Below are 115,343 nucleotides of genomic sequence, written 5' to 3' on the forward strand. Positions count from 1 at the left end.
GAAGATATTGAATACACTACAGGCATTACTTAACGACAGAATGGAACGCTCATCACAAATTGAAGCGGTAACTGGCGGGGGTGTGTCTTATACATTTGAAGAATATGCAAAGCGCATTGACCAGCTCGCTCATTACTTACACCAAAAGGGGATTCGAAAAGGGGACCGTGTTTGCTTTATTAGTCAAAACCATCATCACTTCCCTACGATTATGCTGGCAGTCATCAAAGCAGGTGCAGTCGCAGTTCCGCTTAGCTGGCAGCTTACTTCCTTTGAGCTAGAAGGTATTTTGAAAAAAGCAGAGCCAAAGGCTTTATTTTTTGATCGTGAATTCCGTGACATCATTGCGGCAGTGAATGTGTCTTTAGAAGATTGCCTGATGGTGGAATCAGGTGTCAATGCGAAAACAACACAGCTGTTTGAAGACATTTTGGCTTCAAATGATGGAAGTAACCTTGCTGAAGAGGTATCAGAAGAGGATCTAGCGATGATTTTATTCACCTCTGGGACAACGGGCAATCCAAAGGGCTGTATGGTCGGACATGGACGAATCTATCAATTTTTAACAAGACGTGGGAATCGAGGATTCGATCTGAAAGGAAAACGATACTTGGCGAGTCATCCTCTGTATCATATGAGTTCAATTAATCATCTGATCGCAGCTGCAATTGAAGGATATACACTTGTCTTCTTACATGATGCTACACCGAAGCGCATTTTAGAAACAATTGAGAAAGAAAGAATTACGTTCATGATGGCTTTCCCATCAGCTTACACGTACATGCTAGAAGAAATGAAACGCGGTTCGTATGATCTTTCATCTTTTGAAATTGCGATTTCTGGCGGTACGAAGGTGCCGGTGCGCTTAATTAAAGATTACAAAGAAGTAGGCATTCAGATGATGCATGGCTATGGAAGTACGGAAGCATGGGTTGTGAGTGCGTGGCATCCAGCGATGGGCGAGGATAAAATGGGCTCTGCGGGTAAAGTGGACCCGGATGTAGAAGTGAAAATCGTGCATCCTGAGACAGACGAGACATTGCCAGCTGGAGAAATTGGCGAAGTCGTCATGAGAAGCCCATTTTATTTCTTAGGCTACTATCATCAGCCTGACGCTACAGAGAAGGTACTCAAAGATGGCTGGTTCCATATGGGAGATGCAGGCTATTTAGATGAAGACGGTTTTCTTTTCATCACAGGCAGATACAAAGATGTGATTCTGTACGGCGGGGATAATATCTATCCTGACCAAGTAGAAGAAGTCATTGATCAAATTCCAGGTGTGATTGAATCAGCTGTCATTGGGGTACCGGACGAATTATATGGTGAAGTGCCAAGTGCGTATATCGTAAAAGACGATTCCGTCGATTTTTGTGAAGAAGATGTGGTGAACTATTGCCAGGAACGTTTGGCAGATTACAAAGTACCCTCCATTCATTTCACACAGGAGCTGCCAAAAAATAAGCTTGGTAAAATCATGAAGAAGGATTTACGTGAATTGGTTGTGAATGCGTAGTACCTATTCTGCTATAATGAAATTTGAATGATTTTTTGTTTTTCTAACGTTTTGGAGGGAAAGGGTTTGCGACATATTCTTCGTAAGAAACACATTCACGATTTGTTAGAGCAGAGCAGGCAGCAAAAGGTACAGAAAACGCTGGGCGGGCTCGATCTCACGCTCCTTGGTATAGGGGCAGTGATCGGCACGGGGGTCATGGTGTTAACCGGAATTACAGCGGCTAAGGATGCAGGGCCGGCTGTCATTTTTTCCTTTGCCATTGCAGCGATTGTGTGCAGTTTGGCAGCACTTTGCTATGCAGAAATGGCTTCAGCGCTGCCTGTTTTCGGCAGTGCGTACATTTATTCATATACAACGATGGGTGAGCTTGTCGGTCATCTAATGGGATGGACGTTATTGTCCGTTTATATGCTGACTGCTTCAGCTGTCGCCAGTGGCTGGTCGAGCTATTTCAACAGCTTGCTTGAGGGTTTTGGAATTTCGATTCCCCATCAATTCTTAGCGGGACCGGAACAAGGCGGATATATGAATCTGCCAGCCATTATCATTGCCTTACTAATTGCGTGGATCTTATCTAGAGGAACGAAGGAAAGTAAAAAATTCAATAATATCATGGTGTTTGTGAAACTCGGTATTATTGTTCTTTTCATTGTAGTAGGCGGGTTTTATGTACAGCCAGCCAATTGGCAGCCATTCATGCCGTTTGGTGCAGAAGGTGTCATTGCCGGTGCTGCTGCTGTGTTTTTTGCCTTCTTAGGATTTGATGCGATTTCTGCTTCTGCGGAAGAGGTGAAAAATCCGCAGCGGAACCTGCCAATTGGCATTATTGGCTCATTACTCATTTGCACGATCATTTACATTGTCGTTTGTTTGATTATGACAGGTATGGTGCACTATACAAAACTGAATGTCACAGAGGCTATGTCCTATGTGCTGCAAAGTGTACATCAAAATAGCGTAGCCGGTATTATTTCTGTCGGTGCGGTCATTGGATTGATGGCTGTGATTTTCGCCAATAATTATGCAGCAACTCGAATTGCGTATGCGATGGGACGAGACGGTCTTTTGCCTAAAATGTTTTCGAAAACAAACAAAAGCAATACGCCTGTTGCAAGCATATGGATGATTGGCGGCATGACAGCTGTTATTTCAGGGTTTATTGATTTAAAGGACTTGTCCAATTTAGCGAATATCGGTGCTTTATTGACGTTTGCGATGGTGAGTTTATCTGTGCTTATTTTGAGAAAGACACATCAGCAGCTTGAGAGGGGATTCCGGGTTCCATTTGTGCCGGTATTACCGATTATCTCAATGGGCTGCTGCTTGTTCCTTATGCTCAACTTACCAGGCCGGACGTGGCTTTACTTTGGTGTTTGGCTGTTAATCGGTGTCGTCATGTACGCAGCGTATTCAAACAAACATAGTGAATTAGCGAAATCCTCATGAGAAAAAGGTGCAAATCCGTTGACGATTTGTGCCTTTTTTCATACGATTTGGGATAAGCTATAAAAGAGAAGATGGACGGAACAAGAGGAGGATGAGGGGTATGATTAGTGTTAGTCCTTATATTGTGGTAGACGATGTGAAGGAATCTCTTCAATATTATCAAGGGATTTTTGGCGGTGATATTCATATTTTAAATGAACATCAAGACCGTGTGCTGCATGCAGAACTGCACCTTGGAGAATCACTGCTTCACTTTTCAGATACGTTTGGCCACACACCAAAGCCCGAACATCTCAAATTGATTATGCAGTTTGACAATGAAGAAGAACTAAAGGCTGTATATGAAGCGCTGGAAGCTGATGGAGATGTAATGGTCGAATTACAGGATACGTTCTTTGGCGCACTTCACGGACAAGTACAGGACCGCAAAAATGGGTTGATCTGGGTGCTGAATTATATGAAATAAACCAAGACCTTCACCTTCGTGAAGGTTCAGCGTGTAGACAAACCCTCGCATTCGGTGTCAGTCCTGCGTGCTGGTGCTCACGAATGACAAATTCGCTCCGCGCCAGTACTCGTCCTTTCTAGACTGCAAAGGTTTTCTATCACGCTGAAAAGAAGACAAAAGGCTAAAATCAAGATCATTTTAGCCTTTTGTCAACAATCTAGACCTTCACCTTCGTGAAGGTTTTTTTTGGGAGTGCTTTTATTTTCTGAAAAATGGAAAATATGCTATGTTGGAAGAATAAAAGAACAAGGAGAAAGGTGGCAAAGGGATGGAGCAAATTGAATTTCAATCAATCCAAACAAATGGTGTAACACTTCACACAGCAATGGCTGGACCTGAGGATGGCCCGCTGCTTATACTGCTGCATGGATTTCCTGAGTTCTGGTACGGCTGGAAGAACCAAATTATGCCCCTAGCCGAGGCAGGATATCGTGTCGTCGTTCCTGATCAAAGAGGCTACCATCTAAGTGATAAGCCAGAAGGAATCGAATCCTATGTATTAGATCAACTGAGAGATGATATCGTAGGGTTGATTAAGACCCTTAGTCCGAATCAAAAGGCGATTGTGGGGGGGCATGATTGGGGCGGGGCAGTTGCTTGGCATTTGGCATCCACACGTTCTCAATATGTAGAGAAACTAATCATTGTCAACATGCCGCATCCGCGGGTGATGATGAAGGTTCTTCCGTTTTATCCGCCACAGTGGAAGAAAAGCTCCTATATCGCTTTCTTTCAGCTTCCGAATGTGCCAGAGGCAGCACTCCAAGAAAATCACTTTCAAAAGCTGGATGAAGCCATAGGACTGACTGCAAGACCACATTTGTTCTCGAAAGAAGATGTATTAAGCTATAAGCTGGCTTGGACGCAGCCAGGTGCCATGACCTCGATGCTTAATTGGTATCGCGCGATCAAAAAGGGAGGCTTTGAAAAGCCGATATCTAAACGTATTTTAGTGCCTGTTCGCATGATCTGGGGGATGGAGGACAAGTTTTTAAGCAGAAAGCTAGCGAAGGAAACGATGAAGATTTGCCCTAATGGTCAACTGATTTTTGTCGATGATGCTTCTCATTGGATCAATCATGAAAAACCAGAAGTAGTGAACAAACTCATACTCGAATTTTTGAACTAAAGAAAAAAGCTCTGGTCAGGGGACCAGAGCTTTTGTGATTTACCCAATATGATTCTTTTTCAACGAAGCAGGTTCATCGTCCCAGCATTCAATGTTCTCATTGTTTGGAACGGCATTTTTATAAAAGACTGGATCTTTCCCCTCTTTTTTCTGCCGTGAATAATCCTTTAATGCTGCAAAGGCGACTTTGGACAGCATGGTAATGGCAATGAGGTTGACGATGACCATTAAGCCCATAAACAGATCGGCAAGATTCCAAACAAAAGGAACACTTGCTACAGCACCGAATAAAACCATGGCAATGACCGCAATACGGTATCCAATCAACCAGGCTTTGCTTGATTTAAGGAACTCAATGTTCGTTTCACCATAGTAATAATTCCCGATCAGCGTACTAAATGCAAATAAGAAAACCATAATGGCAAGAACACCAGAAGCCCAAGGACCGATGTGTTCACTCAAAGATGCTTGAGTAAGCTCAATACCTGTTAATTTTGTCGTTTTATATGCACTTGAGAAAAGAACGATAAAGGCAGTACTTGTACAAATAATCAGTGTATCAATTAAGACACCAAATGCTTGGATCAATCCTTGCTTTACAGGGTGGCTCGTCACGGCAGCTGCAGCAGCGTTTGGTGCGCTACCCATCCCAGCTTCGTTTGAGAATAGACCCCGTTTGATCCCTTCCATAATGACGGCACCCATGGTACCACCTGCAAACTGCTCAATACCGAATGCATGTGAAATAATCGTCTGGATCACACCAGGCAGTTCAGTAATGTTTGTAATCATGACAAAAAGAGCAATACCAATATAAGCGACAGCTAAGAAGACCACAATGTATTCAGCCATCTTGGCAATCGTCTTGACCCCGCCGAAAATGATGATACTAAATCCAATAGCCATAATGACGCCTACGATCAAACGATTTGTGCCAAATGAATTTTCAAAAGCAATGGTAATGGTGTTCGACTGTACAGCGTTAAAGACAATACCGAAAGAAATGGTGATTAATACAGCAAACAAAATCCCCATCCAGCGTTTCTTTAAGCCTTTTTCAATATAGTAGGCGGGACCACCGCGAAAGCCTGATGGATCTTTTACTTTATACACTTGGGCAAGCGTACTTTCAACGAAGCTTGACGCAGAACCAATAATGGCTAGGATCCACATCCAAAAAATAGCGCCAGGACCACCCATGGCAATTGCGATCGCAATCCCAGTAATGTTCCCAGTTCCAACCCGAGCCGCCATACTAATAGCGAAGGCCTGGAATGGTGATACGCCAGATTTTTGTTTATTTGTTCCTTCTTTCAGAACGATCACCATTTCCTTCAGCATACGCACTTGAAGGAAACGAGACCTGAATGTGAAATAAAGGCCGACAATAATTAATAGTGCAACAATAATATATGACCATAGAAAACCATTTGTTGTTGTTAATAAACCATTCATAACATCACCTCTTCTAATTCATCCTATTTCTTTAAAAAATACTGAGATCCCACTCTTTGGCGAGCTTTTTCAGCATCATGACACCGGTAATGCTATTACCACAATCATCAATGGCGGGACCATAAATACCGATTCCACAGCCTGTCTGAAACGGGAATTCTCTTCTTGCGCTTGGCGGAACGCAAGCCATAATTCCTCCAGACACACCACTTTTGGCTGGTACGCCTACGAAAGCAGCAAAATTACCAGATGCATTATACATGCCGCATGTCAGCATCAATGCCTTTGTTAGTCTTGCGATATCTTTTGGGATGACTTGGACTTGTTTAAAGGGATGATAGCCATCACTTGAAATAATGAGTCCAATCAAGGCGATGTCCTCAGTTGTGACCTCTATTGAACATTGCTTTAGGTACACTTCTAATGTCTCTTCGACATCTGATTCTAAATAATTGGTTTCTTTTAAGTAATAAGCAAGAGCACGGTTACGGTGCGCAGTTGCCCATTCTGATTGATAAACCTCTTCATTAACAGATGGACGCTTTCCTATTAAGTTTTCGATTAAATCGAAAATATATGCTAGCTTTTCTGTAGAAGTCTTTCCGGGAAGGATGGAGGATACGGTAATAGCTCCAGCATTAATCATTGGATTAAAGGGCTTCCCTGGTTTATGCATCTCAAGACGGTAGATGGAATTAAATGCATCACCAGTTGGCTCTACATCTACCCGGTCCAAGACGTAAGGAACGCCTCTTCCTAAACAGGCAGCTATAAAGCTGATGACTTTTGAGATACTTTGCAGGGTAAAGGGAACGTCCCAATCACCATATCGTACAGATGATCCATCTGGGCCTATCACGCTGATACCAAGTTGAGAGGAATTCACTTTTCCGAGTGCTGGAATGTAGCCAGCGTTTTGTCCATTTTTGTAATACGGACGAATTTCTTCTGCCCATTGATCAACAGAAGACTGGCATGCGTGTTGTGTATTATTAGAAATTGCTGTTTTCATACGATTCCTCCAATCAAAAATCAAAAAGTACCCTATTGAATTGGCGGATGACAAAAAATGCGATCAAATAGGCACGAAAACATGTTACACATCTTCAAAGAACTTGTCATGCGCTGCTTGTACCACTCCTTTACACCTAAATATATGTTCAAATGAAGGCTTTGGCGGCGAAAAAACAAAAAGGGTTTTTAGTGAAAATTCAGAAAACGCTTACATATAGTTTCACTAAAATTGTTCATTCAATTTATCTTGGAAACTACACAATCTGACGAAAATCTACAGAAAAACTTACAAATAAAAATCGGTTTGTCGATCATTGTCTAAACAATTCCCATTATTGTAGACAATCACCAAAATGCTGAATAGCTGAAAGGTCACCATGCCATCTCGGTGAATAGTCATAAAAAAGGATTTTGGGGAAATAAGGAGCTGTGAAAATTATTTTTTTGTACATTGTGAAGAAAAGAGTCTCCTTGTATACTGTGGCTATGCAAAAAGGGGAAGGGATGTTAGTCATTTGAGTTTAAACCAGCTTGTTAAAAAAGACGCATTCATATTAATTTTTATGGTGGTAATTGTGCCGCTTGCAGGAGAACTGAAGTTTTATCCTGTGAATGAGACGTTCCGGATCAGCTTTGGCGCACCTGCGTTTTTCTTTTGTTTATTACTCTTAAGGAAATCTAGACCGTTCTTGCCCGGGTTTTTAACAGGCACAGCCATTGTGCTTTTTCGAGTAGGCTTAGATCTAATTCAGCATCATGCTGGTTTCGCCGCATCATTTTATCAGCAATTCCCAAGTTTCTTTTTCTATTTTACATATGCATTCCTGTTCTTTGCCGTCCGTACGGGACGTTTTAAACAGCGCTCTATTTTTATTGGGATCATTGGTCTGATGATTGAATTAGTGGCTGATTTTGTTGAGTTGTTTGTGCAATATTTAGTATTTGATACGACGATGACGCTATCAAAGCTAAGTGATATGTTTCTCATTGCGTTTGCTCACAGTTTTGTGGTGATCAGCTTTTTTAATATGATGAAGCTGTATGAGGCACAATCTAGAGAGAAGCAGATCATGAAACAAAATGAACATATGATGCTGGTCATTTCTAATTTATATGAAGAAACGGTTCATTTAAAGAAAACGTTAAAACATACAGAGCATATTACGCAAGAATCATACAGGCTTTATCGTCTAATGCATGAACATGAAGCAGGCAAGGAAGTGAGTCAGGAACTGTTGAAGCTCGCAGGAGAAATCCATGAAGTGAAAAAGGACAATCAGCGTATTTATGCTGGGCTTTCGAAGCTGATTTCTAAGGAAAATATGCAAGACTATATGAATGCGGAAGAGCTCGTTCAAATTGTCCTCCGCATTCAAGAAAAGTATGCGCTCTCTCTAGGGAAAAACATCTCCTTTACATCTGATATAAAAGGCATTCATTTGCATGATTACCATGTGTTCATTTTCTTATCGCTCATTAATAATTTAATGGCAAATGCGGTTGAAGCCATAAAGGATGACGGAATGATCTCACTCGTATTGAAAGGAAGTCATGATAAAATAGAGATTCGGATTGAAGATGATGGCCCGGGAATTCCAGAAAAAATGAGAGACATCGTATTTGATCCAGGCTATACTTCCAAATTTGATGCATATGGAACACCATCAACTGGGATTGGCTTATCCTATGTGAAAGAGCTGGTTAAAGAGCTTGGCGGTACAATTAAAATCGAACAAATAGAAACAAAGGGAACAGCTTTTCAGCTAATCCTTCCTATACAAAATTTAATACAGAGAGGGTGAGTGTATGCGGTTTTTCATTGCAGATGATGATCGTGCAATACGCTCGATTTTAGGACAAATCATTGAGGATGAAGATTTGGGAGAGGTCGTGGATGAAGCCGATGATGGAGTTGGATTAGAAGCCCATTCATTGAACCTAAAAAAAATAGACATCCTTCTGATTGACCTTTTAATGCCTGTTAGAGATGGCATTCAAACCATACGTCATATTCACCCTGAATTCAAAGGCAAAATCATGATGATTTCTCAAGTAGAGGCGAAAGAAATGATGGCAGAGGCCTATGAATTAGGGATCGAATATTATATCCATAAACCTGTCAATCGAATTGAAATTGTCAGTGTGATTCGAAAAGTCATGGAGCGGATTAAGCTTGAGAAATCGATTTACGATATTCAAGCTTCCCTTCGCCATGTGCTGCCGTTAGAGCCAGTGATTTCTCATAATACGACGGGTGCTGGGTTGAAGAAAAGGACGATGAAAGAGGCGGGGGAATTTCTCTTATCCGAACTAGGAATTGTTGGAGAGAGCGGATCTAAGGATTTACTAGAGATCCTGATCTATTTACATGAAACACAGTCAGCCAATTCTCATGAGGTCAATTTCCCGCCGCTAAAACAGCTCTTTATCAAAACTGCGGAGAGGAAGCTGGATCATGGGGCAACCGATGTCGAAGTGATGAGGGAAGTGAAAGCGGCAGAGCAGCGGATTAGACGCGCTATTCATCATTCCTTGAATCATTTTGCTTCACTAGGATTAACAGATTTCTCGAATCCTAAGTTTGAGCACTATGCGTCGAAGTTTTTTGACTTTACCGATGTCAGCCAAAGAATGAAAGAAATGCAGAAAACCTCTTCATCCGCAGGATCAACTGGCAGAGTCAATACGAAGAAGTTTGTTCAAATCTTTTATTTTGAAGCAAAGCAGTTATTTGAGGGAATGAGCTGAAGAAAATCTATTGGAATGATTGGAGAAAATAAACAGAAAAAGACTGCTATTCCTATGATCTATCGAGATCTTCAAGTATCTTTATTATTTAACTGATCATTCTGATTTTTCTTTTTTCTTGAAAATAAAACTCTCCTGTGCAATCGTTTGTTAAAATAGTGAGGTTAGACTAGAATGTCGGAGGTTTTATTTTGGGAAAAATTAAACGAAATGCGCTCTGCCCTTGCGGAAGCGGAAAAAAATATAAACATTGCTGTGGTCAAAAGTCAGGCGGAGAACAAACGTCTGAGCTTGTGTTTAAGGAAGCTGTACAAGTTCAAAAGGATTTAATGAATTACGCATTCTCTAAACATCAGAAAGCCATCAATCAATTCATTAATGAGTTTTCTTTTCTTGCAGATATGGATAAAGAAACGCAACAGATCTCGGTCTTTCATTTGAGTGTATGGGGCATCTTTTTCCGTCCATTAACGGATCAGAAAGAAACCATCTTCCAAGAATTCCTGACAAAGAAAGCGGAAGATATTACCCGTCCGAAAACAAAACAAGTGGTTCAATCATGGACAGGTATGGAGCCATCTTTGCTTTTATTAAATGAAAAAACGGACGAGTCTCTTTACTTTGAGAATATGGTGACAGCCGAAAAGGTTGAAGTAGATGTAAAACCGGATCAAACAGTGCTGCCTGAAAAGGGAAGTCTCGTACTTGGATTCCCTGTTCAATTTGAAGAAAAAGCAGAGTTTTTCATTCAATATACGATGTTTGCGAAAGAGTTTACAGATACGCTTCTTCTTCAAGTTCGTCAGCTTGTTGAAGCATATGAGGCAAATGGAGGAACACGCAGCACATTTATGAGAGAATCATTCCCTGATGTGTTGAAGTGCATGTTTGCGAAGCAAGAAGTAGAAGAATTAGAAACATCTGCTCAAACAGAAGGCGATACAGGTCTAACAGCAGATCGCATGGACTGGGCAAGTGACGTTCAACTGGAAACAGCTAAGCTGATTGAAGACGGAATGAAGGAACACGGGGACCAAAGCCTGACTGATGGCGCTTTAACCGTGTGGAAGGCCTATTGTGATCAGAAATCACCTGTGATCCGTAAAGCAGCATCATTTGCTGCGGGAATCGAATATTACATTCATTCACTTGCAAGTGATGCCCCGCTTTCTCAAGCGCAAATAGCGAAAAAGTATGGCATTAGTGCGTCTACTGTATCGAGCCGTTTTAAAGATATTGAAAAAGCGGTGAAAGAAGAGCAAGAGGCGACGGTATAGCATAAGAAAAGACGCGGCACCTTCATTGGGCCAGCGTCTTTTTTTAGTTCAAGATTATCTTGTTTTAATAAAACCGCTCATGTACTGTGATGTATTATAATCGTTAAGGTCAATTTTCCACTGACCATCCCCATTACGTTTCATTTTCACTTCGTATTCAGCCGGGCTGGAGACTGGGGGAAGCTTCTCGAATTCAGATGCGTACAAGTTTAAGCTTTTCTTATACAATTCTTCTTTAGAGCGGATCTTGCCGTTGTAAAACTCATCTCTTTGCTTGTCTAGCTTGTCTTTTAAGTTAGAGGCATCAATACCTGTTACTTGAGCGACAACCTTCGCCTCGTCATTAGAGATGGTTTTTACACTTGTTTCTACTTTGGTTTTATCCTTCATGGTGTTTTGAATCCGTTTGTACATCGACAGTATATCACGGTCACTTACTTCATTGCCGTACATGCCGGCGGTTCTTTTGAAGTCTTTTACGAACATGTCGTGGTATTTATTCACGACATCGGATTGGTTGTCACCTGTTAAATCTGCAAATTGATCGTTCTTTTTGTCAAATACAATGATATCCGTATAAGCGGATAGCGCTTTTGCAGGGTTATCCAGCTTTTTCGCTGTATCCAATATTTTGTTTCCATCTAGGTTGATTTCAATCGAATCACTGTTTTTCTTGATGCTGTCTTGGTACACGAACTGATATTTTTTCCCTTTGTCTACTAGGAAATAAAGAGCACCTGTTTGAGATTTTCCTTTGTTCAATGAACCGAGGTCAAGACGGTCTTTACTGCCGTAAAATTTTAAATCAGATACTTTGGCATCGTCCTGATAAAGGGAGAAGTCAGAGCTATATAATGATAGAGCTTTGTCACCTTTGTTTGTAATCGTCAGGTTGACTTTTAGCACCAATTCATTGTCTCTTAGCGTAGTTGTTGAGTCTTCTGGTAACGTATATTCGTAGCTATCGACTTTTACCTCTGCTGTTTTTGTTGATTTTTGATCAGCGTTACTTGATTTTGCTGAGCTCTGGCAAGCTGCAGAGATGATCATCACGAACGAAATCATGAGGGGTGCACTTATTTTTTTAAGATTCACAGTTGATGCTCCTTTGCTTTTCTTTCGTCATTTCATTCCCGCTATCTGACTATGAAAAAAGAAACAGATAGGATGGTATATTCGGGTGTTACAGGGGAAAATCTCCTTATGACGATTTGCACTTTTCATTCTATCGAAATTCAATCATGATGAGGAATAGGTTTTAATCCCTATCTTTGAAAGAAATTTACATAAAAATCATTAATAAAAGGAAATTTGTAAGTCTAATATACTGGTCAATAAGAATTAATTTATAGATTTATTATCAGTTTTAAATGTTTTTTAGGTAAAAATCTTGAAATGAGGGTGTTGCTGCTTCAGAGAGCAGGATACTTGAATGTTGTAAAGGATTCATGGGAAAATAAGGATGATTAAGCAGATAAGGGAGATGAGCTTTTGAAAAAGGTAACGCTTGGACGAACTAATTTACAGGTGAATCCGATAGGGCTTGGTACGAATGCGGTAGGTGGACATAATTTGTTCCCGAACCTGAGTGAAGATGCCGGACGAGAGCTTGTGGAGACAGCTCTTGATCAAGGTGTCAATTTCTTAGATTCTGCTTTTATTTATGGGCTGGGCCGTTCAGAGGAATTGATCGGTGAGATTATTGCCAAAAGAGGCGGTAGAGAAAACCTTGTTCTTGCGACAAAGGGGGCTCATAAAGAAGTAAACGGACAAATTGAGCTGGATAACAGCCGGGACTTTTTAAGAGAGCAGGTCGAACATAGCCTGAAACGACTGCAAACAGATTATATTGATTTATACTATATGCATTTTCCGGACGGCCGGACGCCGCTGGAAGAAGTAGCAGGCACATTAAAGGAATTGAAGGATGAAGGGAAAATCAGGGCCATTGGTGCATCTAACCTTGATTTTGAACAGCTTCAAGCCTTTAATCGAGATGGCTACTTAGATGTGCTTCAGTCGGAGTATTCTTTGCTGAAACGTGAGGCAGAGCAGGATCTTCTCCCATACTGCGTCGAGCATCGTATTTCCTTTATTCCTTATTTCCCGTTGGCGTCAGGTTTGTTGACTGGTAAATTTACGAAGGATGCGACATTTGATGATATTCGAGCAAAAGATCCGCTTTTCCAAGGCGAGGCGTTCCTTCAAAACCTCGAAAAAGTAGACAAGCTAAAGGCAATTGCACAATCAAAGAACGCCGAAACGGCACACGTCGCACTCGCTTGGCTTTTAGCACAGGACGGCATCGACGCCATTATTCCAGGTGCAAAACGAGCTGAGCAAGTTCAGCAAAACCTAAAAACAAACGAAGTTCAATTAACAAAAGAGGAAATCAATCAAATTGACCACATTTTCTCTTAATCAAAAAAGGTGCTTAGCTGCACCTTTTTTTTATGACATCGTGAGGGGAATTTTGATGACGAGCCGCAAATGTGGAGAACGGTAAGTAAAATCAAGAGTACCGTCTGCCTTTTCAACAAGCTGATGAATGATATACGTCCCCATTCCTTGATGATCGCCGCCTTTTGTCGAGCGGCCAAAGTTTTTGAACAAATGGTCTAACACGTGTTTTTCCATTCCTTTTGTGCTGTTTTCACAATGGATTAAAAAGAGCCCGCTCCGAATAGAGGTCGCAATCGAGATGCTGCCCTCTTTCCGGGCTTGCTTCGCTTCAATCGCGGCGTCTAGGGCATTATCAAGCAAGTTTCCAGTGAAACTAACCTGATCCGCCTTAGAAAAGGGAAGCGATGAAAAAGGTGCTTGAAGGTCTAGAGAAAGGGCAATGTCCTCTTTTTCAGCCCGTTGGAAAAAGGAATGCAGGGTTGAGGCCAAATAAGCATTTTCTCCTTTAATCCAAGGGAAATGTTTCTCGTATTGCTGAATCAAATCCTTGATCTCATGCTCGTCGTTCGACGCGGAAAAGGCATTTAAATGTCTAGCTGTTTCATGATGTTTACTGCGCAGCTCAAGCAGCAATTCATTGGTTCTTGATTCTGCGTTGATCAGTTCTTGAAGCCGACCGTTTAATCGTCTCTCCGTCTGCATCATCTTCAATGCAAGGATATCTGTTGTGATGATGATCACAAAAGCCAAAAGAGGGCTCCATCCATTTCCTTGCGTCAGAAAAAGGGAAAGACCTGCACAGGTAAAGAGCACAAAAGCACCCAACATCACATAACCACTCACATGAGGCAAAAACCTTTTGTATATGAAAAATGTATAAAGACAAATCACACAAAAAGTGAGGAGCCACAGCACTCCTGATGATAGCGGCAGAAAAGCTTCAGCTGTTGCATGAAACGCAAGACCTAGCCATATGAGAGCATACATGCGGAATCCAAGATAGAAAGCGTTCACGTTCGTTCTCCTTAAAAATAGTATTTCTTAAAGTATTCTAATTGCTGCTTGGTCATCATGGCTTTTTTATCTGTACCTTCAAAAGACACGATAAATGAATTTTTGGCATACGCCGAGAAGTTCTTAATGTAATGAATATTGATGATAAACGATCGGTGAGAGCGGATAAAATCTTTTTCAGCTAGATCGCCCTTTAACTCGTTTAGTGTCTGATATGTCTGGATTTCTCCTGTTGTTGTGACAATGGTGGTTGACCTGCCTGTTCGCTCAACAAAAATGACATCCTTCTTTTGCAGCACGTGAATATCTGACTGCTGCTTAATGAGAAGCCGTCCATGAATGCTTTTCTCCTGCTTGGTGGACAAGTAGCGCTCTAAGGATTTGGCAATTCGATCGGCTTGGTAGGGCTTCATAATATAATCGTGAACATTTAAATCAAACGCATGGACCGCATATCCGCTGTTTCCTGTCACAAATACAACATCGACATTCAGTGCATGAGAGTGAATGAGATCCGCTAATTCATAACCGGACATTCCGGGCATTTCAATGTCTGCGAACAACAGATCAATATCTCCTTTTTTGACCTTCTCGTATGCATCCTCTGCTGACTGTGTGACAAAGACAATCTCCACAGCCTCCATTCTGCCTACAATGGCATGCAGCTTTTCTAAATCTACTCGGTAATCATCAACGAGACCTACTTTTATCATAAAAATCACCTATGACTCTTCTTATTATTTGTCTATTTTACCATTTGTTTTTTTAAAATAGATCATTTCAAGACAGAAAAAGGACGTTTCGCGACATTTTTATGTCAAGGAAGCGTCATTTTTTCTATCATAGACTTAGAAAGTTGAAAGGGGCGAACCACATGATTACTCTCAGCGATTGCAGCTGCTGGTTTAAAGATAAGAAAAAGGTCGTAAAAGCGATGAAGCATATGACGTTCTCCGTGAAGGAAGGGGAAGTTGTTGGCATCCTAGGAGAAAATGGTGCAGGGAAAACCACATTATTACGCGCCGTAGCCACATTATTAGAACCTACGCACGGAACAGTCACTGTCGCAGGCTTTGATACGGTGAAAGAATCAACAGAAGTGAAAAAGCGAATTGGTGTCTTGTTTGGCGGTGAGACGGGACTTTATGATCGTTTGACGGCACGAGAAAACCTTGAATACTTTGGCAAATTGTATGGCTTAGATCAGCATGAAATCAAAGCAAGAATAGAGGATTTGGCAAAGCGTTTTGGGATGAGACAATACATGGATCGCAAGGTGAAAGGATTCTCAAGAGGAATGAAACAAAAGGTGGCGATTGCCAGAACCTTGATTCATGATCCTGACATTATTTTATTTGATGAGCCGACAACAGGCTTGGATATCACATCAAGTAATATTTTCAGAGACTTTATTCATCAGCTCAAGCAGCAAAATAAAACCATCCTTTTTTCAAGCCACATCATGGAAGAAGTCAGCCAGCTTTGTGACAGTGTCATGATGATTCATCAAGGAGAGCTTGTGTATAAAGGGACACTTCCAGAATTATATACACAGGAACAAAGTGATGACTTGAACTATATCTTTATGTCGAAGCTCGCTAGGGGGATTTCATAATGTGGAAAACCGTATTTAAAAAAGAAATGACAGATGCGCTAAGAGACCGGAAAACGCTGCTCTTAACAGTGCTGATTCCTCTTTTGACGATGCTTGGATTGGTGTTCTTTTATGAAAGCATGATTGCAGATCCAGGAGATGAAACCTATACGGTCGCAGTGAATGAAAAGCTTCCAACTGAAATGAATCAAATGGTCAAAGAGGTCAAAAACCTCACACTTGAAACATTTGATGACCCGCAGCAAGCTGTCAAAGATGGAAAGGCGAATGCTTACCTGGAAATGCCGAAAGAGGCAGACGACATGCTTCAGCATCAACAATCATTTGCAATTAAAATTCATGGGTATACAACAGATGATGATTCGGTCATCACGGTTCAAATGCTGCAATCCTTACTGGAGCAGTATCAAAACCAAGTCGTAGAAAAGCGTTTAGCCGCTGATCAAATCAATACGTCTGTTGTTCACCCATTTCAGGTGCAGGCCGTTGATGTAGAAGAGGGCGAAGAAGGAGAAAATGGCATGACCTCTATGCTTTTGTCGATTCTTCTTCCAATGATTTTGGTGACTTCCGTTATCTCAGGTGCCTTGCCTGCTGCGCTTGATATTGTAGCGGGTGAAAAAGACCGAAAATCCATTGAAGCGTTGTTCCTGACACCTGCCAGCAGACTCCAAATTCTCATCGGAAAATGGCTGGCTGTCTCCATGTTCGGGATTTTAAGTGGAATTGTGGCGATCGGCATGCTGCTTTTATCCACGCTGCTCTTTACAGAAAAACTAAAACAAGCACTGAACTTTGGTGATCAAATGTGGAGCATTATCGCCGTCATGTTTGCGGCGCTTATCATCTTCTCATTCATGGTATCGATGATTGAACTGCTACTCAGTGTCGTTTCAAGCTCAGTAAAAGAAGCACAATCGTACATGTCCATGATCATTACATTAGGTGTTATCCCAATGTTCTTTACCATGAGAGCAGGTGCTACGCAGCTAGATACGTATTACTTTGCGGTCCCATTCCTTAATATTCACGCGCTGTGTAAGCAATTGATGTTTGGCATCATCGATCCAATGTCAATCACTCTGACACTCGGCTCCTCAGCACTGGCAGTCGTTATCCTGTTTGTCATCGTCAGAAGCTTGTTTATGAAAGAAAAATGGATGCTTGCGAAATAAAGAAAGTAAAAACTTGTAGATTTTATCTGCAAGTTTTTTATATCCAGAGATTTATATAAAAGAGATTCACGATCGGGTGAAAGGAATGGCATAATGGAAGGCGGAACTTACATTATTATCCTAATTTTTTTTAAAAGAGGTGATTCGTGTATGTCTTATCAAACAGAAGACGATGATGTGCTAGAGCTATGTAATATATATGCTCAACAAACACACCATTTTGAAGCGTTTATTTTGGGGAACAGGAAAGGATTATTGGAATTAAGAAAAGCGATAGATGAGGCATTAGAAACGGGTAGTTCCGTTGCACATTTATATCCATCTGATTTTGAAGGATATGAAACGTATATTGCTTTAGTAGACGATGAGCAAAAGTTTGAGAAATTAATGGATCCTTATGTAGAGGAATACGCACAAGAGGAGGATGCGGTTGATCCGGTTGAGGTGATAAAAGAGTATGAAGCAGCAAAAGAAAATCCCTCGTAATAGACCGTATCTTACTTTCTTGGCTGTAATTAGCAAACGAAAAACGATAATAAAAAACCCCCGGCATCGGGGGTTTTTTATTAGTTCTTGATGAACTTTTCAACTAATGAGCTTGTTTTGTAATCGTTCAAATCAAGTTTCCATTGGTCGATGTCATTTTTCTTCATGTTGACTTCTACTGTTTCTTCAGAAGATGAAGGTCCTAATTTTTTGAACTCTTCTGGGTAGATCGAGAGTAAATATTTTTGTGCTTCATCATAAGACGCAGTACGGTTTTTGCTGTAGAACTCAGTCGCTTTTTCTTTTAGACGATCGACAAGCGGGCTTGCATCAATTGGTGTAAGAGTTACAGTCACAACGGCTTTATCACCACTGATGGCTTTTGTTTTTGTTGATACTTTTGATTTTTCAGCTAATGTTTCTTTTACAGCTTTTAAAAGCTTATCAAGGTTTTCGTCCTTCGCTGAGCTAGAAGAAATACCTGATGACGTGATGTAGCCTTGTTTGAATGATTTATCAAATTGGTTTACAACAGTTGATTTGTTATCACCTGTTAGTTTTTCGAACTCGTCGTTATTCTTACCAAAAATCATGACATCAATATAAGAAGAAAGAGCTTTTGCAGATGCTTGAAGTGTTTCTGCTTTTTTCATTAAGTCTTTACCTTTAATATCGAATTCTAGTGTTTTGTCATCTTTTTTAGAACCACTACCTGGCTCATTGTACACAAGCTGATAGTCTTTTTCTTTGTCAACAACAAAGAAAAGACCGCCTTTTGATACTTTTCCTGCATTTAGAGAGCTTGAAGATAATACTTCGTTGTAGTCATCTGGAGAGATCGTAGACACCTGTGAGTCATCTTGGTAAAGCGTGAAGTTGCTTTTATCAACATTTAGAGGCTCTTTGCTGATATTTTTTACAGATACGTTCACTTTTAGTACATACTGATCATCCTGTACAGATGTATCGTATTGAGGTGGTAATGTGTACTCAGCACTTTCTACCTTTACCTCTGCTGCATCAAGGGATTTTGTATCTTTTTCCTTTGCAGCTGACTTTTCTTTTCCACCACTACAAGCAGCAGCGACAACAGTGACACACAAGATCAGAAGAAACAGGGATAATTTCTTTTTAAACATGAGATGTTTTCCTCCTCGGGTTTTATGGTGAATTTCATTGGAAATCTTTAGTTCATATCGTTCTTTTTGCACAAAAAGAAAAATACTGTATGTTTTTTACTGTAGAATGAAGCGAAAGTACTGTCAATACTTCAGTGCGTTTCTTAGGTTGCACAGCTTCAAATAGTAAAAATGACACTAAGTTGAAAGGAGAAACTTGTAAATTATGATTTGATATCTCCTGTAAAAACTCAACATTTTATATTTTAAGGTTTTGAGTCGGATTGTTGAATAGGTTCAAATGACTGTTTTTGATAATGGTGTAGCAATTAGAAGGATTTTTATGACTTGTAAATGAGTCTATAGTAATGAATATTTTTTCCTGTTATGCGCATGATTACTTGGTTTGTGTGTTGTTTCCAGAGAGACACATGTCCAGCAAAATATTGAGGTATTTAGACAGGCTCTCGACATTGAATGTGTCTTTTCCCGTCAAAATGGCAGTCATCTACACAGAAACCCTACATAAAATAAAAGAGAAACGAATGGAGGTGGATGTATGGCAGTGGTAAGAGCGACAAGCTCTGATATTGATCTCATGGCCAGACTGCTGAGAGCGGAGGCAGAAGGTGAAGGGAAGCAAGGGATGCTGCTCGTAGGGAATGTAGGCATTAACCGATTGCGTGCCAACTGCTCTGACTTTAAAGGGCTGCGTACGATTCCACAAATGATTTATCAGGAGCATGCATTTGAAGCAGTCACGCATGGTTATTTTTATCAACGAGCACGAGAAACGGAAAAAACACTTGCGCGTAGGAATATTAACGGGGAACGATTTTGGCCGGCAAAATTCAGCCTTTGGTATTTTAAGCCGCCTGGTAATTGTCCACCGACATGGTACAATCAGCCGTTTGTGGCAAGGTATAAGTCGCATTGCTTTTATCAGCCAACCGCTGAAACATGTGAAAATGTCTATAACACCTTTTAGCTTGATGAACAGCACAATCCTCTTAGTCAACGATTGCAGAGGGTTGTGTTTTTCTTTTTTTCAAAATGGGTAACCATTGTGTATCAACTAGATGAAGCACGTGATAGGAGGAAATAAAGATGTATCAAGATTTAAAAGGAAAAACAGCCATTGTCACAGGTTCTTCAAAAGGAATCGGACAAGCCATCGCATTACGATTTGGACAAGAGCAGATGAATGTGGTTGTGAACTATAAAGGTGATGAAGAGGGTGCTGAAGAAACGGTACAAGCCATTCAGCAGAATGGAGGTAAGGCGGTGAAAGTACACGCGGATGTCTCCAAAGAGGAAGGAATTCAAGCGATCATGGATACAGCACTGGAGCATTTCGGTACAGTCGATGTGTTCGTCAATAATTCAGGCTTTAATGGTGAAGAAGCGATGCCACATGAGATGACGCTCGAGCAATGGCAAAAAGTTATTGATGTGAATATCACAGGCGCCTTTTTAGGGGCAAAGGCTGCAATCGCCTATATGATGGAGCATGACATCAAAGGGTCTATTTTAAATATATCCAGTGTCCATCAGGAAATACCGCGCCCGTTCAATGTTCATTATTCCACTTCCAAAGGCGGAATGAACATGATGACAAAAACGCTGGCTCTTGATTATGCGGAAGCAGGTATTCGGATCAATGCGATTGCACCAGGTACAATGGCGACCGAATCGAATGATGATTTGCAGGATGAACAGAAAAAACAAAAGCAGCTTGAAAAGATTCCGATGAGAGCATTTGGCGAACCGAAGGAGATTGGGTCCGCTGCTGCATTCCTCGTATCTAAGGAAGCTTCGTATATCACAGGCACCACTTTATTTGTAGATGGAGGAATGACGCTTTACCCTTCTCAAATCAATGATTAATCCAAAAAACATCCGCCCGATCAGCCGGCGGATGTTTTTTGTTCGTAGCGGTGTGCGGCTTTGGCTGGTTTGCCGAGCAGCATCGGGTGCTTGCTCAGGAAGGAGATACATGGCACCATAAGTAGCAATGTCCCAATCGTGTAAAAGAGAGTCCAAGAGAGCTGCGCTGTATCTGCAATATTGATACCAAGTCCATAATAAACAAATGCTTTCATGATATCGATGCCGGCAAACTGCAAGACAAGAATAACAATGGAATTTCGACCGAGATACGTCAAAATAGGGGACGTTTTGAATTTGAAACTTAAATAAATCACGGCAGCTGAACCGAGCAGTGCACATGCATAGAAAAGAAAAAGGTCACCATAGTCATTCACGCGCATATCGATCCGCGAATTAAAGCTTTGCATGTAAGCCGTCAGTACAAGCAGACCTGTACAAAGAAGAAGGGTTGGGTCTGTTTTTAATTCCACAAACCATTGCTTTGCCAAAAATCCGATGGAATAAAACACAACAGCCGTTAAGGCGACATTGGCATTCCACGGCAGACTTTGGTTTAAAAGCAAGGTAGAGGCATATCCAGCACCTCCGCAAAGAACGGTCAGTAAGATCAAGACAGCAGGTTTCCCTTTTGTCAGACGGTGCATAAAGAAAAAGATTATTTCCACTAAAAAGAGCGTCGTTAAAAACCAGATGGCTGGGTTATGTGTGAGTCTAGCTTCATCTGCATTGGATATAAAAATACCTGTAAACGGAACGAAAGGGTCAATATCCGTTTGTCCCTTAAAGGCAAAAAAACGAGTAACGGTGAACCAGAAAACATACGTAATGATGGAGAAATAGAGATAGGGCAAGAGTAAGCTTTTGGCTTTCTTCTGAATAAATGACAGAGCAGGGCGTGAGGATGATCGAAACATCATACCTGACAGTAAAAAGAAAAGCGGCATATGAAAAGAGTAAATGAATTGCTTGAGCGGATCTGGAATGGGTACATGCGCCATGACCACGAGAAGAATACCAATCCCTTTAGCCGCATCGACCCAGTCGAGTCTCTTATTCATAACCTGTCATCTCCTTCCTTCTAGCGTCGTAAACGGTCCTTTTATATGTACTTCTACTATATAAAAGGTACACCCCTTATGCGTTTACAGTTCGCTAACGATTAGAAGACACATTTGCGATTAGATGACAGGCGGAAGGATTTTGACATCTCTATGTTACATTTCCCATTTTTTATGACAATGTAAAAAAAGAAGCCAAGGGAATTGGCTTCAAAATAGTTCTGCGATTCGTTTGAAGGAGCGCTGTTTTTCTATCGGATCAAATGAATTGTTGAGAATCATGATGTCATCCGTTTGATAGCGGTCCATCAAGCTAAGTAATTGCTCTTTCACCGTTGCCTTTGAGCCGACGATCATCCGCTGGCGGTTTAGTAACACTTTTTTCTTTTCCTGCGAGGTGTAGTGATAGGTACTGGCTTCTTCTATAGAAGGTACGCGGCTGTCCAGTCCTTTTTCAACACGCAGCAGCCATAAATCTGTACTGGTGGCGATCCGTTCGGCCTCTTCATCGGTTTCACCACAAATGACAAACACGGCAAACATTGCGTGCGGCTGTGTGGAAAAGACAGATGGAGAAAAGTGAGACCGATACGTCTCAAATGCTTGTTTGCCGCGTGCAGGGTGAATAAAGTGACCAAAAATATAGTTGATCCCAAGCTCCGCTGCTTGCATGGCACTATTTTCTCCTAAACCAAGCAGCCAAACCGGCGGATGAGTATCAATATGCGGAGAAGCTTTGACCCCAGCATGCGGGTGTCCAGAAGGCAGGCTGTCTGATAAGTAAAATAGAAGATCCTTCAGCTGGCGATCAAACTGAGATAGATCATTATGCACGCCGTCTGTCAAAGCCAGTCTCGTCCTTTCAATCCCGCCCGGAGATTTGCCGACACCGATTTCAATTCGTCCAGGATACAGAGCCTCAAGCTGCCGCGTGACCTCTGCTACTTTAAAGGGGCTGTACTGCGGAAGTAAAATGCCCCCAGACCCGGTACGTAAGGTCGATGTATGAGCGGCAATATGTGCCATTAATATTTCAGGTGCTGTACTAGCGAGCCCTCTTGTGCTGTGGTGTTCAGCAAACCAATAACGCTCATACCCAAGAGCTTCTGCAAGCTGAGCCAGCTTCGTTGTGTGAATCAATGTCTCTTGTGCTGTCTGACCTTTAGGAATAGCGACTTGATCTAATATGTGAAGTGATGGCATCATCAACATCCTTTCGGTAATACGTTGAATTTAAGTATAAAGAAATCCTTGAATAGAAGGAAACGAAAGGGTTTATCCTTTGATCTCATGCTTTAACTTTTCTATATCAACATATGAAACCACATCAATACGTTATTTATCAGCAAGAGCTGTGGACGGGAATTTTCGACAATGTTTCACATGAAACACTTCATTTACGCCATAAACTATTTTCAACATGGATCTTTCGTTAAAAAAATATCATCTGTTTGAAACCTATCTTGAACGTAGATCGTATATACTAGTAAATAGAAAAAAGAGTAAGAGGCTCCAAGGTCATTTCATGAATTTTGTCGAATTTTCATGTATGATGATTTTAATAGAGTCCATCGCTTAATAAATAGATTTTTATTATGCTTGAGGAGTGATTGATTTGGCGATTACATTAGAAAAAGGTCAACGTATTGATTTAACAAAAGGCAAAGCAGGGCTGACGAATATTCTTGTTGGACTTGGCTGGGACCCTGTATCACAAGGCGGCGGATTTTTAGGTAAGCTGTTTGGCGGTGGAGGCGGCGCTGATATTGATTGTGATGCTTCAGTGCTCATGCTGAAAAATGATAAATTTACGGAAAATAAAGATTTGATTTATTTTGGCAACTTGAAAAGCAAATGTGGCAGTGTCGAGCATACAGGTGACAACCTGACTGGTGAAGGAGACGGAGATGATGAACAAGTCCTCGTCAACTTAAGCAAGGTGCCAGGCAATGTGAATAAATTGGTGTTTGTTGTGAACATCTATGATGCACTTAGAAGAAATCAACATTTTGGTATGATTCAAAATGCGTACATTCGCATTGTTGATCGTTCAAACAATCAAGAATTAGTGAAATATAATTTAAAAGATGAGTATGCAGGGAAAACATCATTAATCGTTGGAGAGCTTTATCGTCATGAAAATGATTGGAAGTTTGCGGCTGTTGGAAACGGTACAAATGATGCGAAGCTTGCCGATATTACGAGAAACTATATCTAATCAGAAGGGAGAGATTCCTAGTGGGAATTTCTTTAGCGAAAGGTCAAAAAATTGATTTAACAAAAACGAATCCAGGTTTAACAAAAGTGGTAGTAGGTCTTGGCTGGGATGTAAACAAGTATGATGGCGGACATGACTTTGATCTAGACGCAAGCGTATTCCTTTTAGATGCAGCAGGGAAAGCAAACTCTCCATCTGATTTTGTCTTTTACAATCAAACAACTGGCGGTGGCGGAAGTATCGTACATACAGGCGATAACCGTACAGGTGAAGGAGATGGAGATGACGAGCAGGTCAATGTTGATCTTTCAACTGTACCAGCGAGTATTGAGAAAATCTCCTTCGTGATTACAATCCATGATGCAGAAGCACGCAGCCAAAACTTTGGACAGGTTTCTAACGCTTACGTCCGTATTTTAAATGCGGCATCAAATGAAGAACTCATTCGCTATGATTTGGCGGAAGACTTTTCAATTGAAACAGCGATTATTGTAGGTGAATTATACCGTCATGGCGGAGAATGGAAATTCTCGGCTGTTGGATCGGGCTATCAAGGCGGACTTGCCCGCATTGCAACAGACTTCGGTTTAGATATCGGGTAACGACCCGTTTTCATATTTTCAGGAGACAGGAGAGATACGAATATGGCGATTCAGCTTTCAAAAGGACAACGTGTTGATTTAACGAAAACCAATCCAGGGCTGACAAAGGTGATGATCGGACTTGGCTGGGATACGAATAAATATTCTGGTGGAGCCGAATTTGATTTGGACGCTTCGGCTTTCTTAGTGGATGCAAACAATCGTTGTCAGCAAGATACAGACTTTGTGTTCTATAATAACCTTCAGCATCCAAGCGGCAGTGTCACTCATACAGGTGATAACCGTACGGGTGAAGGAGATGGAGATGACGAGCAAATTCTCGTTGATTTCTCGAAAATTCCTGCTAACATTGATCGTATCGGAATTACAGTGACGATTCATGATGCAGAGACACGCAGCCAGAATTTTGGACAAGTCTCAAATGCGTTTGTTCGTGTTGTAAATGAAGAGGGCGGGGAAGAATTGATTCGCTTTGATTTAGGGGAAGACTTCTCAATTGAAACAGCTGTTGTGGTATGTGAACTATACCGCCACGGAAGCGATTGGAAGTTTAACGCCATCGGAAGCGGATTCTCTGGCGGACTTGCAGCTCTTTGTCAAAATTATGGGTTAGAAGTATAAACGAGAGAAATCAATCGATTCAAGAGGCGCTGCCAATGACTCATATGAGGACCTTTTCCAAAGTGAGAAAGAAACAGCGATCAAGAATAACAGCAGGCGAAAGCCTGCTGATGCTTCTACACTTATAGGAGGAAAACCAGTTGGACATTTTGAAACATATGTTGGACACCTATGCCTCGTTTTTTGATTGGCATATGTGGGCAGAGGTATTAACAAACCCTGTCTCTTGGGGACTCATTGGGACCCTTGTTGTGCTTGAAGGATTGTTATCAGCAGATAACGCACTTGTATTAGCTGTCATGGTGAAACACTTACCAGAAAAGCAGCGTAAAAAGGCATTAACCTACGGATTAATTGGCGCTTATTTCTTCCGTTTTCTATTCATTGGCGTAGGGATGCTGCTTATTAAGTTCTGGTGGATTAAGGTTCTCGGAGCTGCATATTTAGCATGGCTTGTCATTAAGCACTTCTGGTTAGGTGACGGCGATGACGAAGCGAAGGAATTGAAAAAAGAAGGCTGGATGATTCGTGTATTTGGCGTGTTCTGGGCAACCGTTATTTCTGTGGAAATTATGGACCTTGCCTTCTCGGTAGACAGTATTCTTGCGGCATTCGCAGTATCTGAGGAAGTATGGATTCTGCTTTTAGGCGGAATGCTTGGCATTCTCATGATGCGTACAGTGGCACAGTTATTCCTTGTCCTTATTGACCGTATTCCAGAGCTTGAGAATACCGCGTTTATTCTCATCGGGATTATTGCCATCAAAATGGGCTTAAGTGCTGCACATATTGAAATTCCGCATCTTGCATTCTTTGCGATTATTATTCTAGCGTTTATCGGGACGTTTATTGTTCATAAAATCAATAAGAAGAAACATCAAGATGTGACAAACGAAGCTGCGGCTTCAAAAGAAGAATAGGATGATCAAAAAGGAATGGAGTTGACTAGAGGCTCCATCCTTTTTTGAATCATCAGGTTAATGATTTTCTCTAAACAACAGGAGGTGGCACAGCATGCGGTATTTTCGATTTTTATCAGAGGCGAGGCAGCAAGATCTTTTTTTCAAGCGGCCGGGGGCGATGCATTCACAGACACCGAGGCATGTACTTGCGCATGCATTAGGTGCTACTTTGTATATGCCTGCGACACGACAAGATATAGCAGATATGCTGCTGTCACAGAAATATGAAGCACTTTGCTCTGTTGTATTTTGCTTGGAGGATGCCATCGGTGATCAAGAAGTGGACATGGCTGAACAGAATCTAGTGGCACAACTGGCCAGTCTCAAAGAGAAAGTCACGCAAGCTCCTGAAACAGCTGCACATTTGCCTCTTATATTTATTCGCGTTCGTTCACCGAAACAGCTGCTTAAAATGGCAGACTTGCTCGGTTCCTCTCTTCAATTACTTACCGGTTTTGTGTTCCCGAAGTGCTCGGTCCATAATGCGAAGGATTATTTGGACAGTTTGAAACAGGCATCGTCCCAAACGCAGACAGCACTTTATGGGCTGCCCATTTTGGAAACACCCGATTTACTAGAAAAAGAAACGAGATATACGGTGTTGTCAGAATTAAAGCAGATCTTGCTGAATGACGAGGAATATATTTTGAATATTCGCATTGGGGCAACGGATCTTTGCGGTTTGTACGGGATTCGCCGTGATCGTGACACGACCATTTATGAGATCAATTTGATTGCTGATTTGATCACAGATATCATCAATTATTTTGGCCGTTCCTTTGTGGTATCAGGTGCTGTGTGGGAGCATTTTGGCCCTACACGAAAGGAACAAAAGCCATTCATACGGGCACTTTCTCATAAGAGTGGTGAATCGTCTTCATCTGAATTTGATGACGTACAAGGTTTACTCAAGGAGACAAAACTCGATGTGGCTAACGGCATTCATGGAAAGACGGTCATTCATCCAACACATCTCAAACCGGTTCAAAGCATGTATGTTGTAACGAAGGAAGAGTATATGGATGCATTAAGCATTCTTGAACATGCAGACGGCACAGTTGGCGTAATGAAGAGTACCTTCTCTAATAAAATGAATGAAACGAAGCCCCATTACAGGTGGGCAGAGCACATTTTAATGAAGTCAGATATTTACGGGGTGTTTCATGAAAATAGAAGCTATATCGACATACTCACAGAAGCAGAAGCCGCATACGCTGAGCATCTTGGAACATATGGAAGTTGAGCTTGATCTCAAAGAAGGTGCGCTTCAGCTAGAAAAAGAGCATCTTTTTGACATGGCTGCAAGGGTGAACAAAAAAAGAGCCTTTTTATTCGTTAGTAAGGTGCTCGGTAAGCACATTCCTGTTCATCCAGTAAAACCGCTCCTTGTCTCGGGCCTTTTAGCCATGGCGTATGCCAAAGAGCAAACAGGTAAGACGTCACCACATCAAGACCTTTTGGCAGAAGCACTCAAGACAGATGACCACATGGTATTAACTAAAGCCTATGAAGCGCTCAAAAAAGAGAAGCTCTCAGTAGGAAAACAGCCGATCGTGATCGGCTTTGCAGAAACAGCCACAGCTCTTGGGCACGGTGTGTATGACGTATTAGAAGATGCATCTTACATTCATACGACACGTGAACAGCTGCTGGATCTTGATCCTTCATTGGTATTTGAAGAAGAGCATTCGCATGCAACGGATCAGCTTTGTTATGCAGACGAAGCATTACTTCGCACAGACCGTCCCATCGTGCTAGTTGATGATGAAGTCACGACAGGCCGTACGAATATCAATATCATTCGGGATCTTCATGCAAAGCACCCGCGGCATTCTTACACGATTCTGTCTATTTTAGACTGGCGGACAGAGGAGCACGAGAAAGCCATGTGTGAGCTTGAAAAGGAACTTGGTATTCACATCACTTCATTGTCTTTATTAAAAGGGCAAATGGTCTTTCGGGGCAAAACACTGGATGAACCAGCTTATTCGTATGAGATTGCTGAGCAAAAGGATCTGCCAAATCTCTCTTTTCACTCTCTTCAATCTTTCTTTCAGCAAGTGCCGTATGCACGTTCTCATGCAACCAATTCGGCTGGTCATTCGCCATATATACATGAAACGGGTCGTTTTGGTTTAAACGCAGCAGATACAGCAGCCATAGACCAAGCAGCTGCAGAGGCTGGACTGAAAATGAAGAAGGAACGCAAAGGAAAGCAGACACTTTGTTTAGGAACAGGTGAGCTGATGTATGTACCGATGAGACTGGCTGCATATATGGGAGAGGGCGTTCTCTTTCATTCAACGACGAGAAGCCCAATTCATCCCGTTGAAAAGGATGGTTACGCTGTTCAAAATGGGTTCACCTTTGTAAGTCCAGAGGATGCCCGAATTCAGCACTACGTGTACAACATACCAAAAGGTCAATATGATGATGTATTTCTCTTCTTTGAGAAAAAGGTCTCTCAGGAGGCATTGCTTCCGCTTGTTCATTTATTTGCTGAGCGGCATGTGAAGCATGTGCATATTGTGACTTTATCAGACGAGGTGAAGGTGAATGGCTAATGTGTATACAAAGATGGGAAGCTATCCAGAGCAGGATGTAACCTTTTTACTCAAAGATTTATCATCCATTGAGATGGAGAAAAGTACAGAGGAGCGGGAGCGTTCCATTCAGAGTGGTGCGCATTATTCAGAAATGCTGCCGATTGAATATAAACCAACGAAATCTTATATGGATTTATTCTATGAATCTCTCAAAGAAAGTAAGGAAAAGGTAGCAGAAGCAGTAGCTGTAGTAGCCGAACAGATTGTGAAAAAGCGAGGCTTCCAAACGGTGCTTTGCAGTTTGGCTAGAGCGGGAACGCCGATTGGGGTGCTCATCAAACGATATATTCGAAAGACATATGGTCTTGAACTGCCTCATTACAGCATTTCTATCATTCGTGATCGAGGAATAGATGAGAATGCGCTGCATTATATGCTCAAGGAACATCCGGGCTATGAGATTGCCTTTATTGATGGATGGACCGGAAAAGGTGCGATTTCGAGAGAGCTCCAAAAAGCGGTGATTGATTTTGAAAGAAAGTACGGGATTCGTCTTTCTAGTGAACTGGCTGTACTCGCTGATCCTGGCTATTGTACACATGTCTACGGAACGAGAGAGGACTTTCTCATTCCTAGTGCTTGCCTGAATTCGACTGTATCTGGACTTGTTAGTCGGACGGTACTAAACAACCGCTGGATCAATGCCGATGATTTCCATGGGGCAAAATATTATGAAGAGCTGCTTGATGAGGATGTGTCCAATCTGTATGTGGATACAATTGAAGAAGCCTTTTCTAGCCTCGAACCAAATATAGAAGAGAAAGCAGAGACCATCCTCACGCAAGGAATGCCTGCGGATTGGCGGGGGATGGCGTCTATTGAAGCGATCGGTCAGGAGTTTCAAATTGAAAACACCCATTTGATTAAGCCCGGTGTTGGTGAGACGACCCGTGTGCTGCTGAGAAGAATCCCTTGGAAAATCTTGATACAGCCTGGATCTCAGGAGAAGCTAAAGCATATTTTGCTTCTGGCAGAGGACAGAGGCGTTCCTGTCATTGAATATGAAAATATGTCCTATACATGCTGTGGACTCATTCGTCCGCTGGAGCAGATGTCATGAAGACAAGTGCGTTTGCCAGTGATTTAGACAGGACACTGATTTACTCACATCGAGTGCTGAATCAATATGAGTATGAAGGAGATTATGAATTAGTTGAGGTGCTGGATGAACGTCCGCTTTCCTATATGTCGGTTGAAACGAAGAAGTCCTTACAGACGATTCATCAATTGGGCTGGTTCATTCCAGTGACGACAAGAACGACCGCTCAGTATGAACGAATCACCTTCTTTCAGCAAGAGATCAAACCGGAGTATGCCGTCACGACAAATGGGGGCTGTATCCTTCATCACGGCAAGCCGCTTGAGGATTGGCAGGTCATTGTTGATGAGAGGCTCAAAGCGTGTATGTCAGTCAGAGAGATGCTAAGAGCCATCTCCGAACTGCCAGTTGCGGCATGGGTGAAGCGTACCCGGACAGCCGAGGGAAGATTTCTTTATTTGATTATGAAGGATGAGTATCTGTCTCGCATTCCCCTTGCTGAATTGAAGCAGTGGGGCGAGGAGAGAGGCTGGCAGGTGTCTCTACAAGGGCGGAAGCTTTATTTTATTCCGGCACCGCTCAATAAGTGGGATGCTGTTGCTTTTCTAAAGGAACGTCTAGCGCTTGAATATGTATATGGTGCGGGTGATTCCCTCTTAGATGCAGGACTCATTCGACAGGCAGATATGGGCTTTGCCCCAAGGCATGGAGAAGTGCTCGACTTTGATCCATTGCTTGAGCCGACTGCAGCATCTGGCATGGCAGCAGCAGATGAAATCACGGCTTGTGTCATGAAGCAGATGACAACCGCAAAAAAGCCTTCGATTCGATAGCAGAAGTAGAAGGGTGAATGATATGATAGTAGTAGCTTTCAAGAAAATATAGGAGAAAGGAAGGAGCGGCGTGAGTTATAAAGAAATCAATATTAACCAAACACGGGCGGAGCAGGAAGCCTGGAAAAACGTGCTGAAAAAGCCGCTCCCTGAAAGAGACGGTTATGTAAAGGACGAGCATACATTGTCCTTGCCGCGTCTCGCCGCCCGGGTCCTTGGAACTCCACATGATGCAACCGATTATTTTATTTATTTACATGAATTATATGAAACAGATGGCATTCATATTTTAAGTGAAACGCTCAATCGTCATATTGAGCCGGAGCATTTTCAAGCGCTTCAACGCATTCATTTAATTAACCAAGAAGAAAAGGGATTGTCCGTGAATCGCTTTGTGGCTTTCTTAGATGGTGAACAGCTGATTGTACGCCATCCAAATCCTGTGATGAACCGGCATATCCGCCTTTCATTGATTAAGGTGTTTGAGCATTTCAAACAGCTGCATGAAGGGGGATTTCAGCATCCCGATTTTCGCCGGGTTTTGCTGGATGTAGTAAAGTTCTCAAATAATCATCTAGGTCCATGGCTGAAGGAAGTCAATATAGAAGAAAAAATGCCGGCTGTCATTTGGTATGGAGAGGCGAATAAAAGTCAGCTTTATTTTCTTTACTATGTCATGCTGATTGGCTGTGATGTTGTGCTATTTCATCCAGAGGGCGAGGATTCATTCCGCGAACTAGATCCAGAAGAAAAGCTGACTTTTATTGATCAGTATCCGGGGACTTCAAAGCTGGAACCGTTCCCTACTGAAAAGCCTGAGAGGAAATCAACGGTGGCGTACCGCTCGACTAGAGAGCTTGAAGAGGTGCTCCATACGGAAGATTCAATGCTGTATAAGCCGTGGCAATTCAGAGATCATACCCCTCATTCTATTACGCTGAAGACAACGTATGATGAACTGTTTTTAATTGCAAAGGAACGCTCCTTTATCCGCCCTAATTTTCAAGCAGACCGTGATACGATACAGATTCCGAATCTCTTTGCGAAAATGATGGGGGTCACACGAGACAAGCGTGAATACTGGGATCGTATCCACACGTTAATGGAATGGAAAGAAACGAAGACCATTCGCCATTTTCCTTTTACGAAAGAAGTGTCTTCGAATTATCAATTTCATTATCAGCATGCCCTTTCGTCTGCTGGAGAGATTGATCCTGAATTATTAATGAAAAGCAATGTGTGGCAGTTTTCTCATCTATATGAGGGGACGCAGCGTGCGATAGCAGAGGCGGTATCTCGAATCTGTCAGCATCCGAAGCTATTAAAAGAAGGCAATGAGACTGAATCAGATGTCCGTATTTATTTATTCAAACAGGTACTGCATATCGGCCAGGAGCTCATTGAACTCATTCAAACTTTTGATTATGCACAAACCGTACCGAAAGTGATTTTATATCATACGGAATATAATGGTGAGCTGACTCGTTCTGATGCGGCTGCCCTCATTTTTCTAAATGAAATGGGTGTGGATCTCTTCGTGTATCATCCGGCGGGATACCAGTGTATCGAGCGGTATATAGATGACCAATTATTTGATACCCATTGGCTTGATGAGATGGTCATGAACCAGGAGTTTAAAGAGCCATCCATCGTCAGAAAATTATTTCAATCCATTAAAAACCGATAAGGAGATCAAAGCTTATGACAAATACAAACGGAAATGACATCATTTCAATTGATAAAGAGGAAATCTCCATTGAGAAAGCAGACGATATTCGCGTTCAGCTTCGAAATGAACCAGAAGTGCAAAATATTGCAAGACAGATCGATGCGAAAAATCAACTGGAGCTGCTTGAATACGGAAAACAGCCAGCCGTTGAAATCTCTAAGTTCTCTGATCGTATTCTTTCGATGATGCGCTCAACTAGTGTCACTGACTCAGGAACGATGCTGACGCAGCTTGGAAAAATTATGGATCGTTTTGATAAAAATGATTTTGACGAGCCAAAGGGTGGTTTACTGTCAAAAATCTTTAAGCGCGGCGGCAGCATGATTGAAAAGATTTTCAGTAAATACCAAACGCTCGGTGCAGAAATTGAAAAAATTAATGTAGAAATCAGTAAATATAAAGACGAAATGACCAAATCGACTGTGACGCTTGAAGAAATGTATGAGCATAACATTCAATACTATATGGAGCTTGAAAAGTATGTCGTTGCAGGTCAAATGAAAATCGAGGAATTAAAGCAATTGGTTCCTTCTTATGAAGAAAAAGCAGCTAGTGGAAACCAGCTGGCACAAATGGAGCTTGATACACTTCGTAACGGCATTCAAGCGTTGGAAGAGCGTGTATATGACCTTGATATGGCACGGATGGTGGCTCTTCAAACGGCACCGCAAATTCGCCTGCTGCAACGTGGTAATACGAAACTAATCGGTAAAATCAACTCAGCGTTCATCATCACGATTCCGATCTTTAAAAATGGCATCATTCAAGCTGTGACAGCGAAGAGACAAAAGCTTGTGGCTGATTCAATGAGTGAGCTGGATAGAAGAACAAATGAAATGCTGAAACGAAATGCTGAAAACATCTCAAGCCAAAGTGTGGAGATTGCCAAATTGTCTGGACGTCCAAGTATCGACATTGAAACGATCGAATCTTCCTTTAATACGATTGTACAAGGAATGAAAGAGACGAAACAGATCGAAGAAGAAAACAAACGATTACGCGAAGATGGAACAAAGCGTATGCTTGAATTGCAAGATAATATTAAGCGAGCTGCCCTAGAGTCCTAAAAAATAAGCTGTCTGTAACTAAAGTTGCAGGCAGTTTTTTAATATTTTAATTAAAATTTGAATGAAAAAGGTTTCTATGTGACCATTTTCGGGTAAATCCTGTTCAGGGGAATGGTTCACCTATGTTTGAAAAAGTCCGCTATGGTGAGGATTTGAGTTATTTTTTAGCACAATTAGGAATTTCAAGTAAAATATTGTCTGATGAGAGGAAATACCCCGTAAAATATGTTGTTTATGAAGCATTCTATAGGATTTACGAGCAATACGGCGTATAAACTCTAATCACCAGACCTCTTATATGGAATTCATACATATTGTGCGGAAATAAGCGAATTCTAAAGATTGTTCGCATCATAACGCTTATGTTACGGTTATTAAGATGCTAATTTGGAGGGAAAATATGAATTCTGAAGAGAGAACTATCAAAATCAAGATAAATAATGTATCTAAAATTTTCGGTAAAAATGCTAAAAAAGCATCTCAAATGCTTGAAAAAGGGAAAACAAAAAGAGAGATCCTAAAAGAGACCGGCGCAACAGTTGGTGTCAATCGAGCAAATTTTGATGTGTATGACGGCGAGATATTTGTCATCATGGGGCTATCAGGGAGCGGAAAGTCCACACTTGTGCGGCTGCTAAATAGGTTAATCGAACCAACCTCCGGAGAAATATATATTGATGGGGATATGATAACGAATATGTCAAAGGATCAATTGCGTGAAGTTAGACGTAAAAAGATCAGCATGGTCTTCCAAAACTTCGCATTGTTCCCGCACCGCACCATTCTTGAGAACACAGAGTATGGTCTTGAATTACAAGGTGTAGACAAAGAAGAGCGCCACTCAAAAGCGCTTGAATCTTTAAAGCTTGTTGGACTTGAAGGCTTTGAAGAGCAATATCCAAACCAATTAAGTGGTGGGATGCAGCAGCGTGTTGGATTGGCACGTGCATTAGCAAATGATCCTGACATTTTATTAATGGATGAAGCATTCAGCGCACTCGATCCATTAATTCGTAAAGACATGCAGGATGAATTGCTTGAGCTTCATACATCTGTAGGGAAAACGATCATTTTCATTACCCATGATCTAGATGAGGCGCTTCGGATTGGCGACCGCATTGTGCTCATGAAGGACGGAAATATCGTTCAAATCGGAACACCAGAAGAAATTTTGATGAACCCATCGAATGAATATGTTGAACGTTTCGTTGAAGATGTTGACCTTTCTAAAGTATTAACCGCTGGTCATATTATGAAACGTGCAGAAACAGTTCAGATCGACAAAGGGGCTCGTGTTGCACTTACGCTCATGAAAAACCTTGGAATTTCGTCAATCTATGCAGTCGATAAGAAAAAGCATTTATTAGGTGTTATTTCTGCACAAGCGGCGAAAAAGGCGGCAGAAACGAATACGTCGCTCGAAACTGTTCTTGATAAAGAATTTACAACTGTATTGGAGTCTACGTATTTAACAGAAATCTTTGATGCAGTGTCTGATGCGGCAAATATTCCAATTGCCGTTGTCGATGAGAAAAACAGAATGAAGGGTATTGTGGTCAGAGGTGCATTAATTGGTGCGTTATCAGGTAATGATGAGTATATCAACATGTCTTCTAACAAGCTTGAGGAAATTAAAACACAAGAGCCTTCTGCACAGGAGGTAGAATAAGATGTTTAGTATGAGTGATTTACCTAGAATTCCGTTCGCGGATTACATCGATCAATTTGTTGACTGGTTAACATTAACTTTTGGTGGTTTCTTTGATGGGATCACAAATGGATTGGCAGGAACTGTAAATGGAATTGTTGCAGTACTTGGCGTGGTTCCATCTATTATTTTGACACTTATTTTTGCAGGGCTAGCTTGGTGGATCAGTACAAGAGGAATTGCTCTTTTCACACTTATTGGATTTTTGCTGATCGACTATTTAGGCTACTGGCAGCCAATGCTTCAAACACTTGCGCTCGTTTTAACAGCTGTGGTCATTTCTATCGTGATTGGGGTTCCGATCGGTATTTGGGCATCACAGAAGGAAACTGTGCGTAAAATTGTGACACCTATCTTAGATTTAATGCAGACCATGCCTGCATTCGTTTATCTATTACCAGCAATCTTCTTCTTTAACATTGGCGTTGTACCTGGAGTTGTGGCATCCGTTATTTTCTCCATGCCGCCAACGATTCGTATGACGATTCTCGGTATTAAACAAGTACCATCTGATTTAATTGAAGCAACAGAAGCCTTTGGTTCAACGACATTCCAGCGTTTGTTCAAAGTTCAGCTTCCACTTGCAACAAAAACCATCTTAGCTGGTATTAACCAAAGTATCATGCTTGCTCTATCAATGGTCGTCATCGCGGCAATGGTAGGTGCACCAGGACTTGGTTCAGAAGTATATAGTGCGGTAACGCAGCTAAAAACAGGAATTGGTTTTGAAGCGGGTATTGCCATTGTTATTGTGGCAATTACACTTGACCGTATTACACAAAACATTAAAACGAAAAAAACCAGGGGGAATGCTTAATGTGGAAAAAGTCTCTCTACATTGGGATGACCGCCCTGCTTGTCTTTTTACTAGCGGCCTGTGGTGCAAAGTCAGATTCAAATGCGAGTGCAGCACAGCAGGTGAATAAAACCATTATCGGCATTGATCCTGGTTCAGGGATTATGGCGCTCACGGATCAAGCGAAAAAGGATTACGGCTTAGAGGATTGGACGGTTGTGTCTGCATCAAGTGCAGCCATGACTGCAACGCTCAAAAAATCTTACGACCGTAAAAAGCCAATCATCATTACTGGCTGGAATCCACACTGGATGTTTTCTCGTTATGATTTAAAATATTTAGATGATCCAAAGAAATCTTACGGTGAAGCGGAAGAGATTCATACGATTTCACGTAAAGGGTTTGCAAAGGATCAGCCGGATGCAGCCAAAATGCTTGGTCAGTTTAAATGGTCTCAAGATGACATGGGCGAAGTCATGATGGATATCCAAGATGGTATCAATCCAAAGGATGCCGCCGTTAAATATGTGAAAAAACATAAAGACCAAGTAGCGAAATGGACAAAAGGCGTGAAAAAGTCGAATGGTGAAAAAGTCAATCTTGCCTACGTTGCGTGGGATAGTGAGATTGCAAGTACCAATGTTGCTGCAGAAGTACTGCGTGAGCTCGGATTTAAAGTGACCTTGACTCAGGTGGAAGCAGGCCCAATGTGGACAGCAATTGCAACTGGAAGTGCGGATGCCTCGTTATCTGCTTGGCTGCCAAATACGCATAAAACGTATGCAGCGAAGTTTAAAGGGAAATATGATGATCTAGGCACAAGTATGAAAGGTCTTCGCATGGGTCTAGTTGTTCCGACATATATGAAGAACGTCAACTCGATTGAGGATTTGAAAAAATAGCCAATTATGATGAAGTTCCCTTATAATAGAAGGGAGCATATGAAAAAGCAGTCTGCTCAAAAAGCGGCTGCTTTTTTCTTATATATAAGGAAGGTGGACGAGTTGTCGATGATGGTTAAGCCAATCATGATTTTCCTGCATGGCGGAGGAGTAAGCAGCTGGATGTGGCAGGAACAGATAAAAACATTCAAGGAAGCGTATGAATGCTATACGCCTGATCTCATTGGTCACGGGACAAGAGCAGATGAACAGTCATATTCCATGCGAGAAAGTGCTCTCGAAGTCATCTCGTGGATCAAGGAGCATACGCATGGACGTAAAGTGATACTTATTGGCTTCTCCCTAGGTGCACAGGTTGCCGTTGAGGTGTTATCAAAAGAGCCTGACATCGTAGATATAGCCGTCATCAACAGCGCACTTGTGATGCCGCTGCCATGGCTTTACTTGATGGTGAGACCTCTTTTACCTCTTACGTATCCATTATTAAAGAAAGATTGGTTTATCGAGCTCCAAGCTGAAAAGATGGGGCTTCCAAACGATGTACTCAATCACTATGTGGCTGATTCGAAAAGTTTACAGAAGAAAACCCTTCTGACGATGTTTCAAGAAAATCTCCATTACAAGCTCCCAAACACGTTTCAACAAGCGAAGGCACGAATTCTTGTCACAGTGGGAGAAAAGGAAAAAGGCATTATGAAACGGTCAGCAAAGAAAATAACGAATTCACATCCGCAGGCAGCAGGTGTCATCGTTCCGGCTATCGGACATACATTTACGTTTGAAAAGAAGGAACTGTTTATGGATATGGTTCAATGCTTTATAGAGGAACGTGCGTTACCAGTGGAGTTAAAGGAAATCAAGTAACCGAAAGTAAAGACAGGCATAAAAGAGGCAGCCAGATCTTAGAACCGATATGATAGAGGTATAAAACGCTTACAGATGAGCTGCTGTCTGACTGAAAGCTCATGAGACGTAGAAGGAGGAGCTATGAGTAAAAACTATATCATATTCGGTGCAAGTCAAGGATTAGGGGATGCTTTTGTGAAAGGTCTTCCTTCAAGCGGAGATACAGTTTGGATTGTGTCTCGAAGTGAACCTAGCAGTTTGAAATTAGATGACGGTGTACATAGAATTTGGCTGAAAATTGATTTATCAAGCCAATCTCATATTCCACACATGATCGAAGCATTGGGGAACAAAACCATTGATGTCCTCATCTACAACGTCGGTTTATGGGAAAAACGAGGCTTTGAAGATGATTATTCATTTGATCACGATCAGCCAGAGGATATCGCTCATTTAATCAATGTGAATGTCACCTCAACGATTACATACATCCAAGCACTGCTTCCGAACGTCAGAAAATCGGAGAATGGAAAAATTATCGTGGTTGGCTCAACTGCGGGGCTTGATCATACCAACTTGCCGCAAGTTTCTTTTGTCGCATCTAAGTTCGGTCTACGCGGAATTGTGAATGCACTAAGAGAGCATGTGAGAAAAGATAAAATATCCGTCACCTGTATCAATCCAGGAGAATTGGCGGCAGAGGTTCCATATGAAGATGGAGCCGAGAAAGCCATCACTCTATATGATGAAACGAGAATCCCTGTACAGGATATAGTAGAGCTTGCGAGATGTGTGATTCATTTATCAAGGGTATCTTGTGTAAAAGAAATCAACGTCCCAGCCATGACAGATTTGAATGCATAATATCAAGTAGACCACCCGCTAAAAAACGGGTGGTTTCAGCGTGTAGACAAACCCTCGCATTCGTTGTCAGTCCTGCGTGCTGGTGCTCACGAATGTCAAATTCGCTCCGCGCCAGTACTCGTCCTTCCTAGAATTCAAAGGTTTTCTATCACGCTGAAAAGGAGACAAAGGACTAAAATAAAGATCATTTTAGCCCTTTGTCAACAATCTGAGACCACCCGCTAAAAAAACGGGTGGTTTTTTATTTTATGATGAATGCTGCTGAAGAGTCTGATAAACAGCTTCAGTCAAAATCTCAATGCCGGTAAAAATAGCAGAGCGGTCGAATGTCATATATGGATGATGTAGACCGGGTTTTAGATCACAGCCTAAACCAAGCATCGTGGATTTGATATGCGGAACCTTTGCTGCATAAAAGTGAAAATCCTCTCCGCCTGTCGTTACGAGCGGAGGATCGAGCTGCTCTTTGCCTAAAACCTTTTCAATGGCATGAGACATCATCTGGACGGCTTCCTCATTCAAGGTAGCGGCAGGCAGACGATGATCAGTTGAAAGTGAAATGGAAGCGCCAAAGGCATCCGCTACAGAATGTACGGCTCTTTCAATTTCTTTTTCTAGTTTATCCATCACTTCATTTGTTTGTGCTCTGACATCTAATGTAAAAGAAGCTTTGCCAGGGATGATGTTTGAACTGCCTCCGCCAGCATGCAGATTGGTCATTTTCACAGAATGTGCAACTCTTGGGTCGACATGGATATGTGCGAGTCTTTGCACGAGGGTAGAAGCCACTTCAATGACGTTGACCCCTAGATGCGGGCGTGCTCCGTGGGCTTCCTCACCAATAATTGTGCCGATGTAATGATTACTCGATCCATGCAAGATCGCAGGTGCGCAGCGTCCGTTTAATGTTTCTTGAATTGGGCGAACATGTACTCCGTATAAGTAATCAACGTCTGCTAGCACACCTTTTTCAATCATTTTCAGCGCACCGCCGCCTTTTTCCTCAGCAGGCTGAAAAATGAAGCGGATGGTGCCGTTTGGGAGCTCCTTTTCTTTTAATGCCATGAAGGTGCCGAGAGCCATTGTCATGTGTGCATCGTGACCACATGAATGATTGGCTTGAAATTCACCATCTACTTCCTGCCAAAGTGCATCAATGTCTGCTCTCACCGCGACCACTGGTGAACCTTCTCCAATTTCACCGATCACTCCTGTACAGTCGTCAAATGTTCTAGTCTGACAACCTATTTTCTTTAATAAGTCCTCAAGATAAGCCGTCGTATTCGTTTCTTCCCAGCTGATTTCTGGGTGAGCGTGCAGGTGATCAAAGATGTCTTTCACCGTTTGCTGCATGTCGTTTGTCAAAGTTGTCATGAATAGCCTCCTTGCTGACAGAAAATCTGTCAAAATATTCTTTTAGTGAAATAATATTGATCTTAAATATCATCAGTGTTTATAATATAACACATCATTTGATTATTCAGAAAATTAAGTGAAATTCCGATCGGGACAAAGGGGTTTTGACACATGAAAACAGCAGCAGTATCACCACCAGAGAAACAAAAAAGAAAACTTCAAATGCCGGATGCGTATGTTCTCTTATTTATCATTGCGCTCATTTGTACCATTGCAACATATTTTGTACCCGCGGGTGAGTTTGACCGAAAGACATCGGGGGAAATCACAACAGCTGTTCCTGGCAGCTATCACCGCATTGATCAATCACCCGTAAGTCCAGTGGGCTTTTTTACAGCCATTCAGGAAGGGATGGTAGGGTCTTCTTCTATTATTTTTCTCATTCTATTTACTGGCGGAACCATTGCCATTTTGGAGAAAACAGGTGCCATTAACGGAATGATTCACCATGTCATCAGCAGATTTCAAACAAAGCAATTATTGTTTATTTGTATTGTTGGAGGATTATTTTCAGTGCTTGGAACGACCGGGATTGTCGTGAACTCCGTTATAGGATTTATTCCAATCGGGATTATTGTGGCAAGATCCTTGAAATGGGATGCTGTGGCAGGAGCTGCGGTCATTTATATTGGCTGTTATGCCGGGTTTAACGCGACCATTTTGTCTCCATCTCCACTGGGGTTATCTCAGACGATTGCAGAACTGCCGATTTTTTCTGGCATTGGTCTTCGTGTCATTATTTATCTTTGTTTTCTTATATCTAGTATTGTGTACATCTATTTATATACAAGACGCCTAAAGAATAAAGAGAAGGGAAGTCTTCTTGGAGATGAATGGTTTCCTGCGAAGGGACTTGGCGGATCTGATGCAGAATCTGTGGACAAGCCTGAATTTACGAGCAGACATAAGCTGATTTTAGCAGTGTGTGGATTGTCTCTTGGGGGCTTCTTATATGGCGCACTTCAGCTTGGCTGGACCGATAAGGAAATGGCAGGAGTCTTCATTTTTATGGCCATTGCTGCTGGATTACTTGGCGGATTAGCAGCCAATGATATTGCAAAAACGTTTATCGTCGGCTGTCAAAGCCTTGTTTACGGCGCACTCATTGTTGGGATGGCACGTTGCATTTCTGTCATTTTGGAAAACGGTAAGCTGCTTGATACCGTGGTCAATGGCTTGGCGAGTATGTTGACAGGATTTAGCCCAATTGCTGGTGCGATCGGGATGTATATTGCGAGTGCACTTCTTCACTTTTTGATTTCATCAGGATCAGGAGAAGCGGTTGTCTTTATTCCAATTCTTGCGCCACTGGCTGATTTAATGGGCATCACAAGACAGGTCGCTGTAGAAGCGGTTATGCTTGGCGAAGGGGTGGTTAACTGTATCAATCCGACGTCAGGTGTGTTGATGGCTGTGCTCGCTGCAAGTGGTATTCCTTATGTGAAGTGGCTTCGTTTTATGGTGCCGCTTGCGCTCATTTGGTTTGTCATTGGACTTGTCTTTATTTGTATCGGCGTGATGATCAACTGGGGACCTTATTAACATGTATAAAGCTGCTGACAATCGTTTGGCAGCTTTTTTCTTGTGGAAATATGCATGGAGACAGCGCTTTGAAAGCACAATAAGTGTGTTCACAAATTCGCTACATATTTTTTTTGAGAAACCCCCTTGCAAAAGTTTGTGAAGTGTTGCACAATAAGAATGTGAAATACTTCACATGCAAAAACAACCTAGTTTTACTCAGGAGGATGAGATAAATGACAAACGAAAAAGTAAACAAAGTAGCACTTATTGGAGCAGGTTTTGTAGGTAGCAGTTATGCCTTTACATTAATAAATCAAGTGATCACAGATGAATTGGTTGTCATCGATTTGAATCAAGATAAAGCAATGGGTGACGTCATGGATTTAAACCACGGGAAAGCATTTGCTCCGCACCCAGTGAACACATGGTATGGAGATTATGAGGATTGTAAGGATGCAGACATTGTATGTATCTGTGCTGGAGCGAACCAAAAGCCAGGTGAAACGAGACTTGACCTTGTTGAGAAAAATTTAAATATATTTAAAGGCATTGTAGACAATGTGATGAAAAGTGGATTCGATGGTATTTTCTTAGTCGCCACAAACCCTGTTGATATTTTAACATATGCGACTTGGAAATTCAGTGGACTGCCAAAAGAACGAGTGATTGGCAGTGGAACTACACTTGATACTGCAAGATTTAGATACATGCTCAGTGAGTACTTTGACGCAGCGGCACACAATGTGCATGCGTACATCATTGGAGAGCATGGCGATACAGAGCTTGCTGTTTGGAGTCATGCGAATATCGGAAGTGTACCGATTACAGAATTAATGAAGAAAAATGATCAATACAAACAAGAAGATTTAGATGAGATGATGGAAAATGTCCGTCATGCCGCTTATCAAATCATTGAGAAAAAAGGCGCTACTTACTACGGCGTAGCGATGAGTTTGGCCCGCATAACAAGAGCGATTCTGCACAATGAAAACAGTATTTTGACTGTCAGCACTTACTTAGATGGAGAGTACGGAGCAGAAGATGTCTACATTGGTGTACCTGCCCTTGTGAATCGAAATGGCGCAACAGAAGTGATAGAGCTTGCACTGAATGATACAGAAAAAGAACAATTCGCGCACAGTGTGAATGTGTTAAAAGAGATTTTGGCTCCTCATTTTTAATCAAAAGCAACCTATCTGAGCAGAAAAGGATGAATCACTATGTGGCAGCAAATATATAATCCGTTTGGTAATGAATTCGTGAGTGCATTGGTAGCAATGCTTCCAATTTTGTTTTTCCTACTTGCATTAACCGTATTTAAGTTAAAAGGTGTTTTAGCCGCTTGTTTTACCTTAATCGTCAGTTTTGTAACAGCGGTTTTCTTCTTTCATATGCCAATTGAAAAAGCATTGTCTGCTGTGCTGCTCGGTATATCTAATGGGCTGTGGCCGATTGGATATATCGTCATCATGGCGGTGTGGCTCTATAAAATAGCTGTGAAATCTGGTAAATTCGATGTTATTCGTTCTAGTATTGCAGGAATTTCTCAAGATCAACGTCTTCAGCTCTTATTAATTGGTTTTAGTTTTAACGCATTTTTAGAGGGAGCCGCTGGGTTTGGTGTACCGATTGCGATTAGTGCCGCTCTCTTAACAGAGCTTGGGTTTAAACCGCTGAAAGCTGCGATGCTCTGCTTAATTGCCAATGCTGCGTCTGGCGCATTTGGTGCGGTGGGGATCCCAGTCATTACAGGGGCGCAAATGGGCAATATGACGCCGCTTGCATTATCTCAAACCCTTGTGTTTACGATTCCGTTTATTTCATTCTGTATTCCGTTCCTACTCATTCTCATTGTGGACGGATTCAAAGGGATTAAAGAAACGCTTCCTGCCTTGCTTGTTGTGAGTGGAAGCTATGCCATTTTACAAGCTGTCACAATGGTGACAATGGGTCCTGAGCTTGCCAATATTATTTCAGCATTAGCAAGTATGGGGATTTTGGCTTTATTTCTTCGAAAATGGCAACCGAAGCACATTTATCGTGAAGAAGGAGCACCAGCCATTGAACAGAAACAAACGTATCGCGGCGTTGAAGTGCTGAAAGCATGGTCTCCGTTTTATATTTTAACCGCCGTGATTACGGTATGGAGTCTGCCAGCATTTAAAGCATTGTTTGCTGTAGGAGGCCCGCTCAACTGGACAACCATTTTAGTGAAAATGCCATTTTTGCATCAGCAAATTGTGAAATTACCACCAATTGCACAAACAGCAACACCTATTGATGCGATCTTTAAAATTGATGTGATCAGTGCAACGGGTACTGCCATTCTGATTGCGGTGATGCTGACTGGTTTGTTTAGCAGACATATTACATTAACAGAAGGCGCTGCCTGCTTAAAAGCATCAGTGAAAGAGCTTTGGGTACCAGTTCTCACCATTTGTTTTGTCATGGGCTTTGCCAACTTGGCGAACTTCGCTGGTCTAAGTTCAGCCATTGGGCTTGCACTTGCCAAAACAGGCGATTTGTTCCCGCTTGTCAGCCCAGTGCTTGGCTGGATCGGGGTGTTTATTACAGGATCTGTCGTGAGTAACAACGCCTTATTCGGAAACCTTCAAGCGGTCACTGCTTCTCAAATCGGCTCACAGGCAGGTTTGTTAATCGGAGCAAATACAACGGGCGGGGTCATGGCGAAATTAATCTCTCCACAATCTATCGCCATTGCTACAGCAGCAGTTGGAGAAACAGGTAAAGAATCTGAGCTCTTCCAAAAGACTGTGAAGTACAGCTTCATCCTGCTCGGCATAGTGTGTATATGGACATTCATTCTTGCTCAATTTGTATAGGTTTAAAAAAGACTGAGACAGCTCTCAGTCTTTTTTTGTTTATGTCGATTCCCTTGTCACGAGCCGGGTAGGCAGCTGGATATGTTGACGCTGTAATGGTTTTTGGTCTTGCAGGAGCTCAATCAGTTGCTGCACAGACCGGTGGCCAAGCTCTACGATCGGGATGTCAATTGTGGTGATCGTTGGAGCTGTCACCTCGCAAATGTCTTGATTGTCATAGCCGATCACCGCTAGATCCTTAGGAATGTGATAACCATATGAAATGGCCTGTTTAATGAGCCCTGCTGCGACTTGATCATTACCGGTGAAAATGGCATCAGGTGCATTCTTCATGTCATGGATGACATCCATTAAGCGAAAACCGTCTTCAATGGTGAAGGCCTCCCCGAACAGCCAATCGTCATGCAGCGGCAAGCCGTGGGTAGAAAGAGCATCGAGATAGCCCTGTTTCCTTTGTTTCTGTGCTTCACTGCTTTCTGTATCAAAGCAAAACCCGATCTTTTTCCGCCCCGACTGAATCAAGTAGTCAACTGCTGTATAGGCAGCTTCTCGCTCATCGTATCCAATAATCGGAATGTCTGCTGTTTGATGATATTCATTCGCCATGACAATAGGGCCGTTCGTTAAAAATGGCTCGATCTTTTCCCACGGATTTTCTAATGCCCCTAAAATGACCCCATCTACTTCTCTTCTTTTTAATAATTGAAGACCTTCAAGCTCTAACGACTCCTGATAAAACGTCTGAAGCACGATCGCTTTATAGCCTTGATCCAGTGCTTCTTTTGAAATGCCTTTAATCAATTGTGCAAAAAAAGGATGGTCCACAGCCGGCACAGACACAGCAATGGTTTTTGTCTGATGTGAACGTAGAGTGCGAGCTGCTGAACTCGGTGTATATTCCATTTCTTTCATCACCTGTAAAATGAGCTGGCGCTTTTCCTCGGACACATATGGATGATGATTCAGCACTCTGGAAACGGTGGTGGTTGAAACCCCGCAGCGTTTGGCAATTTCATAAATTGTACACATATTAACAAATCCTTTACACAAAGTTATTGTTCTGAAATCGATAACATCATTTACAATGTGAAACAAGTTAAATATTAACAAATGGAATTGATCAATTGGAGGGAATGGAATGCAAATATTGACGAAGATATCAGGTAAAAGCAAGGATTATCTATCTTTGCTGGATATGATCAATCAAGGTGTTCAAGTAAAGTCTGATTCAGTTGAGAAGCACCTGGCAAATGAAAAGCTGGTGACGTTCCTCGAGCAAGATATAAGGCGCACTGGCTTGGAAAAAATTCTCTTCCATTATAAACAAAATAAGGAAAAAAAGATACCGTTTCTGCCAGTCGATAAACTGATTTCAGAGGATGAGATCGATGACATTATGCAGGTGCTGAAAGAAGTATTGAGTTCTGGCCGTTTTACTTCAGGGCCATATATTCCGGCGTTTGAAAAGCAGCTCGCTGAGTACTTAGGGAAGAAATATGTCATTGCCACGTCAAGTGGAACAGATGCCCTAATGATCAGTCTCATATCAGTAGGCGTCCATCCAGGAGATGAGGTCATTTTGCCAGCAAATAGCTTTGCTGCAACAGAAAATGCAGTGCTTGCGATTGGTGCTGTTCCGGTCTACGCCGATATTGATCCAGATACTTACTGCTTGGCACCGAGTGAAATAGAGAAGCATATCACAGATCAAACGGCATGCATTCTTCCGGTTCATTTATATGGAAAACAAGCGGATATGAAGGCCATTTCGGCGATTGCGAAAAAGCATGGGCTGAAAATCATTGAAGATGGCTGTCAGGCAATCGGGAGCACTGGCCTCGGAGCATATGGAGATGGGCTTGTTCTCAGCTTTAATCCATACAAAAATCTTGGTGTCTGCGGCAAGGCAGGAGCCATTGCAACAAATGATGAAGCATTAGCGGAGAAATGCATGGAGATCAGCTATCACGGCTTTGAAGTAGGAAAGAAAAATGTCAAACGCAGTGACTATGGCTTTAATTCGAAAATTGATAATTTGCAGGCAGCGATCGGACTCGAACGTATGAAGTATTTAGGATTACAAAACTTTAAACGTTTCTACTTAGCAAAGCGCTACATTGACCAGCTGCAAACGCTAGAGGATGAAGGATACTTGAAGCTTCCGAAGCTGACGGATGATCATGTCTGGCATCTGTTCCCGATCAGGGTGCTGAAGGGAGAACGAGATGAGCTTGCAGCGAAATTGCTGGAAATGGGCATAGAGACAGATGTTTATTACCCAATCCTATCGCATCAGCATCAAACAGATCTTGTTTCTCAAAAGTATAAACGTACATCACTTCCACATACGGAAAAAGCAGCACAGCAATTACTTCACTTGCCGCTGTATCCAGGCATGCCGCTGCAAGATCAGGAGAAGGTCATCGAGGGGGTTCAACATGTTATCAAGTCTTCCATTCAATAAAAAACTACTGAATCAGCCGAAAAATCCGAAGTGGATCGTCTTCTGTGATTTTGATGAAACCTATTATTCTCACGAAATGACAGAGGAGCAGCGAGAGGATGTCAAGCGGCTGGAGGCCTTTGTGGCACAAAAGAGCGAAGCAGGAGAGCTTATGCTTGGCTGGGTGACGGGAAGCAGCCTTGATTCTGTGACAAGCAAAATGGAAAAAGGCGGTTTTCATCAATTCCCGCATTTCATTGCATCGAACTTAGGGACTGAGATTGTGTATACATCAGATGCTCATTTTGGACAGCCAGATGCGGAGTGGATGAAGCGTCTGGATGCACAGGGCTTTTCAGATGAAAAAATTGAAGACATCCTCGAAACCATACGTGAAAAGGGAATTCATCTCAGACCGCAAACGCAGCTGGGCAGCTCAGGGTATAAGAAGAATTTCTATTATCAGGAGCAGGATGAGCGGACAGATCTTCATCATCTATCATTCATCCAAACACTTGCCAAAGAGCGCGGGGTGGCGGTCAACATCAACAAATGCAATCCGCTCGCAGGAGACCCTGCGGATTGCTATGATGTCGATTTTTTACCAGTCGGCACAGGGAAGGATGAAATTGTCCGCTTTATGCTGAAACAATATGATTTATCGAAAGGTCAAGGCTTTGCCTTTGGAGATAGTGGGAACGATTTGCGGATGCTTCAATCCGTCACGCACGGTTTCCTCGTCCAAAATGCGACGGCCGAAGCCAAGCGGCACCATCATCAAATTTGTCATCATGGGTATGCAAAAGGAATCTATGAAACACTGAAAACAGTGATGTATAAACATGAGGAGGCACATTCATGAAGAAAATTGGAATTGTTGGAGCAGGGAATATTGCAAAAGCACATGCAAGAGCATTATCAACGATCAAAGGTGCAGAGTTATCAGGTGTCTATGATTTACACGAGTCAGTTGCACAGGGATTCATTAAACAGTATGGCGGACGTGTGTATTCAAGTATCGAAACTTTAGCAGATGCATCCGATGGGTTGATCATTGCTTCCCCGAATTTTTGTCACAAAGACCATGCCCTTCAAGCACTAAGAGCAGGACAGCCCATTTTATGTGAAAAGCCGATGGCTGTGTCGCTGAAGGAAGCGAAGGAAATGGTGGAGACAGCCAAACAGTTCCAGGTTCAAGCCAGTATGGGCTTTAACTATCGTTACTTATCCTTTGTGAATATTTTGAAGAACTTGATTGCCAATGGTGAATTAGGCCGGATTTTAACTGTCAGGACTCATTTTAAGAAAAACAGTGCCCTCAGAAGAAAGACATTTTCATGGAGAGACAGCGGGGAGAGTTTGCGTACGAGCGGTGCATTAGGAGATCTTGGCATTCATTTAATTGATATGCTTTGGTACTTATTTGGCAGTGACATGAAGAAAGACTCCTTAAATACCAAGATGCTGACGCATGTAAAGGAAAAGGAAGAGAAAAAGGTACAGGTGGATGATCATACCGAAATTTTCGGTCAGATGGAGAATCAAGTGTTCTTTCATTTGGTCACATCCAAAAGCACGCAGCCGGAGGAATGCGGATTTAGTGTAGAAGTCGTTGGTCATGACAAGGTATTCAAATACCATACGAACATGAAAAACGAATATGAGATCAGCGATGGCTTGTGTGTGGAGCGTCATCAAATGCCGCAAACCCTGCTGACAGATCCGCCAAATGAATTTTACGGATGGTCTGATACGTTCCGTGATCAGCTGATGCACTGGGTGAATACAGATCCATATCCATCTCATATGAAAGTTGCTGATTTTGTAGACGGGTATCGCGCACAGGCTGCGCTTAATACATGCTTCGAGAGGGAAGAGGCTGTCGAGTCTGCTCGGGCATATTAAAGAGGTGGAGCGGAGGATGTCAAAACTCCGCTCCTTTTTAGAGGAAGTGAAAAGATGAAAAAAGTATTTTATTTTGGCTGTGTCTTTTATTTTTTTATTGGGACCATTCATGTGTTTTTTGGCAGCTTAACTCCTTATTTACTGTCTAGTTACGATAAGGGTCCTGGGGAATTATCATCTTTAATTTTTTTTCAGTTTATTGGTTTTTTGACAGGGGTTCTGTTATCCCCCATCCTTGTGAGGAAAAAAGGCTATGGCGCTGTTCTGACTATGGGTCTTTTGCTGATGATTGGGTCACTTCTGCTTGGGCTTTTGGTGCCGGGCTGGTCAACACTTGTGCTTGCAGGTTTTTTTCTTGGGAGTGGTGCAGGCAGCCTTGAGACAACGGCCGGAGCGTATGTGATTTCGATGGCAAACAGTGCAAAGCGAATCAGCATCATGGAGGTCTTCTTTGGGTTAGGAGCGCTGTTATTTCCACTTGTGATTTTACTGACTGTCAATGAACAGACGTGGCACTATGTGTTTTTATTTCAAGTCGGTGCACTGACTTTCTTCCTTATGCTCTGGCTTGCCTTTATGAACAAATTGCCTCGTGGACAGATGACTTCTCCTTCCAATGGGGGAAGAAAACCGTCCTTACTTGTTGATCGAAACAATCGAATCATTGTGGTAATCATGATTTGCTTTGCCTTTTTCTACGCAGGGATTGAAACGAACTTTGCGAACTTTTTGCCGTCGATCATGCTGGAGAAGGGGGGAGACAATTGGGGTCTCTTTGCAGTCTCCACTTTCTGGACAGCCATTGTCATCGGCAGAACCGTGATTGCGAGAAAAGCAGACCAGCTGCACCCGCTGCGTTTTTTAAAGCTAAGCGCAGCACTCATGATTCTGCTGCTCGTGGTCTTTGCTTTGACCACCCACATTGCCGCTCAGCTGCTTCTCATCTTTTTCATTGGCTTGTGCGCAGCTGGTATGTTCCCAATCGCACTGACTGCATCTGCATTAATGATTGAAAATGCCATCGACGAGGCCACGAGTTACTTTATTGCAGCCGCAAGTTTAGGCGGAGCCTGTTTGTCCTTCTTGATCGGCTTTAGTCTTGAATGGGCAGGAGCAGCAAGTGCCATCTTTGTTTTCGCCTTCTTAGCTGTTCTTCTATTTGCAGCTGCGATTCAAATGAATCGTATGAAGAAAAAAGAAACCGTTCTCCCGCAGCAGTCGGTACTGAAAGCGGATCGATAAGCGATATCAATGCCCTTGAGTCCGCCTGAAAAGATGACAAAGGACTTGTACTAAACCATAGAACGTTTGAATAATATGTACAAGTCAACATCAAAAGGAGGACGTCTATGTGGCGGTGTTTTTTGGGTATATCTTTTTAGGGTTGTCACTTTCAGCGCCTGTTGGGCCAGTGAATGCTGCCCAAATTGATAGAGGGATTAAAAGTGGCTTTTGGCATGCGTGGATTTTTGGGGTGGGGGCAATGGCTGCGGATATTGTCTACATGCTCCTCATCTATTTTGGTGTCGCCCAGCTTTTGACTGCACCTCTTGTGAAAACCTTTTTGTGGCTGTTCGGTTTTTTCGTTCTAACCTATACCGGAATTGAAAGCCTTCGTAAAATCAACTTGCAGGAAAGTCCAAAGAAGGATGGAGGAAACACGTCGATCGGGCATTCGTTCATGACGGGATTTTTCATTTCTCTTTCCAATCCGCTCAGTATTTTATTTTGGCTTGGGATCTACGGCAGTATTTTGGCCAATACGATCGAAAAGTATGGGGCATCTCAAATGCTGATGTACAGCATAGCTATTTTTATCGGCATGTTAATCTGGGATTTCAGCATGGCGCTGCTGGCTAGTTCGTTTAGGCGCTATTTAAGTGAACGTGTCTTACATGGCTTATCCGTTCTTGCAGGCTTATCTTTACTTGGTTTCGGCGTCTACTTTGGGTATCAAGGGATCATGGCGTTGATCGGGTAGAAAAGCAGACTGACATGTCAGTCTGCTTTTTTTGTAAGAATTGACAGGCATAACAGATTCTTGAATAATGGTGAGATATAAAATGGATTCAAGGAGCTTTGCCATGCGTATTTTTCTTCCAGTCTTCAACTATTTGTGCATGCTGATCTTATCAGTCATCATAGCAACATTCGTATATACCCTGCTATTTATCCCGCCTGAAGCAGGCTTTGGTTATGTGGAGATGACAAGTCTGCTCATTTTGATTGCTTATGTAGTGTTTGCTACACCGATTCAGCTTGTTTTACACAGGCATCCTAGAAAGTTTCGAGGCCGTGACTTACTTGTTTATTTTCTTGCGGCGTGGGTGATTTGCTCTGCGTTAGCGTTATGGATTGATTATGGACTGGTTGTGTTCATTAGCTACAAAGTCTATCTGTTTTGCTTTTGCTCAGCCCTCATTTATTGGGTGCTCGACTCTGTCTTTTTAATGAAGAACCAATCATAGGGTTGATACAAAAGTGCTCTATGAAAAGAAGCAGCATGGCGTGAAAGACACACATACATGCTCAATTTGAACGAGAACATCCACCTCTTGAATGCGCAATGAAAGTCGCTTAGGGACAGTCACCACAGCCTTTTTTTCTCATAGGCTATGGAGAAGACGCTAAAACGAGGTGGAAAGAAATGGCCCAGTTGTATGCAAAAAGTTGCCTTGATCAAAATCTACGATCACTAGAAGAATGGAAGCAGGATGCTTTTACGCTATTTGGAGAGATGGTAGGAGATGAGGCAGATACATTCCCTTGTGTCCCCGGAAGACAGGGATTTTTTCTCGATCATTTACGCTATGGGTTTGTGGGTGATCCGAGGGAAGAGGAGGCTGTTGAGGAATTAGCGCAGCTACTGAGAGAATATCAAAGCTGTGCGAAAGAAACGGGTCAATATGCTTCATTTGTTTGCTTTTTTGAGACACCGCAGGATTTGAAGGAATATTCGCTCGAAGAGTATGAGGAACAGTTTTGGTCGCTCGTTCAGCAATTACACGAAAAGGATGAAATGAAGTGGCCCGAGGACATTCCGACAGATCCAGAAAATCATGAATGGGAATTTTGTTTTCATGGTGAACCCTATTTTATTTTATGCGCAACACCAGCTCACAAGCTTAGAAAAAGTCGTCACTTTCCTTATGTGATGTGGGCGTTTCAACCAAGATGGGTATTTGAGAAGATGAACGGATCTACCACATTCGGTCAAAAAATGAGCAAACTTGTTCGGAAAAGGCTCAAGGCATATGATCAAGTAGATGTCCATCCAGCGTTAAAGTGGTATGGTGATCAGAAAAATCTAGAATGGAAGCAATACTTTCTCTCAGATGATGAGGCGGAGAAACCAGCCTCCGCCAAATGTCCTTTTACTGCATTAAGAAACATGATGAAATTATGATGCGGTCTGATCTTGCTGCTTCCACTTTCTTCTCATAAATAGCACCATAATGGCAATCACTGCAATGATCCCAAGGCTGATAAAAAAGCCCGGTCGTCCGCTTGCCTCTGTTAAAGTGCCTGAAATGGCGGCTCCAATCAAGAGAAGCGCAAGAAGCATTTCGCACGTTTGGCGAGTGGATGGCTTTGATAGTTTTTTACTTGAGAACAGAATGAAGACCCACGTGTACAGAAGGGTAAGACCGGCTGCTGTTGTGAGATGCTCGTAGATGTGTTTGGACAAAAAGAGTGCAAGCAAAATCGAGACAATTAATCCAGCAGCAGTTAAAATAATCGAAGGCCATCCGACATGAGAAGGGTCTTTTTGTTTAAAACAAGCAGGTGCATCTTGATGCTCTGACATCGTGCCAAGCAGCGTCGTGACTGCATAGAGTGAGGCAACCAATGTCGAAAAGCCGGCAATAATGAAAATGCCATTAAAGATATGAAGAAAGATCGATAAATGAAATGGATCTAATGATGTAATAAATGGACTGCTGTTCTCGTTAAAGGCTGTTACTGGGACAAGCAGGAGAGCAAGACCAATTGAGACGATATAGATAACCGCTAGAATCATCAGCATGACCCGTCCAGACTTTGCTGCATCCTTCGGGTCTTTTAAATGAACCGCCATCAGCCCCATGACCTCAATTCCCCCAAATGCATAAAACGCGTAAATCAATCCATTCCAAAGACCAAGTGCACCGAGCGGCATCCATTCGTGATCTTTGTTTGGCAGATGCAGGGTAGGTTTATGATCTGTTAGAATGCCGAATAACACGAGCACCGCCAGGATCATAAACAGAAAAATCGCCGCTGTCTTCAGTACCGCAAGGACATTTTCTGTCTTTTGAAAAGAAGAGAGCCCTATGATTATCACGAGCAGGGCAAGAGCGGAATAAATGGCAGAAAACACCCAGAGCGGCACAGATGGAAACCAGTGGCGGGTAAAAAGAGAAATCGCTGTTAACTGACTTCCTGTAATCAGCATTTCTGCAAACCAATACACCCAGCCATTGCTAAACCCTGCCCAGCGTCCATATGCTTTACGAGCATAGGAGCAAAACGACCCTTTATCAGGGTTATCAGCTGTCATCGCAGCCAAATGTTTAAAGACGAGATAGGTTCCAACCGCAGCAAGTAAAAAAGAAATGCAGACGGAAAAACCGGACTTTGTAATGGCAATGCTGGAACCAAGGAAGAAACCAGTGCCAATCGTACAGCCGACTCCGATGAGAGAAAGCTGCCACCAAGATAAAGTTTGTTCTTCTTTCAATGCATGCGCAACACCTTTCTGTTTCAATGACATTAGCTTGTGACCGCCTCTTTTTTTTATACATGATCAAGAAAGAGGACGTTTTGGGCATACTGTCAAGGAAAGGAGTGCATGTGATGAACGGAGAACATGTCATTTTACCAAAGGGCAGACTCGGCTTTCGTTTAGGAAAAGGCCAATGTATGCGGGTGGTTGATGTTGAAGGCCAGCAAGTAGCAGATGTGATGGCTTATCACGAAAAGGATTTTTATGAAAAATTTGACCAAGGCGCGACAATGGACAGCCTATTTTCATCAAAAGTGAAAAAAGGCGATAAACTCTATTCTAACTTATACAAACCGATGTTTACGATCATTGAAGACACTGTCGAATGCCATGATTTATACATGCCCGCCTGCCGGCAAGAAATGTATCAGCTTTTATATGGACGGACGCATTTAGAGGTCATGCATACATGCTACGATAATTTGCGGAATGCCTTTGAACCATTTGGGATTCCGAAGGAGGATATGTACTACCCTTTTAATGCCTTTATGAATACAGTCATTGATGAAAAAGGAAAGCTGTCTGTGGAGCTGCCAAAATCTCTTCCCGGTGATTACATTCGTCTGCGAGCCGAAAAGGATCTCATTGTGGCCGTATCCGCATGTCCTGCTGATATTGGGAAGTGTAATGGTGCAAACTGTACATCGATACGGGTAGAAATTGATTGAAAAAGAAAGGGCCAGTCCATATAGACATGGTCTTTTTCATTTATGAATGTTTGATTATGAATGAAATAGGGGAACGTCTAACAAAATGTTCTTCCTGAAAACATGGTATAATGAAGATTCAAAAAACGTTGTCAAATCAATGAATTCAGAGTAAAACCTGTTCTCTTCATGTAGAGGATGCTTAGGAGGAAAAGTGTATGAGTTTGCAAAAAAAGATCAGCCAAGAGTTGCATGTGCAGCCCTCAATTGACCCAAAGCAGGAGATTGAAAAACGGGTTGGATTTCTAAAGGACTACTTGAAAAAAACCGGTGCGAAAGGATTCGTTCTCGGCATTAGCGGCGGACAGGATTCAACGCTCGCTGGCCGTCTTGCACAGCTCGCTACATCTGAACTGCGTCAAGAAGGAAAAGAAGACGCAGTCTTTATTGCGGTGCGTCTCCCGCATGGTGTGCAGCAGGATGAAGATGATGCACAGCTCGCTTTATCATTTATTCAGCCGGACAAGTCGTGGAAATATGATATTGCGCCTGCTGTGAAGGCATTCAGTGAACAATATCAAAAAGACATGGGCGGACCGTTGTCTGACTTTAATAAAGGGAATGTTAAAGCGCGCATGAGAATGATCGCACAGTATGCTGTCGGAGGAGAAGAAGGGTTACTTGTCATTGGTACAGATCATGCAGCCGAAGCAGTCACTGGATTCTTCACGAAGTATGGTGACGGCGGTGCAGACGTTCTCCCGCTCACAGGTCTGACGAAACGCCAAGGCCGGATGCTGCTAGAAGCGCTGCAAGCACCAGAGCGCCTATACTTAAAGAAACCAACAGCCGATCTGCTTGATGATAAACCTCAGCAAACGGATGAAACAGAACTAGGCATTACGTACAATGAAATTGATGATTACTTAGAAGGTAAGCCCGTGTCAGAACAAGCAGCAGAAGCGATTGAAAAGCGCTATGTTCAATCAGAGCATAAACGCCAAGTACCCGCTTCCATGTTTGATGACTGGTGGAAATAAAAAAGAGACCTCTCCAGAAGATGGAGAGGTTTCAGGCTGTTGAGAAAATCTCGACAGCTTTATTTTTTTCCTTAAAGTTTCCATCTCCAAATTTTATAATAGAGTTAAGTCCACTTTTTCTTATGTTCCACACTAGAAATTTTTCTCAGCACGAAGTCGAATTTGTATTACTAGATCAACTGGTCGAAGAGGATCACCTGCTTCGTAAAATTGATCAGTACATTGATTTTTCATTTATCATAGACAAAGTCAAACCATATTATAGTGAGGATAAAGGTCGTCCTTCTCTTGATCAACTTATTTTGTTTAAAATGATATTTATCGCATACCTGTACGGTATCCGTTCCGTATCTTGATCGATTGGATCACCAAATCACCCGATTTGATTTTCAAGTAGAAGCGGTTGCCATTGATTCTGGTTATTTGACAACATCAATCTGTAAAGGATTTATCCGATCGCCGCATTTTTGGTGTCATCGCACATAGACGCTTTCATCGAACAAGAGGAAATTCCAGTATCATTTTGAACATGATCATTACATATGCCCAAATGGTGAAAAGCTATCATATACGACAACTGACCGAAAAGGTTATAGGTACTATAAATCAGACCCTAAAAAATGCGTTTCTTGTCCTTTCCTTGAAAGCTGTACAAGATCGAAAAATCATCAAAAAGTGATCTCAAGACATGTATGGGAGGAACAAAAAGAAAAGATCAGACAAAATCGTCTGTCTATCTTTGGAAAAAAGTTATATAAAAAGAGAAAAGAAAAAATAGAGCGAAGCTTTGCAGATTCAAAACAACTGCAAGGGCTTCGCTACTGTTGGTTGAGGGGAAAACAGAATGTGAGTGTGCAAGTTCTTCTCACAGCTGCGTGCCAGAACATGAAAAAGAATGCCACAGACCTAGCCAAGCTAGGCTAGGTCTGTGGGAGGCCTTTTTCATTAAATTTCATCCATCATAATTACGTTGAAAATAAAAAAGCAGGCTCCAGTAAGAGCCTGCTTTTTTATTCATTGTTGCTTAACAGTAATTTTTAAGGTATTTTTACAGTATATGCTAAATCAACAAACATAATATTTACGCCTACATCAACTTTCTTATATTTGTTTTTAACTGCCCATGCAACAGCACCAGAAGTTCCAGCAGTAATAGCCGCAGCGGCTCCAGCACCCCATGGTCCAGCAGCAGCAATTCGACTTGTGTACCAACCGATATATCCGGCTGCAAATCCACCTGCTACTATGGCATTCATGCTTCTAACTTTCGGTCCTAATTTGAGGTGTAAACCTACAAAACCTAATGTCTGCATGTCACCTTTTTTCTCATTCACTTCAAAGCTAAATTCTTCTGATTTCATTGAAGTCATTAGTAGACTGTCGTGTTCTGAAATTCCCATTTCCATAAGGGTTTCTTTATCAGCTGTAAAATGAATATTTCCATCCTTATCTAATTCGAAGTAATTAGATAGTTTCTCTGCTAATTCCAATTGTTTTTTATCTACACTGACTGGAGGGGTCTCATTATTACCTTGACTGGCATGACTAATCATTGGAGAAGAGAAACCAAATGTAATAGTAAGCACACATAACACTACTAGAAATTTTTTAAACATATGTACCACTCCTATTTGTTTTTTGGGGTAACGCATACATGATATTTCCTTCTATTAGGGTGGAATACTTAGAGGTTAAGGAGAGTAATAAAATGTATTTATTCTTATTCACTTTGATTTATTGTGTAATCACACAGATGTTGAGTTTTTCCTTTGAGATGTCTTTTGGTGTGTACTTGATAGGTTTAGCTTTAATCAAAGGACTTTCCAGTGGGGAAATTAAAGACATCTTTAATTTCAAAAAGACAAGGGACGTGTTCAAAGAAAACAGATTTATAGATTCTTTGATGGAATTGTTTTCTTTGGTAATAGTGTTTATTAATGCATACATAATTGATTATGAACCATTCTCTCCTTTTGAGTTTGTTTATACTTTTTTCTTGCTTGTAGTTCTGTACAGGTTCCTATTTTGGGGGATCATAAGAGAGTTTAAAAAATGGTTGCATAAAGAGTCATAAGAGACATGGGTTTATAAAAATCACTCACTTTCTTTGATATATTCCAATGCTACCATTTATTTCTTTATAATTGGTAATATAGTGGGAATTTTATTTTTCAGTTGCGGTGTCCGCAATTAAGGTTCTTTTAATTGGGAGGGGAAATTTCGAATAGAGAAGAATTAGATTGTCAATTATCGCTAATGAACAGGCTGGAGAGCCTGTTTTTTTGTTTCTTAATATTATGTTTTTGTTGAAAAATTCCATTTTCTTGCGGTGTCCGCAGCATTTTTTTTATTTTTCAGTGCTTCATTTTGACGGATTTTTTTTGTGATAAAATCCAGTCACTGCGGAGGTGAATCATGTGAAGGTAGAAGTAGGAATAAACCTGTTTGAGATAGGATTACTCATTCTAGGTGTTTCAGTTTTGTTTTTAATCAAAGCTAAAGAGGAACGAAAACGAAAAAGAAAGAGCTAGGCTGCTTCTTGAAAGGCGCTTGACGGAAATCAAGAGATTTTAACACTCACATAGAGATTTACTTAAAAATTTCAGTTGAGATCGCTCAGATTTGATTCTGATCGCTTTTTTTGTTTAGGTATTAAAAGTAGGGATGGTGTGTCAAAAACGCTTATAAGGGCTTTAAATGTGTTTTTTCGTTTTGGCTACTGAAATCAGTTTGAAAATCTGTTTGCGAGATACCGAAAATTTTCAAAATTGGAACTAAAATGGGTTTTGGACGTATTTCATGTGCTAGGATTTAACATAAAACGGCAAAAATTGAGGGGGATGAATAAATGGCAGCTGTATCTTCAGCGAAAATCGGTCAGAAGATTAATGAATGGTATCAGAATATCAAGAGGCTGAATGTAACAGATGCGGAAATGCTTCGGAGTGAGATCAGAAGGGATTTAGACATCATGGAGGAAGATGAGCAAGCTGTTCTTTATTTTCAGCTTATGGAATTCCGCCACGAACAAATGCTTGAATACATGAATCTAGGAGCTCGGAAATTAAACAAAGCGGAGTACCTGCGATCAGTTGAAGGGCAAGGGCGGAAGCTTACTGGAATCCTGGAATACTATTTTAATTTTTTCAAAGGGATGTATGAGTTTTCGCAAGGTGATTACATTACTGCGATTACTTTTTATCGACAGGCAGAAAAACGGTTGGATCGAGTGGCGGATGAAGTTGAAAGAGCAGAGTTTTACTTCAAGATGGCAGAGATTTTCTATCACATGAAGCAAACTCAAATGTCTATGTATTACATCATGCTAGCCCTTGATACATATAAGGCGCACCCGACTTATCTTGTCCGAGAAATTCAGTCTCGTTTTGTTGTTTCAGGAAATTATATTGATCTTAACAGTTCTGAAAAGTCTCTCCCGCATTTAGACAAAGCATTAGAAAAATCACATGCGATTAAGGATGAATTAATGATTGGTATAAGTTTGATGAACTTGGGTCACTGTTATTCTAGTTTGGAAAAATATCAGTTGGCATTAGATCATTTGGAGGAAGCTGAAATTTATTTGAAACGTCATTCTCACATACGAGCAATCCTTTATCAGCAGGCTCTGATCCATTTTAAATTGGGTAACGATGAATTGGCCAAGGAATATTTGCAGCGTGGCATAGATTATCTAAAATCAAACCCTGATCAATTATTCGAATCTTTGTACGATTTTCTTGTAAACCTATATATAAAGCCACTTAATCTTGATGATCTCAAGGATATTTTGAAACGATTTGATAACATTAGGGGTTATCCATATTTAGAAGAACTGGCATTAGAGTCCGCAGAATTTTATACTAAATGTGAGCGTATGGAGGAATCTGTATATTTGTATCAGCAAATGGTGTACGCTCAAAAACAAATTCGAAGGGGCGACTGTTTGTATGAACATTAGAAAAAGCTTTGTTTTAGCTGGTCTTGCGATCATGATGTTGGTTGGTGGTTCATATCTGAATCATACCGAGACTGCTATGGAGTTGGCTATTCGATTAGGTACATGAAAAATGGCAGACCTTTTGGGTCTGTCTATTTGGAAATTCTTCTGGAACAACACCAATGCACTAACAGATACTCAGAAAAAATCCCTTCCAATTGGATAGGGATTTTTTGAATAAGCTGCGATCTAATTCAAAGTTGCATAACCCTAATCAACAACAAACAGTACGGCCGTTCCATCTTCGTATTCATTTAGTTGATGGGACACCCAAGATCCCGCACCTCGATTGTCTGAAGGAGATATTTATTCTATATCGGCACCTGCACCGCCTTCTTCACACATAGACATAGGGAATTCATCTCGATCATATCCCCTTTTTGTTGGTATGTTTTTCAATGATTCTTCTCTATTTTTATCGGCACCTTTTTTATGTCTCGTGCTGTTTCTGGATACTTATCAGTCGGAAACTTCAATTTCACATCATACTGAGACCTCTCCAGAAGAAGGAGAGGTTTTTTTATGTCGAAGAGGGTTTGACAAAACAACCAAAAATTCATTAAATTAGTAGAACGATCTACTTAAGTCCATTTAACTAAATATCAATTTTTTTGATTAAAAAAAGCAAACATCATTAGTTCGATTCACTTAATTTCACTGCCATTGACAGTATTTTCAGAAAAAATGATTGACGAAGAAATAGAATGCGCTTACAATGAAACCACATTCCGAAAAGTGAAATTAGATTCCACTGTATGGAATAAAGGGGTGATTCACTCCAAATAAGAAGCTAAAGGAATGATTGACACAATGAAAAATCGAAGTGCACTGGAAATTTACAAAGAGGGGGGCGCTTGGTGGGAAACTGAGATTAGTCATATTCAAAAAAACTCAATTGAACTTCGAGGTTATCCGATTGAAGAACTGATTGGTGAACTGTCGTATCCACAAATGCTTTATTTACTGCTTGTTGGTGAATTATTGGATGAATCAAAAGCAGCTCTTTTTGAAAGTGTTCTTGTCGCAGGTGCGGACCATGGACCAAGAGCGCCATCTATTGCAGCAGCCAGAATGGCGGTGACTTGCGGCATTTCGTTTAATTCATCTGTTGCAACAGGGGTGAATCTATTAGGTGATATTCATGGCGGAGCCGGTGAGAAGGCCATGCGTATGTTATACGAAGCCAAAGCGATCTACAATGATCAAAAGGATATACAGTCTGCGGCCAAGCAAGTATGTCACACATGGTTAACTCGCAAGGAAAAAATTCCGGGGATCGGCCATCAGCTTCATGATGATGATCCGAGGGTGAGACGTCTATATGAGCTGAGTCACACATATGTCCAGCAAGGTCTTATCAGTGGGATATATTTACGGTTAGCCGAAGCGATTAGACATGAGCTTGAACACCTGAAAGGGAAGAAAATCACGATGAATATAGACGGTGTATCTGCTGCCATCCAATGTGAATTAAACATTCCAGCAGAAGCAGCAAAAGGCATTTTTTCCTTATCCAGAGGAATGGGCATCGTGGCGCATGCATATGAGGAACTGACAAGGGGAGCCCTCGTGAAGGGACCTTGTCCGAACGAAGAAAGATTGGTTCGTTATGCAGGACATGGAACGCGGCACTTGAAGGAGGGAGAGAAAATTTGAGCCATTTGAAAGCGTTATCATATATAAACGGCGAGTGGATGGATTCCGGTCGTGTGAAAGCAGATATCACAAATCCTTACTCAGGAGAAAGGATCGGTACATCATATCTCGCCTCACCAGAAGACATAGAACAGACACTTTCTATTGCGCAGCAGGCTAAAAAACAAATAGCGGGAATATCGGCAATTGAACGCTCAAAGATTCTAACAAAAGCAGCCGCCTTGCTTGAAGAACAAAAAGACCATTTTGCAAAACTGATTTCGTTAGAATTAGGCAAACCGCTTAAAAATACAAGAGATGAAGTCTCACGATCAATTGAGACGCTGGCGCAATCGGCGGAAGAAGCGAATCGATTAATAGGTGAGACCATTCCTGGCAATGTATCATCGCGTGGACAGGGAGCAATGGCCATGACATTTAAAGTACCAGTCGGAGTTGTGCTGGCGATTACTCCTTTTAATGCACCGCTCAATTTAATTTGTCACAAAGTTGGCCCGGCTTTTGCGGGAGGGAATGTCATTATTTTGAAGCCTGCACCGCAAACTTCAGCTGTTGCTACAGCGTTTGTGAAACTCCTTCTCGAAGCAGGGTTTCCTGAGGCAAGTTTGCAGCTTGTGATTGGCGGAGTCGACGCTGGGAAACAGTTAGTTATTGATGAAAGAACAAATCTCATCTCTTTTACCGGCGGGGCTGCCGGAGGAGAACAGATTACAACTTCTGCGGGATTAAAAAAAGTATTGCTCGAACTCGGAGGGAATGGCGCGACGATTGTTCATCACGATGCTGATATTGAACAAGCCGCATCCCTTTGTGCCAAGACAGGCTTTAGTAATTCTGGTCAAAGCTGTATTTCTGTCCAAAGAATTTATGTCCACCAGGAAATTATGCCGTCGTTTACTGAGGTATTAAAACAAAAAGTAGAGCAGCTTGTCGTTGGAGATCCGTTGTCCAGTGAGAGTGATATCGGCTGTATGGTCGATGTACAGGCCGCGCAGCGAGTTGAGGCATGGATACAAGAGGCGGAGAGTATGGGGGCAAAGCTTTTATGTGGAGGAAAAAGAAATGGAGCGAGCATCACACCGGCTATTTTGCTAAACCCTCCGAAACAGGCCAAGGTCGTCTGTGAGGAAGTGTTCGGCCCAGTTGTCAGTATTCTCCCTTATGAGGAGCTGGAGGAGGCAATTAAAAAAGCAAATGATAGTCGATATGGTTTGCAGGCAGGGATCTTTACGAATCAGCTGGATGTGGCATTACACGCAGCAAAAGAGCTTGAAACTGGCGGTGTTGTCATCAATGGGACATCGAATTTTAGACTGGATCATTGGCCTTATGGTGGGATTAAGCGAAGCGGCCTTGGAAGAGAAGGTCCACGTTTCGCCATTGAGGAGATGACCGAAACCAAAATGGTCGTGCTTCCACAGGGTCTGTGAAAGGGGCGTTTGGATGTGAATGCATTTCAGCAAAAGATAAAAAGTGTGCAGACAGGCGCTCAGCCAATGATTTGTACGCCGCTCATCGGACAAACAAAGGAAGAATTGTTTCATGAGGTCGAGGTGTTAACTGAGAAAAAGCCAGATGTGATAGAGTGGCGGGCGGATTTTTTTCATCACCTTCATGACAAGGAACAAGTGATAGAAACCCTTAAGGGAATGGTAGAAAGGGCAAAGGGCATCCCATTTTTATTCACCATTCGTTCTGAAAAGGAGGGCGGCGAAAGTATATCACTCTCGGAATCTGAGAAGGTTTCTTTGCTTGCCGAGCTTTGTTCCACTCAGCTTGTGGACGCCGTTGATTATGAATTGATGCATGATGTGACACATATACAGCAAGTCAGTCAGGCGGCTAAGAGAAATGGGGTTACCTTGATTGTGTCGTATCACGATTTCCAGCGTACCCCTGAGGTAGATCGTCTCATGCAGCTATTCGTCAATGCAGAATCAGCCGGCGCCGACATCGCAAAGATCGCAGTGATGCCGCATTCCTATGACGATGCATTAACACTGCTCTTAGCGACCAGCCATGCGAAAAAGCAGCTGTCAATTCCCGTTATTTCGATGGCAATGGGGGAATACGGGGCTTTTACAAGAATGATTGGCGGACTTTTTGGATCTGTCATGACCTTTGCTGTAGGGAAAGAAAGCTCAGCTCCCGGGCAAGTGGCGATACAGGATTTGAACAATGTTCTATCTATTGTGTTTTCAAAGAATAAGTGAGTAGCAGATTCATAGCTGCACCGTGAGAGGAGAGAAACATGAAGAAGAATATTTCTACACAGGTTACTCAGTACTTAGAAAATCGGGGAGTCGAGCATATTTTCGGTCTCTGTGGTCATACGAATATTGCTTTTTTATCAGCGCTTGAAAAAAGCTCGATTCAATTTGTAAATGTCAGGCATGAACAGATAGCGGCACATGCAGCAGATGGTTATGCGCGAGCAAAGAAACAGACGGCTGTTGTGCTCAGTCATCTAGGTCCTGGACTCACCAATGCGGCAACAGGGGTAGCGAATGCAGCACTTGATTCCATTCCAATGGTTGTTATTGCAGGCGATGTCCCAAGTCATTACTACGGAAAGCACCCACATCAAGAGATCAATCTTCATTCCGATGCCTCTCAATACGAAATTTACCGACCGTTTGTGAAAAGAGCATGGCGAGTCGATATTCCAGCATTATTTCCAGAGATTTTATCAAAAGCATTTCAGTTAGCTGAAAGCGGCCGTCCTGGCCCAGTGCTGATATCTGTTCCAATGGATGTGTTCTCAAAGGACCTAGATGTGTCCTTGTTTGAACAAATCAACCATCATACACAGACCATTGAAAAACCTTCAATTGATGATCAAACAGCCAATCGGATATTAGATCGATTGCTGCAGGCAGAAAGGCCGCTCTTATATGTAGGGGGAGGCATTTTACTAGCTGATGCAGCTGAAGAATTAAAGGCATTTTCTGACCATCTAAGTATCCCTGTCGCCCATTCTTTGATGGGGAAAGGAGCCATACCGGATGATCACCCAATGACCCTTGGAATGACAGGGTTTTGGGGGACAAAATTTATTAATGATCAGTGCAAAGAAGCAGATTATATATTGGCTTTAGGCACCCGTTTTGCTGAAGCTGATGCGAGTTCGTGGGAATCAGATTATACATTCCGCTTCCCATCAACCAAGCTCATTCATATTGACATTGACCCGAATGAAATTGGACGTAACTATCCTGTTGACATTGGAGCAGTAGCCGATCTTAAGCAGGCCTTGACTGTACTCAATCGAGTGGCGAGAGAAAGATTGCCAGAAGGGCTGAATCGACCTGAATTGAAAAAGGAAATTGCGGCATATCGTAAGGATTTTCAGGCGGGCAACCTGACGAACATTCAAGATGAATCTTTCCCAATGAAGCCGCAGCGTATTTTGCAGGAAGTGCGGGAAGTATTGCCGCCAGATGCCTTTATTACAACGGATGTTGGCTGGAATAAAAATGGGGTCGGACAGCAATTTCCTGTGCTCACGCCAGGGACCATTCTAACTCCGGGAGGCTTTGCAACGATGGGATTTGGAGCCCCTGCTGCGCTTGGGGCAAAGATTGCCCAGCCTGACCGTGTCGTTGTGTCACTCGTTGGGGACGGCGGATTCGGTCAAAATCCATCTGTTCTCGCAACAGCCGTTGAAGAGAACATTCCTGTTGTGTGGATTGTAATGAATAACAGTGCATTTGGAACAATAGCCGGCTTGCAAATGGCGCACTATGAAACGACGTACGGTACTGTTTTCAGAAAAGGTGGAGATAGCTATTCTCCAGATTTTGCTGCCATTGCAAGAGGTTATGGGATGAAGGGGATTAAAATCACCTCTGCTTCTGAATTCAAAGAAGCTTTGGCTGAAGCAATTGCATCTCAAGAGCCTTGCGTCATCGATGTAGCAATGAAAAATGATCCTGTCCCTACGGATGGACATTGGAATATTAATGATATTTATTCACCAAATTCAAAGCGCTCACATGTCAGCGTGAATTAAACATAACGAGGAGGAATGAACAATGAAAATTAAAGTATTAAATCCGTTTCAAGATGGGAACCCATTATGGTTAGGTTTAGATCATCCAGAGGAGCAAATGATTCGGAAGGTATTTCAAACCATTACACCAGATACTGTTGGGTCAGAGCATATGATGGCGGGTCTCACCATTTTTGAACCGGGAGAAGCAAGTTCAGTGCACAATCACCCGGGTTCAGAGGAATTTGATTATGTGATTAAAGGATCTGGTGAAGTCATTTGTGATGGAGAAAGGCAGTCCTTTAAACAAAATGATTTCATGTTCATTCCAGATGGTGTCTCGCATCAGCATGTAAATACAGGAGATGAACCTTTATGGCTCATTTGGCTTTATACACCGCAAGGGCAGCTTCCGAAGGATTAAAAAAACTGCACCGGTAAGCCCTCCTTTTGAACTATCAGGGCCTTCCGAGTCAATCAGAAAGATGAAAAGGGCTAAAATAGAAAGTTATTTAGCCCTTCATCATTTGAATGAAAGGGAGTCAAGCAATGAATATGAATACACCGCTCGAAGGAATGAAAATATTAGACGTCTCTACGATGATCGCTGCACCCTATGGCGCGGTGCTTCTAGGGGATTTTGGTGCAGAGGTCATCAAAGTCGAGATTCCTGGTAAAGGCGATACGCTGCGGCATGTTGGCCCTTTTGCAGAAGGCGAACCACTTAGATGGTCAGGTCTCTCACGGAATAAGAAATCTCTCACACTCGATCTGCACAAAGACCAAGCAAAAGACATTTTTAAAAAGCTTGCAGGTCAGGTCGATGTGTTGATTGAAAATTTTCGCCCTGGAACACTCGAAAAATGGGGCGTAGGGTACGATGTATTAAAAGAAATCAACCCTCAATTAATTATGATTCGTGTTTCGGGTTATGGACAAACGGGCCCGTTTAAGGACAAGGCCGGATTTGGAACACCTGCGACGGCGTTTAGCGGCTTTACATATATTCAAGGGTTTCCAGACCGGCATCCAGTCAGTCCTTCCTTTTCTTTAACTGATTATATTGCAGGCATATATGTGGCATTTGCTACCGTGACAGCGATGTATTACAGAGATACACATCCAGAAGGAACTGGGCAAATGGTGGATTTGGCCCTCTATGAATCTGTGTTTCGTATGTTAGAATTTTTGGTTGCAGAATATGACAAGCTTGGGAAGGTGCGTGAGCGTTCACCGGGGCTAAGCGGTCATTCAAGCCCTGCCGGCACCTATGAGACAAAGGATGGGCACTATTTGGTTCTTGTGACGAGTACCGATTCGACCTTCAATCGATTGGCAGAGGCGATGAATCGATTAGATTTATTAGAAAATGAAAAATTCGCGGTCAATGCATCTAGGCTGAAACATAACAAAGAGATGGATGCGATCGTCTCTCAATGGATCGCGTCGAAAACAAGGGATGACGTATTAGAAATTCTAGATACTCATGGCGTTCCTGTGAGCCCAATTTTAAGTATTCAGGATATTTTTGAGCATCCGCAATTTAAAGAACGAGAGAATATCGTCGAGGTACATCACCCTCGTCTTGGAAAAGTAAAGGTGCCTGGGATCATTCCGAAGTTTGAAAAAACACCCGGAAGTATCCGTCACATTGCACCTGATTTAGGCGAACATAATTTTGAGATTTTAACAAATATGCTTGGCTTAACAGAAGAAGAGTGCAAGAGATTGGAAGAAAAAGGGGTTATTTAAGGCGCTCAACCGAACCGCACGCTGCGGAAACAAAGGAGGATGGTTATGAAAGTGCATTCAGAACTGAAGGGGAATGAATTGCGGCCCGCTTATATGAAGCCAACGAAAGCCCGTTTTGGCATATTGATTCTGTTGTTTTTTATTACCGCCATTAATTATATTGATCGAGCCAGTGTATCCATTGTTGCACCTGCTATTCAATCTTCATTGCAATTAAATCCTGCCTTATTAGGCCTGATCTTTTCAGCATTTAGCTGGACATATACAGCGATGCAAATACCAGGCGGCTTTATTCTCGATAAATTTGGCTCAAAGGTAACGTATGGGATATCACTCATTACTTGGTCTATTTTCACAGGCCTGCAAGCGTTTGCGAACAGCTTTGCCTTTTTATTCGGCTGTCGTTTGTTGATTGGAATTACAGAATCTCCCGCATTTCCTGCGAATAACCGCATTGTCACCACATGGTTTCCAAGGCGGGAACGGGCTTTTGCAACAGGTGTTTATACTGCTGGAGAGTATGTGGGTCTTGCATTTGCGACACCTCTTCTTTTTTGGATCATGACGACTTTCGATTGGAGAACCGTCTTTATTACAGCAGGTGCGCTCGGTATTATATTTGCTTTCTTTTGGTACAAGTATTATCACGAACCGAAAGAGCATCCAAAGGTGAATGAAGATGAGTTAGAATTCATCCGGCAAGGCGAAGGGCTGACAGTCGCATCACAGGAGAAACTGAAATGGGCAGACTTTGCCGCCCTTCTAAAATATCGTAAATTGATTGGGCTCTATATTGGTCAATTCTCTGTTGCGTCTACACTTTTTTTCTTTTTAACATGGTTTCCGACCTATTTAGCAGAGGCGAAAAATATGGCGTTTCTTAAGGTAGGTTTTGCTGCTTCTCTTCCTTATATTGCTGCATTCTTTGGGGTCTTGTTTGGAGGTTATGTGTCTGACTGGCTGCTTAAAAAGGGCGTATCAGTGAATGTAGCGAGGAAGCTGCCGGTAGTGGTTGGCTTGCTTCTGACGAGTACCATTGTTTTAGCAAACTTTACAACGAATATCCCGCTTGTGCTGACCATTTTATCCATCGCTTCATTTGCACAAGGACTGTCTAATATCTCTTGGACGATGCTGTCTGAAGTGGCACCAAGGGAAATGGTTGGGCTGGCTGGCGGTGTATTTAATTTTTTTGCTAATTTATCTGGGATCATCACTCCGCTTATTATCGGATTCATCGTGTCGGCGACAGGCTCTTACAACGGGGGGATTTTATTCGTCAGTTTAGTCGCATTAGGAGGGGCATTGTCGTACATTTTTATCGTAGGGAAAATAGAACGTATTCAATTAAAACCAGAGTGAGAAAGCAAAAGAGAACTCAAACCAAGGTGAGTTCTCTTTTTTATGAATAAAAAAGAACGGTGATGATCGTTGCACATGCGATACCCATGCTGATATAAAAGCCAGCAAACCATATATTCCAGCGTGTGATACGGTAAGGGTTGACCTTCATCAAATCAGCTAACAGGGAGACAGAAACATTAAAAGGACTAAACATGACAGTTGATGTTCCAGCAACGATCAGCATGATGGCAATAGGGAGAGCAGGCAGTTCTTGGATGACAGGTGCCATCATGCTGACTAACAATGCAAGCGAAACGAGCGGGTGAAAGCCGCAAAGAGCGGTGATCAGAAAATATAACCCAATGACACAATAAACCAAAATAGTATGGTCTGATATACTGACAATAAATGCTTGAATCGGCTGCATACTGTTTGTGGCAAGCAGCATATCGACAAAGAAGCCAGCACTTAAAAATAGACACATATAGTTGGAGAGCTGACGGGTTCTTTCTTTCCAATGAGGGACAGAGACGGCTATATATTGTTTTCTTTTTTTGATGACAGAAGAGAATAATAGAGCAAATGGAATAATGGTCAGCACAACAGCGAATAAATAGCCTTTCCCAATCCATGCATCGACAAGTGAGACGGCTGTCATAAAACTCAGCAGCATGAAAGCGAGCTGAAGGGTTTTTCGCTTAATTCGACGAGGATTGGAGTTTGTTTCTGCGGACTGAATGATGTTTGGGAATCGTTTGCTTTGACGAGAAAAGAGCAGCCAATCTGTCGCCAGCACGATGACCATTAAACCAAAAGTAACAGGTGCAATTTGATAATATTTGAGTTTGGTTGCATCAATGGTGACGCTTACGAGCACTTCAACAGGACTCCAGCTTAAACATAATGCATATGACCTTAAAAGGTTGCGTGAATAAAGATGTTGTTTCACTTGTTCTTTTAGGGATTCCAGCGACGGTTTGAGTGATGTATATAGTAAGGGGATCGTCGCGATATTTAAAAACATGCCAAGAATATGAGTGACAAACGAACTCTTGCGATATAGCTGGTTTGTGTTTGTTGTATGTAGTGTAAGCAGTTTATTTAATTGTGTATCGAAATGCCCAACATGTATGAGAGAATGAATAAAAGGCAGCATGAAAAATAGAGAAAGCAAGCCTAGCATGGAATGAAAGTGAAGAAAAAAAGTGTGCAATGGCTGGTCGGATAAGAAGAATAAGAACAAGCCAATCATGAGAAACATACCACCTGTTTTCAAATAAAGCCCACTTGCTTTCTTAAAAGAAATGGTGAGCGAAGCAGCAGCCAGCAGACCAACAAAGTAGGAGAGTATGGCAGCGGGAAATAACTGATGAACAATAGATAAGCTAATCAGAAGTGTAAAAACGAGCAGGTACATTCAAATGCCACCTCCATCAAATCTTCAAACAATTTTATTCCGTCTGTCGGAATTTGTTTTCTCATAGTGGAACGTTTAAAATGGATTATAGCAAAATCGATCGTTTATGTCGATAAGAAATCAAAGGGGAAAAGGAGAAAGTGAACATGGCTGATAAGAAGTCAAAAGAAGAATCAGGACTGCGTACGGTTCAGCGCGCTTTGGATATTCTTTATTGTTTTAGTGAAGAACGGCAAGAGCTGACGCTAACAGATATTTCAAAAGAGATGAATTTAGCAATGTCTACTACAACGAGACTGCTCAAAGCACTTGAAATGAATCATTTTGTGGAAAAGAATCCAGACACAATGAAATATAGGTTGGGTCAAAGACTTTATCTCCTTGGATACATTGCGGGGAAGTCCATTAAATTGAGGGAACTGGCTAAACCACTCATGTACGCACTTCGTGATGAAACAAAAGAAACCGTCAACCTGTATGTACTGGATGCAACAAGCAGGGTTTGTATTGAACAAGCGGAAGGGCTGCAATCAATTCGGCATCTTGTCAAAATTGGTGAGAAGCTGCCATTGTACGCAGGTGCAGGCGGAAAGGTATTATTGGCATTTCAAAGTGAAGAATTTCAACAAAAAGTATTAGCGTCTGAGGCTGATCATGTGATGAGAGATGACTGGCAAAAGGAATGTAAACATATTCTTGACACGTATACTTCTTGCAGCATCGATGAACGAGAGGTAGGCTCTGCGGCAGTAGCGGCACCAGTCTTTAACATTCATGGGGAAGTGAAGGCTTGTTTATCCATATCTGGTCCAACCCACCGGTTTACTGAAGAAGTCATTCCCAAGCTGCAGCAAAAAGTGAAAGAACAGGCACAAAGGCTTTCTGAACAGCTCGGCTACGTCGTCAAACACAATTTTTAAGATTGCCTATCTTTTCGCGCTCTATTTATCATATAATAGAAACATTATGTAGCATTCCTTGTCGTAAGGAGGACGTGTCACGATCATGAAAATCAATAGAGAAATCCCTGTAAGACAGCGGAATATTGTTCTCATTGGCTTTATGGGTGTTGGGAAAACAACCATTGGTCAGCTAGTTGCCAAAAAGCTATATCGAGATTTTATTGATGTCGATCAGGAGATTGAGAAAAAATACAACATGACGATTCCAGAGATGTTTCAGCAAAAAGGAGAAGCATTCTTCAGACAGGCTGAAAAGGATTATATCGTCGATTTATGCGAACATACACAGCTTAAGATCGTCTCACTTGGAGGCGGTGCATTCAAACAGGAAGAAATCAAACGTGCCTGCTTGAAGCATTGTACGGTTCTTTTCCTTGACCTTTCTTGGGAGAATTGGAAGCAGCGGCTTGATATTTTAATTGAAAACCGTCCTGTTCTTCACAACCGGTCGCTTGATGAAATGAAAGAGTTGTTTGAAGAACGCCGTGAGATTTATTCTCTTCATAACTCCAGAGTGGAAACAGATCATTTAGAGGCTGAGGAAGTCGCCAATTATATTGTGGACACACTCAAGCTTGGCTGGGATTTATATTCGAAATAAAAAAAGTCTACCGATGAAGGTAGACTTTTTCTATAAGTTCAATTCTTGATTCCTTGAATGAGTGCAGCTTTTAAGCAGAAGGAAATAGGCTGCTGCTGTGCATCGAATTGAAGCTGAAATAGCTGCTTTGTATCAGGGTCTGCGGCTTGAAGATGGGAAACGATCTCCTGCTGGACATTTTCTGGTGTGCGTCCACGTATGATCCAGTCCTGATAATCAATTTGCAGATCCCAGAAACGAATCTCTTTTTGAGTTAGTTGGTTGGCAGCGAAAAGCTCTTCCCATTCTGATAAAGAGCTTTCTCGCACATGAGAAGGATCTCTCAGTCTATTTAAGTGATTAATGAATGAATCCTGTGCCGCATTCTCAGGTGCATAATGGTCGACGAGCAGAAATGCGCCGCCTTTTTTTAAGACCCGGCTGATTTCGGACATGGCTGCGGGAAGGTTTGGAAAGTGGTGAGCGGCAAACCGGCACGTCACGATATCAAATGATTCATCAGCGAATGGCAATGCTTCTGCGGCTGCCCGTTCAAAAGTAATATGTTCCAGCTGGCGTTCTTTTGCAAGTGCTGCTGCAACCTCGATCATTTTTTGCGTGACATCAATGCCGATCCCTTTAGAAATAAAGTCTGAAAAGGAAAAAACGGTATGCCCTGCTCCGCAGCCGATATCAAGTAAATGCTCATGACCCTTCGTATTTGCTGCCTCTTTTATCCACTCCAACTCTTCTCCGGCTGCAAATATAGGTGAATCTCGATAGTTCTCGGCATTTTGTGAGAATTGGTTTTCGGCTTTAGCATATGGATTCAATTTTTTCTCCCCCTTTTGTTGTCTCTTTATCGTAAAATTCCTTTTGTTATTTGTCTAAGACATAAAAGATATGGCATGAATAGTTAAAACCTATGAGGTGATGAAAGTGGATATACGAATGATGGAATATGTCATGGAAGTGTACCGGCAGAAAAGTTTTACAAAAGCAGCGGACCAGCTTCACATTGCACAGCCTTCTTTAAGCCAACAAATAAAGAAGCTGGAAGAGGAATTAGACACACCCCTATTTATTCGAAAGTATGGACAAGTCACACCCACACCTCAAGGGAGCCGGTTTATTAAAAGGGCTGAGAACATTTTGAAGGAAAGAGATGATTTGCTGCGTGAAATGGGAGAAGCAGCTTATGAGGTGGGGAAAGAGTTGAACATTGGGGCGCCAGCCGTCACAGGGGGATATGTCTTGCCCGGTTTATTAAAAACCTTTTGCCAAACGTATCCTCATGTTCACGTTCAACTAATAGAAGAATCACCTCGTGAGCTAGAAAAACTTCTATTGGCTGGTCAGCTGGATTTGGCTATTTTATCTATGCCGGTCGAGCATGAATCATTGAAAACGAAACACATGCTGACAGAGCCGCTTCTTCTTGCAGTACCGCCATCTGCTCAACCTTGGTTACAGGCGGAATTGAACGATATCATCAATCAAGCAGATCAGAAAGGGACTGTTCCGTTTCGCCTTTTGGAAGATGCCGCATTTATTATGCTGAAAGAGGGATATGGCTTTCGACAAGTGGTCACAGAACTTTGTCATCATCATGGTTTTCAGCCGAAGATAACCTTTGAAACAAGTCATATTCAAACAGCACAGGCATTGGTCAAAAATGGATTAGGTGTGACAGTTGTGCCGAAAATGGTGGCACAAGAGGAAAGAAACGAAGTCACTTATTTGAAAATTGATTCATGTCCAACCCGCACACTTGTGTTTGCATATGTGGAAGAAAGGTATTTAACGAAAGCTGCTCAAGCCCTAATGGACCTTTATCAAAAAGCTTAAACAAACGTTTAATTAAATGCAAAAAGCAGGGGAGCACCCTGCTTTTTAATAAATATCCAGACGCTGATCTGTCATCACAGGAATCTGCTGTCTCACTTCATCCACTAGCTGAAGATCAATGTCCGCATAATAAATATCTTCCTCATGGTTTGTTTCAAGTAAAATACGGCCAAGTGGATCAATCACCATGGAGTGTCCAGGGAATTCAGTGTCTCTGCTTGTGCCTGTTCTGTTAACAGCAATCATAAATGACTGATTTTCAATCGCTCTTGCGATAAGCAAGCTGCGCCAATGATCTACTCTTGCTGACGGCCATTGCGCCGTATTGATAAGCACCTTCGCCCCTTTGTTGACAAGTGTTCTGGAAAGCTGCGGAAAGCGAAGGTCGTAGCAGATCATCGCTCCGATCTTCACATCCTCATCATAGTCAAATAAACCAAGCTGATCACCAGCGGTTAAATAGTTGTGTTCATCCATTAAGCGGAATAAATGAATTTTGTCATAATCGACTAAAAGCTCACCTTGGCGGTTAAATCCATACATCGTGTTGGTGATCCTCTCATCTTCTGTGCGCTTGTTCAATACACTTCCTGCAATGAGAACGACTTGGTGCTTACGGGCAAAGGAAGAGAAAAGCTGTTTTGTTCGTTCACCGTTTACATCCGCCAGCTGATCGGCTTTTTCAAGAGCGTAACCAGTATTCCACATTTCGGGTAAAATGATCAGATCAGGCTGCTCGCGGATCGCTTCTTCTAAAAATGCTTCTGCTTTTTGAAAGTTCACATCAGGTTCTCCAATTTGTACGTCCATCTGGACAAGGGCGATTTTCATACAGGTTCCTCCTTTATTCGATGATTGCGAATGTGAAATCCATGAATGGATTTGTTGATTTGTTTTGTCTAAGAATCTCTAGTTTTCAAGCCAGTTTCTTTATCATAAAGGTTTCAATCTTCTTTGCCAATAGAAATGTCAGAAGGTTTTGTCTTTTGTAGTGAAAATGTCTTTCTTCGTCAAGAAAACAGTGATATGATACACACAACTAATAAAACAAAGGGGGATAGTAGGATATGCAGTTGTTTGATTTACCGTTAGATGAGCTAAAAAAGTATAAACCGAAGAAAACAGCACGTCCTGATTTCTCAGACTTTTGGAAGGCATCGCTTGAAGAACTGAACCAAGTGGAGGCAGAGCCAGCACTTGAACCTTATGATTATCCAGTAAAGGGCGTTAAGGTGTACCGCCTGACGTTTCAAAGCTTTGGTCAATCTCAAATTGAAGGCTGGTATGCGGTACCAGATCAAACAGGTCCGCATCCAGCACTCGTTCGTTTTCATGGCTATAATGCAAGCTATGACGGCGACATTCATGACATCGTCAATTGGGCACTGCATGGCTATGCGACATTTGGCATGCTCGTCCGCGGTCAAGGCGGCAGTGAAGATAAGACAGTGACACCAGCAGGGCAGTCTCTGGGCTGGATGACAAAAGGTATTTTATCGAAAGAGACCTACTATTATCGGGGTGTTTATTTAGATGCGGTTCGAGCGCTCGACGTGATTCAGTCCTTCCCAGAAGTGGATGAACACCGAATCGGTGTGGTGGGCGGCAGCCAGGGTGGTGCACTAGCAGTTGCAGCTGCAGCACTTTCAGACATTCCGAAGGTCGTCGTGGCAGATTATCCGTACTTATCAAATTTCGAACGTGCGGTAGATGTGGCATTACAGCAGCCTTATTTAGAAATCAATTCATACTTTCGCAGAAACAGTGATCCAGAAGCGGAAGAAAAGGTATTTGAGACGTTAAGCTATTTTGATTTGATCAATTTAGCCGGATGGGTGAAACAGCCCACGTTGATGGCAATCGGTTTGATCGACCAAATCACCCCGCCATCTACTGTGTTTGCGGTATACAACCATTTAGAAACAGATAAAGATTTAAAGGTGTACCGCTATTTTGGACACGAGTACATCCCGGCTTTTCAAACAAAGAAGCTTGCCTTCTTACAAAAGCATTTAACGAATTAAAAGAAAAGAGGCCACTCTCTAGGAGGGCCTCTTTTTTAATAGCTCGTATTCTGTCTCGTTTTTTCATCAGGCACTAACGCGGTGATAATGAGGGCAAGGGCAGTGATGATATGAAGAATGAATCCGAGAATCGGAATCCATGCAAGGCAGGATGTGACAATTCCAATGATACTTCCAATCATTGGTCCCTGGTCTCGCTTCGATAAGACGAGTGTGATAATATGCAGAATAAGCATGACCATGAGCGGTGAATAGCCATTGCTGATAACGAATAGACCTCCGATCACAGGAATAGCAAGGCAAGCTTCAAAAATCCCAGTGATCCATTTCATAATGCGAGATATAGACATCAGATCCAACTCCTTTTTCATATATGTCTTATTCGTATTTTCCCAAAACGTGAAGAAGTCATGCAGAATTCTATAGAAAGAGTTGATGGACACTTGAGAGAGAGAATTAAGGAAGAGCTGAAAATCATCGAAACAACGTATGACGTAAAGATTTGTCTTGCCGTCGAATCAGGCAGCAGGGCATGGGGATTTCCCTCGACCGATAGTGATTATGATGTTCGCTTTTTATATGTTCCCCGAAAAGAATGGTATTGGGCGATGGAAGAGCATCGTGATGTCATTGAACGGCCGATTGATGACATGCTTGATATCAGCGGCTGGGAGCTTAGAAAGGCACTGCGCCTATTCAATAAATCAAATCCGTCCATTATGGAATGGCTGTCTTCTGATATCATCTATGCTGAATCTTTCTCTTTGGCAAAGCAGCTAAGAGAAATAAAGGATCGAGCGTTTTATCCTGCAGCTTTGATGTATCATTACCTCAATATGGCGAAGCGGAATGAGAGCCGGCATTTACGAGGAGAGCAGGTGCGAATCAAGAAGTATTTCTATGTACTTCGTCCGCTGCTTGCCTGTCAGTGGATTGAACGTTACCGAACAGTTCCACCAATGGACTTTCATGAATTACTCAAGGAGCTAGTGGAGGAAGGACCGCTTTTAGCAGAAATTCACGAACTGCTCAAACGTAAAATGGACGGAGAAGAAATGGATGTAGAGAACCGTCTCGCTCATGTCCATCCATTTATTGATCAAGAGCTGGTGCGTTTTGATGAATTGGTGAAAAGCTACAATCAGCCGAAAGACAATCTGATGCAAGAATTAAATGAGCTTTTGCAGTCTACCCTTGATGAGGTGTGGGCGTAGGAGGGAAGAGTCAGCCGGATAGCGGCAGGCTCTTTTTTATCTCTTATTGTGATAAAACCACAAAAAAAGTCAGAATTTTTGTCATCTTCAAATATTGTAGCGGACAGCTTATGAGCCTTACAATAAAGACATAGCTTACAAAGAGTGGGAGGTGCCCTTTATGGAGTCGGTCACAAGAAATTTCTTCTTGTTTTTGTCAAAGAGCAGTCTCTTGAACCATATTGCTCGTAATTGGGGAAGTGCTGTTGCATCTAAGAAAATCATCGGTGGGAAAGATTTTGAGAGCGCTATCTCTGTCATTAAACGATTAAATGATCAAGGAATGGCTGTAACAGTCGATCACCTTGGTGAGTTTGTCACAAAGGCAGAGATTGCAAATGAGCGGACGGATGAGTGTATTCAAACCATTCAGCGGATTGCAGAGGCCAAGCTCAATTCCCACGTGTCACTCAAAATGACATCACTTGGACTAGATATTGACGATGACCTTGTGTATCGCAATATGAAACGTATTTTAGATACGGCAGAAAAACATCGTATCATGGTGACAATCGATATGGAGGATGAACAGCGCTGTCAAAAAACGCTGGACATTTTTAAAGAGATGAAATCTCAATATGAGTATGTCAGTACGGTTTTGCAGGCGTATTTGTACAGAACAGAAAAGGATCTTGATGACCTGAATGAGCTGAATCCATTTTTACGACTTGTAAAGGGTGCCTATAAGGAATCCGCCGAAGTGGCGTATCCAAACAAAAAAAACGTTGATCAGAATTACAAGAAGCTGATCGAAAAGCAATTACTCACAGGGAACTATACAGCCATTGCGACACATGACGATCAAATGATCGAGTTCACGAAAAATATTGTGAAAAAACACAATATACCGACAAGTCAGTTCGAATTTCAAATGCTGTATGGCATGAGATCAGAAACGCAGCAGGCACTTGTGAAGGAAGGCTATCAAATGAGGGTCTATACCCCGTATGGACGAGAGTGGTATGGCTACTACATGAGACGTCTTGCAGAACGGCCGGCAAACATTGCCTTTGCTTTAAAAGGGATGACGAAAAAATAATTTGAAACGGGAGCGTGACAAAGATGACAACACCTTACAAACATGAACCATTCACGGATTTTAGCCAGGAAGAAAACCGCAAAGCGTTTGAACAAGCATTAGCAAAGGTAACAGAATCACTAGGTCAAACCTATCCGCTCGTGATTAATGGAGAAAGAATCGAAACGAAAGACCAAATTGTCTCGATCAATCCAGCGAAAAAGGATGAAGTCGTTGGAACCGTATCAAAGGCCGGAAAAGAAGAGGCAGAACAAGCGGTTGAGGCTGCGGCGAAAGCATTTGAAACTTGGCGCTATACGTCTCCAGAAGAAAGAGCCAGCGTCATCTTCCGTGCTGCGGCAAGCATTCGCCGTAAAAAGCATGAGTATTCAGCCCTTCTTGTCAAAGAAGCAGGGAAGCCTTGGAATGAAGCGGACGCAGATACAGCAGAAGCGATCGACTTCCTTGAATATTATGCTCGTCAAATGCTGGAGCTGGCGAAAGGCAAGCCAGTGAACAGCCGCGAAGGGGAACACAATCAATACGTATACACACCAACTGGCGTGACGCTCGTCATTCCGCCGTGGAACTTCTTGTTTGCCATTATGGCAGGAACTACAGTAGCACCAATCGTTACAGGGAACACAGTTGTCTTAAAACCTGCAAGTGCAACCCCTGTGATTGCGGCACGTTTTGTGGAAGAGCTTGAGCAAGCAGGTCTTCCAAAGGGTGTGGTGAACTTTGTACCAGGAAGCGGAGCTGAAGTTGGAGATTATTTAGTCGATCACCCGAAAACAAGCCTGATTACATTCACTGGCTCAAGAGAAGTAGGGACACGTATCTTTGAACGCGCGGCAAAAGTACAGCCAGGTCAGCAGCATTTAAAGCGTGTCATTGCTGAAATGGGCGGTAAGGATACAGTGGTTGTAGATGAGGATGCAGACGTCGAATTAGCGGCTAATGCCATTTTCACATCAGCCTTCGGTTTTTCAGGTCAGAAATGTTCAGCTGGATCTCGGGCTGTCGTCCACGAGAAGCTGTATGACCAAGTGATCGAGCGAGTGAAGGAAATCACAGAAACGAAAACAACAGCGAACCCTCTTTCTGCGGATGTCTACATGGGACCTGTCATTGATCAAGCGTCCTTTGACAAGATCACGGATTATATCGAGGTGGGCAAACAGGAAGGCCGCTTAGTGACTGGCGGAACGAGTGATGATTCGGAAGGATACTTCATTCACCCAACCATTTTTGCAGATCTTGAGCCAACATCTCGCTTGATGCAAGAAGAAATCTTTGGACCTGTCTTGGCCTTCTCGAAAGTGTCTAGCTTTGATGAGGCACTTGAAGTAGCCAACAACACGGAATATGGTTTGACAGGTGCTGTCATTACCAATAATCGTGATCATATCAACCGTGCGAAGCAGGAGTTCCATGTAGGGAACCTCTACTTTAACCGTAACTGCACAGGAGCCATCGTGGGATACCACCCATTCGGCGGATTCAAAATGTCAGGAACCGATTCAAAAGCAGGCGGTCCAGATTACCTAGCTCTACACATGCAGGCAAAAACGATTAGTGAAATGTTTTAAGTTGGAAAAGCATGAACCTGTGCACACGGGTTCATGCTTTTTTTGCTTGTCTACGACTTGTTTCTATGCAAATCTGTCCGGAAAGAAGTATGATAAATGTATTACTTAATCAGGGAGCAATCGGGATGGAAGAGATATTAGAAAAGCTTCATACATTTTTTGATGTCGATAAGTTAATTGCATTTATTAGCGGGTATTTAAAAAAACCAGTGATTTTAGAAAGCACAGAGTGTCAGCTCCTTGCTTATAATTCTTACAGCATTCAGCAGTTTGACCCAGTCAATCAGCAAACGATTTTCTCAAAGGAATGTCCGGGGTCTGTAGTCGATTGGTTAAAGAAAACAGGGGTTATCGAGCGGCTTCACAAGGAGTCAAAGCCTTTTTATGTGAGCGGTCATGACGAGCTCGGGTTTAATCGGCGGGTGGCTGTGAGTGCCAAGCACAAACAAGAGGTTGTGGGCTTTATTTGGGTGCAGGACATTGAGGATTCTCTCACGCAGGAGGAGCTGCAATTTTTGCATGAAGCTTCCTTTCAAGTGGGAAAAGTGATTTATAAGAATAAAAAACAGCTGGAGAAAAAGGAAGGCAAGATTGAAGAATTTTTCAAAAAGGTCATGGATGATCATTTTTATACAGAAGAAGAACTGAAGTGGGAGGCTGAGAATTTAAGCATCCCGCTGCCAGCGGTATTTACTGTCATGGTCGTACACGCTGCCGATAACAAAAGTGAGACGGCAGAAGATGTAAAGGATGTCATTCGAACGTATTTGCAGTTAGAAGATAAGGTGAATCACGTATACTCCGTTCAAGCCGACATTGTTGTGATATTGGGCAGCTTGTCAGACCGGCATTCACCGAAAGCCACTGCGGCTGACGTCATCGCTCACCTGCAATCGAAAGCGCATGCCCATCCTTCTCCATTGTATATTGGGATGGGGAGAGAGTATCGAGATGTCATGAAAATGAGCACAAGTCGATTTGAAGCGATAGAGGTCGTGAAGGCTGTGAAAATTGTGGGGGGACAAGAGCTGATTCCATATGATTACGAGAATCTGGGGGTTTTCCGATTCTTAGACTCGATTTACAGCCATCAAAAAAAGAAAAATGATTTCAATCCAGATTTGTTACGTTTGAAGGAAAAAGACCGTGAGAGCCAAACCTCATTTTTAAAAACGCTTGAAGTCTACTTGTTGAATAACTGCAAGCTAAAGCCAGCCGCAGAGCAGTTGTTTATTCATCAAAATACATTAAACTATCGAATGAAACAAATCTTTGAGATGACCTCAATCGATTTAAGTCACTTCAGTCAGCGATGTGAGTTATTTATTGAATTAATGCTGATGAAAAAAGATCAATAGTCATCGAATCCGCAGGTGCCCGTGATCACCTGCGGGTTTTCATGTGAAAAATGGCATACAACGGCTGCACTACGTTGTATGATAGATAAGGATTTTATGAGAGAGTGAAAGGAGGACCACCTTTGGGAGCAGTCACCTTGGCCATTTTGATTTTCATCCTGACCCTCGTCCTTGTCATTTGGCAGCCAGGACGTTTAACCATTGGATGGTCAGCGTGTGGAGGCGCCATTCTTGCACTTGCCTTTGGTGTCGTTCATCTCGGCGATGTGTGGGAAGTGACGCAAATAGTATGGAACGCAACATTTGCGTTTATTGGCATCATTATTATTTCGTTAATTTTAGATGAAATCGGTTTTTTCGAATGGGCTGCACTGCATATGGCAAAAGCCGCAAAAGGGGACGGTGTCCGCATGTTTATTTATTTAACATTGCTTGGGGCTGTCGTGGCTGCTTTTTTTGCGAATGATGGAGCAGCACTGATTTTGACCCCGATCGTCTTGTCTGTAGTGAGAGCGTTAAAGCTGGATGAGCGGATGATCCTGCCTTTTGTGATGGCGAGCGGCTTTATTGCAGATACAACCTCCTTGCCATTTGTCATTAGTAACTTGGTCAATATCGTATCAGCCGACTATTTTCATATTGGGTTTCTAGAATATACAGCAAACATGTTCGTGCCAAACCTTGTGTCGCTTGGAGCGAGCATGCTAGTGCTTTATGTGTTTTACCGAAAGCTCATCCCAAAAACATACGATCTGTCACAAGCGAAGGAACCGGCTTCAGCGATCCGGGATATCCGCATGTTCCGCTTGTCTTGGTATGTGCTTGGTTGTCTGCTTGTCGGTTATTTTGCAGGGGAACTCATTGGGGTTCCGGTCTCCATCATTGTGGGCGGTATTGCCCTTGTTTTCTTGTGGCTGGCCAGAAGAAGTCCGCAAGTGGCAACAAAACGCGTCATAAAAGAAGCACCATGGTCCATTGTCTTTTTCTCAATCGGCATGTATGTCGTTGTATATGGACTGAAGAATGTCGGTCTCACAGAAATATTGGCGGCATGGATCGAACAAGGAGCATCGCATGGCTTGCTTGCGGGAACGATGTTTATGGGTGTGCTCGCCGCAGTGCTGTCCTCAGTCATGAACAATCTGCCTACTGTGTTAATTGATGCGATTGCGATCGGTCATACAGATACAGCAGGCGTCATGAGAGACGGACTAATTTATGCCAACGTCATCGGCTCTAACCTTGGCCCGAAAATGACCCCTATCGGCTCATTGGCGACATTGCTATGGCTTCATGTTCTTAAGAAAAAAGGCGTCCATATCTCTTGGGGTGCATACATGAAAGCTGGAATCATCCTCACCATCCCGACCTTGGTCCTTACTTTATTGGGGTTATATGCGTGGTTATGGTTCATACATTAAAGCTGAATATAAAAAAGAGCAGGTCGCTTGGATCTGCTCTTTTTTGTTACAGATATTTTGCATAGCGTTTTTCTAAAAAGTCCTGAAGCAATGAGACTACGCTGCAAATGCCCCAGTAAATGAGGGCGACCAAAATATACATGGTCATATAATCGAATTCGCGCCCACCTACGATTTTTGCTTGCTGGAACAGCTCGGGTACAGTAATCATTGCAGCCAGTGAGGAGGCTTTGATTAAATCGAGCATGACATTGGCTAGTGGCGGCAGAGCGATGCGGACGGATTGAGGCAAAATGACACCGCGCATCGTTTGCCAATAGCTCAGACCTAGTGACTTGGCAGCTTCTACCTGTCCGCCCGGCACAGAGGAGAGAGCCGCCCGATTGATTTCTGCAATATAGGCAGCGCTATTGAAGCTGAATCCAATAATGGCAGCAGTGACCGCTGTAAACTCAATCCCGATATAAGGGAATCCAAAATAAAGAATAAACAAAATCACCAGAATGGGCACGCCACGCATGAATGAGATATACAGCCTTGCAGGCAGCCGAAGCATCCACGTATTCGCCATTCTGGCAAGCGCAATAAAAAAGCCAAGAATGGTACCAAAAAACATGCTCACAAAGGAAATGAGCAGCGTCAGCCAGATGCCTTTCATGACAAAGGGAAATGACGCCTTTGCCAGTGCAGGATTAAATATATATTCTAAATGAATATCTCCCACGCTTGCGGCTCCTTATTTCGAAATGTCGACATCTTCGACATCAGCATCTATTTTCTTTGAAACGTCTGCATGATTAAAGAATTTTTCGGAAATCTTTTTCATGGTTCCGTCTTTTTTCATTTCTTTTAAGACACGATTTAATTCTTTTTGAAGCTCTGTGTTGTCTTTCTTCATCACAAAACCTTGTTCGTTTGGCATGTATTTTAAGTCAGGGTGAATCGTAATATTTAATTTCGGGAATGCAGCTAGAGCTAGTGTCTGCAAGTAATAATCATTGAGAATGACATCAGTACGACCGTTAGCGACATCCTTTAAGTATTGCTCATTTGTCGCATTATCATAAATAACTTCCTTCGCGCCGTACTTGCGAGCGACATCCATATAAATCGTTGTGGCAGCACCAGCTGCTTTCTTTCCTTTTAAATCTTTTAACGTTTTAATGCCAGACAAATCATCTTTTCTTACGATCGCCGTGCCATAAGAATATTTATAAGGAGTTGAAAAGGCGAACTTATCTTTTCTGTCATCTGTGATGTCAATGTCATTTGCAGCGGCATCCACTTGACCAGAATTAATGGCACTCAGCATGCCATCATAGCCCATTTCTTTAAATTCTACTTTCACATCAAGGCGTTTAAATGCTTCTTTGACCACTTCCACTTCATAACCAGTCAATTGATCCTTGCCATTAGCTGTATCATGGTATGACGTTGGATAAAGGGTGCCTGAAGTAGCAACCACGATTTTCCCTTTCTTTTGAATCTCATCCCACTTTGAATCTTTAGACTGTGAAGAGCCTGATTGACTGCAAGCAGACAAGACAAGTATGAAAGCAGACACAACAAGCATTACCCAGATCGATTTTCTATGATAAAAACGACTCATTTAAGAATCCTCCTCTATTTTTTATACAAAACAAAACATAGCATGCTTTTTCTGTTAGGACAACGTTTTCAGAAGAAAAGTGAAAAAGTAAGAATATTATGTGCAATTTGCGCGATGAAATAATGTATAAAAAAGGAAAGTGCGTACAAAATAAATGCGTATAAAGGAGGGAAGAAAATGATGAAAAAAATAAGTGGCTTGATCATATTATCGATGATGCTGTTGTCTGGTTTTTATATGGAAACAGCTCATGGAGAAACACCCCAAATGGAAAAGCGTCCAGTAACGCATCAAGTAAAACTAACGACAGAACAACAAAAACAAATTGAAACGCTTGAGCAGCAAATTCTTTCTAAGCGAAAAGAAGTGATTGAGAAATATGTCCAATATGGTGTGTTAACAAAGGAACAAGGTACACATATTACGAAGCGAATGGATGAGCATTACAATCATTTGAAAAACAACGGATTTGTGCCATTGTTGAAAAAACCACAGCACCATCGACCATAAGGATGAAACCGGCAGCGAGGTGCCGGTTTTTTATTGTTTGAGATTCTTTTCAGAAGGTGAGACTTTCACCATCTTGAGGGACAAAAATGGCTTGTTCTGCTTGATGCTCCTGAATGTAAGCTTGTAAAGAAGCTCTTGTTAGCAAGCAGTGATTCACTGCCTCAAGGTGACAAGCGACAATTTGTGCTGCTGGGTGAGAATGGTGAACCTCTAAAATGTCTTCCTTCGTCATCGTAATCGGATCGCCTTCTAAAAATTGAGCAGCTCCGCTATTGACCACAATGACATCAGGCTTGCGAGTATTGACAACCTCCTTCGGCTCATCACACCAAATGGTATCACCTGCAATGTAAAGGATAGGTTCATCAGGGTGAGAGAAAACAAAACCGCTGACTTGTCCCATCCGCTTCGCTGTTTCTCCTGTCCCATGCTGTCCACCTGTCCGCTGAACATGAACACCCCAAATGTCTATTTCATCTTCAATGCAAATGACATGCTCGAAACCGGCTTCTTCAACGTCTTTTTTATCATTCTCCGATTGCGTATAAATGGGCTGGTTTTGGGCTAATTTTTGTTTCGCCTCGTCATCAAAGTGATCCACGTGCAAATGAGTGAGTAAGACAGCATCTGGGTGTAGCAAGTTGTCTAAGTCAATGTTTACAGGCAGATCAACAATCGGATTGTTCAAATGTTGATTGGCTGTATGAGGAAACGGTGGATATGTTCCTTTTGCTGCTAAAAAGGGATCAATGAAGAAAGTTGCCTGCCCATATTCAAGGTATAAAGTAGCATTCCGAATGAGCGTGATTTTCATGAAAAGGCCTCCTTTTTTTCTGATTAAGTTTACAGTATATTAAAAGAGTTCCATGTGACAGAGGGTAATGAAAGTCTTTCATCAGAGGGACTTGATATTTGAAAGAGGTGAGCCAATGTTAGACCAAACCGATATGGATATTTTAAAAGAGCTCTCAAAAAACAGTCGATTAACCATGAAAGCGCTAGGTGAAAAAGTTCATTTAACGGGCCAAGCTGTTGCAAATCGAGTGTTAAAGCTTGAAGAAGAGGGTGTGATTGAAGCATATACCATTTCGATTGACTGGCGGACGCAAAAGACCATCCAAACATTTATGCAGCTCTATACCCGAAGTCATCATCACGAACCACTTCTGTCATTTCTCGACCAACAGGAAGAGATCAAGAATTTATTTAAAATAAGTGGTGAGGGCTGTTATATGGCTGAAGGCCATTTCTCCAGTCATGATGAACTGGATCTGTTTTTAACGGAGCTGACAAATTACGCAAATTATAAACTGTCTATTGCGGTTAAGCGTCTCATTCATCAGTAAAAGAAGAGACGCAGGAGGATAAGGAAACGATGAAAAAATTAATCGAAAATCAAGCTGAACCGGTGACAAAGGAAAAAATCAAAGCAGACTTGGTTCAACTTGGTGTGAAAAAAGGCATGATTTTATGTGTTCACTCATCTTTATCATCTATCGGCTGGGTAAACGGTGGCGCTGTTGCCCTCATACAAGCATTGATGGAAACCTTAACAGAAGAGGGGACACTGATCATGCCGGCACAAACGTTAGAGCTTTCTGATCCCGCTGATTGGATCGATCCGCCTGTTCCTTTTTCATGGTGGAAATCGATCAAAGACACGATGCCTGCATTTGATCTAGCTTACTCGATGCCAACAGCAATGGGAAAGGTAGTAGAAACGTTTTGGAAATACCCAGGCGTGGCGAGAAGCAATCACCCTCATTTTTCATTCACGGCTTGGGGGAAGAAGAAACATGAGCTTCTGAAACACCACGCACTTTCTTTTGGATTAGGAGAACATTCGCCTCTAGCCCGCATGTATGAGCTTCAGGCTCAGGTGCTACTGATTGGTACGTCTTTTGAAAGTCTGACAGCTTTCCATCTGGCTGAATATCGCATCCCTCAGCAAGACCTCATGACAAGAGGAGCTCCCATCTTAGAAAATGGATGGAGAGTATGGAAAGAGTACCAGGATATTATCACAAGAGAAGAACTATTTGAGCAGATCGGCCGTGACTTTCTGCAATCAGGAGGCACTCATCATCACGGACAAATCGGGCTTGCCAGTTCATATTTATTACCGATGAAAGAATCGGTAGACTTTGCGGAAAAGTGGCTTGCTTTGTACGATCAGTCGTGATCTACACAGTTTGGAAATTGATATGATAAAGGTCTTGATCAGGCTGCTGTGAAGTATAGCAGGTGAGCTGATAGTCTCCCTTTGGAATAGGGAAAGACAGCACCTGAGCCATGACGCTTGTGATATAAACTTGATCGCTTGCATGCGTAAAAGGTACTGTGACTGTTCTGTCAGCCGAGGCTGGGGGCATATCGCTATTTAAAGTTACAGTAACAGATGCTTTTCCGTTGTTGACCCCTTCAAAGGATACACCGTGATCTCCCATGGCGAATCCTTGAAGAATGTCATCATCTGACCAGTCAATCACAGGTGGTGTTTTGCTTCCGCTGTATACGGTGATTTGATGATAGGAGATAGATAGGGAATAGGCTTGGTTTAAGTTATTCATTTAAAAAACCCCTTTATACATAGATTTTCGTTGGAATGTGAATGGTTGAAAGAGTGAATCTTGAAGAGAATGTTAGGCAGCAAGACGATTGTCGCCGTCTTGCGCTTCTATATGAGGAATCTAGATGTGAAATTGTGTAACCATTGCTTTTAAATCTCCTGCTAAATGAGCAAGAACTTCTGATGAAGCAGTTACTTCTTCCATTGCGGCAAATTGTTCTTCTGTTAAGCCAGCTACTTGCTGTGAATGTTCACTCGTTAGTTTAACCACTTCTGTAATAGTGGCAAAGGATTGTTTCGCATCGTTTGTATAAGCTGCGATTTTTTGTGATGCACTAGATAAATGCTTGATGCCATCTGCCATTTCTCTCATTGACTGTTGAATATCAATAAATGATTCTTCTGTATGAGAAATAAGTACAGACCCTTGAGCCGCTTCCTCTCTTACTCGTTTGATCGCATTTGTTGAATGAGTCATCTCTTTTTGGATTTCAGAAATGAGATGGGAAATCATATTTGATGAGGCTTGAGATTCTTCAGCGAGATTTCTCACTTCGTCTGCGACAACTGCAAATCCTTTCCCATGCTCGCCTGCTCGTGCTGCTTCAATTGCTGCGTTAAGAGCAAGCAGGTTGGTTTGGTTAGCGATGTCTGTAATAACATGGGAAATATGATCAATTTCAGCCGAACGTGTTTCTAATGCTTGAATGGCTGTCCCATTTTCCTCTATTGATTTTGCAATAGATGTCATTTGTGAGTTTACTTCCCTAATATTTTCCACACCTTTTAGGGCCATTTCTTGTGCAAATTGACTTCTTGAAGCCATTTGCCCTGCATTTTCCGTGATGTTTGCCAACTCGTTAGATACTTGAATCATCGTGTGTACACTTGTTGTCATTTGAGTTGACTGTTCTTCTGATGAATGAGCGACTTCTTGAATACTATGGGTGATTTTTTCGGATGCTGCACTTGTTTCTTCTGCACTAGCTGACAGCTGTTCAGATGAGGTTGCCACTAATTCAGATGTGTTCATCACATTAAGAATGGTGTGATTTAATTTTTCCCGCATCTTATTGAAATGATCAGCCAAATCAGACAGTTCGTCGCCTGCTGTATCTGTCACATTGATAGTTAAATTTCCTTCACCTGCACTCTTAATGGCAGAAGCCATGCGCTTGAGACGGGTTTGAATCCGCTTTGTGAAAATAGAAATAATGATTACCGCAACGATTAAGCTTAACAACAGAACAATGAAAAATTGAATGTAGAATGACTGAAGCATTTGTGAAATCATGCTTTGGTTGGCGCCCGTATAAAAAATACCGATCGTTTCACCTGCATCATTTTTGATTGGCATATAAGCCGTTTGGTAGTCTTTCCCGGCAACATTTGCTGTGCCGTAATAGTTTTCACCTTTATCTAATACAGTGGCCTTCACCTCTGGTGAAACTTGTGTACCGACAGCTCGTTTTCCGTTTAACATGACATTCGTTGAAACACGAGTATTTCCTTGGAATATTGTGATGGTATCATCGGTGTATTCTGCTAAATGGTCGACCAATGTATCATGATCATTGATTTGGGTATTCCCTTTGTAAAGCTTTCCATCTTTTATCTGCCACGAGCCTGCTACTTTTTCATCTAGGTAGGCATAGCCTAGCTTTAAATCACCTTTTGCTTTTTCAGTGGCCATGTGCTTGATGTTTTCTGTCATTTCACGATTCACCACATAACCAACAATTGCTGAGAAGATGATGATGACACTTAAAAAGATCAGCAAAATTTTGGCACCAAGCCTCAGTTTTCCCTTTTTCTTCATGCTTTTTGACTCCTTTAGGTATAAGGTAGGATAAACCTCCTTAAGGATTATCGGCATGAAAAAAATGTTTGAAATACCTGTAAGCAGTTACGAGGAAATTTTTTTAAGATAGAAAAGGGACATGTCGTTAATCGATGATAAATTGTATCCTTGTGCCGTCAGGATCATCTGATAATTGATGACCGACCCATGAGCCTGCTCCTCTATTATCTGAAGGACTAATGTATTTGACTGAAGCTCCTGTTCCTCCTTCCTTACACATCGCCATCGGCCATTCGTCCCGATCATATCCGCGCTTTGTTGGGATGCCATGAAGTGATTGTTCTCTTTGTTCATCGCTATGTTTACGGTCAATTGTACATACGGATGAATGGCCTTCATCAATTGCCTCTTCTATGTGCTTCGCGGTTTCGGGGTAACGATCTGATGGGAAGTGAATCGTTTTGTCATAAGATGAATTCGTCGTCTCTTGTTTACCTTGCTCCAGCTGAATATAGCCTGTTGCTACACCAACGATGATCAGTAAAAGCAAGAGAATGATTTTAAGAAGTTTCATAGATGCTAGCTCTCTTTCTTGTTTGCGTATTTTGTAAACAGAAGTATAGCAGAATTACTTACCAATTTCTCCTGGTTTTGAAAAAACGCCTTTTAAAGTTCGAAAAACGGTTTTTATCCGTTTTCTTGCTTTTCACATTTATAAAAATTCATAAAAATTTTAATTTTTCAGTTCATAAAAAGATTATGCTTTATCAAAATGGCTTTATCACTGCTTTTTGGGCTAATTTCAAGAATTTAACACACAGAAATTTTAAAAAAATAAAATTGACTAGACCGATATGCTTTAATAATATGGAGTCAAATATCAAAAAATGTCGTAATTTATCAAAATATCATTCTATTTACATTGTAGGAGGGAAGTACAAATGGCGGATGTCTCTTATCGGCTTGGTATAGACATAGGCGGAACATTTACTGACTTATCGCTGATGAATGAAGCAACAGGGGCGTTAACTGAACTCAAAACACCCACAGTGACTGACGACCCAGCTCAGGGAATTATCAATGGGCTAAAACTTCTAAAAGACAAAGGTGTTGATTTATCTAAAATCCAATATCTCGTACATGGCATGACAATCGGTCTTAATACATTGTTGCAGAGAAAAGGAGCAGATTTGGCCCTTTTTGTGACGGAAGGCTTTCAAGACATATTGTCACTACAGCGTTTACGACTACCCATTCCTTATGACTTCAATTCTCGTTTGCCAGAACCATTAATACCACGAAAGCACGTATATCCAATCTCTGAAAGGTTGATACACGATGGTACGATCAAAAAACCTCTCCATCTGCAGCAATTAGATCATGCTGTCCAGCAGGTCATGTCTAAAGAGCTAGCAGGTATTGTCATTTCTTTTTTACATAGCTATCAAAATCCAGTTCACGAATTACAGGCAAAAGCCTATATCAAACACCATTATCCGCAATTAGAAGTCCTTACTTCATCTGAATTATGGCCCCAAATGAGAGAATACGAGCGTACCGTGATGTCTGTTGTCAATTTGTACATCCAACCAAAGGTGAAACAGTATTTACAAACATTGAAAAGCCGTTTGAAAGAAGAAGGTGTACCAATTTCTCCATACATTACACAATCAAATGGTGGTTTAATGGATGCAGAAAGTGCAGCAACTTCACCTGTTAAAACACTTTTTTCTGGTCCGGCAGCTGGTGTCATTGGTGCGGCAAGAATTGCAGCTTCTGCAAACGAATCCAATCTCATCACGTTTGATGTTGGGGGGACGAGTGCAGATATTTCCATTATTCAAAATGGACAGCCTACAATGGCTCAGTCAAATCAGCTTTCAGGTTTTCCTATCATTCTTCCATCTGTTGCGATGTATTCAATAGGGGCAGGCGGGGGTTCTGTTGCATGGATTGATCAGGGCGGGCTTCTCAAAGCAGGACCAGAATCAGTCGGCTCACAGCCGGGACCTGCTTCGTATGGTAAGGGAATAAAAGCCGCTTTAACTGACGCGTTCCTCATATGTGGTTATCTCAGTCAAGAGCGTTTTGCCGGAGGACATCTACAACTACAGCTGTCCGCGGCGGAAAAGGCCTTTCAGCCAATTGCTGACCAGCTCAACAAAAAAGTAGAAGAAGCGGCTGACCAGCTGATTCAAGTAGCTGTCGCCAATATGTACACAGAATTAAGCAATGTCATGGAGCAGCAAGGGTTTGACCCAAGAGATTTTAGTTTACTAGCGTTTGGCGGAGCAGGACCAGTTGTAGCGAATTTCCTTGCGCGAGAAATTCATGCGAAAAACGTGGTCGTTCCTCCAAGTCCAGGAACATTATGTGCATTAGGTGCCCTGAACGCTGATTTTATTCATGATGCGGTGCTGTCGAAGAAGATATGCTTACAAGACTACTCGATAGATCAACTAAAACAAGATTTTGAGATGCTTTCTCGAAAAGCGACTGATTGGTTCAGTCAGCAGAACATTCAGCACATTAAACAGACATCCATTCTATTATTGGCAGATGCACGTTATCAAGGACAAGCCTTTGAGATTGAATTACCATTATCAACTGAATGGCTGAAGCAAGAACAAGATATCCATCAACTCGTTGAAGCCTTTCACAAACTACATCAACGTCAATATGGTCATAGAGATGATCAGGCGAACATCGAATTCACTCATTTACGAGTTCGAGTTATAGGCGAGACGCCTCCGCTCCCTTTCACACCTGTTCATGAAAGCAGCGGACAATCTTTGAAGCCACATGAATTCAGGCGAATTTTTATAGAAGAAAAAGAATATGAAGCAGCTATTTATTACAGAAATACTTTGTCAGTAGGCTCTGTCATTAATGGCCCTGCCATCATTGAGCAGGATGATACGACAACATTGATTCTGCCAAATTGGGCAGGCAGCATTGATCAATCAGGGAACTTGGTGATTTCAAGGGAGGCGGCTTTACATGAGAACTGATCCAGCAAAGCTTGAGATGATGCGCAGTTATTTTAATGCAATTGCATCTGGCATGGGACATGTCATTGAGCGGACGTCTTTTACGACTTTCGTTAAAGAATCAGCTGACTTTGCGACAGCGTTAGCCACGCCTTCTGGAGATTTCTTTGTTTATCCGAAGACAGTGGGTGTCACGATCTTTTTAGGGCTGAGTCTTAAAAAAGCGATTGATGAAAGCGGACCGATGCAGCCAGGAGATATTATCATCACAAATGACCCTTATACGACAGATGGTTTAGCGACTCACCTGCCGGATGTCCATATCATTAAGCCGATTTTCGTAGATGGTGAAATTGTCAGTTATGCATGGTCTTTTGTTCATGTAAGTGATGTGGGCGGACTTGTGCCCTCGAGTATTTCACCGACAGCGACAGATATTCATCAAGAAGGATTAAGAATACCGCCAGTGAAAATTTATGAAGGTGGAAAAGAGAATCAGGTTGTTCGTACTTTTTTAAGAGCCAACAGCCGAGCTGGTCATTTAAATGATGGGGATATCAATGCAATGATTGCTGCAGTAAATACAGCAGAAATTCGGTTAAAAGAAATGATCGGGAAATTTGGAATAAATGAAGTGAAACAAGGAATGATGGACCTCCTGAAACAAGCTGAGGTTCGTGCAGGAAAGGTCATTGAAGCCATTCCGGACGGAACGAGTGAATTCGCTGATTATTTAGATGATGATATGATCTCGGATGTGCCGATCCGGTTGAAAATCAAGTTAACGGTGAAAGGAAAGCGGCTGACGCTTGATTTTTCTGAGTGTGACCCGCAAGTGAAAACAGCTTTTAACCTTGTCACCAATGGTCAGAAGCATTCCTTTCTATATCAAGGATTAATTAATTACATTATTAGTAAAGATCCCTTTATACCGATTAATGGCGGAATGACATTTCCGATTGAAGTGATTTCACCTAAAGGGACGCTAGTGCATCCAGAATACCCGGCTTCTGTTGGTATTCGGCATTCGATTACGATGAGGCTGTTCAATGTTGTGCTAGGCGCCATTGGTAAGCTGTTACCCGAAGCTGTGCCGGCAGCAGGTGCAGGTCAATCTGCCATTGTTGTTCTCTCTGTTCCTGATAATCAAACAGGTGGCAGGAAAATGTCTGTTGTTGAACCATTAGGCGGAGGCGGCGGTGCTCAAAATGGAACGGATGGAGTAGATGGTATTGATCATTCGTCTGGCTTTTTGAAAAATACACCCATTGAGAGCTTAGAACAGCATATTGATATTCATGTTCACCGATATGAGCTTTTGCCAAATACAGGCGGAGCAGGAGAAAACAGAGGTGGACATGCGATTGGTTTGGAATTTGAAATGATCAAGCCTGAATCCATGGTGACCGCACGAGGTATGGAACGGATGAAGTTTCAGCCTTGGGGATTAATGGGCGGCCGAGCGGGAGCTATCGGTGAGGTCAAACTGGTCACAGCAAAAGGTGAAAAACAAGACCAGCCGAAAATAGATGTTCTACGACTTGAAAAAGGCGATATTGTGCAATTGATATCACCAAGTGGAGGCGGATGGGGAAATCCATTTGCAAGAGAGAAAGAAAAAGTCCTTCATGAAGTAGAAGCAGGTTTATTAAGTGAAGAAAGAGCGCTACAGCAATATGGCGTTAAAGTGTATCTAGACCAAAATGAATGGAAGATTGATGAAGAGCAAACGAATCAGCTTCGTGAAAAGGGTAATCACCCTGCTCATATCATGTGGGATGTCGGAGAACACAGAGAAGCTTATGAGAAAGTATGGACGGATGAAGCCAGCAGCGAGCTTGCTGTGCGGCTGCGCTCCTACCCAGCTAACGAACGTACACATTATAAACATGCAGTTCATCAATATTTCAGTCATAGAAATGAGCCGTTAACAAAGAAAGATATTATTCAAGCACTTCGTCATATGGATGGACAAAAAGGGGGAAATGAATCATGAAAAGAAGATTAATCACTATTTTTGCAGGTGTTCTGTCATTGATTCTACTGCTGACAGCTTGCGGTGGGAATGGACAGGATCAAGGTAAACAGCAGCAGACTGTGATCGTTGGCGTATACGGAGGCGATTGGGAAAAGAATATCAAACCGATCCTCGAAAAGTTTGAAAAAGATACGGGAATTAAAGTCCAAACAGTCTCTGGTGCGGATTCTGAATGGTTTACAAAATTAAAAGCGTCAAATGGTAAAAATCCACCGTATGACCTACTTATTTTACAGCCTGATACGATTCAAAGAGGCATTGCAGCAAACGTTCTTGCACCTATCGATGAAGATCAAGCACCGAATGTTAAAAAACTTTACCGCTCTGTTCAGAAGAAGCTCACTGTTGATGGGAAACAATATGCAGCAGGCTTTAGCATGGGGCAGCTCGGGATTGCTTATAGAAAAGACCTCGTAAAGCAGGAACCAAACAGCTGGACTGACCTATGGAGCAGTCAGCTAAAAGGGAAGGTAGCCATTTCATCTCCAACTTATTCAGCCGGGTTACAATTTTTCTCTGCGCTTGTCCATGCTCAAGGGGGGACAGAATCAAATCCTAAGGATATTGATAAAGCCTTTAAAAGCCTTTCGCAATTAAAAGGGCATGTTGCTGCTTTTCCAGATAATCCAGGGTCTATTCAAACCTTGTTAGAACGTGGTGACGTCGCAGCAGTTCCATATTGGGATGGACGAGCATTTGCACTTGAAGAAGAAGGAATGAATATTGGTTTCTCCTATCCAAAAGAAGGCGCTGTTGCAGCAGTTGCGAGCTGGGCTTTAACGAAGGGAAGTCAGCATGAAGAAGCGGCTTACAAACTATTAAACTATTTAAGTGGAAAAGAAGCTCAGGAAGCTTTCTCGGAAAAATCTTATTATGGTATGTCGAATTCTGATGTGAAATACGGTGACAAGATTAGGGGGAAGGTCAAGGTTGGAGAGAATTATTATAGCAAGCTGACTTGGGTAGATTACGAAACAGCAACTTCGGAGCTGGGCAATTGGACAAATCGATGGAACGAAGTATTAGGTGGAGGAAAATAGGTGATCGTATGAGTGGAATCCATTTAGAACATATCAGCCAGCATTTCGGCGAGCAGATTGCTCTTAACGATGTCAGTCTTACGGTGAATGAGGGGGAGTTTTTCTCCCTTCTTGGTCCTAGCGGCTGCGGGAAATCAACGTTATTAAACATCATTGGAGGTTTTTTAGAGCCAACAAAAGGTGTCGTCTATATTGGTGATCAGGATGTGACGAATTTACCACCTTATCAAAGAAAAACGGGTATGGTTTTTCAAAGCTATGCACTCTTTCCGCATCTGACCGTCTTTGATAATGTGGCGTATGGGTTAAAGGTTCAAAAGAAAAAGAAGGCAGAAATCAAAGAGAAGGTAATGGAGAGCTTGTCTCTTGTGCAATTAGAAGCGTTTGCGAAACGTATGCCGCATCAATTAAGTGGTGGACAGCAGCAGCGGGTAGCGATTGCAAGAGCGCTTGCGATTCAGCCATCTGTTCTTCTTCTTGATGAGCCGCTCAGCAACCTAGATGCAAAACTAAGAAAAAACATGCAGACAGAGCTTAGAAATATTCAAAGGAATGTCGGAATTACCACCATTCTCGTGACCCATGATCAAGAGGAGGCATTAAGTCTTTCTGATCGGGTTGGGATTTTAGGAGAGGGGAAAATCCAGCAGATCGGGACGCCTTTAGAGGTGTACCGCCAGCCAAACAATCGATTTGTTGCTGAATTTATCGGACAAGTGAACCTATTTGAGGCAGTCTATGATGAAGCAAGTGCTGCATTTATCGTTCCTCATTTAATCCAGTCAAACGGGCAGGAAGTTCAGTTAAAGGCAGCGGCACACCAAGAGAAGAAGGAAAATCAGTTACTCATGCTCCGTCCAGAAAGAATCAACATATCTTCTGAGCGGGGAGACGTTCAGTCCAACCATGTATCAGGCGTGCTGACAGATGTCAGTTATATTGGTCACTCATTACGTTTGGTGGTGGGACTCGATAGCGGTGAAATAATTGTTCATGCTACTGATGCGGCATTTCCAGAGCTGCCGAAAGCTGGGGAAGCTATTCATATCAATTGGCAGCCTGAAGATATCGTTTTCCTAGATTCGAAGGTGCATACGTGATGCGTATCAAGAAAAAGAATCAGCGATTTCATTGGTTTATGCTGCTGCCAGCGTGTTTGTTTCTTGTTGTATTTCTTCTAGTGCCGCTTGTGATGATGTTCGTCCTCAGTTTTCGCGACGTGGATTCAATGATGAACACATTACAAACGTATAGCTTTTCTCAATATATTCATGTGTTTACGACAGATGCGTATGTGAAGGCGATTGGAAGTACAGTGTGGGTAGCCTTGCAGACAACAGTGATTTGTTTAGTGATGGCATACCCAGCAGCATACGTGCTCGTCAAGGCACCTCATCCACGTCTGCGGGCATTTTTCTATATCTTACTTGTTTCGCCGCTTTTGACAAGCGTTGTGATTCGGACGTTTGCGTGGATTGTCCTTCTTTCACAAAATGGTCTGATCAATGGCATGTTATTAGATTTACATGTGATTGAGAAGCCGCTCTCTATGCTGTGGAATATGAATGCGGTGATTATTGCTTATGTTCAGGTCATGCTGCCTTTTGCAGTGCTGCCTATCGCGACGAGCTTAACCGATATGGATCGTCATTTACGACCGGCTTCTATGAGTCTAGGAGCTGGACGAATTCGAACCTTCTTTCATGTGACTTTTCCACTAACCATTCCAGGGATGGTGACTGGGGCTATTATTGTCTTTTCGCTGGCAGCTGGGAGCTATATCACTCCGCTCTTAGTCGGCGGAAGAATGCAGCCGCTGCTGCCGCTGTCTATTTATCAGCAAGTCATGCAGGTGTATAACTTGCCTCTTGCTGCAGCGATGTCCTTTACGTTATTGGTTTGTGTGCTTGTCGTGGTCAGTTTATTAAGCTATCTATTGAAGCGTTGGGAGGCGAGGATGCATGCGTAAAAAATCATTTGGTGATCGCTTGCTTTCAATTCTGATTTGGACTGCTGGGTCATTGGTTTATCTCTTTTTGACCATACCTGTTCTTGTCATCGTCTTATCTGCTTTTAGTCCAAATGCTTTCCCTGAATTTCCGCCGACTTCGTTCTCTGTTCGTTGGTTTCAAGAGGTCGTGTCGAATCCAGAATGGATGGAGTCTCTGCGTATCAGTGTGATTTTGCTATTCATCGTAACGCCTCTCACGGTTCTTTTAGGCACGATGGCTTCGTATGCTTTAGCAAGACTTTCCTTTAAGGGAAAGGAGGCGATTCAAGCCTTCATTTTGTCACCTCTTATGATTCCTCAAGTAGTGTTAGGGATTGCCATGCTCTATTTGTTTACGGCTATGGGGTTTACAGGATCTTTGTGGGCGCTTGTCATAGGTCACGTCATTATTGGCTTTCCCTATGTGGTTCGAACAGTAGGCGTCAGTGTCTCGAATTTGGACCCGCGGCTTGAGCTAGCTTCAATGAATCTTGGGGCAGGACCTATTCGCACATTCTTTCGAGTGACGCTGCCTTTGATAAAGCCAGGAATTATTGCAGGCGGGGTATTTTCAGCCGTGACGTCATTTGGGGAAATATCGATCAGTTTGTTCGTTTCCTCTCCTCAAACGATTACTATTCCCGTCAGGACGTTTAATTACATTGAGCAAACCTTTGATCCGAGTGTCAATGCGATATCTGTCATATTTATTATCATTTCTATCATTGCGTTGCTCATTATTGAAAAAACAATTGGCCTGTCTAAGGTGATGTAAATATAATGAAGAAACAAGGGAGCTGTCATTTGAAATGGCAGCTCTTTTTGTGTTGTTTTTACGGTAAATATTTTCAATTTTTTAGGGAATATAGTTCTTAAGATTTAAGAAATTGTGGAGGATTGAAGGAGACCTCTATCCTACATTTTCGGTCATATTTGCAAATTTTAAGGAAAAACATGAAATTTTTGCGGTATTTAGTCGATTATTTTCGGTTGAACGCAACTATTATTAGTTATTTTCGGTAAATATCGTAAATTATTATGTGATTCATTCGGTATAACGCATGAATCTTTACACCCATTTTTCGGTGAAAAAAACAATAATTTCATATAAAGTGGACGTAAATAGAAAATATTTAAAAAGAAAAGAAGAAAAAGGCAAATCTATGGAAACGTAGAGACGCAAAGCCATGTCCTAAGGTAAATTGTTTTTTTACTATGGTCGGCAGGTTACCGAATCAAAATGGGAGTCCCTCCGTTTTATTCGGGGTGGGCTTCTTTCCGTATTCTGTCTATTTTAATGAAATAGACTTGGTTCTTTTGATATAGAGGGTGCAGGGTTGTCACATTGGTGGAGAAAACACAGAAGAGGCGGAGGATGAAAATGAATACAGTTTATTACCCCTTAACACATGCGCAAAAGCGAGTATTCTACACGGAAAGATTTTATCCAGGTACAAGTATTTCTAATTTGGGTGGATTCGCCAGATTGAGATCGGTATCAGGTTTAGATCCATCTTTGGTCGTTGACGTGCTTCAAGCGTACATTCGCCAAACTGACTCCCTTCGGCTGAGGCTGGTGTATCAACATGAGCAGGAGGAGCCTGTTCAATATATCAAGGCTTATGAAGAACAGCCGATTCGCATGGAGAAGGGCTGGAGTGAAGAAGAAGTGAGGGCTTGGGCGAATGAGCAAATCCGTGAGCCGATGCCGTTGATTGACAGCCCCTTGATTGAATTTACAGTCTTTCAAATCAGTGATGAAGAGTGCTGGCTGTTTTGTAAAGCACATCATATTGTGGCGGATGGTATCTCCATTATCTTAATGGGAAATCGCATCATCGACTTATACCAGGACATGCTGCACGGGGTAGACATCTCACCGGTTGAGGAGATTTCCTTCGTTGACCATATCATGAGTGAGCAAAGCTATGAAACTTCTAAACGGTTTCAAAAAGACCAAGCTTTTTGGAATGAGCAATTTGCCAATATTCCAGATTTCGCTTCTTTAAAACCGCATAAGGGATACGAGATGAGTTTACATGCGGAGCGATTTTCAGGGGATATTCCAGATTCTTTGAAGGAGAAACTTCGTGCGTTTTGTGAAGAGCAGAAAGTCAGTATGCTCTCGATGTTTATGTCTACTGTTTATATGTATTTGCATCGTTTTAGCGGTATGGAGGATGTTGTCCTTGGAACCTTTATGGGCAACCGAACAAATGCCAAAGAAAAAAAGATGATTGGTATGTTTGTTTCCACCATTCCGATGCGTGCATCTGTTCAGGGGTCGCAATCATTTCTGGATTTCGTCAAACAGGTCATGGCGGATCAAATGAAGATCTTGCGTCACCAAAAGTACCCTTACAATCTTCTCATGAATGATTTGAGAGAAAGAGAAGGGTTTACAGGACGCCTTTTTGATATTTCTTTAGAATACCAGGTCATGCAGTGGCAGAAAAAAGAGAATCTGTCTTTTATTACTGAACCGATCTTTAGCGGGAGCGGAATGAATGATATATCCATTCATGTAAAGGACCGTTGGGATACAGATACATTGACCATTGATTTGGACTACCGTACAGATGTATTCACCGAAGAAGAAATCAGTCAGATGTTTGATCGATTCTTAATCATACTAGAAGCGGCGGTCTCCCAGCCTGATCAGCTAATCGGGAAACTTCCTTTACTTCCACAAGATGAACAAAAGGAACTGCTGCAATTATCTCAGAGAAAACCGTTTCAAAAACCAGCTGAAAAGCCAGTTCATCATTTGTTTGATGAGGCAGCCACTAAGTATGCAGAGCGGACAGCGGTTGTAGCAGAAAATGGAGCATTGACTTATGGAGAGCTGTATCAAAAGGCAGAAAGGCTGGCGCGTTTTTTACAAATGAAAGGTGTCTCGCGTGATGTGCCTGTTGCTGTCCTAATGGATCGAAAGGCAGAGGCTATGGTGGCGATCTTCGGCATATTAAAGGCTGGCGGGGCGTATGTACCGATTGATCCGGCATTACCTGAGGAGCGCATTCAATATATTGTGGAGGATTCTGGTGCTTCCATTGTGTTAACAGAGGAAACGTTCGTTTCAACATACCGTGCCCTCTCGGAAAAAATGGTCGTGCAGCAGCAAATCGAATTAGATGATGAACTGCTGCCTCAACTTGTAGAGCAGTCGGTACCAGAGGATTTGGCTTATATGATTTATACATCGGGGACGACTGGAAAACCGAAGGGCGTCATGATTGAGCATCTTCAGCTGCATCATTTGGTTCATGCCTTGCATCATGAGATTTATGAGGAGGCGAGTGAGCTTCAAATGGCGCTTCTTGCACCATTCCATTTTGATGCATCGGTGAAACAAATTTTTGCTGCGATATTATTTGGGCATACACTTCATATTATTCCGCGAGAAACAACGAGAAATGGTGTTCAATTAGCGGCTTATTATAGAAAACATCAAATTGAAGCAGCAGACGGAACCCCGGCCCATGTACAGCTTTTACTTGCAGCCGAATTAGACGGTCTGTCATTGAGACATATGTTAGTTGGGGGAGAGGCATTGCCTGCGAAAGCAGCATACTCGCTTATTGAAGCAGTTCGTATGAGTGAGCCTGCTTTTACTTTGTGGAATGTGTATGGTCCGACTGAGACGTGTGTCGATGCGGCGGTTCATCGCCTAGAACTAAGTGAACTTCGCGAATCATCTGAACAGCAGCGTTATGTGTCAATCGGAAAGCCGCTCGGTCATCACCGTCTTTATATTTTAAATGACCATGATCAATTACAGGTACAGGAGGCTGCCGGAGAACTGTGCATTGCAGGGATAGGTGTTGGACGAGGCTATGTGAATCAGCCTGAATTGACGGAAAAAGTATTTACGGCAGATCCATTTTCTCCAGGTGAGCGGATGTATCGAACAGGGGATCTAGTCAGATGGCTTTCAGATGGCACAATTGATTATCTTGGCAGAATGGATGATCAAGTGAAAATAAGGGGTTACCGCATAGAAACAGGCGAAATTGAAGCAGTGATGGAGCAGGTAGATGGAGTGAATCAAGCTGTCGTACTAGTAGTTGATGAAGCGGACGGGGAAAAGGTGTTAAGCGCGTACTATCAAGCCCGTCATGAAGATGTGTCAGTTGACATGCTACAAGCCGCTATCAAACATCAGCTGCCAGCTTACATGATGCCGCTCTATTTCAAAGAGCTTGATGCATTTCCACTCACAGTTAGTGGCAAAGTTGATCGTCGTGCACTTGCTGCCTTAAAAGGTGATAAAGCCGTTCAAGCTGTTTATGCTGCGCCTAGAAACGATCTCGAAACGAAGCTTGTGCATTTGTGGGAAGAAATTCTTGGTCAAGAGAAGATTGGTATATATGATTCCTTTTTCGAACGAGGAGGGCATTCGCTGAAAGCAATGACTGTACTCACACATGTACAGCGAGATTTTCATGTAGAGGTGCCTCTATCCATTTTATTTGAACAGCAGACCATTGCGGCTTTGGCTGCCTACATTGAGCAAGCGGAAACATCTTCTGAAACGGTGATACCTAAAGCACCTGCTTTAGACCATTACCCATTGTCACCTCCACAGCAGCGCGTTTATATGGTGAGTCAATTGGAGCAAAGTACTGCATATCATATGCCAGCTGTTGTGAGGTTAAAAGGAACGCTGCAGCAAGAGAGGCTGACTGAAGCCTTTGAAAAACTCATCACACGTCATGATATGCTGCGTACGTCTTTTCATACGTTGAAAGGCGTTCCTCGTCAGCGGGTAGCTCCATCCGTACCTTTTCAAATAGAGCAGCTAACAGGCGGTACGATGGAAGAAAATATGCAGAAATTTGTCAGACCCTTTGACCTTGAGTGTGCACCACTTCTTCGCATTGGCTTGAAGTCATTAGATGATCAGGAGCACTTGCTCTTTTTCGATATGCATCACCTGATTTCAGATGGTCTTTCGATTGATTTGATGCTGCGTGAGCTATCAGATGCTTACGAAGGATCCGTCAAAGTCCCATTGAAGCTTCAATATCAGGACTATGCTGTTTGGCAAGAACAACAAAATTTTCAAAAAGAAGAGGCATTCTGGCTGCAGGAATTCTCGGGTGATCTTCCTGCTTTACAGCTGCTGACCGATTATCAGCGCCCATCGATTCAGTCGTTTGCAGGGGATCGTGTGATCAAAGAAATCAATGAAACGTTAAAGAGGCAATTACAGGAGCTAGCGGCAAAACACCATACGACACTGTATACGGTTCTGCTTTCTGCTTACTATACATTGCTTGCGAAGTACACGGGGCAAAAGGAATTCGTGGTAGGAACACCGGCGGCGGGGCGAGTGCATGCAGACTTGGATGACATGATTGGCATGTTTGTCCAGACACTTGCATTGCGGTCAGAGGTTGATCCAAATAAAACCATGTCGCAGTTGATCGAGCAAGTGAAGGAAAAGACGATGCATGCATTTGAGCATCAGCAATATCCATTTGAACGATTGCTTGAAAAACTGAATATGCCAAGAGATTTTAGCCGTCATCCATTATTCGATACCGTGTTTACACTCATGCCAGATCATGGATCAGCCCAGCATATTGGAGAAATGCAAGTTGAAATCGAAGAAACCAATTTCCATATTGCAAAGTTTGATTTAACGCTGCAAGCAATGGAGTCAGATCAAGGTTTATCCTTTGTCCTCGATTACAGTACGGCGCTATTTAAACGAAGTACAGCCGAGCAGATGCTGCATCATTATATGTATTTGCTGGAGCAGATGGTCCAAGCGCCGGAGGAAGCGATCCGATCTTATCGATTACTTTCTGAACAAGAAGCAGAAGCTCAACTGAATCTGTGGAATCCGTTACCTTCGCCTTATCCGGCAGAAGAAACCATTGTGACGCAGTTTGAAGCACAGGTGGAGGCGCACGGTCATAAGCCTGCACTCCAGTGTGAAGGCGTGATTCTTTCTTACCAAGAACTAAATGACCGTGTGAATCAGCTGGCTCATTATCTGCGTGAACATGGGTTTGAAAGAGGGATGAAAGCAGCCTTATTCTTTGAACGATCTCATGAGATGGTACTCTCTGTTCTAGCTGTACTTAAGGCTGGCGGCGTCTATGTACCAATTGATCCTGATTTTCCTGATGAGCGCGTGAAGCACTTTTTAACAGACAGCGGTGCGCAATTCTTATTGACACATCAAGTACTGCGCCATCGCTCGGTGCTCGCTTCTTTTGAGGGAACCATCATCGAAACAGAAGATCAGGCAATTGATCAGCAATCAGACAGCCCTATAGATGTTGGTATTTTACCAGAGGACTTGGCGAATTTGACCTATACATCCGGTACAACTGGAAAACCTAAAGGAAATATGGTGACACACCGGAACATTTTGAGGACAGTGAAGCAATCAAATTATCTTGCCATTCATCATGATGACTCGGTGATGAGTCTGTCAAACTATGTATTTGATGCTTTTATGTTCGATGTGTTTGGTGCTTTATTAAACGGTGCGAAACTGATTGTTCTGCCAAAGGATCATATCTTAAACATGAATGAGCTTTCTGGAGCGATTGAGAAGGAGAAAGTCAGTATTTTAATGATCACGACAGCTCTTTTTCACTTACTTATCGATATGAAAAAAGACAGCCTGAAGAACGTCAGAAAAGTTTTGTTTGGCGGAGAACGTGCTTCTGTGCCTCATGTCATGACTGCACTTGAAACGGTAGGGGAAGGCAAGCTTGTTCATATGTATGGTCCTTCTGAAAGCACGATTTTCACTACGTATTATCCTGTGAATCAAATTGAGAAACAGGCGTTGTCTATCCCAATCGGAAAGCCAGTGAGTCAAACGGCTGTTTATATTGTAGATGAATTTGGACAGCTGCAGCCGCCAGGTGTAGCGGGAGAGCTATGTGTCGCTGGGGATGGACTGGTCAAAGGATATTATGGACAGCCAGAACTCACAAGTGAAAAATTCGTGAAAAACCCTTTCCGCCCTGGTGAGGTCATGTATAAAACGGGTGATCTTGCACGCTGGCTGTCAAATGGAGAGATTGAATTCATTGGACGAATCGATCATCAAGTAAAGATTCGAGGTCAGCGTATTGAACTTGGAGAAATTGAGCATCAGCTGCTTTGCTATCCGCAATTGAAGGAAGCAGTCGTCATTGCAGCCCCAAATGACACATTATGTGCATTTTTTACAGCCGAAGGGTCCGTCTCATTAACTGATTTGCGCGAGCAGGCAGGACGTGAACTGCCTGTGTATATGATGCCGTCATTCTTCATGCAATTAGACGAGCTGCCGCTGACGAATAACGGCAAGGTAGATAGGCGTGCGCTGCCAGTGCCTGACTTAAGTGAGCAAGGGGTAAATGAGTACATCCCACCTCAAACAGAAACAGAGCGTCTTGTAGCGCGCATTTGGGAGGAAGTTCTTGAAGCGCCGCGAATCGGTAGGCACGATCATTTCTTTGAATGCGGTGGCCATTCGCTGCGCGGCATGAAAATGCTGAACAAGTTGTATGAAGAGATGCATGTGGAGCTCACTTTGAAGTCTTTATTTGAATCTCCAACATTAGAGACGTTTGCCTTTGAGGTTGATCAAGCGGATCAAACGGAGATCAAGCGGGTGGAGGTTGCAGAAGAAGCGGCCTATTATCCAGTGACATCTGCTCAGAAAAGGCTGTTTGTATTGGAGAAAATGACCGATGCGGAGCAAAGCTATCATATGCCGGCTGCTTTAAAGCTTGAAGGTGCTTTTGATGAAAAACGATTTAAAAAAGCGATTGAACAGCTTGTCCATCGTCATGAAGCATTTAGAACGAGCTTTGATTTTGTTCAGAATGAACCTGTTCAACGGATTGAATCAAACATCTCCGTAGACATTGAGACAATCGAAGGGAACGGACGAGACATACAGGAATTGATGAATGACTTTATCCGTCCATTTGATATAGAAAAGGCGCCTCTACTCAGAGTAGGTCTAGTTTCTGGTTCCGTAAATGTCCATTATTTACTGATTGATATGCACCATATCATTTCAGATGGTGCATCTGTGGGCATTTTAATTGAGGAGCTTTCAGCCTTGTATCGAGGAGACAAACTAGAGGAATTACCTGTTCAATATAAGGATTATGCGGTTTGGTCAAAAAGCGAGGCGTTTGCTGCACAAATAGAAGCTGAAGAGGCGTTTTGGCTGAAACAATTAGAAGGAGAACTGCCTGTACTGGCACTGCCAGAAGATCTGCCAAGACCAAAAGTGCAAACATTCGAAGGAGACCGCGTCTCATTTACAATCAATGGGCCACTTAAAGCGAAATTGGATGAGCTGGTCAGAGCGCTCAACAGTACGACGTATACAGTGCTGCTCACTTGCTACAGCACCCTTTTAAGCAAGCTGTCAAGACAAGAAGATATCATCATCGGTTCACCGATTGTAGGTAGAACTCATCCGGATATTCAATCTGTCATTGGTATGTTTGTGAACACGCTGGCACTTAGAACAAAGCCAGCAGGACATCTGACAGCGGCAGAATTTGCGTCAAATGTTCATCAGCTTGTGTTAGAGGCAAATGAGCATCAGTTGTACCCATTTGAAGAATTGGTAGACCATGTGCAAACGGTTCGAAATACTAGCCGTCATCCAATCTTTGATGTGGTGTTCTCGATGGAAAATGCAGATATCCGTGATTTAACGATGGACGGACTTCATATTGTTCCGCAGCCATTCGAAGAGAATATCGCCAAATTTGATTTGACCTTAACTGGAAATGAATTAGCTGATCACATTGAGCTTGTGTTCGATTTTAATTCTTCTATTTTTCAAAAGTCGTCGATCGAAAAGTGGAAGGTGTTTTTCCTTCATTTATTGGAACAAATGGTATCAGCGCCAGATCAATCGCTAGATCAAATGCAGCTATTATCACCGAAGCAGCAGCAAAAACTGCTCAGTGAATGGTCGGGTCCTGTACTAAATGTACCGTCAGATCAAACGGTTCATGCACTGATTGAGGCTAAGGCATACGAGACGCCTCATCAAAAAGCGGCAACCTTCCGAGGAACGAGCTGGACGTATGAAGAGCTGAACAGCCGGGCAAATACAGTCGCTTCAAGACTCATCTCAAACGGCATAAAACGAGGTGACCGCGTCGGCATTCTGACCCGTCCGTCCCTTGACATGACGGCAGTCGTCCTTGGCGTCTTGAAGTCAGGTGCGGCATTCGTTCCAATTGATGCGGATTATCCGGATCAGCGTATTGCCTATATGCTGGAAGACTGCGGGGCAGAGGTTCTTCTGATGCAAAAAGGACTGGCTGCACCAACTTCCTTCACAGGTCATGTTCTATTGATAGAAGATGCCGTAGAAGGCGAAGCACACGATGTTCAGGTTCATATGAAACCAACAGATCTCGCCTATATGATTTACACGTCTGGAACAACAGGACAGCCGAAGGGTGTCATGGTTGAGCACCAGTCCCTTGTGAATCTTGCGTTCTGGCACAATGATGCTTTCCAAGTGACCAATGCGGATCGAACCGCCAAATATGCCGGCTTTGGCTTTGATGCCTCCATTTGGGAAATGTTCCCGACATGGATCGCCGGCGCAGAGCTGCACATCATTGATGAAGCGATTCGTCTCGATATGATCAAGCTCAATGCGTATTTCAATGACGAAAATATCACCATTGCATTCCTGCCGACCCAGCTATGCGAGCAGTTTATGTCGATGGACAATCATTCCTTGCGTTACTTACTAACAGGCGGAGACAAGCTAAAACAGGTAAAGCCTGTTCCTTATCAACTCGTGAATAACTATGGTCCAACAGAAAACACAGTCGTGGCGACAAGCGGGATCATCAACCCAGATCAAGGCACGCTTCCAATTGGAACAGCGATTGCCAATACCCGTTTTTACATTATGGGTTCGTTATATGACCTCTCGCCGCCAGGCGTACCGGGTGAGCTTGTGATTGCGGGGAAAGGACTGGCAAGAGGGTACTGGAATCTTCCAGAGGAAACAGAGAAAAGCTTTGTCCCAGATCCATTTTATTCGGGTGAGCGTATGTACCTGACAGGCGATTTAGTGAAATGGACAGAGGATGGCGAGCTGATCTATCTCGGCAGAAAAGACCATCAGGTCAACATTCGCGGCTTCCGGATTGAGCTGTCAGAAATTGAAGCGCAGCTTCTTGCACTTTCGGAAGTCAAAGAAGCAGTCGTGACAACGGTCAAAGATGCCAGCGATCAAGACGCGCTTGCCGCATATGTCATCACAGATGAAGAAACGACTGACCTGAAGGAAAGTCTAAAACTCACGCTGCCGGACTATATGGTGCCTTCATGGATTATCAAGCTAGACCACCTGCCGATGACGGCAAATGGCAAAGTCGATCTAAAGGCATTGCCAGCACCTGATAAGGAAGCCAATCAAACAGCTTACGAATCCCCAAGAGACGAAGTTGAAACGCTTCTATGTGGCATTTGGGAAGACGTGCTTGGCGTCAGCCAAGTCGGCATTCACGATCACTTCTTCTTCCTTGGAGGAGATTCAATTAAAGGCATCCAAATGGCAAGCAGACTCACACAAGCGGGCTGGAAGCTCGATATGAAATTGCTTTTCCAATACCCAACGATTGCGGAGCTGCGCCCATATATCGAAGAAGCGGACCAACTGACAGCCGACCAATCACCTGTCGAAGGGGAAGTCATTTTCACACCAATTCAGCGCTGGTTCTTTGAACGGAACTTTACGAATCAGCACCATTGGAACCAATCGGTTATGCTCCAAGCGCCAAATGGCTTGGATGAAACCATCGTTCAGCAAGTGTTGGAGCAGCTCATGATCCATCACGATGCGCTGCGAATGGTGTATCCGCTTGAAGAAGGACGCGTGATCCAGCGTCATCGAAAAATCGAAGAAAACTTGGTAACTGTTGATGTAATGGAAGTACGAGGGGAAATGTCGCAGCAAATCCAGCAGGTAGAAAAGCTGGCAAATGAAGTGCAAGCGAGTATATCGCTAGCGGAAGGACCTTTAGTAAAGCCAGCCATTTTCCGAACGGATCAAGGGGATCATTTACTGCTCGCTGTACATCATCTTGTCATCGATGGTGTGTCATGGCGTATTTTCCTTGAAGATTTTATGGCTCTTTATGAACAGTCGAAGCGCGGGGAAATCCTGACACTTCCTGAAAAAACACACTCTTTCCAAGAATATGCCCAGAAGCTGACGGAATACGCGATGTCAGATGAGTTGCTGTCGGAAAGAGCTTATTGGAAAAAGGTGCTTGCGCATCCCGTTACACCAATTCAAAAGGATCATGTGACAGAGGATCAGAGGATGCTTCATACACAGACCATTCGTTTTACATTGTCTGAGGAGGAAACACGCAGTCTGCTGACAGATGTACATGAAGCATATCAAACAGACATCAATGATATTTTGCTGACAGCACTCGGATTGTCTATGAAAGAGTGGACAGGAGAAGACAGACACTTTATTCATCTTGAAGGACACGGAAGAGAGAACATCCTCCCTGCGGTCAATGTATCACGGACGATTGGCTGGTTTACAAGTATGTATCCTGTGTTACTGGATATGTCGCATACAGACGATCTTTCTTATCAGATTAAGCATTTGAAAGAGGAGCTCAGGCACATTCCGAACAAGGGAATCGGCTACGGCATATTAAAATATTTAACCCCTGACAAGATGAAGGAAGATATCTCATTCGATCTCGCGCCAGATATCAGCTTCAACTATCTTGGTCAGTTTGATGAACAGATCAGCGGTGAGTTAAGCCGCTCAACGTGGCATCCAGGACAATCGCTGAGTCCTGAATCAGAGAAACCTCATGCACTTGATATTGTTGGTTTCGTCGAACAAGCTATGCTCCATGTGACAATTTCTTATCATCATCTTGAATTTGAAGAACGTACGATGGAACAATTCAAGGACCTTCTTGAAAAGAATGTGAAGGCGCTGATCTCACATTGTGTATCACAGGAAGAAACCCAGATGACACCTAGTGATGTAGGGGATGAAGATCTCACGATGGATGAACTTGAAAAGCTAATGGATATATTTTAAGCAAACGAAGAGGTGGACATATGAGCAAGCAGAAGATTCAAAAGGTATATCCTTTAACACCCATGCAGGAGGGCATGCTATATCATGCCATGCTAGACCCTAATTCCTCCTCTTATTTCACACAGCTTGAGCTTGGAATAAGCGGAGAGTTTGATCACGCTCTTTTTGAAAAAAGTCTCAATGAGCTCATACGGACATATGACATTCTCCGTACAGCCTTTGTTTATCAACAATTACAAAAGCCTCGTCAGGTTGTACTTGCTGAACGTCATCTCAATGTGTATAGAGAGGATCTATCACATCTGAATCATCAAGAGCAGCAAATGGTATTGGATCAATATAAAAAACAAGTGAGAAAGCAAGGATTTCACTTAACAAATGATCTGTTATTGAAGGTCGCTGTTTTTCAACTCAATGAAACAAATTGGCATCTGATTTGGAGCAACCATCACATCATCATGGATGGCTGGTCCATGGGTGTTTTAATGAAAAAATTGTTTCATTACTATGAATCTTTTCGGAACGGTCGAACGCCGGATCGCTCACAAGGGAAGCCTTATGCAGATTATATCCAGTGGCTTGGAAAGCAAAATAAACAAGAAGCGGAAAGCTATTGGCTAAAGCGTCTAGATGGAGCGGTTCAGCATCAAGGGCTGCTTCAGCAAAAAGAAGCGAATGGGCAATACGATCATCAGGAATGGACGTTTACATGGGATGCTCAAACGGTACAAGCCATTCAAAATGTAGCAAGACAATGCCAAGTGACAGCCCCGAACCTGTTTCAGGCTGTCTGGTCTGTTCTTTTAGCCACCTATCATGCAACTGATGATGTCACATTCGGCACCGTTGTATCGGGCAGACCTCCAAGTGTATCTGGAATTGAGCGCATGGCAGGGCTGTTTATCAATACGATACCCGTTCGAGTGACATTGGATCAGAAGCAGACGTTTAAACAGTTGTTTCAAACGGTTCAGCAGCATGCACTAGAAGCAGAAAACTATGATTTTATGCCGCTTTATGACATTCAGCAGAAGACAACTGCTGGAGGGCAGCTCTTTGATCATTTGGTTGGGTTTGAGAACTATCCTTTAGATCAGGAGCTGTCTGGTGACACCATGTCTGCACGTCTTGGTTTTTCCATTGATGTAAAGGACGGATTTGAACAAACGAATTTTGATCTAAATGTCCTTGTGTATCCAGGTGAAACGTGGACATTGAAAATCAAATACAACGCCATAGCTTTTGAAGAAAAGGTCATTGAAAACATATCAAAACATCTGACCAATCTCATGAAGCAAATCACCAAAAACCCTGATGTACGCCTTCATGACGTGACATGTATCACGGAAGAAGAGAAGCGACAGATAAAAGCGTGGAATCAGACGGAGCGAGATTATCCGAAGCATCTGTCTATTCCTGAGCTGCTCAATGAACGTATGAAGGCGCAGCCTGACCATCTAGCACTAGTTGAAGGCGACCGAACATTTACGTACGAGGAGCTTGGACAAGAAATCCGTCGTTTAGCTGGCAGTCTTAATGAAAAAGGCGTACAGCCCGGGGATGCTGTGGCGGTGTATATGAACCGATCAGCTGATGCGGTGATCGCCATCTTATCAGTTCTACACGCAGGGGCAGCTTATGTACCGATTGACCCTTCCCAGCCTGAGGAGAGAATCCGATGGATGCTTGAAGATAGCGGCGCATCCATTTTGCTTCATGCTGATAGTCCGCCGTCAGTTGATGAACAGATCAGGGCTGTACATGTGACGAGTAAGCCTCATCACTCACACATGGATGTATCAATCAGGACGTCTCCATCTCACTTGGCGTATATCATGTATACATCGGGGTCAACTGGACAGCCAAAAGGAGTTCAAATTGAGCATCAGCATATTGTGAGATTGGCTTGCTCTCAGGAGAAATTAGGCTTGACCAAGTCGGATCGTATGGCACATACAGGTGCCGTCAGCTTTGACGCCATTACCTTTGAAATCTTTACCACGCTGCTGGGTGGCGCGACACTGTATCCTGTTGACCGCGATACTTTATTGGATATTCATCGATTCGAACGATTTATCCAAACACATCAGATCACGACGCTCTTTTTAACGACTGGATTATTTAATCAGCTCGCTCAGCAGCGACCGCAAATATTCAAAGGATTAACCACATTAATTACAGGCGGTGACGTGATTAATGTGAAGAGTGCGGAGCTCGTGAAACAGCATCATCCAGCACTTGTTTTACTGAATGCCTATGGCCCAACAGAAAATACAACCATCTCGACCATTTACGAAGTAAGAGGAGATGAAACGGGTCCGATTCCAATTGGTCAGCCGATCAATCATTCGTCGGCTTATATTTTAGATGATGATCAAAGATTGCAGCCAATTGGAGCGCCAGGAGAGCTGTATGTTGGCGGAGATGGTGTCGCAAGAGGGTATCTCCATCGTCCAGATTTGACCAATCAAGTATTCTTGGCAGATCCTTTTAAGCCGTCAGGCCGTTTGTATCGAACAGGGGATTTGGCTCGGTATGGCGCAGATGGCCAGATCGAATTCCTCGGACGGACAGATGATCAAGTGAAAATTCGAGGCTTCCGTATTGAGCTTGGTGAAATTGAAACAGTGCTTCAGCAAAAAGCGGGCATAGATGATGCGGTTGTGCTTGTCCATTCATTTTCCACAGATGAAAAGGAAATGACGGCTTACTTTACAGGGACAATGACAGAAGAAGAAGTGCGAGATGTATTTAATCAAGAGCTGCCAGCTTATATGGTGCCGCACCATGTGATGAAGATGAATGCTTTTCCGCTCACATCGAACGGCAAGGTAGATCGAAAAGCTTTACCAAAGCCGGACGAAGCCTATCAGGAGAAAAAGGAAATCATTCCGCCTGAGACGGAGACAGAAAAGGCACTCGCTCAAATTTGGGAGGAGCTTCTTGGAAAAACGGTAGGAGCAGATGAACATTTCTTCATGGCTGGCGGGCACTCTCTCAAAGCGATGATGATGTCCGCGAAGATTCAAGAGGTGCTTCAAAAAGAAGTGCCGATTCAAGTGATTTTTGAGAAGCCGACGATTCGTTCATTAGCGGTATATATCGATCAGGATGGTCAAGAAGAAATGGGGCATCCGATTTTACCAGCAGAGCAGGCGGACGAGTATCCGGTATCACCAGCTCAGCGCCGTTTATATATTTTGCAGACACTCGAACCAGACAGCACGAATTATCATATTCCAATCGTCTTAACACTAGAAGGGACACTCGAATATCAGCGGCTCAAATCAGCGTTCGATCAGTTGATCCAAACGCACGAAATCCTAAGAACGAGTTTTCATATGAATGGAGAAGACATTGTTCAAAGAGTGAATGATTGGACGGCATTTGATCTTCCCGTTCATGATGTCAAGGAAGAAGAGGCGGAAGCATTTCTTTCTGAACAGCAATCTCCATTTGATTTAACTGCTGCGCCTTTATTACGAGCCCAGTTGTTGAAGGTCAGTGAAAACCGTCATCTTCTTGTCTTGGAAGCACATCATCTCATTACAGATGGCAGCTCCATGAAAACGTTTATACAAGATTTGGCGAAGGCCTATGATGGAGAAGCTCTTGCAGAAAGAGTCATTCATTATAAAGATTACGCTGTCTGGCAGTTAAGTGAAGAAGAGACGGGGAAACAGAAGGAGCATGAAGCCTATTGGCTGAAGCAATTCGAAGGAGAATTGCCAGTATTAGAGCTGCCAACTGATTATTCGCGTCCAGCGGAGCGTGATTTTTCAGGAGAACGATTCATGTTTGGCTGTGATCAAGTGACGACTCAGCGGATTCATGACCTGCTTCAGAAAACAGATACGACCATGTACATGTTCTTGTTATCTGCTTTTCAAGTGCTGCTTGCCACCTATAGCGGGCAGGAAGATATCATCGTTGGTTCCCCTGTTGCAGGACGGACACATCCTGATATACAGGACATGCCGGGGATGTTTATCAACACCGTTGCGATGCGCGGAAAACCAGAGCAAACGAAAACATTTTTACAGCTTCTTGAAGAAATAAAAGAAACAAGTGTTGACGCTTTTGCTCATCAAAACTATCCGCTCGAAGAGTTAATTGCACGCCTTCCGCTAGATCGTGATACAACCCGAAGCCCGCTCTTTAGCGTGTCATTTAACATGCAGAACATGGAGGTTCCCGCACTAAAGCTCGGCGATCTGCACATTTCGCCTTATGCCATTCAGCATCATTCAGTCAAATTTGACTTGTCTCTAGAAGCATTTGAACGAGAGGGAGCATTAAAGCTGAGCTTTGACTATGCAGCGGCGTTATTTAAAGAAGAGACGGTCCGCAGATTCGGAACTCATCTTCTAGCGATTATTCGTGAAGCGGTCCAACACCCGGAGAAACAGATCGGCTTGCTCCGTATCCTTGATCAGCATGAGCAAATAGAGCGGTTGGAGAAAAAAGACGAAGTGCAAACAAATCGTCATGAGCCTTTCCATGTCCAATTTTCACGTCAGGCAAAGGAAACACCAGATGCCATTGCGGTGATGGATGATCAACGGAAGCTCACTTACCGCGAGCTAGAAGATATGTCAAATGCGCTTGGCAGTGAACTAAAGATACGAGGCGTCGAGAAAGAAAAGACTGTAGCGCTGATTCTTGACCGCTCTGTCTATGTCATCGTTTCAATGCTTGGTGTGATGAAAGCGGGTGGTGCATTTGTACCAATTGATCCGGCCTTCCCTGCGGAACGTATCAATTACACATTAGAAGATTCAGGTGCACAAGTGATCGTAACAAATGAGTCTCTTGCAGGGGCCTATCAACATCACAAGTCGATTCAAGTCGTGCAGGTTGAAAAAGCAGTACTTCAAAGCCGCACGCTAGATTTGCCGGAAGCATCAGCCGATCAACTTGCGTATGTGATTTACACATCTGGGACAACAGGAAAACCGAAGGGTGTTCAGCTTACGCATCGTAATCTATCACACTACGTGAACTGGCTGACAAATGAGGTGACATTGCAAGAATGCGATCGGACGGCACTGCTTTCTTCTTATGCATACGATCTTGGTTACACAAGCATTTTCCCTGTCTTAAAGGCAGGAGGAACACTGTATGTGCCTCGTGAAGATGTGTATACAGACCCGGTTCGACTCATGCGTTTAATTGATGAACAAGAGCTGACTTATATCAAAATGACACCATCCTTATTTCATATGATAGCAGATTCGAAGGATCATGCATTTAACGCTTTACGCCTTGTCATACTTGGAGGGGAACCAATTGTCTCTGAGGATGTGGAAACATTTATGGAGCAGCATCCATGTGTGGCTGTCATGAACCACTACGGCCCAACAGAGACAGCCATTGGGACTGTGACCAAGCTGATTACAAAGCAAGAGCTAGGCACACTCAAGGATCGCTCTGTGATCGGACAGCCAATTGCTCATACAAGAGCGCTCGTACTCAATCGTCAGCAGCGCCTCGTCCCATATGGCGCACCTGGAGAGCTTTATATATCAGGGGAAGGTGTATCGAGAGGGTATTTGAATCAGCCTGAATTAACGGCAGAGCGTTTTCTAGAAAATCCGTATTATCCTGAAGAGCGGATGTATCGTACAGGAGATTTGGTCAGACAGCATGAAAATGGAGACATTGAGTTTCTCGGAAGAATAGATGATCAAGTGAAAATTCGCGGGTATCGTATTGAAAAGCAAGAAATTGAGTATGCCGCACGTGCACGATTATCCATTCCAGAGGTGTATGTCAAAGTACTTTATATGTCCCGTTTATCAGAGCTTGCACTTTATTACACATCGCCTGAACCAATTGGAACACTGACGTTTAGAGAAAAGCTTGCGGAGACACTGCCGGATTATATGATCCCAACGTACTTTGTCAAAGTCGACCACATCCCGCTTACTCAAAACGGAAAGGTAGATGCGAAGTCTCTGCCGCTTCCGCACGAGGTGCATATGAATCGTGCTGTGCATGTAGCACCAGAAACGGCACTTGAGCAGACACTTTGCGATATTTGGTCAGAAGTACTTGGGGTTGAACAAATAGGTGTTCATGATCACTTCTTTGAATTGGGAGGTCATTCCCTCAAAGGCATGGTGCTCATTTCGAAAATGCAAGCCAAGCTGAACAAGCATGTGCCGCTCAAACTCCTTTTTGAAAAGCCAACGATACGGGCGATGGCAGCTTATTTAGAAGAAGTGAATTCCTCGGACATGACATCCATTCAACCGGCGGAGAAGCAAGATTTCTATCCTGTCTCTTCTGCTCAAAAGCGGATGTATGTGTTGCAGCAACTGCATCCAGAAGCAGTGACTTACCATATGCCTGCCGTATTGATGATGGAAGGCAGTCTTGATGTAAAACAGCTAGAAGAAGCGCTGCAGGCTTTGATCGAACGACATGAATCATTGCGTACAGCCTTTGTAGAAATTGACGGCGTACCCGTTCAAAAAGTCTATCGCCGAGTGCCGTTTACGTTAGAGGTGGTTGAAGTAGAGAACGGTCATGAGCAACCTGTCATAGACGCATTCATAACCCCATTCTCATTACATCAAGCACCATTAATGAGGGCAAAGGTGGCGAAGCTTTCTGATGAGAAATATGTGTTCATGATGGATATGCACCATATCATCGCAGATGGTGTCACACGCAGTCTGCTCATTCAAGAATTGGCAAAGCTGTATGAGAAAAAGACGTTACCGCCAGTTCAGCTGCACTACAAAGATTATGCGGTATGGCAGCAGGAAGAAAAGCAGCAAGCGCAGCTTGAGAAACAGCGTCAGTATTGGCTGGAGCAATACGCAGAGCCACCTGAAGATTTGGCACTGCCACTTGATTTTCCGCGTCCTCATGTACAGTCATTTGAAGGAGACCGAGTCGATAGATGGTTATCTCCTGAGAAGGTGAAGACCATTAAAGCACTCATGGCTGATAAAGGTGTGAGCATGAACATGGTCATGCAAACGGCATTTGCCATTTTCCTTTCCAAATTAACCGGGCAGACAGATATCGTCATAGGCGCTGTTACAGCGGGACGTACGCATGCTTCAATTGAACGGGTTCCAGGCATGTTTGTGAATACACTGGCTCTTCGACATGAAGTACAGCTTGAGGAAACGACAGCACAATTGCTTGAAAAAATGAAAGATCGAAGCCTATCAGCCTATGAACATCAAGATTTCCCGTTTGAGGAATTGGTGGCACAGTTAGATCTGCTGAAAGACACGAGCCGCAA

The 115,343-nt window shown here is 42.6% G+C and carries 90 protein-coding genes, 2 pseudogenes and 1 riboswitch (1 of these 93 only partly in view); of the genes and pseudogenes, 69 read left to right on the top strand and 23 right to left on the bottom strand.

Annotated features, from left to right (window positions below; all coding sequences use genetic code 11):
* Positions 1-7: 7 nt before the first annotated feature.
* The 4 genes from ACQYAC_RS14675 (at position 8) to ACQYAC_RS14690 (ending at position 4,602) form a co-directional block, all read left to right on the top strand.
* Entirely contained in the window at positions 8-1,516 is a 1,509-nt protein-coding gene (locus ACQYAC_RS14675) for a class I adenylate-forming enzyme family protein (protein ID WP_429943543.1), read from the top strand.
* Positions 1,517-1,582: 66 nt separating this feature from the next.
* Positions 1,583-2,965, top strand: coding sequence for an amino acid permease (locus ACQYAC_RS14680; protein ID WP_429943544.1), 1,383 nt, complete (start codon positions 1,583-1,585; stop codon positions 2,963-2,965).
* A gap of 100 nt (positions 2,966-3,065) precedes the next feature.
* A complete protein-coding gene (locus tag ACQYAC_RS14685; protein ID WP_429943545.1) occupies positions 3,066-3,431 on the top strand; it encodes a VOC family protein in 366 nt (121 codons plus the stop codon).
* 310 nt (positions 3,432-3,741) lie between these two features.
* Positions 3,742-4,602, top strand: a complete 861-nt coding sequence (locus tag ACQYAC_RS14690; protein ID WP_268496660.1) for an alpha/beta fold hydrolase — start codon at positions 3,742-3,744, stop codon at positions 4,600-4,602.
* A 39-nt stretch (positions 4,603-4,641) separates the two neighbouring features.
* Here ACQYAC_RS14690 and ACQYAC_RS14695 read toward each other — a convergent pair whose 3' ends face one another.
* Positions 4,642-6,057, bottom strand: coding sequence for an alanine/glycine:cation symporter family protein (locus ACQYAC_RS14695; protein WP_058015221.1), 1,416 nt, complete (start codon positions 6,055-6,057; stop codon positions 4,642-4,644).
* A gap of 31 nt (positions 6,058-6,088) precedes the next feature.
* On the bottom strand, positions 6,089-7,069 hold the full coding sequence (locus ACQYAC_RS14700) for a glutaminase (RefSeq protein ID WP_012008818.1): 981 nt from the start codon (positions 7,067-7,069) through the stop codon (positions 6,089-6,091).
* A gap of 517 nt (positions 7,070-7,586) precedes the next feature.
* On the opposite strand from ACQYAC_RS14700, the gene ACQYAC_RS14705 reads away from it, so the two are divergent.
* The 3 genes from ACQYAC_RS14705 (at position 7,587) to ACQYAC_RS14715 (ending at position 11,096) form a co-directional block, all read left to right on the top strand.
* Positions 7,587-8,873 (top strand): ATP-binding protein, encoded by a 1,287-nt coding sequence (locus ACQYAC_RS14705; protein ID WP_429943546.1) that lies wholly within the window; start codon positions 7,587-7,589, stop codon positions 8,871-8,873.
* Between the two features lie 4 nt (positions 8,874-8,877).
* Positions 8,878-9,819 carry a response regulator gene (locus ACQYAC_RS14710; RefSeq protein WP_058015223.1) on the top strand — a complete coding sequence of 314 codons (942 nt, stop codon included), beginning with the start codon at positions 8,878-8,880 and terminating at the stop codon, positions 9,817-9,819.
* 191 nt (positions 9,820-10,010) lie between these two features.
* Positions 10,011-11,096, top strand: coding sequence for an SEC-C metal-binding domain-containing protein (locus ACQYAC_RS14715; protein ID WP_323641574.1), 1,086 nt, complete (start codon positions 10,011-10,013; stop codon positions 11,094-11,096).
* Positions 11,097-11,150: 54 nt separating this feature from the next.
* Here the strand turns inward: ACQYAC_RS14715 and ACQYAC_RS14720 are convergent, their stop codons facing one another.
* Entirely contained in the window at positions 11,151-12,191 is a 1,041-nt protein-coding gene (locus ACQYAC_RS14720) for a DUF4352 domain-containing protein (RefSeq protein WP_429943547.1), read from the bottom strand.
* A gap of 396 nt (positions 12,192-12,587) precedes the next feature.
* Here ACQYAC_RS14720 and ACQYAC_RS14725 point away from each other — a divergent pair, with 396 nt between their 5' ends.
* Positions 12,588-13,517 carry an aldo/keto reductase gene (locus tag ACQYAC_RS14725; protein WP_044139230.1) on the top strand — a complete coding sequence of 310 codons (930 nt, stop codon included), beginning with the start codon at positions 12,588-12,590 and terminating at the stop codon, positions 13,515-13,517.
* A gap of 30 nt (positions 13,518-13,547) precedes the next feature.
* On the opposite strand, the gene ACQYAC_RS14730 is transcribed toward ACQYAC_RS14725, so the two are convergent.
* Together ACQYAC_RS14730 and ACQYAC_RS14735 are read right to left on the bottom strand one after the other, a co-directional pair.
* Complete coding sequence (locus ACQYAC_RS14730) at positions 13,548-14,513, bottom strand: sensor histidine kinase (protein ID WP_429943548.1); 966 nt, start codon at positions 14,511-14,513, stop codon at positions 13,548-13,550.
* A gap of 11 nt (positions 14,514-14,524) precedes the next feature.
* Positions 14,525-15,226 (bottom strand): LytR/AlgR family response regulator transcription factor, encoded by a 702-nt coding sequence (locus ACQYAC_RS14735; protein WP_058015227.1) that lies wholly within the window; start codon positions 15,224-15,226, stop codon positions 14,525-14,527.
* A 161-nt stretch (positions 15,227-15,387) separates the two neighbouring features.
* Here ACQYAC_RS14735 and ACQYAC_RS14740 point away from each other — a divergent pair, with 161 nt between their 5' ends.
* From ACQYAC_RS14740 to ACQYAC_RS14750, 3 genes are all read left to right on the top strand, one after another.
* The gene (locus ACQYAC_RS14740) at positions 15,388-16,128 is read left to right on the top strand and encodes an ATP-binding cassette domain-containing protein (protein ID WP_044139233.1); all 741 of its coding nucleotides are present in this window, start codon (positions 15,388-15,390) and stop codon (positions 16,126-16,128) included.
* On the top strand, positions 16,128-17,303 hold the full coding sequence (locus ACQYAC_RS14745) for an ABC transporter permease (RefSeq protein ID WP_058015228.1): 1,176 nt from the start codon (positions 16,128-16,130) through the stop codon (positions 17,301-17,303). Before ACQYAC_RS14740 ends, ACQYAC_RS14745 begins: the two co-directional genes overlap by 1 nt.
* Before the next feature lie 150 nt (positions 17,304-17,453).
* Positions 17,454-17,789 (top strand): hypothetical protein, encoded by a 336-nt coding sequence (locus tag ACQYAC_RS14750; RefSeq protein WP_144463146.1) that lies wholly within the window; start codon positions 17,454-17,456, stop codon positions 17,787-17,789.
* A gap of 80 nt (positions 17,790-17,869) precedes the next feature.
* On the opposite strand, the gene ACQYAC_RS14755 is transcribed toward ACQYAC_RS14750, so the two are convergent.
* Positions 17,870-18,928 (bottom strand): DUF4352 domain-containing protein, encoded by a 1,059-nt coding sequence (locus tag ACQYAC_RS14755; protein WP_058015230.1) that lies wholly within the window; start codon positions 18,926-18,928, stop codon positions 17,870-17,872.
* Positions 18,929-19,466: 538 nt separating this feature from the next.
* Here ACQYAC_RS14755 and ACQYAC_RS14760 point away from each other — a divergent pair.
* Positions 19,467-19,895, top strand: coding sequence for a cell wall hydrolase (locus ACQYAC_RS14760; RefSeq protein ID WP_003217242.1), 429 nt, complete (start codon positions 19,467-19,469; stop codon positions 19,893-19,895).
* 119 nt (positions 19,896-20,014) lie between these two features.
* Positions 20,015-20,794 (top strand): glucose 1-dehydrogenase, encoded by a 780-nt coding sequence (locus ACQYAC_RS14765; protein ID WP_169057447.1) that lies wholly within the window; start codon positions 20,015-20,017, stop codon positions 20,792-20,794.
* Between the two features lie 20 nt (positions 20,795-20,814).
* On the opposite strand, the gene ACQYAC_RS14770 is transcribed toward ACQYAC_RS14765, so the two are convergent.
* Both ACQYAC_RS14770 and ACQYAC_RS14775 read right to left on the bottom strand, forming a co-directional pair.
* Complete coding sequence (locus tag ACQYAC_RS14770) at positions 20,815-21,855, bottom strand: acyltransferase family protein (RefSeq protein ID WP_429943549.1); 1,041 nt, start codon at positions 21,853-21,855, stop codon at positions 20,815-20,817.
* Between the two features lie 210 nt (positions 21,856-22,065).
* Positions 22,066-23,058, bottom strand: coding sequence for an LLM class flavin-dependent oxidoreductase (locus tag ACQYAC_RS14775; RefSeq protein WP_429943550.1), 993 nt, complete (start codon positions 23,056-23,058; stop codon positions 22,066-22,068).
* A gap of 412 nt (positions 23,059-23,470) precedes the next feature.
* On the opposite strand from ACQYAC_RS14775, the gene ACQYAC_RS14780 reads away from it, so the two are divergent.
* The 15 genes from ACQYAC_RS14780 to ACQYAC_RS14850 all read left to right on the top strand — a co-directional run bounded on the left by ACQYAC_RS14780 (position 23,471) and on the right by ACQYAC_RS14850 (position 38,648).
* On the top strand, positions 23,471-24,073 hold the full coding sequence (locus tag ACQYAC_RS14780) for a TerD family protein (protein ID WP_058015234.1): 603 nt from the start codon (positions 23,471-23,473) through the stop codon (positions 24,071-24,073).
* A 20-nt stretch (positions 24,074-24,093) separates the two neighbouring features.
* A complete protein-coding gene (locus ACQYAC_RS14785) occupies positions 24,094-24,675 on the top strand; it encodes a TerD family protein (RefSeq protein ID WP_008342133.1) in 582 nt (193 codons plus the stop codon).
* A 42-nt stretch (positions 24,676-24,717) separates the two neighbouring features.
* A complete protein-coding gene (locus ACQYAC_RS14790) occupies positions 24,718-25,296 on the top strand; it encodes a TerD family protein (protein WP_034664245.1) in 579 nt (192 codons plus the stop codon).
* 140 nt (positions 25,297-25,436) lie between these two features.
* The gene (locus tag ACQYAC_RS14795; RefSeq protein ID WP_012008834.1) at positions 25,437-26,216 is read left to right on the top strand and encodes a TerC family protein; all 780 of its coding nucleotides are present in this window, start codon (positions 25,437-25,439) and stop codon (positions 26,214-26,216) included.
* A 94-nt stretch (positions 26,217-26,310) separates the two neighbouring features.
* Positions 26,311-27,501 carry an HpcH/HpaI aldolase/citrate lyase family protein gene (locus tag ACQYAC_RS14800; protein ID WP_429943551.1) on the top strand — a complete coding sequence of 397 codons (1,191 nt, stop codon included), beginning with the start codon at positions 26,311-26,313 and terminating at the stop codon, positions 27,499-27,501.
* The gene (locus tag ACQYAC_RS14805; protein WP_429943960.1) at positions 27,491-28,822 is read left to right on the top strand and encodes a phosphoribosyltransferase family protein; all 1,332 of its coding nucleotides are present in this window, start codon (positions 27,491-27,493) and stop codon (positions 28,820-28,822) included. Before ACQYAC_RS14800 ends, ACQYAC_RS14805 begins: the two co-directional genes overlap by 11 nt.
* The gene (locus ACQYAC_RS14810; protein WP_429943552.1) at positions 28,815-29,924 is read left to right on the top strand and encodes a cysteine protease StiP family protein; all 1,110 of its coding nucleotides are present in this window, start codon (positions 28,815-28,817) and stop codon (positions 29,922-29,924) included. The genes ACQYAC_RS14805 and ACQYAC_RS14810 overlap by 8 nt, the downstream gene beginning before the upstream one ends.
* On the top strand, positions 29,921-30,736 hold the full coding sequence (locus ACQYAC_RS14815) for an HAD family hydrolase (RefSeq protein WP_429943553.1): 816 nt from the start codon (positions 29,921-29,923) through the stop codon (positions 30,734-30,736). Before ACQYAC_RS14810 ends, ACQYAC_RS14815 begins: the two co-directional genes overlap by 4 nt.
* A 70-nt stretch (positions 30,737-30,806) precedes the next feature.
* Entirely contained in the window at positions 30,807-32,423 is a 1,617-nt protein-coding gene (locus ACQYAC_RS14820) for a YceG family protein (protein WP_169057440.1), read from the top strand.
* Between the two features lie 14 nt (positions 32,424-32,437).
* Entirely contained in the window at positions 32,438-33,532 is a 1,095-nt protein-coding gene (locus ACQYAC_RS14825) for a toxic anion resistance protein (protein ID WP_003217200.1), read from the top strand.
* A 400-nt stretch (positions 33,533-33,932) separates the two neighbouring features.
* Complete coding sequence (gene opuAA, locus ACQYAC_RS14830; RefSeq protein ID WP_169057439.1) at positions 33,933-35,201, top strand: glycine/proline betaine ABC transporter ATP-binding protein OpuAA; 1,269 nt, start codon at positions 33,933-33,935, stop codon at positions 35,199-35,201.
* A gap of 10 nt (positions 35,202-35,211) precedes the next feature.
* On the top strand, positions 35,212-36,057 hold the full coding sequence (gene opuAB, locus ACQYAC_RS14835) for a glycine/proline betaine ABC transporter permease subunit OpuAB (RefSeq protein ID WP_058015301.1): 846 nt from the start codon (positions 35,212-35,214) through the stop codon (positions 36,055-36,057).
* Positions 36,057-36,938 (top strand): glycine betaine ABC transporter substrate-binding protein, encoded by an 882-nt coding sequence (locus ACQYAC_RS14840; RefSeq protein ID WP_058015242.1) that lies wholly within the window; start codon positions 36,057-36,059, stop codon positions 36,936-36,938. The genes opuAB and ACQYAC_RS14840 overlap by 1 nt, the downstream gene beginning before the upstream one ends.
* A 39-nt stretch (positions 36,939-36,977) precedes the next feature.
* Positions 36,978-37,802, top strand: a complete 825-nt coding sequence (locus tag ACQYAC_RS14845) for an alpha/beta fold hydrolase (RefSeq protein WP_429943554.1) — start codon at positions 36,978-36,980, stop codon at positions 37,800-37,802.
* 123 nt (positions 37,803-37,925) lie between these two features.
* Complete coding sequence (locus ACQYAC_RS14850) at positions 37,926-38,648, top strand: SDR family NAD(P)-dependent oxidoreductase (protein ID WP_429943555.1); 723 nt, start codon at positions 37,926-37,928, stop codon at positions 38,646-38,648.
* A 246-nt stretch (positions 38,649-38,894) separates the two neighbouring features.
* Here ACQYAC_RS14850 and ACQYAC_RS14855 read toward each other — a convergent pair whose 3' ends face one another.
* The gene (locus ACQYAC_RS14855; protein ID WP_306011665.1) at positions 38,895-40,022 is read right to left on the bottom strand and encodes a M20 peptidase aminoacylase family protein; all 1,128 of its coding nucleotides are present in this window, start codon (positions 40,020-40,022) and stop codon (positions 38,895-38,897) included.
* A 153-nt stretch (positions 40,023-40,175) separates the two neighbouring features.
* On the opposite strand from ACQYAC_RS14855, the gene ACQYAC_RS14860 reads away from it, so the two are divergent.
* The 3 genes from ACQYAC_RS14860 to ACQYAC_RS14870 all read left to right on the top strand — a co-directional run bounded on the left by ACQYAC_RS14860 (position 40,176) and on the right by ACQYAC_RS14870 (position 44,431).
* Positions 40,176-41,606, top strand: coding sequence for a YfcC family protein (locus ACQYAC_RS14860; RefSeq protein WP_061406663.1), 1,431 nt, complete (start codon positions 40,176-40,178; stop codon positions 41,604-41,606).
* 215 nt (positions 41,607-41,821) lie between these two features.
* Entirely contained in the window at positions 41,822-42,769 is a 948-nt protein-coding gene (locus ACQYAC_RS14865; protein ID WP_003217251.1) for an L-lactate dehydrogenase, read from the top strand.
* 39 nt (positions 42,770-42,808) lie between these two features.
* Complete coding sequence (locus ACQYAC_RS14870; RefSeq protein ID WP_058015247.1) at positions 42,809-44,431, top strand: L-lactate permease; 1,623 nt, start codon at positions 42,809-42,811, stop codon at positions 44,429-44,431.
* A gap of 39 nt (positions 44,432-44,470) precedes the next feature.
* Here the strand turns inward: ACQYAC_RS14870 and ACQYAC_RS14875 are convergent, their stop codons facing one another.
* Positions 44,471-45,460, bottom strand: a complete 990-nt coding sequence (locus ACQYAC_RS14875; protein ID WP_429943556.1) for a LacI family DNA-binding transcriptional regulator — start codon at positions 45,458-45,460, stop codon at positions 44,471-44,473.
* A 109-nt stretch (positions 45,461-45,569) separates the two neighbouring features.
* Between ACQYAC_RS14875 and ACQYAC_RS14880 the strand changes: the two genes are divergently transcribed.
* From ACQYAC_RS14880 to ACQYAC_RS14910, 7 genes are all read left to right on the top strand, one after another.
* Positions 45,570-46,895: a DegT/DnrJ/EryC1/StrS family aminotransferase gene (locus tag ACQYAC_RS14880; protein ID WP_429943557.1), complete on the top strand. Its 1,326-nt coding sequence runs from the start codon at positions 45,570-45,572 to the stop codon at positions 46,893-46,895.
* A complete protein-coding gene (locus tag ACQYAC_RS14885) occupies positions 46,870-47,736 on the top strand; it encodes an HAD-IIB family hydrolase (protein WP_429943558.1) in 867 nt (288 codons plus the stop codon). The genes ACQYAC_RS14880 and ACQYAC_RS14885 overlap by 26 nt, the downstream gene beginning before the upstream one ends.
* Entirely contained in the window at positions 47,733-48,779 is a 1,047-nt protein-coding gene (locus ACQYAC_RS14890; protein WP_058015251.1) for a Gfo/Idh/MocA family protein, read from the top strand. Before ACQYAC_RS14885 ends, ACQYAC_RS14890 begins: the two co-directional genes overlap by 4 nt.
* Before the next feature lie 54 nt (positions 48,780-48,833).
* Positions 48,834-50,021, top strand: coding sequence for an MFS transporter (locus ACQYAC_RS14895; protein WP_429943559.1), 1,188 nt, complete (start codon positions 48,834-48,836; stop codon positions 50,019-50,021).
* 109 nt (positions 50,022-50,130) lie between these two features.
* Positions 50,131-50,760: a LysE family translocator gene (locus ACQYAC_RS14900; RefSeq protein ID WP_058015253.1), complete on the top strand. Its 630-nt coding sequence runs from the start codon at positions 50,131-50,133 to the stop codon at positions 50,758-50,760.
* A gap of 103 nt (positions 50,761-50,863) precedes the next feature.
* A complete protein-coding gene (locus ACQYAC_RS14905) occupies positions 50,864-51,247 on the top strand; it encodes a UPF0715 family protein (RefSeq protein WP_429943560.1) in 384 nt (127 codons plus the stop codon).
* Positions 51,248-51,426: 179 nt separating this feature from the next.
* Complete coding sequence (locus tag ACQYAC_RS14910) at positions 51,427-52,185, top strand: YqcI/YcgG family protein (protein WP_429943561.1); 759 nt, start codon at positions 51,427-51,429, stop codon at positions 52,183-52,185.
* Here the strand turns inward: ACQYAC_RS14910 and ACQYAC_RS14915 are convergent.
* Complete coding sequence (locus ACQYAC_RS14915; protein ID WP_429943562.1) at positions 52,180-53,532, bottom strand: amino acid permease; 1,353 nt, start codon at positions 53,530-53,532, stop codon at positions 52,180-52,182. The genes ACQYAC_RS14910 and ACQYAC_RS14915 overlap by 6 nt on opposite strands.
* A gap of 83 nt (positions 53,533-53,615) precedes the next feature.
* On the opposite strand from ACQYAC_RS14915, the gene ACQYAC_RS14920 reads away from it, so the two are divergent.
* The 3 genes and pseudogenes from ACQYAC_RS14920 (at position 53,616) to ACQYAC_RS14930 (ending at position 56,155) form a co-directional block, all read left to right on the top strand.
* Positions 53,616-54,212, top strand: coding sequence for a DUF1989 domain-containing protein (locus tag ACQYAC_RS14920; protein ID WP_429943563.1), 597 nt, complete (start codon positions 53,616-53,618; stop codon positions 54,210-54,212).
* Between the two features lie 197 nt (positions 54,213-54,409).
* Positions 54,410-55,231 carry an ammonia-dependent NAD(+) synthetase gene (gene nadE, locus ACQYAC_RS14925; protein ID WP_429943564.1) on the top strand — a complete coding sequence of 274 codons (822 nt, stop codon included), beginning with the start codon at positions 54,410-54,412 and terminating at the stop codon, positions 55,229-55,231.
* Positions 55,232-55,353: 122 nt separating this feature from the next.
* Positions 55,354-56,155, top strand: a pseudogene (locus ACQYAC_RS14930) (transposase).
* A 113-nt stretch (positions 56,156-56,268) separates the two neighbouring features.
* Here ACQYAC_RS14930 and ACQYAC_RS14935 read toward each other — a convergent pair.
* Positions 56,269-56,847 (bottom strand): hypothetical protein, encoded by a 579-nt coding sequence (locus ACQYAC_RS14935; RefSeq protein ID WP_429943565.1) that lies wholly within the window; start codon positions 56,845-56,847, stop codon positions 56,269-56,271.
* A 1,232-nt stretch (positions 56,848-58,079) separates the two neighbouring features.
* Between ACQYAC_RS14935 and ACQYAC_RS14940 the strand changes: the two genes are divergently transcribed.
* Positions 58,080-59,192 (top strand): Rap family tetratricopeptide repeat protein, encoded by a 1,113-nt coding sequence (locus ACQYAC_RS14940; protein WP_041106640.1) that lies wholly within the window; start codon positions 58,080-58,082, stop codon positions 59,190-59,192.
* Positions 59,193-59,441: 249 nt separating this feature from the next.
* Here the strand turns inward: ACQYAC_RS14940 and ACQYAC_RS14945 are convergent.
* Positions 59,442-59,791: pseudogene (locus ACQYAC_RS14945) on the bottom strand (NucA/NucB deoxyribonuclease domain-containing protein).
* A 238-nt stretch (positions 59,792-60,029) separates the two neighbouring features.
* On the opposite strand from ACQYAC_RS14945, the gene ACQYAC_RS14950 reads away from it, so the two are divergent.
* From ACQYAC_RS14950 to ACQYAC_RS14980, 7 genes are all read left to right on the top strand, one after another.
* A complete protein-coding gene (locus tag ACQYAC_RS14950) occupies positions 60,030-60,887 on the top strand; it encodes a citryl-CoA lyase (protein ID WP_429943566.1) in 858 nt (285 codons plus the stop codon).
* Positions 60,884-62,317: an aldehyde dehydrogenase family protein gene (locus ACQYAC_RS14955; RefSeq protein WP_429943567.1), complete on the top strand. Its 1,434-nt coding sequence runs from the start codon at positions 60,884-60,886 to the stop codon at positions 62,315-62,317. The genes ACQYAC_RS14950 and ACQYAC_RS14955 overlap by 4 nt, the downstream gene beginning before the upstream one ends.
* A gap of 9 nt (positions 62,318-62,326) precedes the next feature.
* Positions 62,327-63,100 (top strand): type I 3-dehydroquinate dehydratase, encoded by a 774-nt coding sequence (gene aroD / locus ACQYAC_RS14960; protein WP_429943568.1) that lies wholly within the window; start codon positions 62,327-62,329, stop codon positions 63,098-63,100.
* 38 nt (positions 63,101-63,138) lie between these two features.
* The gene (locus ACQYAC_RS14965; protein WP_429943569.1) at positions 63,139-64,899 is read left to right on the top strand and encodes a thiamine pyrophosphate-binding protein; all 1,761 of its coding nucleotides are present in this window, start codon (positions 63,139-63,141) and stop codon (positions 64,897-64,899) included.
* Between the two features lie 22 nt (positions 64,900-64,921).
* Positions 64,922-65,302 (top strand): cupin domain-containing protein, encoded by a 381-nt coding sequence (locus tag ACQYAC_RS14970; protein ID WP_003216877.1) that lies wholly within the window; start codon positions 64,922-64,924, stop codon positions 65,300-65,302.
* A gap of 125 nt (positions 65,303-65,427) precedes the next feature.
* Positions 65,428-66,630: a CaiB/BaiF CoA transferase family protein gene (locus ACQYAC_RS14975; protein ID WP_429943570.1), complete on the top strand. Its 1,203-nt coding sequence runs from the start codon at positions 65,428-65,430 to the stop codon at positions 66,628-66,630.
* A 45-nt stretch (positions 66,631-66,675) separates the two neighbouring features.
* Complete coding sequence (locus tag ACQYAC_RS14980) at positions 66,676-67,992, top strand: MFS transporter (protein ID WP_429943571.1); 1,317 nt, start codon at positions 66,676-66,678, stop codon at positions 67,990-67,992.
* Positions 67,993-68,032: 40 nt separating this feature from the next.
* On the opposite strand, the gene ACQYAC_RS14985 is transcribed toward ACQYAC_RS14980, so the two are convergent.
* Positions 68,033-69,391: a hypothetical protein gene (locus ACQYAC_RS14985; RefSeq protein WP_144463130.1), complete on the bottom strand. Its 1,359-nt coding sequence runs from the start codon at positions 69,389-69,391 to the stop codon at positions 68,033-68,035.
* A 146-nt stretch (positions 69,392-69,537) separates the two neighbouring features.
* Between ACQYAC_RS14985 and ACQYAC_RS14990 the strand changes: the two genes are divergently transcribed.
* Together ACQYAC_RS14990 and ACQYAC_RS14995 are read left to right on the top strand one after the other, a co-directional pair.
* Positions 69,538-70,311 carry an IclR family transcriptional regulator gene (locus tag ACQYAC_RS14990; RefSeq protein ID WP_058015269.1) on the top strand — a complete coding sequence of 258 codons (774 nt, stop codon included), beginning with the start codon at positions 69,538-69,540 and terminating at the stop codon, positions 70,309-70,311.
* An 85-nt stretch (positions 70,312-70,396) separates the two neighbouring features.
* The gene (locus ACQYAC_RS14995) at positions 70,397-70,954 is read left to right on the top strand and encodes a shikimate kinase (RefSeq protein ID WP_050943259.1); all 558 of its coding nucleotides are present in this window, start codon (positions 70,397-70,399) and stop codon (positions 70,952-70,954) included.
* Positions 70,955-70,992: 38 nt separating this feature from the next.
* Here the strand turns inward: ACQYAC_RS14995 and ACQYAC_RS15000 are convergent, their stop codons facing one another.
* Complete coding sequence (locus ACQYAC_RS15000) at positions 70,993-71,766, bottom strand: class I SAM-dependent methyltransferase (RefSeq protein ID WP_429943572.1); 774 nt, start codon at positions 71,764-71,766, stop codon at positions 70,993-70,995.
* Between the two features lie 118 nt (positions 71,767-71,884).
* Here ACQYAC_RS15000 and ACQYAC_RS15005 point away from each other — a divergent pair, with 118 nt between their 5' ends.
* Positions 71,885-72,781 (top strand): LysR family transcriptional regulator, encoded by an 897-nt coding sequence (locus ACQYAC_RS15005; protein ID WP_410581944.1) that lies wholly within the window; start codon positions 71,885-71,887, stop codon positions 72,779-72,781.
* Between the two features lie 45 nt (positions 72,782-72,826).
* On the opposite strand, the gene ACQYAC_RS15010 is transcribed toward ACQYAC_RS15005, so the two are convergent.
* Positions 72,827-73,612 (bottom strand): carbon-nitrogen family hydrolase, encoded by a 786-nt coding sequence (locus tag ACQYAC_RS15010; protein ID WP_058015274.1) that lies wholly within the window; start codon positions 73,610-73,612, stop codon positions 72,827-72,829.
* Between the two features lie 236 nt (positions 73,613-73,848).
* Between ACQYAC_RS15010 and ACQYAC_RS15015 the strand changes: the two genes are divergently transcribed.
* Positions 73,849-74,805, top strand: a complete 957-nt coding sequence (locus ACQYAC_RS15015) for an acetylxylan esterase (RefSeq protein ID WP_144463126.1) — start codon at positions 73,849-73,851, stop codon at positions 74,803-74,805.
* Positions 74,806-74,840: 35 nt separating this feature from the next.
* On the opposite strand, the gene ACQYAC_RS15020 is transcribed toward ACQYAC_RS15015, so the two are convergent.
* Positions 74,841-75,155, bottom strand: coding sequence for a hypothetical protein (locus tag ACQYAC_RS15020; RefSeq protein ID WP_012008865.1), 315 nt, complete (start codon positions 75,153-75,155; stop codon positions 74,841-74,843).
* Positions 75,156-75,215: 60 nt separating this feature from the next.
* On the opposite strand from ACQYAC_RS15020, the gene ACQYAC_RS15025 reads away from it, so the two are divergent.
* The 5 genes from ACQYAC_RS15025 to ACQYAC_RS15045 all read left to right on the top strand — a co-directional run bounded on the left by ACQYAC_RS15025 (position 75,216) and on the right by ACQYAC_RS15045 (position 81,447).
* A complete protein-coding gene (locus tag ACQYAC_RS15025; protein ID WP_429943573.1) occupies positions 75,216-76,019 on the top strand; it encodes a nucleotidyltransferase domain-containing protein in 804 nt (267 codons plus the stop codon).
* Between the two features lie 160 nt (positions 76,020-76,179).
* Positions 76,180-77,097, top strand: a complete 918-nt coding sequence (locus tag ACQYAC_RS15030) for a proline dehydrogenase family protein (RefSeq protein WP_429943574.1) — start codon at positions 76,180-76,182, stop codon at positions 77,095-77,097.
* A 23-nt stretch (positions 77,098-77,120) separates the two neighbouring features.
* Positions 77,121-78,668 (top strand): L-glutamate gamma-semialdehyde dehydrogenase, encoded by a 1,548-nt coding sequence (pruA, locus tag ACQYAC_RS15035; protein ID WP_429943575.1) that lies wholly within the window; start codon positions 77,121-77,123, stop codon positions 78,666-78,668.
* A gap of 125 nt (positions 78,669-78,793) precedes the next feature.
* Positions 78,794-80,026: a PucR family transcriptional regulator gene (locus ACQYAC_RS15040; RefSeq protein ID WP_058015279.1), complete on the top strand. Its 1,233-nt coding sequence runs from the start codon at positions 78,794-78,796 to the stop codon at positions 80,024-80,026.
* Positions 80,027-80,148: 122 nt separating this feature from the next.
* Entirely contained in the window at positions 80,149-81,447 is a 1,299-nt protein-coding gene (locus ACQYAC_RS15045; RefSeq protein WP_429943576.1) for an arsenic transporter, read from the top strand.
* Positions 81,448-81,493: 46 nt separating this feature from the next.
* Here ACQYAC_RS15045 and ACQYAC_RS15050 read toward each other — a convergent pair whose 3' ends face one another.
* Both ACQYAC_RS15050 and ACQYAC_RS15055 read right to left on the bottom strand, forming a co-directional pair.
* Positions 81,494-82,171: an amino acid ABC transporter permease gene (locus ACQYAC_RS15050; protein ID WP_144463120.1), complete on the bottom strand. Its 678-nt coding sequence runs from the start codon at positions 82,169-82,171 to the stop codon at positions 81,494-81,496.
* A 12-nt stretch (positions 82,172-82,183) separates the two neighbouring features.
* The gene (locus ACQYAC_RS15055) at positions 82,184-83,056 is read right to left on the bottom strand and encodes a transporter substrate-binding domain-containing protein (protein WP_058015282.1); all 873 of its coding nucleotides are present in this window, start codon (positions 83,054-83,056) and stop codon (positions 82,184-82,186) included.
* Positions 83,057-83,236: 180 nt separating this feature from the next.
* On the opposite strand from ACQYAC_RS15055, the gene ACQYAC_RS15060 reads away from it, so the two are divergent.
* Positions 83,237-83,566, top strand: a complete 330-nt coding sequence (locus tag ACQYAC_RS15060) for a YckD family protein (protein ID WP_058015304.1) — start codon at positions 83,237-83,239, stop codon at positions 83,564-83,566.
* A gap of 49 nt (positions 83,567-83,615) precedes the next feature.
* Here the strand turns inward: ACQYAC_RS15060 and ACQYAC_RS15065 are convergent, their stop codons facing one another.
* Complete coding sequence (locus ACQYAC_RS15065; RefSeq protein WP_429943577.1) at positions 83,616-84,380, bottom strand: MBL fold metallo-hydrolase; 765 nt, start codon at positions 84,378-84,380, stop codon at positions 83,616-83,618.
* A 115-nt stretch (positions 84,381-84,495) separates the two neighbouring features.
* Here ACQYAC_RS15065 and ACQYAC_RS15070 point away from each other — a divergent pair, with 115 nt between their 5' ends.
* Both ACQYAC_RS15070 and ACQYAC_RS15075 read left to right on the top strand, forming a co-directional pair.
* On the top strand, positions 84,496-84,912 hold the full coding sequence (locus tag ACQYAC_RS15070; protein WP_034664465.1) for an Lrp/AsnC family transcriptional regulator: 417 nt from the start codon (positions 84,496-84,498) through the stop codon (positions 84,910-84,912).
* 29 nt (positions 84,913-84,941) lie between these two features.
* On the top strand, positions 84,942-85,748 hold the full coding sequence (locus ACQYAC_RS15075; RefSeq protein WP_429943578.1) for an aminoglycoside N(3)-acetyltransferase: 807 nt from the start codon (positions 84,942-84,944) through the stop codon (positions 85,746-85,748).
* Between the two features lies 1 nt (position 85,749).
* On the opposite strand, the gene ACQYAC_RS15080 is transcribed toward ACQYAC_RS15075, so the two are convergent.
* The 3 genes from ACQYAC_RS15080 to ACQYAC_RS15090 form a co-directional block, all read right to left on the bottom strand.
* Positions 85,750-86,136, bottom strand: a complete 387-nt coding sequence (locus tag ACQYAC_RS15080) for a competence protein ComJ (RefSeq protein WP_429943579.1) — start codon at positions 86,134-86,136, stop codon at positions 85,750-85,752.
* A 120-nt stretch (positions 86,137-86,256) separates the two neighbouring features.
* Positions 86,257-87,954: a methyl-accepting chemotaxis protein gene (locus ACQYAC_RS15085; protein ID WP_429943580.1), complete on the bottom strand. Its 1,698-nt coding sequence runs from the start codon at positions 87,952-87,954 to the stop codon at positions 86,257-86,259.
* A 127-nt stretch (positions 87,955-88,081) separates the two neighbouring features.
* Positions 88,082-88,510: a NucA/NucB deoxyribonuclease domain-containing protein gene (locus ACQYAC_RS15090; protein WP_169057407.1), complete on the bottom strand. Its 429-nt coding sequence runs from the start codon at positions 88,508-88,510 to the stop codon at positions 88,082-88,084.
* Between the two features lie 367 nt (positions 88,511-88,877).
* On the opposite strand from ACQYAC_RS15090, the gene ACQYAC_RS15095 reads away from it, so the two are divergent.
* The 8 genes from ACQYAC_RS15095 to ACQYAC_RS15130 form a co-directional block, all read left to right on the top strand.
* Positions 88,878-90,947 carry a hydantoinase/oxoprolinase family protein gene (locus ACQYAC_RS15095; protein WP_429943581.1) on the top strand — a complete coding sequence of 690 codons (2,070 nt, stop codon included), beginning with the start codon at positions 88,878-88,880 and terminating at the stop codon, positions 90,945-90,947.
* Positions 90,937-92,922, top strand: coding sequence for a hydantoinase B/oxoprolinase family protein (locus ACQYAC_RS15100; RefSeq protein ID WP_429943582.1), 1,986 nt, complete (start codon positions 90,937-90,939; stop codon positions 92,920-92,922). The genes ACQYAC_RS15095 and ACQYAC_RS15100 overlap by 11 nt, the downstream gene beginning before the upstream one ends.
* Positions 92,919-94,004, top strand: a complete 1,086-nt coding sequence (locus ACQYAC_RS15105) for an ABC transporter substrate-binding protein (protein ID WP_144463106.1) — start codon at positions 92,919-92,921, stop codon at positions 94,002-94,004. The genes ACQYAC_RS15100 and ACQYAC_RS15105 overlap by 4 nt, the downstream gene beginning before the upstream one ends.
* Before the next feature lie 8 nt (positions 94,005-94,012).
* Entirely contained in the window at positions 94,013-95,104 is a 1,092-nt protein-coding gene (locus ACQYAC_RS15110; protein WP_429943583.1) for an ABC transporter ATP-binding protein, read from the top strand.
* Positions 95,104-95,973 (top strand): ABC transporter permease, encoded by an 870-nt coding sequence (locus ACQYAC_RS15115; protein ID WP_058015293.1) that lies wholly within the window; start codon positions 95,104-95,106, stop codon positions 95,971-95,973. Before ACQYAC_RS15110 ends, ACQYAC_RS15115 begins: the two co-directional genes overlap by 1 nt.
* On the top strand, positions 95,966-96,769 hold the full coding sequence (locus tag ACQYAC_RS15120) for an ABC transporter permease (RefSeq protein ID WP_065098779.1): 804 nt from the start codon (positions 95,966-95,968) through the stop codon (positions 96,767-96,769). Before ACQYAC_RS15115 ends, ACQYAC_RS15120 begins: the two co-directional genes overlap by 8 nt.
* Before the next feature lie 369 nt (positions 96,770-97,138).
* Positions 97,139-97,229, top strand: a riboswitch (cyclic di-GMP riboswitch).
* A 146-nt stretch (positions 97,230-97,375) separates the two neighbouring features.
* Positions 97,376-108,082 carry an amino acid adenylation domain-containing protein gene (locus ACQYAC_RS15125; RefSeq protein ID WP_429943584.1) on the top strand — a complete coding sequence of 3,569 codons (10,707 nt, stop codon included), beginning with the start codon at positions 97,376-97,378 and terminating at the stop codon, positions 108,080-108,082.
* A gap of 20 nt (positions 108,083-108,102) precedes the next feature.
* Positions 108,103-115,343, top strand: the 5' portion of a protein-coding gene (locus tag ACQYAC_RS15130; RefSeq protein WP_429943585.1) for an amino acid adenylation domain-containing protein. Its footprint extends 3,454 nt past the window's final position; only the first 7,241 of its 10,695 coding nucleotides appear in the window; it begins with the start codon at positions 108,103-108,105; its stop codon lies beyond the right edge, outside the window.

This window comes from Bacillus sp. MM09(2025) (assembly GCF_050496725.1).
In the GTDB taxonomy this organism is placed as follows: Bacteria; Bacillota; Bacilli; order Bacillales; family Bacillaceae; genus Bacillus; species Bacillus pumilus.

Excerpts from the sequence above, each read along its gene's own strand:
- ACQYAC_RS14685 (WP_429943545.1), top strand. The coding sequence starts at position 3,066 with ATGATTAGTGTTAGTCCTTATATTGTGGTAGACGATGTGAAGGAATCT.
- ACQYAC_RS14690 (WP_268496660.1), top strand. The coding sequence starts at position 3,742 with ATGGAGCAAATTGAATTTCAATCAATCCAAACAAATGGTGTAACACTT.
- ACQYAC_RS14695 (WP_058015221.1), bottom strand. The coding sequence starts at position 6,057 with ATGAATGGTTTATTAACAACAACAAATGGTTTTCTATGGTCATATATT.
- ACQYAC_RS14700 (WP_012008818.1), bottom strand. The coding sequence starts at position 7,069 with ATGAAAACAGCAATTTCTAATAATACACAACACGCATGCCAGTCTTCT.
- ACQYAC_RS14710 (WP_058015223.1), top strand. The coding sequence starts at position 8,878 with ATGCGGTTTTTCATTGCAGATGATGATCGTGCAATACGCTCGATTTTA.
- ACQYAC_RS14735 (WP_058015227.1), bottom strand. The coding sequence starts at position 15,226 with ATGATAAAAGTAGGTCTCGTTGATGATTACCGAGTAGATTTAGAAAAG.
- ACQYAC_RS14740 (WP_044139233.1), top strand. The coding sequence starts at position 15,388 with ATGATTACTCTCAGCGATTGCAGCTGCTGGTTTAAAGATAAGAAAAAG.
- ACQYAC_RS14745 (WP_058015228.1), top strand. The coding sequence starts at position 16,128 with ATGTGGAAAACCGTATTTAAAAAAGAAATGACAGATGCGCTAAGAGAC.
- ACQYAC_RS14750 (WP_144463146.1), top strand. The coding sequence starts at position 17,454 with ATGTCTTATCAAACAGAAGACGATGATGTGCTAGAGCTATGTAATATA.
- ACQYAC_RS14755 (WP_058015230.1), bottom strand. The coding sequence starts at position 18,928 with ATGTTTAAAAAGAAATTATCCCTGTTTCTTCTGATCTTGTGTGTCACT.
- ACQYAC_RS14760 (WP_003217242.1), top strand. The coding sequence starts at position 19,467 with ATGGCAGTGGTAAGAGCGACAAGCTCTGATATTGATCTCATGGCCAGA.
- ACQYAC_RS14765 (WP_169057447.1), top strand. The coding sequence starts at position 20,015 with ATGTATCAAGATTTAAAAGGAAAAACAGCCATTGTCACAGGTTCTTCA.
- ACQYAC_RS14770 (WP_429943549.1), bottom strand. The coding sequence starts at position 21,855 with ATGAATAAGAGACTCGACTGGGTCGATGCGGCTAAAGGGATTGGTATT.
- ACQYAC_RS14775 (WP_429943550.1), bottom strand. The coding sequence starts at position 23,058 with ATGCCATCACTTCACATATTAGATCAAGTCGCTATTCCTAAAGGTCAG.
- ACQYAC_RS14790 (WP_034664245.1), top strand. The coding sequence starts at position 24,718 with ATGGCGATTCAGCTTTCAAAAGGACAACGTGTTGATTTAACGAAAACC.
- ACQYAC_RS14800 (WP_429943551.1), top strand. The coding sequence starts at position 26,311 with ATGCGGTATTTTCGATTTTTATCAGAGGCGAGGCAGCAAGATCTTTTT.
- ACQYAC_RS14805 (WP_429943960.1), top strand. The coding sequence starts at position 27,491 with ATGGAAGTTGAGCTTGATCTCAAAGAAGGTGCGCTTCAGCTAGAAAAA.
- ACQYAC_RS14810 (WP_429943552.1), top strand. The coding sequence starts at position 28,815 with ATGGCTAATGTGTATACAAAGATGGGAAGCTATCCAGAGCAGGATGTA.
- ACQYAC_RS14815 (WP_429943553.1), top strand. The coding sequence starts at position 29,921 with ATGAAGACAAGTGCGTTTGCCAGTGATTTAGACAGGACACTGATTTAC.
- ACQYAC_RS14825 (WP_003217200.1), top strand. The coding sequence starts at position 32,438 with ATGACAAATACAAACGGAAATGACATCATTTCAATTGATAAAGAGGAA.
- opuAA (WP_169057439.1), top strand. The coding sequence starts at position 33,933 with ATGAATTCTGAAGAGAGAACTATCAAAATCAAGATAAATAATGTATCT.
- opuAB (WP_058015301.1), top strand. The coding sequence starts at position 35,212 with ATGAGTGATTTACCTAGAATTCCGTTCGCGGATTACATCGATCAATTT.
- ACQYAC_RS14840 (WP_058015242.1), top strand. The coding sequence starts at position 36,057 with ATGTGGAAAAAGTCTCTCTACATTGGGATGACCGCCCTGCTTGTCTTT.
- ACQYAC_RS14845 (WP_429943554.1), top strand. The coding sequence starts at position 36,978 with ATGAAAAAGCAGTCTGCTCAAAAAGCGGCTGCTTTTTTCTTATATATA.
- ACQYAC_RS14850 (WP_429943555.1), top strand. The coding sequence starts at position 37,926 with ATGAGTAAAAACTATATCATATTCGGTGCAAGTCAAGGATTAGGGGAT.
- ACQYAC_RS14855 (WP_306011665.1), bottom strand. The coding sequence starts at position 40,022 with ATGACAACTTTGACAAACGACATGCAGCAAACGGTGAAAGACATCTTT.
- ACQYAC_RS14860 (WP_061406663.1), top strand. The coding sequence starts at position 40,176 with ATGAAAACAGCAGCAGTATCACCACCAGAGAAACAAAAAAGAAAACTT.
- ACQYAC_RS14865 (WP_003217251.1), top strand. The coding sequence starts at position 41,822 with ATGACAAACGAAAAAGTAAACAAAGTAGCACTTATTGGAGCAGGTTTT.
- ACQYAC_RS14870 (WP_058015247.1), top strand. The coding sequence starts at position 42,809 with ATGTGGCAGCAAATATATAATCCGTTTGGTAATGAATTCGTGAGTGCA.
- ACQYAC_RS14875 (WP_429943556.1), bottom strand. The coding sequence starts at position 45,460 with ATGTGTACAATTTATGAAATTGCCAAACGCTGCGGGGTTTCAACCACC.
- ACQYAC_RS14880 (WP_429943557.1), top strand. The coding sequence starts at position 45,570 with ATGCAAATATTGACGAAGATATCAGGTAAAAGCAAGGATTATCTATCT.
- ACQYAC_RS14885 (WP_429943558.1), top strand. The coding sequence starts at position 46,870 with ATGTTATCAAGTCTTCCATTCAATAAAAAACTACTGAATCAGCCGAAA.
- ACQYAC_RS14890 (WP_058015251.1), top strand. The coding sequence starts at position 47,733 with ATGAAGAAAATTGGAATTGTTGGAGCAGGGAATATTGCAAAAGCACAT.
- ACQYAC_RS14895 (WP_429943559.1), top strand. The coding sequence starts at position 48,834 with ATGAAAAAAGTATTTTATTTTGGCTGTGTCTTTTATTTTTTTATTGGG.
- ACQYAC_RS14905 (WP_429943560.1), top strand. The coding sequence starts at position 50,864 with ATGCGTATTTTTCTTCCAGTCTTCAACTATTTGTGCATGCTGATCTTA.
- ACQYAC_RS14910 (WP_429943561.1), top strand. The coding sequence starts at position 51,427 with ATGGCCCAGTTGTATGCAAAAAGTTGCCTTGATCAAAATCTACGATCA.
- ACQYAC_RS14915 (WP_429943562.1), bottom strand. The coding sequence starts at position 53,532 with ATGTCATTGAAACAGAAAGGTGTTGCGCATGCATTGAAAGAAGAACAA.
- ACQYAC_RS14920 (WP_429943563.1), top strand. The coding sequence starts at position 53,616 with ATGAACGGAGAACATGTCATTTTACCAAAGGGCAGACTCGGCTTTCGT.
- nadE (WP_429943564.1), top strand. The coding sequence starts at position 54,410 with ATGAGTTTGCAAAAAAAGATCAGCCAAGAGTTGCATGTGCAGCCCTCA.
- ACQYAC_RS14935 (WP_429943565.1), bottom strand. The coding sequence starts at position 56,847 with ATGTTTAAAAAATTTCTAGTAGTGTTATGTGTGCTTACTATTACATTT.
- ACQYAC_RS14940 (WP_041106640.1), top strand. The coding sequence starts at position 58,080 with ATGGCAGCTGTATCTTCAGCGAAAATCGGTCAGAAGATTAATGAATGG.
- ACQYAC_RS14950 (WP_429943566.1), top strand. The coding sequence starts at position 60,030 with ATGATTGACACAATGAAAAATCGAAGTGCACTGGAAATTTACAAAGAG.
- ACQYAC_RS14965 (WP_429943569.1), top strand. The coding sequence starts at position 63,139 with ATGAAGAAGAATATTTCTACACAGGTTACTCAGTACTTAGAAAATCGG.
- ACQYAC_RS14970 (WP_003216877.1), top strand. The coding sequence starts at position 64,922 with ATGAAAATTAAAGTATTAAATCCGTTTCAAGATGGGAACCCATTATGG.
- ACQYAC_RS14975 (WP_429943570.1), top strand. The coding sequence starts at position 65,428 with ATGAATATGAATACACCGCTCGAAGGAATGAAAATATTAGACGTCTCT.
- ACQYAC_RS14980 (WP_429943571.1), top strand. The coding sequence starts at position 66,676 with ATGAAAGTGCATTCAGAACTGAAGGGGAATGAATTGCGGCCCGCTTAT.
- ACQYAC_RS14985 (WP_144463130.1), bottom strand. The coding sequence starts at position 69,391 with ATGTACCTGCTCGTTTTTACACTTCTGATTAGCTTATCTATTGTTCAT.
- ACQYAC_RS14990 (WP_058015269.1), top strand. The coding sequence starts at position 69,538 with ATGGCTGATAAGAAGTCAAAAGAAGAATCAGGACTGCGTACGGTTCAG.
- ACQYAC_RS14995 (WP_050943259.1), top strand. The coding sequence starts at position 70,397 with ATGAAAATCAATAGAGAAATCCCTGTAAGACAGCGGAATATTGTTCTC.
- ACQYAC_RS15005 (WP_410581944.1), top strand. The coding sequence starts at position 71,885 with ATGATGGAATATGTCATGGAAGTGTACCGGCAGAAAAGTTTTACAAAA.
- ACQYAC_RS15010 (WP_058015274.1), bottom strand. The coding sequence starts at position 73,612 with ATGAAAATCGCCCTTGTCCAGATGGACGTACAAATTGGAGAACCTGAT.
- ACQYAC_RS15015 (WP_144463126.1), top strand. The coding sequence starts at position 73,849 with ATGCAGTTGTTTGATTTACCGTTAGATGAGCTAAAAAAGTATAAACCG.
- ACQYAC_RS15020 (WP_012008865.1), bottom strand. The coding sequence starts at position 75,155 with ATGTCTATATCTCGCATTATGAAATGGATCACTGGGATTTTTGAAGCT.
- ACQYAC_RS15025 (WP_429943573.1), top strand. The coding sequence starts at position 75,216 with ATGCAGAATTCTATAGAAAGAGTTGATGGACACTTGAGAGAGAGAATT.
- ACQYAC_RS15030 (WP_429943574.1), top strand. The coding sequence starts at position 76,180 with ATGGAGTCGGTCACAAGAAATTTCTTCTTGTTTTTGTCAAAGAGCAGT.
- pruA (WP_429943575.1), top strand. The coding sequence starts at position 77,121 with ATGACAACACCTTACAAACATGAACCATTCACGGATTTTAGCCAGGAA.
- ACQYAC_RS15040 (WP_058015279.1), top strand. The coding sequence starts at position 78,794 with ATGGAAGAGATATTAGAAAAGCTTCATACATTTTTTGATGTCGATAAG.
- ACQYAC_RS15055 (WP_058015282.1), bottom strand. The coding sequence starts at position 83,056 with ATGAGTCGTTTTTATCATAGAAAATCGATCTGGGTAATGCTTGTTGTG.
- ACQYAC_RS15060 (WP_058015304.1), top strand. The coding sequence starts at position 83,237 with ATGAAAAAAATAAGTGGCTTGATCATATTATCGATGATGCTGTTGTCT.
- ACQYAC_RS15065 (WP_429943577.1), bottom strand. The coding sequence starts at position 84,380 with ATGAAAATCACGCTCATTCGGAATGCTACTTTATACCTTGAATATGGG.
- ACQYAC_RS15070 (WP_034664465.1), top strand. The coding sequence starts at position 84,496 with ATGTTAGACCAAACCGATATGGATATTTTAAAAGAGCTCTCAAAAAAC.
- ACQYAC_RS15075 (WP_429943578.1), top strand. The coding sequence starts at position 84,942 with ATGAAAAAATTAATCGAAAATCAAGCTGAACCGGTGACAAAGGAAAAA.
- ACQYAC_RS15080 (WP_429943579.1), bottom strand. The coding sequence starts at position 86,136 with ATGAATAACTTAAACCAAGCCTATTCCCTATCTATCTCCTATCATCAA.
- ACQYAC_RS15085 (WP_429943580.1), bottom strand. The coding sequence starts at position 87,954 with ATGAAGAAAAAGGGAAAACTGAGGCTTGGTGCCAAAATTTTGCTGATC.
- ACQYAC_RS15090 (WP_169057407.1), bottom strand. The coding sequence starts at position 88,510 with ATGAAACTTCTTAAAATCATTCTCTTGCTTTTACTGATCATCGTTGGT.
- ACQYAC_RS15095 (WP_429943581.1), top strand. The coding sequence starts at position 88,878 with ATGGCGGATGTCTCTTATCGGCTTGGTATAGACATAGGCGGAACATTT.
- ACQYAC_RS15100 (WP_429943582.1), top strand. The coding sequence starts at position 90,937 with ATGAGAACTGATCCAGCAAAGCTTGAGATGATGCGCAGTTATTTTAAT.
- ACQYAC_RS15105 (WP_144463106.1), top strand. The coding sequence starts at position 92,919 with ATGAAAAGAAGATTAATCACTATTTTTGCAGGTGTTCTGTCATTGATT.
- ACQYAC_RS15110 (WP_429943583.1), top strand. The coding sequence starts at position 94,013 with ATGAGTGGAATCCATTTAGAACATATCAGCCAGCATTTCGGCGAGCAG.
- ACQYAC_RS15115 (WP_058015293.1), top strand. The coding sequence starts at position 95,104 with ATGCGTATCAAGAAAAAGAATCAGCGATTTCATTGGTTTATGCTGCTG.
- ACQYAC_RS15120 (WP_065098779.1), top strand. The coding sequence starts at position 95,966 with ATGCGTAAAAAATCATTTGGTGATCGCTTGCTTTCAATTCTGATTTGG.
- ACQYAC_RS15125 (WP_429943584.1), top strand. The coding sequence starts at position 97,376 with ATGAATACAGTTTATTACCCCTTAACACATGCGCAAAAGCGAGTATTC.